The following is a 114,586-nucleotide window of genomic DNA, read 5'->3' as shown; positions in this document are numbered from 1 at the left end:
TCTGGATGCTGGGATCTTCTCTGAATGAACTGGGGAATCGCGGCACGACCGTGATCCGCCTTCCGCACGCTCAGCCCGTCCGAGAGCCGCTGCTCCAGCATTGGGCCAAGGCCCTCCCGCTGGACGCCTTCATGGCTCGTCCACGCACGGTGCCCAATCCTCCATGAAAGACCCTCGCTTCGACTGGGACAGGATCGAGGTGGCTTCGTACGAAGCCCGACTCCGCAAGGAGGAGCAGGACCTCCTTGCCACGCTGCCAGACCTGAGCACGCTCCGTGAAGGGCTGCTCGCATGGTGGAGGGGATTCGTCGGGCCCCTCCCGGACTCGGGGGACACGGCGGCCCTGGCGGTTGCGGCGCTTCGGCTCAAACGTGAATTCTCCAGCAGGGCGAACGCACAGCTCCAGCCGCTCATCGAAGCCCTTTCCCACTGCATCACTGGCGATGCGGGTGAAGGGGCCATGACGCGCGTTGCCAAGCGCTTGCTTGCCAAGGAGATCGGTCACGCCACGGCGCTGGGAGCCGTGTCCGCAAAGGTCTTGAATCAGAGCGAGGCCTTCGCTCACCGCCGCGCAAGCGACTGGATGGCGTTTGATGATGCCTTCCTCGCGAGTTGCCAGGCGGATGCGGAACTGCGGAGTCGTTGGGTTGCCGTGCTCGAAGAAGTCCCAGAAGAGATTGAAGCCTACGTGGAGGTTTACTCGGGTGAGCAGCACCTCCTGGCATCGCTGCGCGAAGAGGAGAAGGCGTTCTTGCAGCGCAAGGACCCGACGCGGTTGTGGCAACAGCGCAACGACTTCATCCGGTTGTCGGCAGACATCACTCAACGGCTGAGGTTCCTGGCGGTACTGGAGTTCCCAGCCGTGCTCCGGGTGCTGGAGCGCATTCCCTCCGCGGCGGTTCTGGAGGAGGTATTCGGCTGGGTCGGCTTCCAGAAAGATCAGGACTGGATCCTGCGCGCCCTTCGGGAAGCGGCACCTGTTTTCGATGCGCAAGAGTGGACGGGAAAGCGCGCACTGCTGCCTTGGGTCCTGGCCATCGTGAGGTACGCCGAGAGGCTGGAGGAGGCGGTCTCCTGGGCCGCGAGGAGCCAGCAGGCCACAACCCCTCCCGCGCAGGAGGTCCTGGAGTCCCTGCGTCGCAGGGAGTTGCCCGAGTGGTTCCGAAAAGCCTTCGGTGTACTCCTCGATCGTCCAGACGGGCAACGTGTCGCCATCGAGTTCGCGGTCTGGCTTGCCGAGGAGACGCAGCCCGCCAACCAACGGCAGTGGTCTGCACAGCGTGCGGCTCTGAACGAGCTGCTCGTGGTCCTGCCTCTCCGGGGGATTCAGCTGGAGGCCATCGAGGCGACGATGAAGCTGGCGGAGAGGAAGAGCCAGATGCCCTTCTTCCTGGTCGGCTGTGGAGTGGAATTGAAGCCCGAAGTCACCAGTCCCTCATGGGGAATGCGCACCCGTGAGGTTCGTGAGGCCGTGTGGCAGTGGTACATCCGGATGCTCGCGACGGAAGAAGAAGGGGTCCTCTCCCAGGTCAACCCCTACAGGCCCGTGTCGTGGCCGTTCCGCTTCACCGGGGCTGTCCTGGCGGGGTTCGAGGAGCCTGTTCAGCAATGGCGAGACGCCCGGGCTCGGCTGTTCAAGCAGCGCCAGCTTGCGCGCTTCCGCGTCGACGGCGAGCTGCTCGAGCCCAGCCGGCATCTCGTGCGCACGGGATTGAGCGCCATTCGGGTGCTCGCCTCGGAGCCTGTGAGCGCGCGATCCGCCGGGCATGCGCGCCAGCTCTGGCACGACCAGCTCGAATTCCTGCGGTACCTCGTGTTGGGCCAGGCGAAGAACCCGTTGCTCCTGGGGCTCCACGAAATGGCAAGGGCCTTTGCCTTCATGTCTGCAGCCTTCGGGGAGGAGTGGCGAACCGAGTTCGCGACGGTCACTCCATTGCTCCAGTCCAACGCGGTGCTGGCCCTTCGAGCCGCTCACTACCTGCTCGAGAGCGGAGTCGAACGGCAGTCCCTCAGGGAGACCTTTGCCCGACATGGGATGAACCTGAAGGACATCGGAGAAGAGGCCCTGGCAGTGGAAGTTGCCAAGCCGGACACCGAAGCCACGGTGAAGCTGGAGGAGATCGTTCAGGCCATCCTGGGGGAGGAGGCCCTCCCACGTCGCATGTAGGGCCATCCGAGAGAGGCTCGGGAGATCGCTCCCCCGAGCACACGGTGGCCTGGTTGTCAGCGACTGTCAGTTGCAGTCGGCGTCGTCGACGACCATGAACGGCTCGCCCGCGGGGACCAGGGTCGGGGAGCCGATCGGGCACATGGCCATGAGCTCGCCATCGGCCGAGGCGATGGCCCAGGTGTCCGCGGTGTCCATGACGTCGTCGTCCACATCGCCGGCCGCGTAGGCGAGGTAGTCCCAGAAGGGGTACTCGCAGATGCCGTAGATGCCTGCCTGAGTGCTCACTCCGACGGAGGTCGCGTCGCCGTCCCAGCTCGCCGCCGCCAGCTCGCTGACGTTGAAGAGCCACGGGAAGGTCGGGTGGGCGAAGGTATCGACCGCGATGCACCGATCCGACATGTTCTGCATGGCGTTGAGGCTGCTCCGGTCCTCGGCGCTCGAGCAGGGCGCTTCGAGCGAGTAGCTGTAGCGATTGCCACGAGGCGGATCGAACCCAGGGACGTGGATGTTGTAGGGCTTGCTCTGCTGCAGGCTCATGCTCGCGTGCAGGCTCTTGAGGTTGGTGATGGCCTCGGACTGGCGGGCGTGGGTCTGCGCCCGGTGGAATCGCGGCAGGCCGATGGCCAGCAGAACTCCGGCCACCACCAGCACGACCATCAGCTCGAGACAATTGAAGCCACGGCGTTGCGAGGACAGGCTCATGATGCCCCCTTGTTTATTGAGAAATTGAGGAAAATCTAGTGATCCATGCAATCTCCGCAAGGACAAACCGGGCAGGCGAGAAAGTGTCCACCCCAGGACACCACCTTGCGCTGGCCCTGCCTCTGCGGTAGGTGGCCCGCCATGTCGTCACCCCTCGTCGTGGGCATCGCGGGCGGTACCGCTTCCGGCAAAACCACTGTGGCCCGGAAGGTCCGCGACGCACTGGCCGACTGCCGGGTCGCCTTCATCGATCAGGACTCGTACTACCGGGACCTGGAGGACATGGCGATCGAGGACCGGCGCCAGGTCAACTTCGATCACCCGGACGCGTTCGACACCGACCTGCTCGTCCAGCACCTGCACGAGCTCAAGCGCGGCCACGCCATCGAGAAGCCCGTCTACGACTTCCGCACCTCCTCGCGCATGCCGAACACCGCTCGCGTGGACCCCGGGGACATCATCCTCATCGAGGGCATCCTCGTGCTCCATATGAAGGAGGTGCGCGACGTGATGGACGTGAAGATCTACGTCGACGCGGATGACGACCTGCGCATCCTCCGGCGCCTCACCCGCGACATCAAGGACCGGGGCCGCGACTTCGACCACGTCGTCAGCCAGTACCTGCGGCACGTGCGCCCCATGCACATGGGCTTCGTCGAGCCGTCCAAGCACCACGCCGACATCATCATCCCCCACGGCGGTAACAACGACATCGCCATCGGCATGCTGGTGGGGGCCCTGCGCGCCCGGCTGGCGGCGCCCCCCGTAGGGAAGTAGCTCAGCGCAGCCGGCGCAGGAAGTCGCGCACCGGCCCGTGCATGCGGCGCGTCTCGGTGAGCAGCGCGCCGTGGTCTCCCGCTCCCTGCAGCTCGTGGTAGCGCGCGTTCACCCCGGCGGCGCTCAGCAGGTGGTACGTCTCCCGCACCCGGGCCGGCGGCGCCAGCACGTCCGAGACGCCCGCGATGAGCAGCACCTTGGCCTGGATCTTCGGCAGGAACTCCGTCAGGTCACACCCCGCGTAGGCGGTACACAGCAGGCTCCACGCGTTGGCGTCGAAGGAGGCGCTGAACGCCTCGGCGTCCGCCTCCAGCGCCTTCTCGGCCACGTCGATGTCGCGGTAGCGGGCCACCAGGTTCTCGCGCCCGTAGAGCATCCGCAGGTACTCCAGGCGCAGCTTGCGCAGCGTCTTCCGCGGGCCCTCGTTCGCCGTGTAGAAGCCCTCCTTGTATTCGGGGTCCAGCCAGAGCATCTGGTGGAACATGCCGATGCGGTCCCGCAGCTGCTCGGGCAGCGTGCGCGCCGCGCCGATGGCCACCACGCCGCCCACCATCTCGGGAAACAGGGCCGCGAGCCGCAGGGCCACCTGGCCTCCCAGGCCCACGCCCAGCACCGCCCGCACCCGCTTGAGCCCCAGGGCCCGCAGCAGCGCCGCCACCGTGCGCGCCATGTCCAGCACCGTCAGCAGCGGCAGCGCCGGGCCCAGCTGCTGCCCGGTGAAGGGATCCTCGGTGAGCGGGGAGGTGGTGCCGAACGGGCTGCCCAGCAGGTTCACCGAGAGCACGTGCTGGCTGGTGGGATCCAACGGGCGCTTGTCGCCGATGAGCTCCCGGCCCCACCCGGACGGCTGGTAGGGCGAGCCCTCCAGGGGCCCGAGCGCCCGGTGCGACTGTGCCAGGTCGTGCAGCAACACCACCGAGTTCTCGCCTGACGGTTCCCCATAGGTCTCATAGGCGACCTGGGTGCCGTCCAGCAGCCCCCCCTCTTCGAGGGGAAGCGGTACCGTCAACAGGTGGATTCCCGTGGCCTGGATCACTCAGGGGAATTCTCATATCACTGTGCGCCCGAACGCATCAGGAGAGTCTCTGAGTGAAGCGCTACTTTGGTGTTCTCGTCATCGTCGCAGGGGTGATTCTCGGCTCGGTCATGTTCTACCGGCGGCTGAGTTCCCAAGCCCAGGAGGCTCAGCGCGAGGCGGACCGGGTCAAGATCCAGAGCGACTACCTGGAGCGGGTGGGGTGGATGCGCAGCAACCCCGACGAGGAGTCGTATCGGGAGGAGCTGGCCCCCTTCTTCAAGGTCTACTTCGACCAGGTCAACGGCCACCTCGACCGCTACAAGGGTAACAAGGAGTTCGACACCTACCTGCAGGAGCTGGAGCGGCGGGCCGAGGGTGGCAAGGACGAGAAGTCCGCGGACCGCAAGGCCGTCTACGAGTACACCCGCAAGGTGTTCGACTCGTTCCGCAACGGTCGCTACAAGCCGCTGTGGACGGCCACCGATCGGGGCATGCGCCTGGACGTCATCGGCGCGGACGTGGAGATGGTGCAGGGCACCCCACAGGTGCGCTTCCGGCTGCTGCTCTGGGGCGCCCAGCGGGAGATGAAGGACGACGGCAAGGTGAAGAAGATGATGACCAGCGCCGCCTTCGACACGATGTGGAAGCTCACCGATGCCAAGGGCAAGCTGGTGGGCGAGATCCGCGGTGGTGATCCGTCCATGAAGACGGACTGGCCCGAGCGCTACATCTCCGAGTTCCCGCCGCAGATGGTGCTGGGCCACTACGACATGGACCTGGTGCCCAGCGAGGTGTCGAAGATGGAGATCACCTTCAAGGTGTCCTCGCGCGCCTCCACGGGAGGCACCGCGTCGGCCACGTACGTATGGAAGGTGGAGCCGGTGCCCTCGGAGTGGAAGCTCGGCGCGGGTGAGACGTGGAAGGACGCCACCGTGGACGAGCGCCCCGAGGAGGAGATCGATCCGTCGAAGGCCGCCGCGCAGGACGAGTAGTCGCGCCCGCGCCTCAGCCCTCCACTACGGTGAAGTGAGTCCCCAGCCGGTACGCGCTCAGCGTGCCGGCGTCGTCCAGGAAGTAGAGCCCCAGCCGGGCGTCCGCCTGCAGCGACACGAGGCCCGCTCCGGCCTGGACCTCCGCCAGCACCTGTCCGCCCTTGGGGTCCACGGCCCGCACCTGCTCGCCGGGGATGAGCACCACGCCGCGCGAGGCCCGGGCCGGCAGCGCGCTGGCGAGCGGCTCTCCTACCGCGCCGACGCGCCAGCTCAGCTCCCCGGAGGTGTCCACCCGCACGGCCGCGCCGCTGGCGGAGGTGACGAGCACCCCGCGTGGCAGGGCCGTGAGCGCGAAGGGGCCCACGCCCATGTGCAGCGGGCGCTCCCACAAGAGCTTGCCCCGGGAGTCCAGGCACAGCAGCAGGCCTTCCTGGTCCCGCACTCCAGCGAGGTAGACGCGGGTGCGGACCGGCAGCGGCGCCGACGGTGTGGACAGTTGGAACTCGCGCGTCCACGTCACGTCCCCGGTATGCGCATCCGCGAGCAGCAGCGCGTGGTGCGTGCCCCGGCCCAGCGTCGCCACGAAGCGCTTGCCCCAGGCCACCGGTGTGCCGTGGAAGGGCAGGGGCGCGCGCATCCGGAAGCGCACCTGTCCGTCCGCGATGTCCACTCCATATAAGTAGCCTGAGTCCGTGGCCACGAGCGCCCGGTGCCCCTGGGTCGCCAGCCAACTGCGCTGCGTGCGCGGGGGCGCGAGGCGCCACACCTCTCGGCCTCCCACCTCGGCGAAGGCCAGCACCGTGCGCTCCTCGGACAGGGTGAGGAGCAGCCCGTCCTCTCGCATCAGCTGGGGGCCCAGCGGCAGGCCGTCATGGTCGTGCAGCCAGCGCGCGCTCGGGCCCGCGCCCACGAAGCCGTAGACGCGATCGGCGTCCGCCGCCACCACGTAGCCGTCCACCGTGGCCGCCACGCCCTTGGCCGCCTCGCGCCGCCACTGCACCTGCCCATCCTTGCGCGCCAGCCCGCAGGCCAGCTCGCGCGAGCAGAACACCACCCCCTGTCGACCCAGGTGGAGGCCGCCATGCTCGGCGCCGGCCAGGCCCTTCTGCTCCCAGCGCCGCTCGAAGCGCAGCCGGCGCAGGCGCCCGGGGACGGGCAGCGGCTTGCCGGCGCCGCGAGAGGAGGCGCCACGCCCCCGAGCCTCGCCGGTGCTCTCCGGAGGCTGCACCGGGCCCCGCAGGTGGGACAGGCCCTCCCGGCACCGCTCCGTGAGCTCCACCAGATAGGGGTTGCTGGCCTGGCTTCGCTCCCGCTCGGAGATGGCGAGCGCCAGCGCCTGTCCCAGGTGGAACATCGCCGCCGCCAGCGCCGTGCCATCCACCGCGAAGGGCGCGCCCGAGCCCAGCCGGCCCTTGCCCGAGGCCAGCTCCAGCGCGAACCCGGGCCGTACCCCGGCGGGCTCGAAGGCGAAGCGCGGCTCGCCCAGCTCCACCGCGCGCGCCAGCTCCAGCGCCTGCCGGGACAGCTCCAGCGCCGTGAGGAAGGGCGGCCCCGGTGTACGCCACGCCGAGGGCTGTCCGGGCAGCGCCAGCCACACCTCTCCGGCGCACAGCAGCGAGCCCAGCGCCGCGCCTCCGCCCCGCTCATAGGTGCGCAGCAGGTCCGCCGGGTCCTTCAGCTCGAAGCCGAAGCCTGGCTCCTCGGAGGGTTCCACCCGGCGGGTGAAGGCCTCGGGCGCCGACTCCTTCCGCACGGCCAGGGGACCACCGAGCAGGCGCAGCGCCTCGTCCAGTCGCCGGGAGAGGGAAGGGGAGAGCGCGTCGGGCGCCACGCGGGAGAGGTCCACGCGGAAGCCCTCGCCGCACTCGCGCGCCGCCTCGGTGAACTCCTCCAGGTCCACCCGCACCGGAGGGCGCAGCAGCCGGGCCGGGCGCCCCAGGCTCACCACGGACACTTCAATGTCCACGCCGGCCCGCCGCAGCACCAGTTCCAATCCCGCCTCCGCCAGCGACACCTGTGCCAGCCGGGAGCGCCCCGCGTGCAGGTCCGCCGCCGCGCCCACCAAGGTGGGTACCACCTCGGCCAGAGGCTCCTCGCCGGCGCCGGACAGCAGGTCCATGCCGTCCAACTCCAAAGCGATGGAATCCACCGGCGGGGCCGAGGGTTCGCGCTTCCAGCGCTGTCCGAGACGGAACCGGGTCATCCTTTCCCTTCGTTTCCCTTCGTTGACAAGCCAGAATACCGGTGGCTAGCATCCGCCGCCCATACGGACCTACATTTTTGTAACCGTTCGAAATTCTTGGGGAATAGTCGATGACATTTTACGAGGCCGCGCTCCGTATCCTGGAGAGCGAAGGTCGTCCCCTCCACTTCCTGGAAATTACCGAGAAGTCCATCGCCCAGAATCTGCTGTCCCATGTCGGAAAGACGCCAGAGATGACCATGCTGTCGCGGCTGGCCGCGATGGCACGAAGGACGCGTGACCGCAAGGTCATCGTCACCGCGAAGGACACCTTCGCGCTGGTCGACTGGGCGCTGCCGGAGGACGCGGAGGCGTTGGCGCAGACGGGAGTGGTGGAGGCGCATCCAGAGGAAGATTTGCCGCCGCTGCGGCCGGTGGAGCGCCACCCGGAGCCGCGCGGGGACAATGTCCGCGTCGCGGGCCGTGGCAGTGAGCGCAAGCGCCGCCGGGACGAGGAGGAGGAGCGCGGTGGAGGACGCAAGCGCCGCTTCCCGCCGCTGCCGGAGGTGGTGTTCGAGATCCTCAGCGACTCGGAGAGCGGGCTGCGCGCCGAGCAGCTCATCGAGCGGGCGCGCACGCGCGAGCTGTGCCCCGAGGACGTCACCGTGGAGGCGGTGCTCACCGCGCTGCTGGAGGACAACCAGCGCCGAATCGACGCGGGCCGCCGTCCCCAGTTCGCCTTCAACAAGCAGACGAGCGAGGTGGTGACGCTGGAGCGCGCGGGCGCGCCAAGCGAGGCCCCACCGCTGGAGCTGCAGGCCGCGTTCGCCGCCGCGCTGGGCATCCCGTTGAAGGATGGCCGCCCGGTGCTGGGCAAGGCGGAGGCCACCGCGGTGGCCGAGGCCGCGGTGGACCCGACGCTGCTCACCACGCTCAAGACGACGCTCAAGGACGTGCGCCGCTCGGTGGCTCGCTCGCTGCGCAAGCGCCTGGGCGAAGTGGATGTGGGCACCTTCGAGAAGTCCGTCGTGAAGATGATGCACGCGCTGCACTTCCGAGAGCTGAAGGTGGCCAAGCGCTCGAAGGAAGGCCCGCTGCTCACCGCGCGCAAGCGCGAGGGCAGCGTGGAGTTGCGCTTCGCGGTGCGGATGCTCAAGGGCAACCCCGCCATCGACCGCAAGACGGTGCAGGAGCTGCGCCGGGACCTGAGCCACTACTCGGCGCAGGTGGGCCTGCTGGTGAGCGCGGGCGATGTGCGCGGTGACGCGCGCTCCGAGGCGCAGGCCAGCGGCTCGCTGGTGATGCTGTGGTGCGGTGACGCGCTGGGCGAGAAGTTCCTCGAGGCGAAGACGGCGGTGACCGTCACCCAGGTGGAGCTCTTCGACATCGACGAGCGCTTCTTCGAGGCGGCGAAGCTGGACGCCGAGGAGGCGCAGAAGCGCCGCGAAGAGCGCCAGCGCGAGCGTCAGGCCCGCGACGAGGACAAGCCGGAGAAGCCGGCTCGCAAGGCCGCCCGAGTCGAAGTCGAGGCCGAGGGCGAGGACGAGGAGGCCCGCGTCGAGGAGCCGAAGGCCGAGGAGGCCGTCGCCGAGGCTCGCCCGGCTCGGCCCGCCCCGGAGTCCCCCAAGCCCGCTGCCGCCTCCGCCTCCGAGGAGGAGGACGAGGAGGGCGAGGAGGGCGACGAGGAAGGGGAGGATGAGGACCTCGAGGCCGCCAGCGCCTTCGTGGCTGGTGGGGGCTCACGCCCCGAGGGGGCCGCGAGCGCCGAGGGTGGATCCGCCGCGGGTGAGCGCAAGCGCCGCCGCCGTCGCCGTCGAGGCCGTCGGGGCCGTGGTGCCCGGGCCGAGGCGGGTGCGCCGGGTACGACGCCGGCCGGAGGGACTCCGGTGGTGGAAGGCTCCGCGCCCGCCGCCGCCGACGCGCCCACGGGTGAGGCTGCTTCCTCGGATGGCGAGCTGGTTCGGCCGCCCGAGCCCGCAGCGGTGGCGGCGGAGCCTCCCTCGCAGGCGGCGGAGCCTTCCCAGGCCCCGGAGCCTGCTCGGACGGAGGAGCTTCCGCCTCCCGCGCCGACCAGTGGCCCTTCCGAGGGGAGCGCCACCTGACGCAGTGCAAGGGACGCGGGTGGGGAGAGTGGGTTAATGTAGAGGTGCCATGAAGCCGGCCCTGCTCCTCACCGCTTGCGTCTTGCTGCTCGGCGCCTGCCGCTCGCAGGCGCCGCGCTACCCGGTGGAGGAAGTCCGGCTGTCCGGAGCCACCCTCACCGACAACTCCCAGCTCGGGATGGCGCCGGAGCAGGTGCGCGAGCTGTTCAGCACCACGCTGAAGGACAGCAAGCGCTTCGAGCTGCTCGGTGAGGAGAAGCCGCGCGAGGTGCGCCCCTGGCGGGTGACGCTGGAGCTGCCCTTCACCCGCGAGGTGCTGAAGGACGATGGCCCGCACACCTATGCCGAGGTGGGCGCCACCCTGGTGCTGGAGCGCTTCGGGGGCGATCTGCCCGAGCGCTACGAGGTGGTGGGGCTGGGAGAGGTCCGCGTGGAGGCGGACACGCCCGAGGCGCGCCGCACGGCGTTGCACAGCTCCCTCGAGGCGGCGCTGCGGCAGGTGTCCGAGTCGGCGGCGCTGCAGCTGGCCACGCTCGATCGGGACAACGCCGGGCTGTTGCAGGATCTCCAGTCCTCGGATCCGCGCCTGCGTGAGTTCGCCCTGCGCACGCTGGCCGAGCGCGGGCACCCGGCGGCCGCGCCGCTGCTCATCGAGCAGCTCAAGTCGAGCGACGCGGACACGGTGCGCCGGGCCATCGGAGCGCTGGTGGAGATGAAGGCGGCCAGCGCGGTGCCTGCCCTCATCGATCTGTCTCGGGGCAAGGAAGTGGGCTTCCTGCAGGAGATCGTCTTCGCCCTGGGCGAAATCGGTGGGACCGAGGCGGAGGCCTACCTGTATACGGTGGCGCAGGGGCACGATCAGCCGGCCATCCAGGCCGCGGCGCAGCAAGCCCTGGATACGCTCTATGCATCTCGCAAGCACGCCTCACCGGAGGCGCGGGCCACGAAGCCCGCGGATCAATGACATGAAGGTCTCTGCCGTCGTCGGAGGGTGGGCCCTGGTGGTCGCGGCCCTGGTGAGTACGGGCTGCGCCAAGAACGTCGAGGTGGAGGAGAAGCCGCGAGGCGCCACCCAGGTCTCCGAGTACTACCCGCTGTCGGTGGGCAACACCTGGAAGTACGTGGTGAACGGCCGCGCCGACAAGATGGTGGAGGTGAAGATCCTCAAGGAGGAGGGCGGCTTCTTCCACGACACCCAGGGTGGGCAGTTGATGGCCGACAGCTTCGGCATCCGCGACCAGAAGCGCTACCTGCTGCGCGGGCCGCTGGAGACGGGGCACTCGTGGACGAACGTGGTGTCGGTATCCTCCACGGAGCGCTACCAGATCCTCCGGGTGGGGGCCCCGTGTGAGGCGCCCGCTGGCGTGTTCAAGGACTGCGTGCAGGTGGAGGCGCGCAACCGCGTGGACGTGGACACCACGCTCGTCAACACCTTCACCTTCGCGCCCGGCGTGGGCCTGGTGCGCATTCAGGTGGAGGCCGAGCGGGAGGGCCGCCGCATCCCCCAGACGTGGTTGGAGCTGACGTCGTTCCAGGTGAAGCCCGCGCAGGGCTGAGGGACATATGAAGGAGATTGGCATCGCGCTGCTGGGCCTGGGCAACGTGGGGCTCGGGACGTATCGGATCCTCGCGGACCACGCGCGGGACATCGAGCGGCGGCTGGGCGCCCGGGTGCGGGTGCGCCACATCCTGGTGCGCGACAGCGGCAGGGCCCGGCCCGAGGATGTGCCCGCGGCGCTCATCACCCGGGACATCGCCCCCATCCTCGCGGACCCCGAGGTGTCGGTGGTGGTGGAGGTGATGGGGGGCCTGTCGCCCGCCAGGGAGTTCCTGGAGAAGGCGATCGCCTCGGGGCGCCACGTCGTCACCGCCAACAAGGCGCTGCTCACCGCGCATGGCGAGGCGCTCTTCTCCCAGGCGCTGGCGCGCGGGGTGGACCTGCACTTCGAGGGCGCCGTCTGCGGCGGCATCCCCATCATCCGCACCCTGCGCGAGGCGCTGGCCTCGGATCGGGTGTCCTCCATCCACGGCATCGTCAACGGGACGACGAACTTCATCCTCTCGGCGATGGCGGACGAGGGCTCCACGTACGAGGACGCGCTCGCTCGGGCGCAGAAGCTGGGCTACGCCGAGGCCGACCCCACGCTGGACGTGAACGGCATGGACGCGGCGCAGAAGCTCTGCCTGCTGGCCTCGCTGGCGTTCGCCGCCCGCGTGTCTCCCAAGGATGTGCATGTGGAGGGCATCACCAGCCTTCGCCCCGTGGACATCACCCTGGGCCGCGAGGCGGGCTACGTGCTCAAGCTCCTGGCCATCGCCCGGCGCCTGCCCGAGGGCCTGGACGTGCGCGTCCACCCGGCCTTCATCCCCGGGGCCAGCCCGCTGGCGGACGTGCGCGGCGCCTTCAACGCGGTGCTGCTCCAGTCGGCGGCGCTCGGGGCCTCGCTCTTCTCCGGTCTGGGCGCGGGCTCGCTGCCCACCGGCAGCGCCGTGGTGTCGGACATCATCGACATCTGCCGCAACCTGCTGGCGGGCGTCTCCGGCCGGCTGCCCATGCTGAGCGCGCCCTATGTCCAGGAGGTGCCTCAAATCCCCTCGGATGAGCGGCGCGGGCCCGTCTACCTGCGCTTCTCCGTGAGCGATGAGCCGGGCGTGCTCGGCCGTATCGCCACGGTGCTCGGCGAGAAGGGCGTGAGCCTGGCCTCGGTCATCCAGCGTCCGGCGCGACCCGAGGATCCGCACGCCACCATCGTCGTCTTCACCCACACCGCCCGCGAGCGGGATGTGCAGGCGGCGGTGCAGTGGATTGACGCGCTGCGCAGCACTCGCTCTCCCACCCAGGTCATCCGCATCGAAGAGGGGCCAGGGGTGCTGAGGGTGGGCGGCTGAGTTGAGGTCGCCATGGCTCCCGAGACTGCCGAGCAGACGCAGGAAGAGCTGATCCTGGGCTTCCTCTTGGAAGGAGGGGAAGACTTCACCTCTGGCGAGGCGCTCTCCAGCAAGCTGGGCCTGTCGCGCACCGCCGTGTGGAAGCGTGTGGAGGCCCTGCGCGGCAAGGGCTACCGAATCGAAGCCATCCCGGCGCGGGGCTACCGCCTGGTGGAGGTGCCGGATCGGCTCACCGCGCTGGAGCTCAACCCGCTGCTCTCCTCGCGCGAGCTGGGCCGCATCATCCACTCTCACGACACGTTGCCCTCCACGAATGAGCGGGCCTTCCGGCTGGCGCACGACGGGGCGGAGCACGGCACGGTGGTGGTGACGGACCAGCAGACGGCGGGCAAGGGGCGGCGGGGGCGCACGTGGGTGTCGCCGCCGGGGCTCAACCTCTACTTCTCCGCCATCCTCCGGCCGGAGCTGCCGCCGCAGCGCGCGCCCGAGCTGACGCTGGTGGCCGCGGTGGCGCTCACCGAGGTGCTGCGCGAGTTCGGCACCGAGGCGTTCATCAAGTGGCCCAATGACGTGCAGATCGGCGGGCTCAAGGTGGCGGGCATCCTCACGGAGCTGTCCGCCGAGCCCGAGCGGGTGCATTTCGTGGTGCTGGGGGTGGGGGTGAACCTCAACTCCCAGCCGGAGCACTTCCCCGAGGAGCTGCGCGGCACGGCCACCTCGGTGGCGCAGGCCCTGGGCCAGCGCGTGCCCCGGGCGGCCTTCGCCGCCAGCCTGTGGACGCGGCTGGAGAAGTGGCTGGACCTGCACCTGGAGACGGGCTTCGGCGCGGTGCGCCAGCGCTGGAAGGCGCTGTCCTCCACGCTGGGGCAGGACGTGCTGGTGCGCACGGATCGCCGGGAGTTCCAGGGCCACGCCGAGGACATCGACGCGGCGGGCGCACTGCTGGTGCGAGTAGAGGATGGCTCGCTCGAGCGGGTGCTGGCCGGAGACGTGGAGCGGCTGCGGCCCCGGGCGACGAACCGGCCGTGAACAGGCCCGCCCCGGGCGCCTTCGCGCTAGAGTACGGCGCGTGATGCTCCTGGTCATCGACGTCGGCAACACCAACACCGTCCTCGGGGTGTACGAGGGCAAGAAGCTCCTGGCGCACTGGCGCGTGGAGACGAGCGCCCGGCGCACCTATGACGAGTACGGCATCTCCGTGCTCCAGCTCTTCGCGTGGAGCGGCATCGATCCCGGCAAGGTGACGGCGGTGGCCGTCTCCAGCGTGGTGCCCACGCTCCAGTTCAACCTGGAGAAGATGAGCGAGCGCTACTTCAAGACGCGCCCCATGTTCGTGGGGCCGGGCGTGAAGACGGGCATGCCCATCCTCTACGACAACCCGCGCGAGGTGGGTGCCGACCGCATCGTCAACTCGGTGGCGGCCTACGAGAAGCACCACGGCGGCCTCATCGTCGTGGACTTCGGCACCGCCACCACCTTCGACGCGGTGTCCCCCAAGGGCGAGTACCTGGGCGGGGCCATCTGCCCGGGCATCAACATCGCCATGGAGGCGCTGTTCCAGAACGCCTCGAAGCTGCCCCGGGTGGAGTTCGCCCGGCCACCCCACGTGGTGGGCCGCAACACGGTGCATTCGATGCAGTCCGGCCTGGTCTACGGGTACGTGGGGCTGGTGGACGGCATCTGCCAGCGGATGCAGGCCGAGCTGGGCTTCCCCGTGAAGGTGGTGGCCACCGGGGGCCTGGCGCCGCTGGTGTCCAGCGAGTCGAAGACCATCCAGGAAGTGGATGAGTTCCTCACGCTCGAAGGCCTGCGAATCATCTACGGAAGGAACCACGCGACATGACGACCGCCTCTGCCGTTCCCGCCGCTCCGGCGGGCTGTCCCTTCACCGCCGAGTTCCTGCCGCCCAACATGCGCAAGCACGTGGACCCGGCCGCGCCGGTGCCGCTGCGGATGATGGCGGCCAAGGGCCTGGTGCCCCTGAGCCCCTCGGACATGCTGGGCGCGCTCTACATGCTCACCTATGACGCGGAGCAGAACATCCGCGACACGGCGGCCAAGACGGCCGGAGGGCTGCCGGACCGCATCCTCGGCTCGGCGCTGCGCGACGAGGGCATCCAGGCGCCGGTGCTGGGCTGGTTCCTGGGGCTGCTCAAGGGCAATGACACCTACGCGGAGATGCTGGTGCTCAACGCCACCACGCCAGACGAGGCGGTGGCGGACGTGGCGGCAGGCTGCAGCGCGAAGCTGGCGGAGATCATCGGCCAGAACCAGCTGCGCATCCTGCGCCACGAGAACATCATCCGCATGCTGTGTACCAACGCGAACGCGGGGCCGGCGCTGCTCGACTCGGTGTGCGACTTCGCGGTGCGCAGCGGGCTGGTGCTCGCGGACGTGCCGCAGATGCAGGCGGCGCGGGTGCGCCTGTTCGGGCCGCAGGCGGTGGCGGCGCCGCCGGATCCGGGCCCCACGGCCGAGCAGTTGATGGAGGACTTCAAGGAGGTGGCGGAGGAAGCCGCCGCCCCGATGGAGGAGGGCAAGCGCCTCAACCTCACCCAGCGCATCATGAAGATGAGCATCGCGGAGAAGATCAAGCTGGCGACGCTGGGCAACAAGGAAGCGCGCACGCTGCTCATCCGCGACTCGAACAAGCTGGTGTGTACGGCGGTGATCCGCAGCCCGCGCATCACCGATGGCGAGGTGCTCGCGTGCGCCACCAACAAGGCGGCGAACGACGAGGTGCTGCGCATCATCTACAACAACCGGGAGTGGACGAAGGTCCAGAAGATCAAGCTGGCCCTGGTGAAGAACCCGAAGGTGCCGCTCACGGTGGTGATGAAGTTCCTCAACAACCTGCGCGACACGGAGCTGAAGGACCTGGCGCGCGACCGGAACGTGCCCGCCGGCGTGGCCTCCTTCGCCAAGAAGCTGATGGAGAAGAAGACGGCCCCGAAGAAGGAAGAGAAGTAGTCCCGGGGCGGGGCTTTACCCCTCTCCCGAGGGAGAGGGGCAGGGCAGGGGGCCGCTCAGCCTGGACTCAGGCCGCGGCCTCGTCCGCGTCCTCCTCGACGGAGGGCTGCTCCTCGAGGAGCTGCTGGGCGATGCCGAGCGCCTTCTTGGCCCGCTCGCGCAGCTTCTCGTCGTTCTTGATGCGGGAGTAGAGCTTGGTGACGCGCTCCTCGTTGCGCACCGCCGCCTCCTCCAACTCGGAGACGCGCTTGCGCAGGCCCTCGGCCTCCTCGGAGGCCTGGGCCGCCTGGCTCGTCAGCTCGCCGCGCACCGTCTCCAGCTCCGACTGCGCCGCCTCCAGCTGGCCCTGCAGCTCGCTGGCCTCCTGGCGCGCGCTCTCCGCCTGGCCGCGCAGCTCCTCGGCCTCGCCGCGAGCCGCCTCCAGGTCCGCCTCGATCTGGCCCACCCGGCCGCGCAGCTCGTCCAGCTCCGCCTGGGCGGTGGCCTGCTGCTCGTTGTGAGCGTCCACCTCGGCCTGGAGCGCGGTGAGCTTCGAGGAGGCCCCGCGCGCCTCGTCCTTGGCGGCGACGAGCTGCTGATCCACCTTCTTCTTGTCCGCGGTGAGCTGGTCCACCTTGGTGGTGAGCGTCTTGATCTGCGCGTCCCGGCGCGCCATCTCCGCCGCCGAGTCGGTGACCTGCCGCTCCATCTCCAGCTGCTTGTCCTGGAGCTCGACGAACTCGTGCTCCTTCTGGGACAGCTCGTTCTTGATGCGGGAGATCTCCTTGTCCTTCTCCTGCTCCTTGAGGTTCAGCTCGCTCTTGAGCCGGAGGATCTCCTTGTCCTTCTTGTTGACGGAGTCGCGGAGGGCGAAGGTGTCCTTGTCGTTCTTGCCGGCCGAGGCGCGCGCCGTCTCCAGCTCCGTGGACTGCGTCTCCAGCTGGGACTCGAGCTCCTGGACGCGGCTCTCGGCCGTCGAAGTCTGGGACTGGGCATCCTCCAGCGCGCTCTGCAGCTCGGCCACCTTGGCGCGCAGGTTGCGCAGCTCGGCGGCATCCGCCGCGGACATCGCCGGAGCGGCCGGCGTCGAGGTCACCGCGGGGCGGGAGCTGGAGGCCGAAGTCGAGGGCGGAGGCGCCACGGCACGGACCGGAGGCGAGGCGACCGGAGCCGGCGGAGTGGGCGCCGCCGGCATGAAGCCGATCTGCGTCTTCTCGCTGTCGTCGTCACCCAGCGCGTCCAGCGCGTCTTCGGCGTCCCGGCCCAGGTTGTCGAGCGCGGAGAACTCCTCGTCGCCGCCACCGGCCTCCGGAGGCGCCACCACGGGCTCCTCCTCGGCCGCATCGCCGCCGGACATGTCGCTGAAGGCCTCGTCGAGCATGTCCAGCTCTTCGCCACCGCCGGAGGACTCGCCCTCGACGGCGATCTCCTCGGCGGAGGTCTCGCCGGTGAGCGGCTCGTCCTGCGACAGCGGCTCGTCATCCGTGAGGCTGTCGAGCGTCAGGCCTTCGTCCTCGACCACCTCGCCGACGACGACTTCGGGAAAGCCGATCAGCGCGCCCACGCGCTCCACCAGCAGATCCGAGTCCACCGGCTTGGCCACGTACTCGTCGGCGTGGGCCTTGAGCTTGCGGTGCGCGGCGAACCCGTCCGGGTTGCCGATGATGACGATGGGGACGTTCTTGAGATCGTCGTCCTTCTTCAGCTTGCCGCAGATGAGGTAGCCGTTCTGTCCGCCGGACAGATCCACCGCGAGCACCACCAGGTCCGGGCGATCCCTGCGGATCTGCTCGACGCTGCCCTTGCCGTCCGTGGTCTCGTCCACCACGAAGCCCTTGGCCTCGAGTGCCTCACGCATGGAGGAGGAGAGGGAGGAGTCACTTTCGACGATCAGGATTTTCTTGGACATGAACGGACGGCCCGGCCTTGGAGCGGCGCGGGCCCTGGCCTCGCGCGGGCAACAACGTGCGAACGACGGAAAACTCCAGCGAGGCTATCGGCCATGCTGGGGACCGTCAATGTTCGGGCCGGCCACTGTCGGGTGGCGTTCTGCCCGGAGTGCGATCGGGCAGGCGACGCCCCGACTCAGGGGACGTGGGAGGTGTGCTGCACGGGAACCAGGGTCTGCGCGGGACGTGGCGCGCTGGCCAGGCCCGAGGCACGCTCCTGCTCCTGGATCAGCTTGCGGATGTCCGCCTCGGACAGATCCGCCACCAGCTCGTAGACGATCTCGCCGTCGCGCCAGATGGCCACATTGTAGCCGGTATTCGAGTCCGCCTGCACGGAGGGCAGGTCCTGGGCATTCAGCTCACGCCGCGCGTCATCGAACACGAAGACGCCGATGCGGCGGGCCTCCTCGCCCTCCTTGGCGGGTCGGGTCTCGTAGCTGATGTAGGCGGCCGGGTAGCTCTCCACGTTGGAGAGGCGGGCGCCGGACAGCCGGGCGTTGGGCAGCCGAGGGACCAGCACGGTGTGGTCCAGCTTGTTCTCGAACCAGGCCTCCACGTGCTCCGGGGCGGCGTTGGCGATCTCGTAGGGCAGGCCCTTGGCGTGGCGGCGCGCGGCGTCCTCCACGAATCGCTGGTGCCGCTCAGGGCGCATGGAGATCCACCCGCCGCCCACGGCCACGACGACGAGGGCCGCGGCGCTCACGCGTAGGAACTGGGCCTGCGTGGCCCGGCGCTGCTCGCGCTTGAGCCCCACCTGGATGCCGGCCCGCAGCGACTGGGGGGCGCGGCTCGACTGGAGCGAGTGGCGCGCGGCGCGGCGAAGCGTCTGGCGAATTTCGCGTTCCTGCTCCACCCGTCGCGTGCAAGCCGAGCACGCCTCGAGGTGGGTCTCCACGTCCATCCGCTCCTCGGGCTGAAACTCGCCGTCGAGGTAGGGGTAGAGCAAGCGATCGAGTTCCTGGCAGGTCATGAGCGCTCGAATGAGGTCCGTGAAAGAAACAGGCCCTCGGGTAGAAATACCCTCGGGCCCGTCAACCTCGTTCTACCCCGTCTTCTTCCTTTGCCGGTACTCATCCAGGTTGGCGGCACCCGCGGTCGGCGCCACCACCGGATCGCCATCGTGGCGGAATACACCCTGGCCCTCGGCGTACTCGCGCAGCGTCTTCTGCAGCAGCTTGCGACCGCGGAACAGCCGGCTCATCACCGTGCCCACGGGGCACTCGAGGATCTCGGCGATCTCCTTGTAGGAGAACTCCTGAAGGTCCGCGAGGATGACCACCAACCGGAAGTCGATGGGCAGCGAGTCGATGGCGCGCAGCACATCGTCCGACAGCAGCCGGTCGAAGAAGTACTGCTCGGGGTTGGCCGCGAAGTCCGTCGCGTCCCGGCTCACGAAGCGCTCATGCACCGCCTCGCGCTCCACGCCCTCCACCACCGTGCGCTCCTTCACCTTGCGCCGATAGCGGTTGATGAAGGTGTTGGTGAGGATCTTGAAGAGCCAGGCTTTGATGTTGGTGCCGCGCTCGAACTTGTCGAAGAAGCGGTAGGCCCTCATGCAGGTGTCCTGCACCAGGTCCTCGGCATCGCGCTCGTTCTTCGTCAGCCGTAGCGCCGCGGAGTAGAGCGGGTCCAGATGGGCCAGCGCCAACTCCTCGAATTCTTGCTTCGTCCGGTTCGGTTGCCTGAAGTCCAACATGTCCCGCCTTCCAAAGGCCCGAAACTACAGGCGAAAGTGTTGTTGCCTGCCCATCAATGTATGCACGGGAACAGACAGGTCAACAACGCAATCCACCCGGGCTTGCTGTACGCACGGTCGCTCCTAAAGGCGTCATACAGCGCTCGGCAACGGATATTCCTGAACAATTACCAGAGGGAGGTAGGGGACCAGGCGAGCCTACCTCCCTCCCTGTACTTAGGTAGGGAGTTGCCCTACCGGCTCTTGGTGCCGAGGGCGTCGGCGATCGACACGTAGTCGTAGCCGAGGTCCTTGGCGACGGCCTCGTAGGTGACCTTGCCGTCGTAGGTGTTCATCGCGCGGGCCAGGGCCTTGTCCGACTTCACGGCCTCGACCAGGCCCATGTCGGCGATCTTCTTGGCGTAGGGGCGCGTGGTGTTGGTGAGGGCGAAGGTGGAGGTCTGCGGCACCGCGCCGGGCATGTTGGCCACGCAGTAGTGGACCACGCCATGCACCGTATAGGTGGGGTTGTCGTGCGTGGTGGGGCGGCACGTCTCGATGCAGCCGCCCTGATCCACCGCCACGTCCACCACCGCGGAGCCGGGCTCCATCTCCTTGATCAGCGCCTCGGAGACGAGCTTGGGGGCCTTGCCGCCGGGGATGAGCACGCCGCCGATGACGAGATCCGACTCGCGCACCGCGCGGGCGATGTTCTCGCTGTCGGAGGCCAGGGTGGCCACGCGGCCGAGGAACACGTCATCCAGGTAGGTGAGCCGCTCGAGGTTCACGTCGAGGATGGTGACCTCGGCGCCCATGCCCACGGCGACCTTGGCGGCGCAGGTGCCCACCACGCCACCGCCGATGATGGCCACGCGGCCGCGGCGTACGCCGGGCACGCCGCCCAGCAGGATGCCCTTGCCGCCGTGCGCCTTCTCCAGACAGGTGGCGCCGACCTGGATGGCCATCTTGCCGGCCACCTCGCTCATGGGCTTGAGCAACGGCAGGCTGCCGTCATCCAGCTGCAGCGTCTCGTAGGCCACCGCGGCGGCCTTCTTCTTCACGAGCACCTTGGTCAGCTCGGGGTCCACGCCGGCCAGGTGGAAATAGGTGTAGACGATCTGACCGGGCTGAATGCGCTCGTACTCGGGCGCGATGGGCTCCTTGACCTTGACGATCATCTCCGCGCGCGACCACACCTCGTCCGCGGTCTTGACGATCTCCGCGCCGACGCGCTGGTACTCGGAGTCGGGGATGCCGGAGCCGACACCTGCATTGGCCTCGACCAGCACCTTGTGGCCCGCGCTCGTCAGCGCGCGCACGCCCGCCGGAACCATGCCGACGCGGTACTCACGGGTTTTGATCTCCTTGGGAACTCCGACGATCACGACGTGCCTCCAGGGGGGTAAAAAATCGCGCGGACCATACCAGCGGATCCCGGGGAATCAAGGCACCCCCAGGAGCGCGGGTGATTGCTCCTGCAAGCGTGGCGCGGCGCGCCGTGGATGACGCACAGCGGCTAGAAACGACGTCGAAGGGAAGAGGGCCCAGTGGTAGTTATGGTGGGCATGAAGTCGTCGCCCAAGCTGCTGTTCGCCGATCCCAAGGGTCGGGTGATGGAGCACCCCTACCTCATCGCCACCTTGCGAAGCGGGGAGGAGCTCGTCCCCCCGCAGGACTCGCCCATCCCGCTGCCCGAGGCGGGGCGGCTCGTCCACCTGCCAGGTCGCCTGCCAGTGGGGCTCAACCCGGACACGGGGGAGCTGGAGCTGGTGCGAGAGATGAAGGTGAGCGGCAAGAGCTTCGTGCCCAACGCCGTAGGGGCGCTGCTGCCGCCGGGCTACACGCGGACCTTCCTGCCCGGAGAGGTGAAGGGCGACGGGCCCATTCTTCCGCAGTGGGCGTATACGGCCGCGGCGTGGGGCAAGGACGGACCGGTGGCGTGGGCGATCCACACGGACAAGCGCAGCCATTGGGATCCGGTGAAGTACTCCACGCCGGAGATGAAGGCGTTGGTGGACGAGCACATGGCGCGCTTTCCGGGCAGCCGGGTGCTCAAGCAGCTCAAGACGTGCGCGCTGCTGTACCGGTGCTTCACCTCGCAGAACACCTTCTATGTGCGTGACGAGGCCGCCATCCCCGCCTCGGTCATGTGCAACGCGCGCTGCGTGGGCTGCATCTCGGATCAGCCGGAGGACGGTCCTCCCGCCTCGCACGAGCGGATGGACGACGGGCCCTCCGGGGAGGAGATGGGGGCCATTGGCCTCTACCACCTGGAGCACGCGCCGGGCCGGACCATGGTGAGCTTCGGCCAGGGCTGCGAGGGCGAGCCGCTCACCCGGTACAAGGCCATCGCCGAGGCCATCCGCTACATGCGGGAGCGCACGGACAAGGGCTCGATCAACATCAACACCAACGCCAGCCTCACGCACGGGCTGGCGGCGCTGTTCGACGCGGGGCTGGACGCGGTGCGCGTCTCGCTCAACTCGGCGGTGAAGGATCTCTACGAGGCCTACTACAAGCCGGTGAAGTACACGTGGGAGGACGTGGAGGCGTCCATCGCGCTGGCGCGCGAGCGGGGCGCCTACCTCGCGCTCAACCTGCTGCTGTTCCCCGGCGTCACCGACCGCGAGGGCGAGGTCCAGGCCCTGGAGCGACTGGTGAGCAAGTACCGCGTGGATCAGGTGCAGACGCGCTCGCTGGCGATCGATCCCCTCCAATATCTGGAGGTGGCGCGGGACAAGGGCGCGGGCGGCGAGCCGGTGGGCATCCGCGATCTGCTGAAGCGGCTGAAGGCGGCCCGACCCGGGCTGATCATCGGCAACTTCGCGCGCGGACTCGAGGAGCGCGACAACGCGGCTGGGCGGTAGGGCCTCCGCGACTTTTCAGTACCGCACGCTTGGACCTCCACGCTCGGCCGCCTGCTGAAGTGGCAGTGAGGATCTTTGACCGCTACTGGACGGGGCTCTGCCCGCCCGGGGCTTCCGTGCTGCTCTCAGCGGTATTCTTCTGGCTTGCTGAAGTTGCTCTTCTAAGCCGGGGGTAGAGCCATGCAGCGAGTGCGCACTGGAAGCTGTCGGGCCCGTTCGGTCAATCCTCACCGGAACCCTCGCGCGGGGTGGTGGCTCGCGCTGCTCCTGGGAGCCGTGGGATGCGGGGCGCTGGAGGAAGGCTCCTTCGCCGCGGAATCGGAGCCCGAGACACGGCGAGAAGCGCTGGCGAGTACCGCAGGGCTGTCTGCCAACGGCTTGTCGGTCAATGGGCTGTCCGTCAACGGCCTCTCGGTCAACGGCTTGTCGGTCAATGGGCTGTCCGTCAACGGCTTGTCGGTCAACGGTCTCCTCAGCGCCACCTTCAAGAGCTGGTTCGAGGCGGATCCGGTCGCGAGCGACACGTTGATGAAGTACGCGGTGCTCTGCGCGGTACCCGCGAATCAGGTGCGCACCTTCACGAGCACGTTGACGGGCCTGAAGTACACCTGGCAGGGCCTGCTCGGATTGGCGCCCGGCTGGAGCACGGGGCTGCCCGCCACGCAGGCCGAGCAGCAGGTCATCACCGCGTGCCTGGCGGCGCACGCCAACAAGTTCGGCATCCACATCTCCATCTCCGTACTAGGACTCAGCGCGCTGGGGCTGCCCATTCCATTCACGTCCTCGGAGCTGGAGACGTACTCGGAGGACGAGGCGTGCTTCTTCGGCAACGCCTTCACGGACGAGGGAATCTTCGCGGCCACCAATCGCTCGTTGCTGCACGCCAGCGAGAGCACCGCGCGCGCCTGTGGCCTGTCCTCGCGGCATGCGAGCACCGACTGCCCGCCCATCGTCCACGTGGGCTCCTGCAAGTCGTACTGCACGCTGGACTCGACGCGCACGTACTACACGCAGTGTACTTACAACGGCGTGAGCTACCGCCCCATCACCACGCGCATCCTCCCGACGGACATCTACAGCTGCGGGGACGGGGTGTGTCAGTTCACCGAGAGCTGCGGCAACGGCGGCACCTACGACAACTGCTTCGTGGACTGCGGCGCCTGTCGGTGAACCGGAAGGGGGCTACTCCTGCCCGGCGGCGGCGGGAGTCAGCTCCCGGGCCACCAGGCTGCTCATCACCGCGTCCTTGGGGACGTAGCCGTCCGCCCCGGCCTCGCGGCAGATGCGCTGCAGCTCCTCAACGTTCTCTCCTGAACAGAGCAACACCTTGATGCCCTTGAAGAGGCTGTTGCTCTTGATGAACCGGCAGAACTGCTCGCCGTTCACGTTCGGCATCCTCACGTCCAGCAGCACCAGATCCGGCCGCGTCTGCTTCTTGAGGATGATCTTCGTCGCCTTCTCCGCGTTGTCGGCGACGTGGACCTCGAAGCCCTTGGTCACCAGATCCGCCTCGATGATCCGCGCCGTCATCTCGCTGTCATCCACGATCAGGATGCGCGGCTTGCGGGCCCCGGGCTTCGCACTGGCGGGACTCCCGGCAGCCGGGGGAGTCGCGGCGGCCGGGGTAGGGGCAGATGTAGGTGTAGCGGCGGGAGTCTCGGCCGGGGCGAGGGTGGGGGGCCCGATGAGCTTGATCACCTCACCGAGCATGGCCTCCAGGCCACCGCTCTTGAGGATGTAGCCGTCGGCGCCCGAAGTGCGCGCCTTGCCGGCCAGCTCCTGCTCGGGGATGTCCGAGTGCAGCACCAGCTTGGCGGAGACCTTCTTGACGGTGCGCAGGTACTCGACGACATCGTCCCCGAACATCTCCGGCATGTTCACGTCCATCAGGATGAGCGTGAACGGCCCCTCGGCGAGCTTCTGCTCGAGGCTGGCCAGATCCATCGCGCCGCTTGCCTGATAGCCCGCCGCGCTGAGCGCCCGCACGGTGAGCTCCACCAGCATCGGGCTGTCGTCGATGACCAATACGCGGGACATCTGCCTCCTCAAGAACCCAGAAACAACCCTACACTGTCGGTGCCCGCCGGACCATCGAAACGGCATGCAGGCAGGCGTCCGAGCGAGTCCCCTTGACCCGTTTTGATCGCCTCCGGATACTTTGTCGCCTTGACTTCAACTCCCCTCCAACGCGCGCTCCGCATCGCCCCGGACCGTGCCCTCACCACGCAAGCACGGCCCGAGCAAGAGTTCTTTTGCTTCCGTGTAGGAACGCTCCGCCTGGGGGTCCCCAGCGAGAACGTCCTCGAGGTGCTCCGGGCAGGGCTCCTGACGCCTCTGCCGCGCGCCCCGTCCTTCCTGCTGGGCGTCACGGGTCACCGGGGTGAGGTGCTGCCCGTCATCGACCTGCTGCGCTTCCTGGCCAAGGGCGAGGCGCGCATCCTCCCGCGCACCCGCATCTTCGTGGGTGTCAGCGGCAGCTACGTGGCCGGGGTACTGGCCGACACGGTGCTGGGGCTGCGGCGCATCCTCGTCTCCGATATTCTTCCGCCCCCCGTGGGCGCCGACGCCGCCACCGAGCACCTGCTGGGCGTCGTCCAGGGGCCCACGGCCGAAGAGACCATCAACCTGCTCAACTTCGCCAAGCTGCTCGAGACCGCGCGGCAGCGGGCGGTGGCGCGATGAGGCAGGAGAACGAGCTCTCCAACGCGCTCTCCGAGGAGGAAGAGGTGGACATCCTCTTCTTCGAGGTGGGCCCGCACGTCTACGGCGTGGATGCCTCGCAGGTGCTGCGCATCGAGCGCGCGCTGCCGGATGATCTCGCCGTGCCTGGGCTGGGAGCGCTCCATCGCGGCACGCGGGCGCTCGTCTTCAATTCTTTGGAAGGGGAGTCCCACCTGAAGGTGGACGTGGTGCGCGGCGTGCGCCCCATCCCCGTGGCGGACCTTCGGCGGCTTCCGCCCGCCGCCGTCTCCGCGCCGTACACCATTGGGGCGTGCCTGGATCAGGCCCGCCTCGTTCTGCTCATCGATCTGCTGGAAACCGCAAAGACTCAAGGAAGGCACTGACAGCAATGGCCCTGGACACCACCAACGACAAACCCGCCAAGTCTCGCGGAGCGAAGAAGCCCGCGGCGACCAAGGCCGCGCCCAAGACCAACGTCCTGTCACTCAAGCCGCTCTCCGACACGCTCAAGTCGGTGCTGGCTGGCAACCTCCAGGCCCGCGTGGCCTCGGAGATCGTCACCGGCGAGACGGCCGAGATCGCCAACCTGCTCAACCAGGTGCTGGATCGCTTCTCGGATTCCGAGCACCGCAAGCAGGTGGCGGCGCAGGAGATCGATCAGGCGCTGGACGCGCTCATCGCCCTGGTGCGCGAGGGTGACCTGTCGCGCTGGAACACCACCACCGAGGATCCCCAGCTGGCCCCGCTGCTGGAGGGCTTCGGCAAGGTGATCGAGACGCTGCGCACCTTCGTGCGCGAGATCAACGAGGCGACGCTGCGGCTGTCCTCCTCGGCCAACCAGGTGCTGGCGGCCTCCACGCAGCACGAGACGTCCTCCACGGAGCAGGCGGCGGCCATCCACGAGACGACGGCCACGATGGAAGAGCTCAAGCACGCCTCGGCGCAGATCGCCGAGAACGCGGGCGCGGTGGCTCGCGTGGCCGAGGAGACGCTGGGCGCGGCGCGCTCGGGTCGGGGCGCCATCGCCGAGTTCATCCAGGCCATGCAGCAGATCCGCAGCGACGGGATCGCCGTGGCCGACTCCATCACCAAGCTGTCCAAGCGCGTGGAGCGCATCGGCACGGTGGTCGAGGTGATCGACGAGATCGCCGACCGCTCGGACCTGCTGGCGCTCAACGCCGCGCTGGAGGGCAGCCGCGCCGGTGAGGCGGGCAAGGGCTTCTCCATCGTCGCCGCGGAGATGCGGCGCCTGGCGGAGAACGTCCTGGACTCCACCAAGGAGATCAAGAGCCTGATCACGGAGATCCGCGAGGCCACGGCGGCCGCGGGCAGCGCGGCGGATGCGTCCAAGGTGGCCACGGAGTCCGGCGAGAAGCTGGGCGCGGTGGCGGCCCAGTCCGTCGAGGGCATCCTCGCCGGCGTGCAGGAGACGAGCGACGCGGCGCGCGTCATCAACCTCGCCACGCAGCAGCAGCGCACCGCCACCGAGCAGGTGGTGGCCTCCATGGCGGAGATCGAGGACGTGACGCGGCAGACGACGCAGGCCTCCAAGCAGGCCACGGGCGCCTCGGCGGAACTCACCCAGCTCGCCGGTCGTCTGGCGGAGCTCATCAAGCGCTTCAAGGCCGACTAAAGGAGCCTGGCTCCTTCCCAAGAACCGGCCATGGACACAGAGGCCCTCAAGAAATCCCTCCTGAAGAAGTTCCAGGAGGTCAGCGCCGACCGACTCCAGAAGATCCAGCTGGGGGTGCTCGATCTCGAGAAACCCCACGCGGATCAGGCGGCGGAGGACGTCGCGCGCGAGCTGCATACGATGAAGGGCGAGGCCCGCATGCTGGGCCTTGCCAGCATCGGCCAGCTGGCGCACGCCGCGGAGGACATGCTGCGCGCCGAGCGCGAGGGCAAGGCGGCCACCGAGGTGGCCACGGATCTGCTCCTGCGCGCGTGCGATGTGCTGTCGGACCTGCTGGAGGATATGGCCGCCGCGCACACCGGCACCCCGTCCAGCGAGGAGATGTGCAAGGCGCTCGCGGACGCCTCCGGTCACCCCGTGCCGCCGCTCAACGGCAGGACGGTGACGCAGCGGCCCTCCGTGCCGCCCCCGTTGCCTCCGGAGCCCGCGGCCGCGAAGACGGCTTCGCCTCCTCGCCCACCTCCGGCCGAGCCGGGACCGGCGCTCGCGGCCGCTGCCGCGGCCGCGCCCGTACACGCCAAGGCGGAAGAGGAGGCCCCAGCCGCGCCCGCGGCCGCGAAGACGGCCATCGCCGACCGCAGCATCCGCGTGAACGTCGAGGTGCTCGACTCGCTGGGCCTGCTCGCGGGCGATCTGCTCGTGGAGAGCGCCCGGAGCCGCCTGCGCGGCCTGGAGACCGAAGAGCTGTTCGAGCGCTTCTCGCGCCTGGGCGATCGGTTCATGCGCCTGGGAGAGCACCTCCACCTGAATGGGGAGGTGCGCTCGGAGCTGGATCGCATCGAGAGCGATCTGCACATGCTGCGCGACGACGCGTTCCGCTTCGTGCGCCGCAACGACGACGGCATCAACACGCTGCACGGCAACCTGGCGAAGATGGCGGACACGGTGGCGGAGGCACGGCTGGTGCCGCTCTCCACCGTCTTCGATGCCTTCCCCCGGGCGGTGCGGGATCTGGCGCGCACCCAGGGCAAGGATGTCGATTTCGGCGTCGAGAACGCCGACCTGGGCGTGGACCGCTCCATGCTCGCCGACGTGCGCGACGCGCTGGTACACCTGCTGCGCAACGCGGTGGACCACGGCCTGGAGTCCCCCGACACCCGCCAGCAGATGGGCAAGCCCGACGCGGGCCGCATCCGCATCAAGGTCCGCGCCGACGGCGACATGCTCCACATCGAGGTGGAGGATGACGGCCGGGGCATCGATCCCGAGCGGTTGAAGCAGGTGGCTGTCGGCCGCCGGCTCATCACCCAGGCTCAGGCCGTCGCGCTCTCCGAGCGGGAGGCGATCGATCTCATCTTCCGGCCAGGCTTCTCCACGCGCGACCAGGTGAGCGAGATCTCGGGCCGTGGCGTGGGCATGGACGTGGTGAAGCGCAAGGTAGAGGCGCTGGGCGGCTCGGTGGGAGTCGCCAGCCGCCTGGGCCGTGGCGCCACCTTCACCCTGCGCTTGCCCCAGTCGCTGGCGTTGATGAAGGTGCTGCTGGTGCGCCTGGGCGATGACGTGTACGGCATCCCCGCCGCGGACGTGGTGGCGGTGACGCGCGTGAAGGCCGAGGACCGGATGGAGGTCTTCGGCACCCTGGCGGTGAAGCACCGGGGCAAGCCCATCGCCCTGGTGGCGCTGGGGCCGCTGCTGGGCGTCAACGGCGGCAACCGCATGGACAAGCCGCCCGCGGTGGTGGTGCGGCACAGCGACGACAACGCGGCGCTGGTGGTGGACGGCTTCGTGGACGAGCGCGAGGTGGCCGTCAAGCCGTGCGGCGGTGACTTCCTCAAGGGCGCGCCGTTCATCGCGGGCACCGCGGCCCTGGAGGACGGGCGCATCGCCGTGCTGTGCCACGTGCCGGACATCATGGCCGAGGTGCGCCGCATGGCGAGGCCCGTCACCCAGCAGGCGGCCTCCAAGCGGCTCAAGGTGCTGCTGGTGGACGACTCGCCCATCGCTCGCGCCACCGAAGGCGCGCTCGTCAAGGCGCTCGGCCACTCGGTGGAAGAGGCGCAGGACGGCGAGGAGGCCTACGCCAAGGTCCAGAACGCCACCTACGATCTCATCCTCACCGACGTGCAGATGCCGAAGATGGACGGCTTCTCGCTCACGCGGCGGCTGAAGACCACCGCGGCGGTGGCGCGCATCCCCGTCATCATCCTCTCGTCGTTGGCCTCTCCCGAGGACAAGCGGCGCGGGCTGGAGGCAGGAGCGGACGGGTACCTGGTCAAGGGCGAGCTCGGCGTGGAGAGCCTCGCCCAGACCATCGAGCGGTTGACGTAGAGGGGTTGGCGTGCGCGTTGCCTCAGGGCTGGCATATCGGGTGGTGCTGGTAGGCGGAGGGCTCCGCCTGATGGCACGCACCCTCTTCGACGGCGACGCGCTCACGCTCGCCGGCGAGTGCGGCTACCTCGAGGCCCTGGAGATGGTTCGGGCGCAGAACCCGGACGTGGTGCTCATCGACCTGACCACCCTGGATGCGCTGGAGGCCATCGAGCGGGTGATGGACGAGTGCCCCACGCCCATCCTCGCGCTCGATCCCGGCATGCTGGCGCGCGCGGATGCCTTCAAGGCGCTGGCGCTCGGGGCGCTGGACGTGGTGGACCGGCTCCCGGTGCCTCCCCCGGACTTCTGGCAGTCCACCTCGCGCCGGCTCGTCATGCTGGCGCAGGTGCGCGTGGTGCGTCACGTCCAGGGCAAGCTGCGAAGGCGGCAGCCGACGGACGAGGCCGAGCCACCGTTTCCCCTGGTGGCCATCGCCGCGTCGCTGGGGGGCCCCCGGGCGCTCTCCGTGGTGCTCAAGGGCCTGCCCCGGCAGTTCCCGGCCCCGGTGTGCATCTGCCAACACATCAGCGAGGGCTTCACGGAAGGGCTGGCGCACTGGCTCGCCTCAGAGACGGCGCTGCAGGTACATGAGGCGCTCCACGATCAGATGATGGAGCCGGGCTCGGTCTATATCGCTCCTTCGGGTGCGCACCTGCTGGTCCGTGCCGACGGCCGGCTGACGCTCGACACCCGGCCTCCGGTGCGAGGGTTCCGGCCGTCGTGCGATCTGCTGCTGACCTCGGCGGGCGCGGCCTTCGGGAAGCGGTGCATCGGCGTCATCCTCACGGGCATGGGGCGGGACGGGGCACGGGGGTTGAAGGAGATCCGCGAGCGGGGAGGGCGGACGATCGCGCAGAACGCGGAGACGTGCGTCGTCTACGGCATGCCGCGCGAGGCGGTGCAGTTGGGCGCGGCGGAGGAGATCCTCCCGCTGGATCGCATTGGGGCAACCCTGCTGGAGTGGGTGGAGACGTGCTGACCGTGAGCCAGAAGGCCCTGCAGCAGCTCGCCGCCCTCCTGCTGGAGCGGGCTGGTCTGAAGATCACTCCGGACGGCTACCACAGCCTTCGGCTGGCCCTGTCCACGCGCATGCCCGTGCTGGGGCTCACCGACCCCGAGGCCTACGTCCAGCGGCTGAGGGAGGTGGGAGGCGAGCAGGAGCTGCGCTCGCTGCTGCCGCTCGTCACGGTGGGGCACACGGAGTTCTTCCGCGACCCCAAGCAGTTCAAGGCGCTGGAGCGCTTCATCCTCCCGCAGCTGCTGGCGAAGTCGCGGCGGGAGAACCGCAAGGTGGTCATCTGGTCCGCGGGCTGCGCCACCGGCGAGGAGCCCTACAGCGTGGCCATGGTGATGGCGGAGCTGGGCGCGCTGGCCATGGAGGTGGATCTACTGGCCACCGACTTGAACCTGGCCGCCGTCGAGGCCGCCCGGGCGGGCCGCTTCTCGGTGCGGCGCTCCTCGGGCATCTCCGCCGAGCGGCTCGAGCGCTTCTTCAAGCCCGTGGAGGAGGGCATGGAGGCGCTGCCCGCGCTGCGCGAGTACGTGCGCTTCGATGGGATGAACCTCGCCGCGCCCTCCTTCGATGGCATGGTGCAGCAGGGCTCGTTGGACCTGATCCTCTGCCGCAACGTCATCATCTACTTCGATCTGCCCACCATCCGTGGGCTGATGGACCGGTTCCTCGCGGCGCTGCGCCCGGGCGGGCTGCTCTTCCTGGGCTACTCGGAGAGCCTCTTCAAGGTCTATGACCGCTTCGAGATGATCGAAGTGGATGGGGCGTTCGTCTACCGCCGGCCCCTGGTGGAGCCGCGTCCCCGTCCCGCGGTCACGGCGACGCCCGCGCCGCTGCCTTCCTCGGCGACGAATGCCTCCGCCGCCGCAGCCGCTGCAAAGGCGCGTCCGCCGGAGAATACGGGCACGACGGGGTCGCGCCCCGCGGTGCCCGGCACGGAGAGCCTGGCCTCGATCCGGGATCGGCTGGCGATGGGCACGGGGCTCGGGAACAGCTCCGACCCCAAGGCCCTCCCGGCGGATCCTCCGCGCCCGACGCGGCTGACGCTGGAGATGCCCGCGGTGGGAGCTCCCGAGCCGCGAGTGCTGCGCGCCACCGAGGTGCCCGGTGGCGCCAAGACGCTGCCTCCCGCCGCGCGGCTGAACCAGGCCGTGCGCAAGATGATGCAGAGCGACTTTCCGGCGGCCATCCAGGATGTGGAGCGGTTGCTGGCGGATGAGCCGGGCCACCTGGACGCGCTCTTGACGCTCGGCAACCTCTTCTCGCTCACCGGCAAGATCGCCGAGGCGCGCGAGGCCTTCGCCCAGGCGCTCGCCCGCGAGCCGCTGTGCGTGGAGGCCCGGGTCTTCGGCGGCGTGGCGGCGCTCCAGGCGGGCAACCTCGCCGAGGCGCGCTCCGAGCTGAGCAAGGCGCTCTTCCTGGAGCCCACGCTGGCCATCGGCCACTACCTGCTGGCGCAGGTCCAGGAGCGCACCAACGATCGCGACGGGGCGCGGCGCAGCTACCGCAACGCCATCGCCCAGCTGCGCTTCCCCCAGCGGCCGCTGGCGGGCCACTACCCGGACATCCCGGACTCGGCCGAAGCCATCGCCCGGGTGGCCCGCTACGCGCTCGCGGCGCTGGAGGACTGAAGAGCGCCTCAGCTCTCCAGGGTGCCCTTCACGTCGTTGAGGCTCTTGCTGGGATCCAGCACCGCCCCGAACTTCTTCTGCAGGTAGGACTTGGCCTGGCCGCGCAGCAGCATGCCCGGGTCGGTGCCCTCGCCCTGCACGGCCTTGTCGGTGATGACGAAGCTGGCATCGAGCTGGATGCCCATCACCTTGCCAACGAGCCGGGCGCCCTCGCCGGCCCAGTCCGACTTCACGCCGTACTTGGTGCCCCAGTACTGGAGCAGTTGCTCCACGCGCTTGCGCACCTCGTCCTTCGGAAGGGAGTGGGGGACCTCGAACTTCATCGTGCCCATAAAGCTGGCTCCTGACCGCGGGTCTATCCCGCCGGTTTAGTGATGACCGGACCGGAAGGGAACCGCCGTCTCACCTTCTGACGCGCGGAAGTCAACAGCCTCATCTCTTGGGGGTACGGCGGCGCGGCGTCTTCACCGGGGCGTCTCCCTGTCGCCACCAACGTTCCAGGTAGGGTCCCAGATCGAACTTCTCCGCGGTCCGGGGGGAGCTCATCGGCCGCACCTTGCCCAGCACCTTGCGCTCCTGGAAGGGCCGATCGTGCAGGCCGAGCACCCACATGAAGTTGGCCACGCTGGCCGGATCCCTCCCGTCCAGGGCGTAGCGATCATTCAGGTGGGCCATGCGCCGGAGCGCCTCCTGGGGGGTGGGGCTCCACTCGAGGATCTTCTTGCCCCAGAGCATGCGCAGGTAGTTGTGGATGCGGCCACGCTCGAGCAGCTCGCGCTGGGAGGCGTTCCAGAGCCCGTCTCCGGTGCGCGCCGCCTCCAGGTCCTCCAGGGAGTAGAGGTGCTCGCGCTTGTCCTTGCGGTGCGTCTCCAGGGTCTCGCGTGCCCAGCGGGGCAGGGAGTCCACGGAGAGCTGCCGGGGCACGGGGGTGTGGAAACAGTAGTTGAAGGCCAGCTCGCGGCGAACGAGCAGCTCCTCCAGGAAGGACTGCACGGCGGGGTTCTTCTCGCCTCCCGCCTCGCGCACCCTGCGTGCGGCCTCTCCGGGGAACAGGTGGCCCCAGTGGAAGTAGGGGGACAGGCCGGACTGCTGATCCTTGCCGGGATCGTTCCGCTCGGTGTCGTAGCCCTTCAGGCGTGTCTCGATGAACGCCTCCAGCGTCTTCAGCGCGGCCGCGCGCCCGCCGTGTACGCCCTGCACGGGCGGCACCGTGTGGTCGATCTCGAAGGTGCCGAGCGCCTTGCGCAGGGCGCGCGCGTCCGAGAGGTCGAAGTCGGGGGAGAGCTTCTTCGCGGCGCGGGCGGCCTTCACGGGCCGTGGGGGGAGGACGCGGCCGAGGTACTCCGGCCAGAGCTTGCGGAGCTTGGGCCGCAGCGCGTACGCGCCGACCTGGGGCTCGGCGATGCGCTGCATGGGCACCACGCACGAGGCGTCCACGGCGAACAGCGGCACGCCCAGCGCCTTGGCCGCGCCGCGCAGGTGCCCGGGGATGATGAAGGAGGGGTAGAGGTCCGAGACGACCGCCGCGGCGCGCAGGCCCAGCTCCGCGATGCGCGGCCGGTGCTCCCGAGGGTTGCGAGGAAGCTCCAGCCAGTACGGCAGGCCCCGGGCGGCACAGGCCTTGGGAAGCTCCGCCATGCCTTCGAGGGCGAAGGCGTGGAGGCGATCCGAGGCGTGGGGGTAGTCCGGGCGCAGGGCCTGGTAGACGACGACGGGCAGCCCCAGGTGGTTGCCGATCGCGATGGCCGTGTCGAGCGCGGGGTTCTCCTCCACGCGGTGGTGGACCATGCACCAATAGAGGACGAAGTCGCGGCCGGAGGGCAGGGGCGCGTCCCGCACCACCTGCACGCGGGCGGAGTCGATGTCGAGTTCGGACCAGGAGAAGCCGGTGGGCATGGTGGCCTCGAGGATGCGCGAGGGCCCTGGGCGTCGCGCGCTGAACGCATGCGCCGCATGGGGCCTGAATTCCGGGCTGGACAACCCGGCGAGTGGGCTAGGTTGCCCACGATTCCTACCGGAGGGCTACCCCCATGCGCATCCTGGTCGCTGACGAGTTCCCCAAGCACCACCTCGATTCGCTCCGAGGGCTGGGGCTGTCCGTGGACTTCCGGCCGGGCCTCAAGGGAGACGCGCTGGCGGAGGCGGCGAAGGAGGCCTCCATCCTCGTGGTGCGCAGCACCGAGGTGTCCGCGAAGGTGTTCGAGGTGGCCACGGGCCTGTCCCTGGTGGTCCGCGCGGGCGCCGGGGTGAACACCATCGACGTGAAGGCCGCCAGCGCCCGGGGCGTCTTCGTGGCCAACTGCCCGGGGCAGAACGCCATCGCGGTGGCGGAGCTGACGTTCGGGCTGATGCTGTCGGTGGATCGCCACATTCCGGACAACGTGGCGGCGCTGCGCCAGGGCGTGTGGAACAAGAAGCGCTTCTCGCAGGCGAAGGGCCTCTACGGGCGCACGCTGGGAATCGTTGGCCTGGGCGCCATCGGCGTGGCGGTGGCCGAGCGGGCGCAGGCCTTCGGCATGAAGGTGGTGGGCTACTCGCGCTCCTTCACCCCCGAGCGGGCCAAGGCGCTGGGCATCGAGCGGGCCGAGAGCCTGCTGGCCCTGGCGCGGCAGTGCGAGGTGCTCACCGTACACGTGCCGGCCACCGCGGACACGAAGGGGCTGGTGTCGCGGCAGGTGCTGGCGGCGCTGCCGGATGGGGCCACCTTCATCAACACCAGCCGCGCGGACGTGGTGGACACCGAGGCGCTGCTGGAGGAGGCCCGCCGAGGGCGCCTCTTCGTGGCCACGGACGTGCTGCCGGATGAGCCCAAGGGCGGCGAGGCCACCTTCCAGAGCGAGCTGGGCAAGCTGCCCCATGTCTACGCCACGCACCACATCGGCGCCTCGACGGAGCAGGCGCAGGACGCCATCGCGCGCGAGACGGTGCGCATCGTCGATCAGTTCCTCAACGAGGGCGTGGTGCCCAACTGCGTGAACGTCGCGGAGCGCACGCCGGCACGCTACCAGCTCATCGTCCGGCACCACGATCGGGTGGGCGTGCTGGCCAACGTGCTGGACGCCGTGCGCCAGGCGGGCATCAACGCCCAGGAGATCGAGAACACCATCTTCGAGGGGGCGCATGCGGCGTGCTGCAAGATCCAGCTCGACTCGCGGCCCCCGGACGAGATGCTGGAGCGCATCCGCTCGCGCGCGGAGGAGATCATCTTCGTGGATCTCGTCGAACTGCGGTCCTGATACGGGGGGATGTGAAAAACCGGTGCATGCCCGCCTCGGTTGCGCTCTGCTGCGCGGCAAGAGGCCGGAGCTTGAGGAGTGCTTGCGTGTCACACCTGAGAACCTGGAGTTGTCTCACCATCACCATCGTCGCGCTGGTCCTTCCGGGAGTGGGGCGGGCTCAGCAGGGCCCTCAACCGTCTCCTCCTCCCTCCCAGGTGTTCTACCCGCCCACGGATCCCCAGGCGACGCCGCCTTCGCCCTCGCCGGCAGACCCGAACGGAGCGGCCCCCGCCACGAGCCAGGGCACCCAGCAGCCGACCACGTCGTTCCCCGCGGCGACCGATCCGCAGCAGCCCGTGACGCCTCCTCCCGGGGTGCCCTCGGACGCCCCCGTGGCGCCGCCTGATCCCAACTCGCTGCGCACCGAGCCCCAGGCGCCGCTGACGGAGAACGGCGTTCCCAACGAGGCTCTGCCTCCGCCGCAGCCCGAGGCGGGAGGCGTGCTGCTGGATGGCCGTCCTCGCCAGGGTCCGTTCCTGTCCGGCCCGGGCAGCTTTACCTTCGTGCTCCACCACGCGGTCCTGGGGGCCATGGGAGGCCTCTTCACCCAGGGCTTCGCGCAGGACTTCAGCTTCGATCGGGGCTCGCGCGAGGCGATGCTCGCCGGCACGCTCATCGGCGCGGGCCTGGGCTTCGGCGCCTCCTCGTGGTGGCAGTTCAACAACTGGGTGGACAAGCCCCTGGGCTACTTCGGCATCGCCAACTCCCTCGTCGGCGGCATGTTCATGGGCGGCTTCATGGATCTGCTCGCGGACAACCGGGATGTGCTGGCGTGGTCCTCCTTCGTCGGCGCGGAGCTGGGCGCGTGGCTCACCGCCACCATCGGTGGCGGACAGTTGCCGCTCAACCACGGCTTGCTCGTGTCCTCGGGGGCCGCGTGGGGCCTGGCCTACAGCGCGTTGCTGCTGGCCATCATCCACTCCTCGGGGACGAAGATCGCCGGGAAGACCTGGGCGGACACGCTCCTGATCGCCCCCGGTGTCGGCGCGGGCGTGCTGGCCATCGCGACCATGCGCTACAACCCGACGTCCGGGCAGATCCTCCGAGCGAACATCTTCGGAGGAGGGGTCGGGGCCATCGTGCTGCTCCTCTCCGGGCTGGTGCTGGGAGGCTTCGATGAGCCCACCCCGTACGTGCTGTCCTTCCTCGGCTCGGCGGGCGCCATCACCACCGTGAGCCTGCTCTGGGAGGAGAGCGTGGATCGCACCGCCATCTCGTCCAGCTCCTCCAAACGAAAACCCTATAAGAACGTCTGGTGGTAGGCCGCCTGGAGAGCGGACGAGCGGGCGTCATGGCAGGGACAAGGAGGCGACCCCACCTTCTCCCTGCATGGCGCGAGTCCTTCCTTTCCCTGCTCTCCTCTCGACCCTGGGCTCCCAGCTTGAAACGGACCGCCCCGGGGCTCGAGGCGTCCCTCAGCCCTCGCATATCCGGCCTCTGCTGGAGGCGCCCAACCCGGACGCGGAGTTGGAGCGGTGGCGCGCCTCGGGCGCCGTCCTCCGGGATCCCCGGCCTGCCCTGTACGTCGTGGAGCTCCACGGCCCGGCAGGGAGGCTCAGCGGGCCCCCGGTCCGCTTCCTCCTGTGCTCGCTGAGGCCGGACGCGGCGGCGCCACTCGAACATGACCCGTATCGGCCGCGCTCGTGGTGCGCCGAGCCGGCGATCACCCTGGCCGCGGATGACCACGGCGTGCTGCGCACCCTGCTGGCCGAGGCCGCCGAGCGCGGCGGCGTGGTGTGGCAGGGGGCCTTCGATGGGGCGCGGGTGGTGCTGCGCCGCATCGAGCCTTCGGCGGTGTCCAAGCGCATCCAGTCCGTGCTGGATGAGGCGCCCATGCGCCCCCTGGCGGCGTTGGATGAGCAGCACCCGACGCTGGCGGCGGTCGTGCCCTTGTCGGACCCGGGGCTGCAGCTCGAGCCCATCCACCGGGCCCTCAAGGGGGTGGAGACCTTCAAGGAGGAGACGTTCCTCACGTTGGTCAACGCGTACGCGCGGACCTATGAGCTGGACGAGCCGCTGACGACGCCTCGGGGGCTGGCCGCCGCGCGCGAGCGTCTGGCCACGCTCATCAGCGGGCAGCACGCGGTGCTGCTCGTGTTGCCCGAGGGGCGGGGGAAGATCCTCCGGTTCCGGCAGGGGTTGGACCTGGCGCACCTGAAGGGAGCGCCGCGCAACCCGACCCTGCGCAGCCTGGACCTGGCGCTGCTCAACTCGCTGGTGCTGCGCACGGTGCTGGGCATCAAGGATCCCGAGGCGCCCGCGCACCCGCATGTCTTCCCGGTGCGGGAGCTGGAGTCGCTGGTGCAGGGCGTCCAGTCGGGGATCTTCCAGGCGGGCTTCGCCCTGAACCCTCCGCCGGTCTGGGAGGTGAGAGCGGTGATGGAGGCAGCCGCCACGCTCCCGCCGTGGACGCTGCGGGTCGAGCCCCTTCCTCCAGCGGGCCTCCTGTTCCTGGACCCCCAGGCATAGTTTTTACAGGTGAGGCTCCCGTCGGCGCGATCCGTGTTGGAGTGGCCCCAGAGCGTGCGGCTCGCGCTGCACGCGGGGCTGGGGGAGACGCTCGACTCCATCTGTGGGGGCGAGGTGCAGGTGCTCCAGCGGCGGACGGGCTACCGCTTCACGTTGGATCCCATCCTGCTGGCGCACTTCGCGGTCTTCGAGGCGGGCGCGCACCGGGGGCGGTTGATCGATCTGGGGACGGGCAGCGGCATCATCCCGCTCATCCTGGCGAAGCGGCTGGGGCGCAAGGACATCACGGCGCTGGAGCTGCAGCCGCGGCTGTACTCGCTGGCCGAGCGCAACGTGTACCTCAACCGGTGTGAGCAGCAGGTCACGCTGGTGCAGGGGGATCTGCGGCAGGTGGAGCAGTTCTTCGCGGCGGGGAGCTTCAGCCACGTGCTGTGCAACCCTCCGTATCGGGCGTGTGCCACGGGGCGCAGCAGCCTGACGGTGGAGAAGGCCATCGCGCGGCACGAGGTGGCGTGCTCGCTGCCGGATGTGGTGCGAGCGGCCCGACACCTGCTGGCGCAGCGCGGGGGGCTGTGCGTGGTGTACCCGTCGGCGCGGTTCGCGGAGCTGGCGGCGGTGCTGCGAGAGCACCGGCTGGAGCCGAGGACCATGCGCATGGTGCATCCGCGAGCCGACCGCCCGGCGAAGCTGGTGCTGCTACACGCGGTGAAGGGGGGACGGGCGGACCTGACGGTGCTGCCGCCGCTGGTGCTGCACGCGGAGGACGAGCACGCGTTCACCGAAGAGGTGAGCGCGATGGTGGAGTGAGTCACCCGAAGTGGCGCCGGTACTCCGCCTCCAGCAACTCCGGGGAGAGGGTAGGGGAGGCCAGCTCCTCGGAGGTGACGCACAGGGCGCCCACGATGCTGGCCAGGCGCAGGCACTGCTCGATCGGATGGCCCCGGGAGTGACCGAAGAGGAAGCCAGCGAAGAAGGCATCCCCCGCGCCGTTGGTGTCTCGCACGGTGTAGCCGGGCACGATGGGGGTCTCGATCCAGCGACCGTCCGAGGTCAGCGCGGAGGAGCCGTGCCGGCCGTGGGTGCAGACCACGAGCTTCTTTCCGCTGCGCACCATGTGCTCCATGAAAGGTCGGGGCTCGGGCATGGCATCGGAGCTCATGAAGATGCAGTCGGCCGCCACGAGGAAGTCGGCGTGGTACGGGTTGCGGCCGTCATAGTCATGCAGGTCGCACCAGAGCTCCTTGCCCGCGTTTCGCACCGCGTGGATCACGCGGCGTGTGTAGTTGATGATGTTGAGCACCACGTAGTCGTGCGTGGGGATGAGGGCTTTGATGCGGTCCAGGTCGAGCTCCGGCTCGAACGTCGCATGCGCCATGTAGATGGAGATGCGCCCGCCGTCGGAGTCCATGAGGTTGACGTGGCGCTCGGTGCCGCGCGGATCGATGTCCCGGACGAAGTCGATGCCCTCGTGGCGAAGGCGCTCCTCGATGCGCTGGCCGTAGGTGTCCGCGCCGACCAGGGCATGCAGGGTGACGTCGAAGCCCAGCTTGCGGAGGTTCAGCGCCTTGCCGGCCCCGGTGGAGCCGAGCGTCTCGTGGTAGCCCTGACTGAAGACGGTCTGCGAGCGAGGCTCGGGGAACCGGTTGAGGCGAATCAGGGTGTCGAACGAAACTCCGCCAATGACCAGGGCGCGGGGCATCTCCATCCCTTCGTGGGCATCGGGTGGGTGAGTCCGACTTCAGTCATTCAGGGCGCCGAGGCGGATCCACTCGACGATGGCGTCGAGCTCGTTCTGCTTGGCCCCCTCGGTGCCTCGGGGCATCACAACGCCGTACTTTTCATCGAGCGGCAGGCGGAGCTTCTGGACGAGGAAGCTCTCCTCGGGCTTGCCGGGGACCACCAGCTTCAGGCCCTCGCTCCGGGCCGCCCTGTTCTGAGAGAGCGTATTGATGAGCGCCGCGTAGGACTTGCCGGTCGAGAGGTCCAGTGCCTCCAGACTCTGGCCGGTGCCGTGGCACTGGCTGAAGCCGCACCCCTTGTCGAAGATCTTGGCCTGGATGACGGACAGCTTGGGCTCGATGACCGGGAGCTGAGGCGGAGCGGGCTGCGGCGTGGGCGAGGGATCTTCCACCGGCGCTTCGCCGCCGCAGGCCACCATCAGCGCCCAGAGGGTGAACAGGGAAGCAGCACCACGAATACGCAGGCGGATCGACATACGGGCTGGAGCGTCCTGGAGAGAATGCGGACACGGATCATCTAACGTCTCGCCCGAAGAGGCGAGGACTCCCGGGCGCTGGAGCACCTCGCCAGGCCACCGCGAGGAAGGTCACGATCAAGAGCACGCTGAACTCCATGCCGCCGGTGCCAGCGCCGACCACGAACCAGCCGGAGTGGCGATGCACCAGCGCTATCCCCACGGCGAGCTCCACGGCGAACCAGAGCGCCAACGGTCTCCGGAAGTGGCCCGCGGCGAGCGCGAGGCCGCCAGCGATCTCGACGACGGTGAGGGTCCAGGCGATCACCTCCCCAGCAGGCAGTCCTTGGGAGGCCAGGAACCCCCCAAAGGCGTTGACGATGCCGAGGTAGGTACGCGCCACGCCGTGGATGACCATCATGGCCGCCGCGGCGATGCGCACCAGGAGCCGGTCCGGCGTATCGAGGTGGAAGAGGGTCATCGGAGGGCTCCTCAGTCCGCTGAATAGTGACATGGGAGGCTACAACCGAGGGCCCGCGTGTGACGTGAAAGGCTACAAATCTTCGTGCGGGTGAACCCCGCCTGCCTCGCCTCCCAAGGAGAGCAGGGCTTCAGGGTCTTGGCATGCTGTCTGCACATCGTGTGATTGCCCGTTGAGCCACGAAAACTGGCTCCGCTGGGTCCATGCAGACGGACTGGAAGTCTCCTCGCCACACACCCCCTGAGGTCCTCATGAAGAAGCAATTCCTGAAGGTGTTTGCGTTCATCGCGGCCGTTCTCTTCGTCGCCCAGCCCGCGGTGGCTTCGGAGTGCGACACCCGGGAGGCGTTGTTCAAGGCCGCTGCCGAGTCCGGCGTGAAGCTCAACCTCGAGCAGACGGTGACCGCCTCCTCGGACAGCATCACCTTCGCGGGCTCCAGCATCGCGGGCTTCGAGCAGATTCCCGCCACCCGGCTCCCCCGAGGCGTGGACGCGGGCTTCATCTACCTGAATGCCCCTGAGAGCGGCATTCCGGCTGACTTCTACCGGCTCCACACCCAGGCCCCGGCTCCGCAGAAGGGCATCCATGAGGGCACCGTCAGCCTCGTCTCCCGGTCGGGCAAGGTGGTCGCCCAGCTGCCCGCCACCCTGGAGACGTGGTCCATGGAGGTGCCCCGTCCGCTTCCCTACGAGCGGACCCTGATGGAGGCCCAGCTGCACAACGAGCCTGCCTCCTCCGAGGGGGTGATGGCCGCCAAGCCCCGGCTCACCATCATCATTCGTTGCCCGAACGGCACCACCATCATCATCCGGATCGGGTGGTAGTCCGGGACCCTGAATGTTGAAGGGACATGGATTCGGCCAGCATCCCTGGCCGAATCCATGCACGGCCGTCATGTTTGGTGCATCCTTGCCGCGGGAGGAGCCCAGAATGACTGCAAGCCGTTGGTTGGGACTGGCCGTGGTGACCACCCTGTTGGTGTCCACGAGTGCGCTGGCTCAGGCGCCGAGCGCGGTGGGGCGTTGGACCACCATCGATGACGAGACGAAGAAGCCGAAGTCCGTCATCGCCATCTACGAGGAGGGCGGCAAGCTGTACGGGAAGATCGAGAAGATCTTCCCCGACCCCAACGCGCCTGAGAACCCGACCTGCGACAAGTGTGAGGGGGCGCTGAAGAACCAGCCCATCATCGGCATGGTCATCATGCGCGACCTCAAGAAGGACGACGACGAGTGGTCGGGTGGCACGATCCTCGATCCGAGCAACGGCAAGACGTACAAGTGCAAGATCGCCGTTGAGGACGGGGGCAAGAAGCTGAAGGTCCGCGGCTACATCGGCATGTCGCTGCTGGGGCGCACCCAGCACTGGGTCCGCGCCGAGTAGTTGGCATAGACGCTGGCTATCGATCCATTGCCGGGCGCGGCTAGCACCGAGAAGTCTCCGAAGCAGGTGGCTGAGGCGCTGATGGCGAAGGCCGGCAGCGCTCGGCTGCACGGGTGAAGCTGTGCGTCTCCGCGACAGCGAGGAGGCGTCGCGGGAAGTCGCTTCTCCTGAGTGCGGTGGGTGCCTGACCTGGAAATGCCCTGCGGAAGTCCGGGCGATTCTGGTAACCCGCCATCCATGAACGTGCCCCATTCGCTCAAACTGCTCCTGTTGCTGGTCTCACTGGCTTGCGGTTGCAAGCACACGCCTGTCGCCGAGGCGCACAGCTCACGGCACAACGGCTGGGAGCTTTCCGATGCCCACGCTGATCGGGAACGACTCCAGGTGCTCAAGGACCGGATCGCCCGCAACGAGTACAAGGACATCCGCAGCATCATCGTCATCCGAGACGGCAAGCTGCTCGTCGAGGAGTACTTCAACGGCGCCACCGCGCAGCAGCTTCACGATGTGCGCTCGGTGGGCAAGACGTTCGCGTCCGCCCTCATGGGCATTGCCCTCCAGGAGGGGCACCTGCGCAGCGTCGAACAGCCGCTCTCGGAGTTCTACGACCTGACGAAGTACCAGAACTTCAGCCCAGCGAAAGCCAGCGTCACCCTCGAGCACCTGGTGACCATGAACTCGGCGTTCGAGGGCAACGACAACGACGCCCAATCGGTGGGGAACGAAGAGAACATGTACCCGCAGGGCAACTGGGTGGAGTGGACCTTGAACCTGCCCATGGACCCGAACGCGGTCTCCGGCAAACGGTGGAGCTACTTCACCGCGGGTGTCGTCCTCCTGGGCGACGTGCTGAACCTGCGCGTCCCCGGAGGGCTGGAGCGGTATGCGGACAGCAAGCTCTTCAAGCCCCTGGGGATCGAGCGCTATCAGTGGGTCTACACCCCTCAGGGAGCCCCCAGCCTCGCGGGCGGCCTGCAGCTGGCACCTCTCGACTTCGCGAAGTTCGGGCAGCTCTACAAGAACAACGGCCGCTGGGGTGAGCAGCAGATCCTCTCCCCGGAGTGGGTCGCGCGGTCGTTGTCACGCCACCATGCGACGACCTTCCCCGGCGATAGTTACGGGTACCTGTGGTGGAACAAGGTGTACCGGGTGGGAGAGCAGGCCCACGAGACGTTCTATTGCAGCGGCAACGGGGGCAATAAGATCTTCGTCTTCAAGGACCAGCCGCTCGTCATCGTCGTGACGTCCAGTGCCTACAACCGGCGGTACATGCACAAGCAGGTGGACGAGATGATGGAGCAGTTCATCCTCCCCGCGGTGCTGGGTAGATAGGATGGCCGACACCCTGATCCTCCATGCGAAGATCACGACGCTCGATCGTGCAAATCCCACGGCAGAAGCGGTCGCGATCCGCGACGGCAGATTCCTGGTGGTGGGAGACGAGGCCACGGTCCGCGCGGCGGCAAGCCCGAATGCGACCGTGATCGACGCCAAGGGACGCCGGCTCATCCCCGGGCTGATCGACAGCCACATCCACGTCATCCGCGGCGGGCTCAACTACAACATGGAGCTGCGCTGGGACGGCGTGCCGACGCTGGCCGACGCGATGGCCATGCTCCGGAAGCAGGCCCAGAACACCCCTCCGCCGCAGTGGGTGCGCGTCGTGGGCGGCTTCACCGAGCATCAGTTCGCCGAGAAGCGCCTGCCAACGCTCGAGGAGATCAACGCCGTCGCGCCCGAAACGCCGGTGTTCATCCTGCACCTCTATGATCGCGCCCTGCTCAACGCCGCGGCGCTGCGCGCCGTGGGCTACACCCGGGATACGCCCAGCCCTCCTGGCGGAGAGATCGTCCGCGATGCCGCGGGCAACCCTACCGGGCTGCTACTCGCCCAGCCCAATGCGATGATCCTCTACGCGACGCTCGCCAAGGGGCCCAAGCTTCCGCCCGAGTACCAGCTCAACTCGACCCGGCATTTCATGCGCGAGCTGAACAGCCTTGGCGTCACCAGTGTGATCGACGCGGGCGGCGGCTCTCAGAACTATCCCGAGGACTATCAGATCATCGAGAAGCTGCACCGCGACGGCGAGCTGACCCTGCGCATCGCCTACAACCTGTTCACGCAGAAGCCGAAGGAAGAGCTCAAGGACTTCGCGACCTGGTCGACCCAGGTGAAGCCCGGCGACGGCGACGATACCTATCGCCATAACGGCGCAGGCGAGATGCTCGTCTATTCTGCGGCCGACTTCGAGGACTTCCGAGTCGCCCGGCCCGACATGCCGCCCCACATGGAGGCCGATCTCGAGCCCGTCATCCGCCTGCTGGCCGAGCGGCGCTGGCCCTGGCGGCTCCATGCCACCTACGACCCGACGATCGGACGCGCGCTCGACGTCTTCGAGAAGGTCCACCGCGACATTCCGCTCACCGGCCTCCACTGGTTCTTCGACCATGCCGAGACGATCAGCGAGCGCAACATCGACCGGATCGCGGCACTCGGCGGTGGCATCGCCGTGCAGCACCGTATGGCCTACCAGGGCGAATATTTCGTCGAGCGCTATGGCGCCAGGGCCGCCGAGGCGACCCCGCCGGTCCAGCGGATGATGGCGGCAGGGCTGCCGGTCGGCGCGGGGACCGACGCGACCCGTGTCGCGAGCTACAACCCCTGGGTATCGCTCTCCTGGCTCGTCACCTCGAAGACGGTCGGCGGCCTGCGCCTCTATCCCGCGGCGAATCGGCTCGACCGCGAGACCGCGCTGCGGCTGTGGACCGAGGCCAACACCTGGTTCTCGAACGAGCAGGGAAAGAAGGGCCAGATCAAAGCGGGTCAGCTCGCCGACCTGGCGCTGCTGTCCGACGATTACTTCTCGGTGCCCGAGGACAAGATCGCGACGCTGCGCTCGGTGCTGACCCTGCTCGGCGGCAAGGTCGTCTTCGCTGAGGGCGATGATGCGAAGCTCGCGCCGCCGATGCCCAAGCCGATGCCCGACTGGTCGCCGGTCGCGACCTTCGGCGGCTATTGGCGGCCGCCCGAGGCCCGCACGAAGCAGGCCTCGGCCTGCGGCTGCCATGACGTATGCTCTCTCCATGGACATGACCATGCCGCTGCCCTGGGGGCCCCTGTCGCGGCCGCCGAGGTCCAGCGCTTCTGGGGCGTGCTCGGCTGTGGCTGCTGGGCCGTCTGAGAGATGACCCCTCCCGCTCCCACCTCCGCCCCGCCGCTGATCTGGCTGGCCCTGCTGCTGTCGGTGACGACTGGCCTGGTCGATGCCATCAGCGTGCTCGGGCTCGGTAAGGTCTTCACCGCCAACATGACCGGCAATGTCGTGTTCCTGGGCTTCGCCGTCGCCGGCACGCCGGGCTTCCACTTCGCGCCCTATCTCGCCGCGATGTCGTTCTTCCTGGCCGGAGCCGTGATCGCAGGGCAGATCGCCAGGGCGCAGCGCGGCAGGCCGCTGCGGCGCTGGCTGCTGCTCGCGGCGATGATGGAGGCCCTGTTGCTCTGGCTCGCGGCCATCATCGCCACCGGGTTCGACATCGCGTCGCAGTCGCCCGGCCCCTCCCTGTACGCGATCATCGCGCTGACAGCGCTCACCATGGGTTTCCGCAATGCCACGGTCCGCCAGCTCAAGATCCCCGAGGTCACCACTACCGTCCTCACGCTGACCCTGACGGGCCTTGCGGCGGATTCGACGCTGGCGGGCGGGACCAATCCCAATTGGGCGCGCCGGCTGGGCAGTGTCGCCGCGATCTTCGCGGGCGCGGTGATTGGCGCCACGCTGGTACTTCATGTTGGGCTGGTTGCCCCGCTGATTCTGGCCGGAGTGCTCGTGTTGGCCGGGACCGCCGTCTGCGCGCGGCATCCGGCAGCGGCGCAGCTGATCAGCTGAGCGGATTCGCCCGCCGGACTGCCCTGGCGCATCTGCACCCTGTCGACAAGCTCTCCTCTCAAGAAGGGGAGGGGCCCCCGTGGAGCGTGTGCTCGCTCGGGCAACCCCTCCCTGTTCACTCGGTATCGTGCAGGCTTGGTCAATCCTGCGCGTGAATCTTCCGCATCGTTACATCGGTCGCGTCACCTCTGCCGGTGAGCGTGAAGTGGATCTTCTTCCCCTTGGGGCACGCCCAATCGCTGTCCTGACTGCCGGACTCCGCGAACTCGGTATGGACGTAAACGCACTGACCATCCGCATCATGGTCCTTGACCCACCCATTGACGGTCACCTTCTTTCCCCCTGCCTTGCATTCCCTGGCCATGAAGGAACCCCAGTCGTTTTTGTCGCCATGGGTATCGCAGTCCTTGGCGGCGGCGAGCACGGCGCCTGGCTCGATGCGAGCGATTTCCGAGATCCCGGCGGACGCGGGTTGACTGAAGGAAAGAGCTGCGACCGCAATACTGAAGATTGCTGTGAGTTCTTTTCTCATGATTTTGCTCCGTGATAGGGGTGGCGCTTCAGCCTCCCTATCCGCTAGTTGTTGTTGATCGTCACGAAACCCGGGCCCTCTGCCTTGACATGGTATTTGCCGTACAGACCCGTGATCGTTTTACGGGTTCCCGTCCAGCCGCCTCGGCCCGAATGCACCATCGCCCCGTTTTTACTGTCATACACTTTGTACTTCACGCGCGGGGAGACATCGATATGAACGAAGTTCCCCTGGGGATTGGCGGGCACTGACTGGGTCGTGCATTTCCAGGGCTCTTTCGCCATCTTGCACGTATTCGAGGCCGCGAAGGCCGATGGCGCTGCCAGGAGGGCAGCAACCGTCGCCATCAGGAGCCCTCGATTGATAAAGGAACTCATGTCTTCATCCTTTCTCTCGCGAAGAGTGCTCCGAGTTAATTGTTGCTGATGTAGCCGTAGCCGCCGAATGGATTGTCGACGTACAGCTTGTACTCCTGGCCATGCAGCCCGGGGATCGTCCCTCGCTTCCCCGTCTTGCCGGCGGTCCCCGTACGCAGAACCTTTCGGGTCTGCTCGTCCTTGACCTTGTAGTTTGCCGAGGGACTGACCTCGAAGAAGACGACGTGCTTGGACGGGTTGGCACGCACCGTCCCCGTCTCGCACTTTCCGCTAAACGGTCTCGGCTTGATCAAACAACTCGAGGACGCCGCTTCGGCAGTGCCGCTCACAACAAGAAGTGCTGCGCTTGCTGCCGCGGTCACCAATCCCTTCAGAATCGATAGAGACATATTCGCTCCTCCTCTAGGAATGATTGCTTTGGCACCAACTGCCACTTCTGGCTTCGGTGGATTTGATCCACCATTCAAGGCGGAGGCAGCGGATGGTCGTTGTGACTCAATGGCGAAGTGGCCCCACGCTCTTCGGACTCCCCTGGCTTACAGGGGCACACTCATGTCGATTGTCGAATCGAGTTTCCAGGCTCGTGGCCAGCGCTTAATCCTCGTGCAGGAGGAAACCGAGCATGGGCACGACAGAGGCAGCACTGCAGGCAGGGCTTGAAGGGGTCGTCGTCGCGGAGACCCAGTTGAGCGAGGTGGATGGCGAGCGCGGACGGCTGGTCATCGCCGGGAGTGATGTGGAGTCACTCGCGGGGGCCGTCTCCTTCGAGGAGGTGTGCGCGAGGCTCTGGGCGCCGTACGCCCAGGCGCCGCTGCCCTCCTCGCTCCAGGCCTCCCTCGGGGAGGCGCGCGTGCGGTCCTTCGGGCTGCTGGAGGGGCTGGGCAATGCCTTCTCGGCCGAGGAGGGGATGGACGCGCTCCGAGCCGCGATGGCCCATGTTCCCATCCCGCCGGGTAGCGAGCAGGAGACGTTCCTCTTGCTAACAGGCGCCGCCGCGGTGTTCACGGGCGCGTGGGCTCGGCGCAGGCGCGGGCTGGCGCCCGTGCGGCCGGATCCCAAGCTGTCCCATGCCGCGGACCTGCTGCGCATGGTCACCGGAGAGCATCAGCCCGAGCGCGCCGCCGGGCTCGATGCGTACCTGGTCACCGTCTCGGACCATGGCTTGAATGCCTCCACGTTCACCGCGCGCGTCATCACCTCGACGGGCTCGGATGCGGTGTCCGCCACGGTGGGCGCCATCGGCGCGCTCAAGGGCCCGCTCCATGGTGGGGCGCCGGGGCCCGTGCTGGACATGCTCGACGCCATCGCTCGACCGGAGAACGCGGCGTCGTGGCTGGAAGGGGAGTTGAAGGCCGGCCGCCGCATCATGGGCATGGGCCACCGCATCTACCGCGTGCGAGATCCTCGCGCCGCCGTGCTGGAGCGCGCCATCGAGCGGCTGGAGCGCGGAGGGCTGCGGACCGACCGGCTCGCGCTGGCGCGGGCGGTGGAGCGCGCCGCCGAGGAGCTGCTCCGTCAGCGCTACCCCGATCGCCCGCTGCGCGCCAACGTGGAGTTCTACACGGCCGTGCTGCTCGACGCGGTGGGACTGGATCGGACGCTGTTCTCCACCGCCTTCGCCTGTGGCCGCGTCGCGGGCTGGCTCGGGCACGTCGCCGAGCAGCGAGCCACCGGTAAGCTCATCCGGCCCGCCTCCCGCTACGTGGGCACGATGCCGAAGGAGTAGAGTGGCGGCCGAGCGCGCGAGGGGCACGCACACTTTTTTTTGCGACATTCGGCGGCGGCGGCTGTCACCGTCATGATGCCACTTCAACCGGAGAGTTCTCGCATCATGATGAGCATTCGAAGCGTCTTTCTGCGCCTCGGAGCCCTGGGGATTGCCTGGGGAGTCGGGCTGCTGGGCTGTGGTGGCGAGATGGACACCACGAGCGAGTCCGCGCTCAGCGGGACCTCCGCTTCCGTGGAGGCTGGGGAAACGGTCGTCTTCACCCACACCGGCGCAGACCAGACGTTCACCGTTCCCGAAGGTGTCACGCGCCTGCGCGTGAAGCTGTGGGGCGCGGGAGGGGGTGGCCAGCAGTTCGCGTCCTACGGGGGCCATGGTGGCGGAGGGGCGTTCGCGGACGCGACCCTCCGGGTGCTTCCTGGAGACGTGTTCACCGTGGTGGTGGGCGGAGGCGGCGCACCGGGCGGCTCCCCGATGGGAACCGCGGCCTACGGGGGAGGTGGCGGGACCAGCCCCCGGTTCGCGGGAGGGGGCGGCGGACGTTCCGCCATCCGACTGAACACCACGGAGTTGGTGACGGCGGGCGGCGGTGGCGGAGCCGGCGCGGAAGCGAACGGCACGTCGGGAAATGGCGGGCCCGGCGGCGCGCTTGGGCACGATGGCCTGGACGGCGCTCCCACCGACGGGACCTACGGGCTGGGCGGCCGGGGAGGAAGTGCTACCGCGGGAGGTGCGGCGGGCACGAGCGTGGGGGGGGACGGGATGCGGACGGCCCAGCCGGGCAGGCAGTTTTATGGAGGCGCCGGCTCGGTGATTTGGTCGGCCGGCCACGGGGGCTCGGGCGGTGGGGGCTACTACGGCGGCGGAGCGGGCGGCGAGGATTGGAGCGGCGGACAGGCGGGTGGCGGTGGAGGCGGATCGAGCTTCGCTCTGGGCGGCACCGTCGTGGACGGCAGTGGCTACACCGCCGGCAATCCGACGGATCCCGATTACGTGAGCGGCGTGGGCATGGGCGGGGCGGGCACGTACGCCGGCGGACATGGGCTCGTGGTCATCACCGCCGAGCAGCGGACCGAGTATCCCCCCTCCCAGATGTTCCGGTACACGGGAGCCGACCAGTTCTTCACCGTGCCCGAGGGTGCCACGCGCATTCGGGTGAAGCTCTGGGGCGCCGGAGGCGGGGGCATCTATTACCCCTACGCGGGGTTCGGCGGCGGAGGCGCCTACAGTGAGGTCACCCTGCCCGTCACCCCGGGCCAGGTCTACACGCTGGTCGTGGGGCAGGGCGGGCTGCAGGGCAGCTACTCCCTTCCGACGGGCAACGGTCGCACCTATGGCGGAGGGGGCTCTGGTGGCGCGCAGTACTCGGGGGCGGGCGGAGGGCGCTCGGCCATCCGGCTCGGCTCGACGGAACTGGCGACCGCGGGAGGAGGGGGTGGTGCCGGGGCGTCCGCGGATGGCATCAACGGCAACGGGGGCGCCGCGGGCCTCAATGGCCAGGATGGCGCCAACGGCACGGACACGGACGGCTCGTTCGGTATGGGCGGCCGAGGCGGCACCCAGAGTGCTGGCGGTGCGGCGGGAGTCGGCACTTGCAGCACCGGAGCCAGCCCCGGCACGCAGTTCGCGGGCGGAGACGGCTACCTCGCCTGGGGCTGCGGCGACGGCGGCGGTGGCGGCGGTGGCTATTTCGGGGGTGGGGGTGGCGGAGGTGACGGGAACAACGGCAACGGTGGTGGTGGTGGTGGCGGCTCGAGCCTTGCCCCCGCGGGCATCATCCTGGGGGCCTCCGGTCGCTCAGCCGCGAACCCGGTCGATATCGACTACGGGGCGGACATCGGCATGGGGGGCCTGCGCTTCAACGACGGCGGCCACGGCCTCATCGTCATCTACGTCTCCAATGAGGCGCGCGCGGGCACCTGGTCCACCACCGGCGCGCTGGCCCCGGCCCGCCGCGCCCATACGGCGACGCTGCTGCCCAACGGCAGGGTGCTCGTGGCGGGAGGGCATGCCAGCACCGGCTACCTGACGAACTCCCACGTGTACGACGCGGCCAGTGGCACCTGGTCCGCCACCGGCGCGTTGGCGCTGGCGCGCGGCTTCCATACGGCGACGCTGCTGCCCAACGGCAAGGTGCTCGTGGCGGCCGGGTATGGCGCAGCGGGCCGCACCAACACCTGCCAGCTCTATGATCCGGCGACCGGCACCTGGTCCACCACCGGCGCGCTGCCGACGGCCCGTCACGTCCACACGGCGACGCTGCTGCCCAACGGCAAGGTGCTCGTGGTGGGCGGCTCGGGCGCCAGTGGCCCGCTGGCCACGGCCCACCTGTATGACCCGGCTACCGGCACGTGGACGACCACGGGCTCGCTCTCGCAGGCCCGCTACTACCACACGGCGACGCTGCTCCCGAACGGCAAGGTGCTCGTGGCGGGCGGTGCGACGGGGACCAGCGCGATCGTCAACCGCGTCGAGCTGTATGACCCGGCCACGGGCACCTGGACGACGACGGGACCGCTCAGTCAGATCCGTTACCTTCATACGGCGACGCTGCTGCCCAACGGCAAGGTGCTGGTGACGGGGGGCACCAATGCCACCACCGTTCTCGCCAGCGCCGAGGTGTATGACCCGGCCACCAGCACCTGGACCCTCACGGCCCCGCTCAGCCAGGCGCGCTACTGGCACACGGCGACACTGCTTCCCGAAGGCAAGGTGCTCGTGGCGGCCGGGAGGAATGCCAGCACCAGCTTCGCCACCGCCGAGCTGTACGACCCGGCCACTGGCGCGTGGACCGCCACGGGCGCACTGGCGATAGCGCGCCGTATCCACACGCAGACGTTGCTGCCCAACGGCAAGGTGCTGCTGGTGGGGGGCGAGCTCAACAGCGGCTACACGGGCAGCGCGGAGCTGTACTGAGCGACGAGCTGGGCGGGTCGGCAACTTCCTGGCCCGCCCCTCGGCTACGCTCAGGGAGAGGGGCGCTGAGGGGCCTTGTAGCCCCTGCACTCCGACACGCCCTCGCAGCTCAGCACCGTCAAGAGGAGGTCATCGGTGTCAGTCTTGGGGACATAGAAGTCCTTGAACTCGGCGATCATGGTGTGGCTGTCATCGCTGATGACGAAGCGCGCGTTGCCCCCCTCCGCTCTATATCGGTCCTTGGGGATGATGAGGGTGAAGAGCGGCTCGGTGCAGCCTCCCAGCGCGATGGCCGAGCCCCCTCCGTAGGAGCGCATGGTCTGGTTGTCCTGGGTTGCTGTCGTCTGGGCCGAGATGGCCAGACATGGCTCCGGGTCCATGGCGTCGTACGTCGGCCGACCCAGGATCAGGGCGACCTGGTAGTTGTCGGCGTCCGCGCCCCCGCCTTCATGGATCCACGTATGGGTGCCGACCCTGAACTTGTACGCGGTGAAGGCCGATAGCGGCTGGGGATTCTCTTCCGGGCCGCAAGCGCCGAGCAGCAGGCAGGCGGCAACGGCACAGGTCATGGAGCGTGAGCGCGACATGAGGACCTCGAAGTCGATGTGACATTCCAACGGCGGGTTGTGTCTACCCGAATGCCGGGTCTCATTGAACCGGCACACGAAAGGACACCCCGTTGAACACCTTCCGCAACCCCTGGATACTTCTGGCCTTCTTGACCGGTCTCGCCGCCTGCGGGCCCGAGACCTCCGAGCTCCTCCCGGACGAGGCCCCGGCGCTGGGCCAGCAGGAGCAGGCCCTCAACCCGCCGCTGCAGGATCCGCAGCAGTGCAACCTGCCTGCGGGCCGCTACGCGGTGAGCGCCCGGCAGACCAGTACGCCCAACGTGTACGACGTCTGGTTCCTCAACAACGGGCTCAACTCCCTCTCCTATCCCGCCGCCAGCTGCAAGAGCATGCTCTTCGTCTGGAATGAGGCCACCGCTCCGGTGCCGCCCAATGCCCAGACCAGCCCCAGCAATGCCATCTACCGTCTGTTCGAGGGCTGGTGGTTTGGTTCGACGCCCGCCTCCGGTCCGCGGCGCTTCGCGGTGAAGGCCATCTGGCGCAACCACGACCTATACTCGGTCTATGGCACCAATCTGGAGGGCCACCTCTACACCGCCGGAGGCACTCCCGCCCGGCTCGGTGCCTTCAACTACATCGGCCCGGGCTCCGATCAGAATCACATGCTGTGGCTCGGCAACGCTCCGAGCGCGTGTGCTGGCCAGGAACTCGACTCGATCCTGTTCGGGGGCTGCATGCTCTGGTCGCTCTACCTGGAATCGGGAACCAGCCGGCTCGCTGGCTACGAGATGGTGCGAAACGCCAATGGAACCTGTCCGGCAGGGTATTACTGCCCCCAGCTGCCGCCGGTAGACTGGTACCCGTTCCCCTGAGCCGTCGGCCGCGTCTCCATGAGCCCAGAATGCCCCCCTGAAGAGGTGCTGGCTCGCTTCGCCGCGGGCACGCTCCTGGAGACGGAGCGCTCGGCGCTCGAAGGACACCTGGCCCGGTGCAGTGTGTGCTTCGAGGTGGTGTCGGCCCTGGTCGCGGGGAGCAGCTCCGCGGCCCGGGGCACCGCCTCGGCTTCCTCCGCGCCCGTGCTGGCACGGGGCACGGCCCTGGGACGCTACCTGGTGCTCGAGCCCCTCGGGGTCGGTGGCATGGGCGTGGTGTATTCCGCGTATGACCCCGGACTCGACCGGAAGGTTGCGCTCAAGCTGCTGCCGCCCCAGGGCCCGCACGGGGCCTCCTCTCCCGAGGGGAGGCTCCGGTTGCAACGCGAGGCCCGCGCGCTGGCCCGCCTGTCCCATCCCAACGTCGTCACCGTGTACGACGTGGGCAGCGAGGGCGAGCAGGTCTTCGTGGCCATGGAGCTGGTGGATGGGCAGACGCTGGGGGCGTGGCTGTCGTCCGGTGCCCACGACTGGCGACAGGTGGTGCGGTGCTTCGCGGAGGCGGGCCGAGGGCTGGCCTCCGCTCATGCGGTGGGGCTCGTTCACCGCGACTTCAAGCCCGACAACGTGCTCATCGGGCACGAGGGCCGGGTGCGCGTCACCGACTTTGGCCTGGCGCGGGTGACGGAGGACACACACGCCCCGAGGGAGCCAGTCGCGACCGCCGGAGCGGAGGGAGTCACGCGCACGGGCTCCCAGGTTTCACGGCTGTCGGGCGCCCTGTCCGGGACGCCGCGCTATATGGCGCCCGAGCAGTGGCAGGGCGAGGCCACCGGCCCGTGGACGGATCAGTTCAGCTTCTGCGTGGCGCTCTGGGAGGCGCTTCATGGTGAGCCTCCTTTCGCGGGCACCACGCCCTCCGCGCTGGGCCAAGAGGTCCTCGCGGGCCGCCTGCGCCCCATGCCCACGCAGCGCCAGGTCCCCGCGAGGCTCCACGCGGCCCTGGTGCGCGGGCTCCAGCGCGAGCCCTCGGCCCGCCACCCCTCCATGGAGGCGCTGCTGGCGCAGCTGGAGGTCGATCCGGCGCGTCGGCGCCGACGCGTGGCGGCGCTGGTGGGTACGGGGGTGGTGCTGATGGGGGTGCTGGGCGTGGGCCTCGCGCAGTGGACGTACCGCTCGGCGCAGCTGTGCGCCGGAGGGCCAGCGCGTGTCCAGTCGGCATGGGGCGCGGCGACTCGGGAGGGCGTGCGCCGGGGCCTGCTGGCCAGCGGTGTACCCAGCGCGGAGCGGACCTGGGAGCTGCTCACCCGGAGCGTGGATGCGTACACCTTCGACTGGGCCTCCATGCACCGCGAGTCCTGCGAGGCCACGCGGGTGCGAGGAGAGCAGTCCGAGCAGCTGCTCGATCGCCGCATGCTGTGCCTGGACCATGCGCTGCAACGTGTATCGGCGCTGGCGCGGGAGCTGGAGCACGCCGATCGCGCCACTGCGGGCAAGGCGATGGACGCTGTGCATGCGCTGCCCGCGCTGAGCGAGTGCGCCAACGCAGCGGTGTTGCTGGAGGCGCCGGGGCTGCCCCGGGACGCCTCCGCCCAGCGGCAGGTGCTCACGCTGCGCGAGCAGCTCGCGGAGCTGGAGACGCTGAAGGAGCTGGGCCATCTGAAGGAGGCGCTGCCGCGAGCCGAGGCGCTGAGCCAGGCTTCCGAGGCGCTGGCCTATCCCCCGCTGCAGGCCGAGGCGCTTCTGCTGGAGGGCACGCTGCTGCGCATGAGCGAGCAGATGCCCGAGGCGATCGAGCACTTCCGCCGGGCGGCACTCCGGGCGGAGGCCGGGCGCGAGGATACGCTGGCCACGCAGGCCTGGGCGAGGCTGGCGCTCATCCAAGGCACCGACCAGAAGGAGTTCGCCGAGGCGCGCCGCAGCCTCGAGTATGCCCAGGCCAAGCTCGACCGACTGGGTCGCCGGGACAGGCTCCTGGAGGCGGAGGTGCTGGGGGCGCGCTCCGGGTTGGCGGACCGGGAGGGGAACTTCGCCGAGGCGGTCGCGCTCGATCGCGAGCGCGTGGAAACCCTGGAGCAGCAGCTTGGCCCGGATGCCCCCGCGCTGGCCTCGGCCCTGCACGGCCTGGCCGCCTCGCTCTACATGCACGGGCAGCTGGACGAGGCTTCTGCCTCCATCCACCGCGCCCTGACGTTGCGAGAGCGTCACTGGGGACCTGAGACCCAGAACCTCGCCGTGGGGCTCAACCTGCTGGCCATCATCGCCAAGCACCGGCACCAACTTCCCGAAGCCCGCGAGGCGTATGAGCGCGCGCTGCGCATCTACTCCAGCCTGGGTATGGAGCAGAGCTCCCAGTACGCCCAGGCCCTGGCCAACCTGGCCAGCCTGCTCGATGATCTCGGAGAGCACGCGCAGGCGCTCGCCGCGTTCCAACGCGCCGTGACACTGGAGCGCACGAGCAGGGAACGGGACTCCGACTCCCTGGCCAACGTCCTCACGAACATGTCCTCGGTGTACCGGAGCCTCGGGCGCTTCGAGGAGGCGTTGGCGGTGGGGCTCGAGGCGCTCTCCCTGCGCACCACGCGATTCGGCCCTCGCCATGTGCTGGTGGGAGTGACGCTGGACGCGGTGGGCCTCTCGCTGATGAAGCTGGGCCGTTACACCGAGGCCCTGGAGCACTTCCGACGCGAGCTGGAGATCTTCTCCGCCACGTTCTCGGCGGAGCATCCCCACGTGGCCACAGCGCACTACCAGCTCGGTCTGGCGCTCGCCGCTCTGGAGCGGAACGCCCAGGCGCGGGCCTCGCTGGAGCGGGCGCTCGCCATCTTCGCGCGGAATCCGAACCTGGGCCCGGAGCAGGCGGAGACACGATTCCGGCTGGCGCTCCTTCAGTGGAAGAACGGCGGACCGGATCGCGCGCGTGTACGTGAACAGATTCTCGAGCTGAGAGAACGACTCCAGGAGCCCGCGCGCACCGAGGTGGACGCGTGGCTCCGTGACCATCCCGGTACGCCCTAGCGGCCTCTTCGAAGCTCGCTGCCAGCACGGGGACGGCCCGCTAGATTGGGAGGCACCATGTCCTCCCCGTCCCATCCCGACAGCGCTCTCTCCGCCGCACGGCTGCGTTCCCGCGCCCTCGCGCTGCTGCCCGCCGGGACCGCGCGGGCGCTGGAGCCCGAGGAGGAGCTGGGGCCGGTGCTCCACGCGCTCTTCGAGGCGAGCGCCCAGGTCCGGGCACGGTTCGAGATCTCGGAGGATGACTTCCTCCAGGCGCTGCTGCGCCAGGTGAGCGGAGCGGGGGAGGGGGTGGCGACGCTGCGGTCCCTCCACGCCGAGGACCTCGCGCTGGCGATGGGCTGCGCCGCGGGCCACCCGGTGGCGCTGGCGGAGTTCGACCAGCGCTTCGGCGCGGACATGAGCGCCGCGCTGCGGCGGTTGGATCCCTCGCCCGGCTTCATCGACGAGGCGATGCAGGCCGTGCGCGAGCGGCTCTTCCTCCGCCGGGAGCGGAGCAGCCCGAAGATCGCCTCCTACTCCGGCACGGGCCCGCTGGGAGGCTGGGTGCGTGCCGTGACACTCCGGGCGGCCATCAACCTGCGTCGTGGAGCCACGGCCGAGGTGCCGTTGGATGAGCGGCTGGCCAAGGGGCTCGGGACGGACAGCGCGGGCCCGGAGCTTCAGCTCATCAAGAGCCAGTACCGCGAGGCCTTCCAGCAGGCCTTCCGCACCGCGCTCGACACGCTGACCGACCAGGAGCTCAACCTGCTGCGTCTGCACTTCGTGGGAGGTGCCAGCCAGGAGCAGCTGGGCAAGCTGTACACCGTACACCGCGTCACCATCGCGCGTTGGCTGACGCAGGCGCGGGAGCGACTGCTGTTGGCCACCCAGCGGGAACTGCGGTCCCTCCTGAAAGTGGAGCCCGAGGAACTCGAGGACATCCTCGAGCTGGTGCGCAGCCAGTTGGCCATCACGCTCACCCGCGCGCTCCGAGGCCGTGAGCAGCGAAGCTGAGCCGCGCCGATAGCTGCTCGCGTGGAGCCGCTGGGAGCTTGCGGAGGTCACACCCCGGTCGTGGCGTCTCTACCCCGAGGGATATGTACGGCCGTGTTCGCGCGGTCCGGGGGAGCGAGCCAATGCGCAGCAGGTTTGGGTGGATAGGGGTCGTGGTCCTGGCAACCTCTCTGGGCGGGTGTCGCTCCGTCGCCGACAAGGTCTCCAAGGAAGTGGAAGAGGTCATCGGGTCGAAGGACTCCAAGGACAAGGACACGAAGCGGCCCACTCCCAAGAAGAAGGAGGAGGAGGAGCGCCACGCCGAAGCAGGCACGGACGAAGCGCCGCTCGAGGCCGAGGAGGCGACCCCCGCTCAGAGCTATTCGCGGGAGTGGGTCGTGAGCCCGTCCGGTTCGGACGAGGCAGCGGGCTCGCGAGAGAACCCTTTCCGGACCATCCGCCGAGCGATCGAGAAGGCAGGGCCTGGGGAGGTCATCCGCGTCCAGGCGGGGCAGTACGCCGAGAGCGTCGTCATTGATGGAAAGGCCCGCAAGGGCACGAAGGACGCTCCCATCACCCTATTGGGAGAGGGAGAGCCGAAGATCGTTCCGGGCAAGTCCTCGGGAGCATTGCTCCAGGTCCGACGCCCTTACTGGATCATCGAGGGCTTCGAGATCGATGTCCGCGGACAGAGCCGTTTCGCCGCCGTCTTCGAGGGGGATACCCAGGGCGCCACACTGAAGCGCTCCCATCTGCACGGAGGGACGCTCGGAGGCGGGATCACCACTTACGGACAGGCGCACGGCGTCCGCATCGAGCGCAACCACATCCATGACTTCCACAAGCCGGGAGGGGATGACTCGCACGGCATCGTCATCCAGGCGACCTCACGGGACATCGTCATCCGGGGCAACGACATCCACGACACCTCGGGGGATGCCGTGCAGTGCCTCAAGCCGGACTCTGGAAGCCAGGCGCCCGCTCAGGACGTGGTCATCGAGCGGAACAAGCTGCACGCGACCGGTGAGAACGCGGTGGACATCAAGACGTGCCGGGACGTCGTCGTCCGCCACAACCGCATGCACGACTTCAAGAAGAGCTCCTCCTCGGCGGGGGAGGCCGTCGTCGTCCACTACTCCGCCAAGAACGTCCGCATCGAGGACAACGAGATCTCCAAGGCCGGCAAGGGCATCGCCGTCGGCGGTGTGACGGACGGCGCCAACCCCACGGACGTGGTGGTGAGCGGCAACACCATCCGGGAGATCACCTCCTCCGGCGGAAGTGACGGAGCCGGCATCCGCGTCGAGAACGCCAGCAAGGTGAAGGTCGAGGGCAACACCATCGAGGACACGGATGGGTACGGGATGATGCTCGGGCTTGGTGCCAATGGCGCGCCCAGCAGCGATCTGACCGTGAAGGACAACGTCGTCCGGACCGAGAAGCTCGTCCGGCTGGGGAAGAAGCGCCCCGGGCTGCGCATGGAGTCGAACCGCTATGCGCCTGGAGGGTTGTTCAAGGCCGAGCCCAAGGAGACGCGGGACTTCTCCCAGTGGAAGGAAATGACCGGCGTGGACAAGGACTCCAGCGTGGAGCACTGAGCCCGCAGGGGTTCAACCCCGGCCGTGGCGCCCCCGGAAGTGACGATCCAGGTACGCATTGGCCTGTTCCCAAGCGGTGCGGGCCTCGGGGGGTAGGGGCCCTCCGTTCTCCGGGAGGTCATCCCTCCGCGCCCGTTGCAGCACGGCTTGGGGCGCCTCTTCGCTGGAGGGAGCCAGCAGGGCCTCCACCGCTTGAATGCGCGCGTGTGCCCCGTCCACCACGGCGAGCGCTTCGTCCAAGGAGACCTCGCCCTCCGCCATGGCCATGAGCAGATAGCAGCGGTACCGGCGGCAGGCCTCGGGGCGCTCCGCGTAGACCGTGCAGCAGCGCCCATCCAGCGCGGTACACCGCTGCACGAGCGACGGCGTACCCTCCGGAGTCTCCATCACGGACAGGGACAGCCGCTGCATCGTGGCGACCTCCGCCTTCCTCAGTGGGACGGAGGCGAAGAGGTTGCCGTCACAGCACAGCCCGCAGCGCTGACAGAGGGTGGAGAAAGGCATATCGACTTCAACCCTCCGAAACGGGGCTCCCATCCTCGGTGGGTAGGGCAGGGGGCTGCGGCCAGGCAAGCCAGCGCTCCGAGCAGTTCACTGCCGTGTCTCCGTGGCCCCGGTGGCCTGCCGTTCATCCCGGCACCACTTGAGCCGTTCCTGGATGACCTCGAGCGGGACCGCCATCTCCAGCTTGAACGACGAGCCATCTGGCTGCACGCGCGCGAAGTCCAGCAGCTGCGCCAGATCCTTGTTGCCGTCCGCCTGGGCCTTGAGCCGCCCCACCGACAGCGCCGCGCCCAGCGACTTGCCGAGGTCCGTCACCGCCGCCGCGTCCGAGCCCCGCAGCTCCGCCACCATCGCCACGTCCGAGCGCGCGTCCAGGTGCAGCTCCACGTTGTCGGCCACCTGCTTCAGCCGCTGCGCCAGCTCCGCCTGCTCCGGAGGCAGCATCCGCGCGATCTGCTCCACCGACAGCACCCCGTACATCTCTCCGTACGTGCTGTTCTCGGAGATGATGGGAGGCTCGTTCGAGCCGCGTCCCTCCACCCGGTCGAGGACGTCCTTCACCGAGGAGGGCGTGTCGCCGACCACCAGCAATTGGTTGTTCCAGGTGCCCACCGCCGAGTCTCCACGGCCTCGTCGCGTGCCTCCATCCGCCTGCGCGATGACCACCTCGCCCGGCTCGTACACGCGCGCGCCTGGACCGTAGTCCGAGGACACCCGCTCCTGGAGCAGCTCCGTGAAGCGCGCTTTGCTGAAGTCCCCCGAGAGGATGAAGCCGTCATCCGTGATGACCATGCGGTCCAGATCCTGGAACGGATCCACGCCGCTGACCTGCCGGAACTCGTCCATCCGCTTGCCGCCATCGCGCATCATGCAATCCATCAGCAGCTCGCCGATGGGGGAGTGCCTCAGGGCGTTGGCTTCGATGACCACCGCCGACCGGCCCTTGCCCCGGGGCAGGGCGGCGAGCACCGGATCCCTCGGGCGCTGCGGCGTCGCCACCGCCGTCCCCGCGTCCTCGGGCCCGCGCGCGGGCAGCACCTGGGTGCGGCGGAGCTCGGCCCGCTTCCGCTCCTCCGGGCGCATCTTCCGAGGGAAGTCCACCTTGGGTGGCTCGACCTCCGGCTCTTCGCCCTGGCCGGTGAACATCAGCCCGGCGCCCACCGCCAGCAGCACCACCGCCAGGGCGAGCCACATGCCACGCCGTCGGTTCATCAGTAATCCTTCCCTTCGAAGCGCCAGAAGCCCACCGCGAGCACTCCCAGGCCGAACACCAGCACCCCCACCAGCAGCGTCTCCAGCGACTTCACACCCAGGGGCTGCGAGGCCGCAAGGTCCGCGGAGGCATCCGCCAGCGAGGACAGTCGCGGCAGCACCAACGTCACGCCCTTGAAGAGCTCTCGGCTCAGACCCTCCTCGAAGACACGGGCGATCGAGGAGCGGTAGCCGGCGATGATGCCGCCCACGAACATCAGGAAGCCCGAGGCCGCGCACAGCGCCGCGCTGCGCACCAGCGTGGCCGTGGTGAGCATCACCGCGTACACCGCCGCGAAGCTCACGCATGCCAGGAGCGCCGCCACCAATGGCCCCGCCGTCCAGTACCCCGTCTTCACCCCGAGAATCAGCAACAGCCCGCCCGCGCCATAGATCGCGCCGCACAGCGCCAGCGTCATCACCCCCAGGAACGTGCCCGCCAGGATGTGCCAGCGCTGGAGGGGCAGGGCGAGCAGGTGTTCGATCCGCCCCGGAGACATCAGGCTCGGCGCGAAGTCCGAGCAGGCGACGATGCCGAAGAGGATGCCTCCATAGAAGACGACGTAGGCGCACGCCTGGTAGAGCGGCCGCAGCGCCACGTCCACCGAGCGGATGCTGGTGTCCACCACCTTGCCGAACAGCCGCGTGGCCGCCAGCGCTCCGTCCAGCACCTCCAGCCGCAGGCTCAGCGAGATCACGAGCAGCAGCAGGGTGATTCCCACCAGGAAGGCCAGGATGAACTTGCGCGACGCCGCCTCGCGCAGCACGTAGCCGGCGATTCCGAACACGGGCCTCATGCCGCTGCCCCCACCGTGGAGGTGAGCACTGCTTCCAGATCCTGTCCGTCGCGCTTGAGTTCCACCAGCAGCGCCCCGGCCGCCCGTGCCCGGTCCAGCGCCGCGTTCAGCGCCGCCGGATCCGCCGCCTCGATATGGTAGAGCCCCTCCGAGCCCGTCGCCTGGAAGCCGGCCGAAGCCAGCGCCCCCGCGTCCGTGCCGGGAGCGAAGCGCACCGCCCACCTCGCCCCGCCGCGCGACAGTTCCTCCAGCCGTCCCTCGCGCAGCACGCGCCCGTCCGCGAGGATCGCCACGCGATCACACACGCGCTCCGTCTCCGCCAGCAGGTGTGAGTTGAGGAAGAGCGTGGTGCCGCGTCGCACCTCCTCTTGAAGGATGCTCCGCACCTCCACGCGGCCCATGGGATCGATGCCGTCGGTGGGCTCGTCCAGCACCAGCAGGGAAGGGGATCCCAGCAGCGCCGCTGCCAGCCCCAGCCGCTGGCGCATGCCCTTGGAGTACCCGCCGATGCGCCGCCCCGCCGCGGACGCCAGCCCCACGCGCTCCAGCAACCGCAGGTGCGCGGCCTCCTCCGGTCGCAGCCCCTTGAGCCGCGCCACGGTGTTCAGGAACGCGGTGGCCGTCCACGCCCCCGGCAGGTGCAGGCGCTCGGGCAGGTAGCCGATGCGCGCGCGGATGCGCGGGTCCTCCGGTGAGCCGCCCAGCACCCGCACGGTGCCCGCCGTCGGCTGAACGATGCCGAGGATGGCCTTGATGAACGTCGTCTTCCCGGCACCGTTGGGGCCAATCAGCCCGAAGGCGCTCCCCTCCGGCACGGTGAGGTCCACGCCCCGCAGTGCGTCATTTCCCGCACGCCCGAAGGCGCGTCGGTACGTCTTTCGGAGCCCGCTGACTTCGATGGCTGGCACGGTGCCACTCTAGACGATGCGGCCCGAGACCGATTGCCTCCAGGGAGGCCAGCCAGGCGTCCAAGCCCGCCGTGGGCCTGCTTGCGTCGTCACTTTTGCGTGGGTGGGAAGCAGTGTGCGCACTCCCGACGTTCCCTTGCGTGCGAAAGCACGGCTTTTCGCATGCTTCACCCAGGCTTACCTCTGGTCCGAGGTGTGCAAGGGCTCTGCTTACCAGGAGGAATGGACCATGACGTGGAGCGAGATTGTGGGGAATGAGTTGGCGCAGGCACGGCGTGAGCTGGCCGAGGCGGAAGAAGGCCTCAAGGCAGGCACTCCAGCGGCCCATGCGCGCTATACGCGGGCCCTCTTCGAGGCGGAGCGGGCCGAGCAGCGCGCCAACCAGGCTTCACGCCGCTCCTTCTGGAACGCCGGGCTCCTGCTGCAGAGCTGAGTCGGGGGGCCGCCGCGCCGCCTCCTGCGCGGTTTCCAAGGCTTGTTTGATATAGGTGCCAGCGTGGCGAAATCATGGCGCTGGCTGATACCTGTCGTGGGCCTGACGGTCGCCTTGTGTGGCGTGGGGGTGCTGCGCCTCTATCTCCACTTCAGCGACGAGGAGGCTCTGGAGCTCGAGGGCTTCCGCGAGTCCGAGCGGGAGTTCCGCTGCCGCCCGGGGACGAGCTTCCGGGGAGATGACCACAGCTTCAACTGTGTCGACGTCGACGGCTGCACCATCCAGGAGAAGGTGATCTTCGAGCGAAGGCTCCTCCGCACCTGCCCGGAGCAGGACGGGGGAACCGCGCGGTAGAGGGGCCCCCCGCCTTGCCGGCTGCCCGGGAGCCCAGCTCGGTCCACTTGAGGCTGGCGCGGGGCCATCAACGGTTTATACCGTCGAGCTATGGCTTTCCCCATCCACCGCCCCCGCCGCCTGCGTCGCTCCGCCGTCCTCCGGGACATGGTGCGTGAGACGACGCTGGAGCCCTCGGACTTCATCTACCCCCTCTTCGTCGTCGACGGCCGGGACGTGCGCCGCCCCATCGCCTCGATGCCGGGCATCTTCAACCTCTCCATCGAGCACGCCGTCGCCGAGGCGAAGCAGGCCAAGGCCCTCGGGGTGCCTTCCGTCATCCTCTTCGGCATTCCCGACCAGAAGGACGGCCGGGGCACGCAGGGCTACGCGCGCGACGGCATCGTCCAGCGCGCCATCCGCGCCATCAAGGAGGCCGTGCCCGAGCTGCAGGTCATCGCCGACGTGTGCCTGTGCGAGTACACCGACCACGGCCACTGTGGCGTCCTCGAAGGCGATCACGTGGCCAATGACGCCACCCTGCCGCTGCTGGCGCAGATGGCCGTCACGTGCGCCCAGGCCGGCGCCGACATCATCGCCCCTTCGGACATGATGGACGGGCGCATCGCCGCCCTGCGCAGGTCCATGGACGAGGCGCACCTGGTGGACACGCCCATCCTCTCCTACGCGGTCAAGTACGCCTCGGGCTTCTACGGGCCCTTCCGCGAGGCCGCTCAGAGCACGCCCCAGTTCGGCGACCGGCGCGGCTACCAGATGGATCCGGCCAATGCCCGCGAGGCCCTCAAGGAGCTGCGGCTCGACCTCGACGAGGGCGCCGACATGGTGATGGTCAAGCCCGCGCTCTCGTACCTGGACATCATCCACCGGGTGAAGGAGCACTGTCAGGTGCCGGTGGTGGCCTACAACGTGTCCGGCGAGTACGCCATGGTGAAGGCCGCCGCCCAGAACGGTTGGGTGGATGGCAATCGAGTGATGATGGAAATCCTCACCTCCATCAAGCGCGCCGGGGCCGACCTCATCATCACCTACCACGCCCTCGAGGCTTCCAAGCTCCTGTAGCCGACAGCCGGCGCGGGAAGTCTCTCGGACGGCTTGATCCGCACCCGGGACGCGCGCAAAGTGAGTTCCACAGCAATGCCCACGAAGAAGAAGCGTCCCAAGCGCAAGGCCGCCAAGCCTCCGCCCGAACGTCCCCGCCGCGCCGGCAAGCGCCCCGGTACGGGAAAGACGCCCGTCGTCCGGGCGCCGGGTCCCCTGCAATACAAGGTCGTCGAGCTGTCCACCGTGGATGAGGGCTCGCTGGAGCGCACCCTCAACGAGTGGATCCCCAAGGGTTGGAACCTCGATGGCGTGCAGTTCGCCATGCGCGAGGCCTCCAAGCGTCCGGCCATGGCCTTCGTCTTCTTCACCCGCGAGGGCGAGGCCGCCACGCACGACACCGAGGAGGCCCGTGGCCGGCTGATGCGGCTGTCGGAGACGGGCTCGCCCACGGCGGAGTTGATGGCGGACCACGCCCGTACGCACGAGAAGCGGGCCGGCGGAGGCCCTCGGCCGATCAGCGCCTACGAGCGGCTGGCGCAGCTCGCGGGCCTGGATGAGCCCGAGCCCCTGGAGAAGGGCCTCACGCTGGAGCCCGAGGAGTGAACCCCGGCCCCGAACGTAGCTTCATGGTGGCACCTCGGAGCGAGCGCGCGCTGCGCCTCGTCCATGAGGGCGATGCCATGGCCGGCTCTCCGTACCCCAAGGCCTCGCTGCTGCTGCGCGTGGGCGCGCGGCTGGTGGACGTGGCCGTGGCGTGGGGCCTGTGGGTCGTCTGCGGCGCCGCCGGCTCCGTGGTGGCGCTGCTGTTCCTGCTGCTGGCCGACGGCATGCTCCAGGGCCAGAGCGTGGGCAAGCGCATCTTCGGAGTGAAGGTGATGCACCTGCCGACCCGCTCGGCGGCGCGCCACCGTGACAGCACCCTGCGCAACGCGCCGCTGGCGCTCATCGTCCTGCTGGGGATGATGCCGCAGCCGCTGGGCCTGGTGGCCGGCGCCGCGGGCCTCGTCGTCATCGGCGGGCTGGAGGCGTGGCGCGTCCTCAAGGATCCGCTCGGCTGGCGGCTCGGGGACATGTGGGCCCAGACGCAGGTGGTGGATGGGAAGGTTGTCGCGGGCGCGACGGTTGCCGCCCGCACGCCCGTGGCGCATGAGCGCGCTCCGGGTCGACTCATGTCCGCGGCGAAGGTGCGCCGCGGGCGCTCGCTCAAGAAGGCGAAAAGGGAGAAGCCGTGCGCATCGCGCTGACGTACAACCTCAGGCTCTCCGACTCGGAAGAAGAGGCGGAGTTCGATACCCAGGAGACGGTGAACACGCTGGCGGGCGCCATCGAGCGGCTCGGCCACCGGCTGGAGCGCTTCGAGGTGAGCGGCCCCGCCTCGCGCACCGTCGCCCGGCTGGAGGCCTACAGCCCGGATCTCATCTTCAATACCGCCGAGGGGCGCCGCGGCCGCTTCCGCGAGGCCTTCTACCCGGCCCTCTTCGACGAGCTGGGCTTCCCGTACACCGCCAGCGACGCGTACGCCCTGGCCGTCACGTTGGACAAGCAGCTCACCAAGCTGATCCTCTCCAAGCACGGCATCCGCACGCCGGGCTGGCAGTACGTGGAGAAGCTCAGCGAGCTGACGGCCGAGAACCTGCGCTTCCCCGTGATCGTCAAGCCCAACTTCGAGGGCTCCTCCAAGGGCATCACCCAGGACTCCATCGCGGAGACGCTGGACGAGGTGCGCGCGAAGGTGGCCGACGCGCTGGCCAAGTACCCCGCCGGCGTGCTGGTCGAGGAGTTCATCGGCGGCAAGGACCTGACGGTGCCCTTCCTGGCCGCGGTGGACAATGACTACGACGGCGTGCTCACGCCGGTGGAGTACGTGGTCGACGCGAACGCCACGGCGGGCCGCAAGTACCAGATCTACGACTACGATCTGAAGGTGAAGAACTACGGCGCCGTGAGCGTGCGCGCCCCGGCGAACATCTCCGCGAAGACGGCGGAGGACGTGCGCAAGATGGCGCAGACGATCTTCCGAGTGCTGGACTGCCGGGACCTGGGCCGCATCGACTTCCGGCTCAGCGACGCGGGCGTGCCGTACTTCCTGGAGATCAACGCGCTGCCCAGCCTGGAGCCCGGCGCCGGCATCTACGCCTCCGCGGCGCTGGAGGGGCTGCACCTGGACGGGGTGATCGGCTCGATCATCCAGAGCGCCGCCAAGCGCTACAAGATCAAGGACTCGGCGCGGCGCCAGGGCAAGCCGGCGCGCAAGAGCGGCCCGCTGAAGGTGGGCTTCTCCTACAACGTCAAGCGCGTGAAGCCGACCGTGGATGCCTCCGAGGACAGCGAGGCCGAGTACGACTCGCCGTCCACGCTCCAGGCCATCCGCGAGGCCATCGCCTCGTGGGGCCATGAGGTGATCGACCTCGAGGCCACCGCGGAGCTGCCGAGTGTGCTCGCGAGCACGCCGGTGGACATCGTCTTCAACATCGCCGAGGGCTTCAAGGGCCGTAACCGCGAGAGCCAGGTGCCGGCGATGCTGGAGCTCCTGGACATCCCGTACACGGGCAGCGATCCGGCGACGCTCTCGCTCGCGCTGGACAAGGCGCTGGCCAAGAAGATCGTCCGCCAGGCCGGCATCCACACGCCGACCTTCCAGCTCATGCACACGGGCAAGGAGCGGCTCAACAAGGAGTTCACCAACTTCCCGCTCATCGTGAAGCCGGTGGCGGAGGGCTCCTCCAAGGGCGTGGTGAGCAAGAGCGTCTGCCAGAGCGAGGCGGAGCTGCGCGAGGTGGTGAAGGAGCTGGTGGGCAAGTACAAGCAGCCGGCGCTCATCGAGGAGTACATTGGCGGGCGCGAGTTCACCGTGGGCCTGCTGGGCGAGCGCCGGCCGCGCGTGCTGCCGCCCATGGAGATCGTCTTCCTCGACAAAGAGGAGAAGAACCCGGTCTACAGCTTCCAGCACAAGCTCGATTGGAACGATCGCATCCGGTACGACGCGCCCGCGAAGCTGGAGCCGGCGCTGCTGGAGAAGCTGCGCACGGCGGCGCGTGGCTCGTTCATGGCGCTGGGGTGCCGCGACGTGGCGCGCATCGACTTCCGCATGGATGACAAGGGGCGCATCTACTTCATCGAGTGCAACCCGCTGCCGGGCCTCACGCCGGGCTGGAGCGATCTGGTGCTCATCGCCCAGGGCGCGGGCATGGACTACCGCACGCTCATTGGCGAGATCATGGCCCCGGCCATCCGCCGCTACAAGGAGCGGGAGGCCCGTCGCGCCGCCGACGAGCAGGGGCCCACCAAGGTGCTGCTGGACAAGCCCGCTGGGGAGAAGTCCGCCCTGGAGGACAAGCCCGGCGGTGGCAACGGCGGCGGCCAGCACTCCGCCAGCGGTGAAGTGCCGCCGCGCACCGACGTGAAGGCCTGAGCCTCAGTGGACGTCGCGCCCCTCGCCGAAGCCGAGCACCCAGAACTCCGGCTTCGGTGAGGGTTGGGCCTCCACGGCCTCGAGCAGATCGGCGACGGGCTCCTCCTGCCCGTCATCCCCGAGGTGGAAGGTGCCGAAGTGCATGGGCACGCTCACCTTGGCCTCGAGGTCGAGGTGGGCTCGCACCGCCTCCTTCGGGGAGATGTGCATCACCTCCATGAAGGCCTCGGGCTTGTAGGCGCCGATGGGCAGCACCGCCAGGCGAGGCGGGCCGAAGCGCTCGCGCACCTGGCGGAAGTGCTTGCCGTAGCCGGTGTCCCCCGCGAAGTACGTCACCCCCGAGGGCCCCTGGAGCACGTAGCTCGTCCACAGCGTCCCGTTGCGGTCGCTCAGGCCCCGGTTGGAGGTGTGCTGGGCGGGGGCGCTCACCAGCTTCACCGCCGGTGTGAGTTGGACCTCCTGCCACCAGTCCAGCTCCGTCACGTTCGGCAGGCCCTTGGAGTCCAGGAAGGCCTTGTTGCCCAGCCCGGCGAAGAAGCGCGCGTTGGGGAAGTGCTTCGCCAGGCGCTTGAGCGTCGGCAAGTCCATGTGGTCGTAGTGGTTGTGGCTGATGATCACCGCGTCGATGGGCGGCAGGTCCTCGAAGCGCAGGCCGGGCGGGCGCACGCGCTTGGGGCCCACGAAGGACACCGGGCTGCAGCGCTCGGACCAGATGGGGTCCGTCAGCACGTTCACTCCGTCCAGCTGGAGCAGCGTGGTGGCGTGGTTGACGAAGGTGACGCGCAGGGCCCCGGAGGCCACGCGACGGGGTGGAGGAGGACCCGGAGGGGTGTCGGTCCACTCAGTCCAGGGGCCGGGCTGCCGGTTCAACTGCCAGTCCAGGATGCTCATCCGACGCGTGCGCGTCTCCTGGTTGACGAAGCGCTCGCCGTCGAAGTGCTCGGACCTCGGGCCTTGGTAGACAGGAGCGGCGAACGCATGGCAACCCGTTCCAATCCCTGTCACTCCCAGTAGGAGCAAGAGGACCCACCTGGACGGCGGGGCAGGGCGGGGTCGGGGCATGGCCATCACAAAGCTCCTCCTGATATGAAGGTATCAGAACAGGGGACGTGCAGCGGTTCGACATCCACAGCCGGAGCACGCCTCTGGCTCTTGCATGCACGGGTGAAGTCCATGTCTGGTCGCCAGGTCGGTGGCAGGTACGTGTTGGAGAAGAAGATCGCTGGCGGTGGCATGGGTGCCATCTGGATGGCGACCGATTCCCAGCTCCAGCGGCGCGTTGCCATCAAGCTCACCACGTCGCAGCGGCTCTCTTCCGCCGCCGCGCGCCGTCAATTCGAGCAGGAAGCCAAGGCGATCGCCCAGTTCCACCACCCGAACGTGGTGCAGATCCACGACTTCGGCGTGGACGGCGATGACCCGTACATCGTCATGGAGCTGCTCGAGGGCGAGGACCTCGAGACGCGCCTGCGTCGCCGCGAGCGGCTGGCGCCCTCCGCCGTCGCCGCGCTGATGACCCAGGTGGCCCGTGCCCTGACGGACGCGCACACCGCCGGCATCGTCCACCGCGACCTCAAGCCGGCCAACCTCTTCCTGGCCCGGGTCGCCGGCCGCGAGGAGGTGAAGATCCTCGACTTCGGTCTGGTCCGGCAGAAGTCGCGCACCGAGGATCTGCCCACCGATCCTGTCGCCGATGGCATGGTGGGGACGCTGCGCTACATGAGCCCCGAGCAGATCCGCGGGGACACGAGCCTCGACCACCGCAGCGATCTCTGGTCCATCGCGGTGGTGTTCTTCCGCGCCCTCACCGGGCGCTTCCCGTTCTCGCTGGAGTCCGTCGGCTCGCTGCTCAACGGCAGCTTCCGTCCGCCCGAGGTGGCTCCCTCCACGCTGGTGCCCGAGCTGGGCGCGGAGCTGGATCCCTTCTTCTCGCGCGCGCTGGATCCCGATCCCGCGCAGCGCTTCCAGTCCGCCAATGAGCTGGCGGCGGCCTTCTCGGCGATCGTCCAGTCGGCCCGCATCGAGACGGCCAAGATTCTGGTGGTGGACGACGAGCCAGACGTGGAGACGCTGATGCGGCAGGCATTCCGCCGCCAGCTCCGCGACGGCCTCTACGAGATGATCTTCGCCTCGGATGGCGAGGACGGCCTGGAGAAGCTGCGCCAGAACCCGGACGTGGACGCCATCCTCACCGACATCAACATGCCGCGCATGGACGGGCTCACCTTCCTGGGCAAGGTCGGCGAGGTGAACCCGCTGGTGAAGGTCATCATCGTCTCGGCCTACAGCGACATGGCCAACATCCGCACGGCGATGAACCGCGGTGCGCACGACTTCCTGGTCAAGCCGCTCGACTTCCAGGATCTCGAGGCCACGCTGGTCAAGACGCTCAAGCACGCGGCCGAGGTGCGCCAGATGGTGCGCTCCATCGAGGAGAACGCACTGCTGCGCGTGGCCGTGCAGAGCTCCGTGCGCGACCGCCTGCGCTCGCTCTTGCAGGGGCCGGAGGCGCTGGCCGGTGAGCGCGTGGAGGCCACGGTGGCCTTCGTCTCCATCAAGGACTTCACGCCGGTGACGCGCCAGGCGCCGCCGGAGGCCGTCATCCGCAAGCTGAACGAGAACTTCCAGGTCATCGTCCCCGAGCTGGCCTCGCGCGGCGGCACGGTGGACAAGTTCCTGGGCGAGTCGGTGATGGCGGTGTTCCGCGGCCCCGAGCACCTCACGCGGGCGCTGGATGCGTGCGTGGCGGTGCGGGCGCAGATCCGCGACATGGCCTTCCGCACGGGTGATCAGTCGCCGTACGCGCATGGCGTCTCCATCGGGCTGGATGCCGGAGACGTGGTGGCGGGCGGCCTCGGCGGGCTGGAGCTGGGTCGGCTGGACTACACGGTGGTCGGAGACGTGGTGAACACCGCGGCGCAGCTCGCCGCGCTGGCCGCGCGGGAGCAGGTGCTCATCAGCGAGCGCCTGCGCCAGCGCATCGCGGAGGAGTTCGAGTGTCGGGAGGCAGGGGCCTATCTGCTCGGCCCGGGCGCTTCGGTGACCGTCCACGACGTCCTCGGCCGCCGCGGCCAGGTGGTCATAACGGGGGACACGACGCCTTCCCCGCAGCCGCGTGAGCCGACCACTCAGCCTCAGGACTCGGCCCTGGCTGCCCTGACGGGCCGGTAGGCGGCTGGGAGTCCAGGACGGTAGACTGCTCGGCGCGCCCCCCCTCACGCGCTGAAGAGGATTCCATCATGCAGACGACCCGGCCCGCTCCCTCGCTGTTCGAAGCCTATCCGCCCACCGAGGACTACGAGCTCTCGTCAGGCGTCGTGTGCCAGGTCCCCTACGCGTGCCGCGATGCGGACATGGCGGTGCTGCATGGGACGGCGGACCTCGAGGTGGTCCGTCGCCTGCTCGCGGGGCAGCGCTACCAGCCGGTGTCGATCGGCGCCAACCGCTGCACCGCCGCCCTCTGGCTGGCCGACTACCACGACACCACGTGCGGGCCCTACAAGGAGCTCATCGTCTCCTTCGCCGTCTCCACGAAGCCCCTGGAGATACCGGCCAGCGGTCCACTCGAGCTGCTCCAGGCGGGGGCGCACCCGGATGCCACGGTGCTCTGCTACAAGCTGATCCTCGATCAGCAGGTGCCCATCGACTATGGCCGCGAGGTGCATGGGCACGCCAAGCACCCCACGCCGCAGCCGGTGGACATCGCCTTCTCGGCGCCGTGGTGCCGCTTCGACGTGACGTGCGAGGGCAAGCGCGTCGCCTTCGGTCGGGTCCGCTTCCCCGAGGAGCCCACGGGCGTGCAGCGACTCTCCATCGGGTTCGTCACCCCGAAGGAAGTCTTCCAGACGCGCAACATCATGCACTTCGACCTGGAGGCGCGTTACCGTCTGTTCGGAGAAGGGGATGAGTTCTCCCTCTCCAGCGACAGCACGCTGGGTCGGGAGTTGGTGGACATGCGCTTCACGCCCCAGGTGGTTCAGCACCTGCCGCGGATCCGCTTCGTGATGCCCAAGCCGCTCAATTGGCGAGGTTCCAAGGAGAAGTAATGAGCCCTCCGGGGACGAAGTACCTCAACAACGCCTCGCTCCAGGTCTACCCCCCGCCGAGCCTGTGCCAGGACGTCACCCAGTACATCTTCTTCATCAAGGGTCGGCAGTCGAGCCTCCAGGCCGTCTGCGACAAGTACCTCAATGAGCCCTCGGGTGGCGCGGTGGACTATCGCCCGCGGCTGCCCTTCGTGATGCTGACGTTCCAGCACATCGCCCGGCTCTCCTCGGGAGCCGAGGGCTTCCAGGACTGGGGGTACACCTCGGAGCGCGAGGCCACCTTCTGGATCGCCGCCAGCGACTACAAGAAGCACGGCCCGGACGAGCTCTGCAAGCGCGTGGAGATGTTCATTCCCTTCATCTACGCGGACAACCCCTGGGCGGTGGCTGGAGGCCGGGAGATCTACGGCTTCCCCAAGCAGGCCGCGACGATCCAGATGCCGGGCACGGGGCAGGGGGCGGGGGCGTTCGAGATCCACACCCTGGCGTACCGCACCTTCAGCCCCGACACGCGGGCCGAGCTGGCGCGGGTGCTCACCGTGGAGCGCGCGGATGGCACCTCCCTCGATCGGGAGGAGCGGGAGCGCTCGCTGGGAGAGGAGTTGCTGGAGCGGCTCGGCGTCCTCCGGGATGAGCTGGGGCAGTTGCTCGGCTTCGACTTCGAGATCGGCGCGCGGGTCGTCGAGTTCCTGTTCCGGCCGACGCTGCCCATGGTGTTCCTCAAGCAGCTTCGCGGCGTGGGCACCCGCACGGATGCCTGCTACCAGGCCATCGTGGGCGCGGCGGCGGATCAGATCGATCTGAAGAGCCTGCGCCTGGTGCCGCGCCGCTTCCGCCTGAAGGTGGAGTCGCTCGCCACCCAGCCGCTGGTCGAGGAGCTGGGGCTGGAGCTCGATCCGAGGGGGCAGATCTTCATTCCAGGGGCTCTGCAAGTCCGCTACGACTTCCGCCTCAACGAAGGTCACCTCATCTGGAGCGGTTCATGAAGAAGAAGGTGGCGGTACTCGGTGGCGGCGCCGGCGCGCTGACCACCGCGTACTACCTGTCTCGCACGCCGGAGCTTCGCGAAGAGTACGAAGTCACCGTGTACCAGGTGGGCTGGCGACTCGGAGGCAAGGGCGCCAGCGGACGCGGCCCCCACGGCCGCATCGAGGAGCATGGGCTCCACATCTTCTGGGGCTTCTACGAGAACGCGTTCTCGTTGATGCGCGAGTGCTACCGGGTGATGGACCGGCCGAAGTCGATGCCGCTGGCCACCTTCGAGCAGGCCTTCGCCCCGCGCGATCTCATCGCGATGGAGGACTTCGTCAACGGCCGCTGGCAGCGCTGGGTGGTGTCGTTCCCCTCCAACTCCCGCCAGCCTGGCGAGGGGGATGACTCGTCCACGAGCTGGCAGATCATCGAGCAGGTGCTCGGGGTGGCCCGGCAGGTCTACAGCAAGCTCAAGGGCGGGCTCTCGCTCGCGGTGGCGCAGGGCCACACCCTCACCGCGCAGGAGCTGGGGAGCACTGCGGATGGGGAGGAGCTGCTCGAGCAGGCCTATGCCCAGGTGTTGTTGGCCACGCAGCCGCAGCTGGCCTCTGCCACCGCGGACGGCATCACGGAGACGGTCCTCAAGCTGCTCCGGACGTTCCTGAACTGGATCAAGTCTCGGATCGAGTACCTGATCGAGTCGAACTTCCTGCTCTATCAGCTGTACGTGGGCTTGGACTTCCTCATCGCCAACCTCGTGGGAATCCTCGCGGATGGCGTGCTGTCCAAGGGCTTCAACTCCATCGAGGGCCAGGACTACCGCGAGTGGCTGGAGAAGCACGGCGCCAGCGCCATGTCGCTGCGCTCGGTGCTGGCGCGCACCATCTACGACGCGGCCATGAGCATGGTCGACGGCGATCCGGATCGGCAGTTGATCGGAGCGGGCAGCGCTCTGCGGGCGCTCTTGCGCATCGGCCTCACGTACCAGGGGCACGTGGCCTACGAGTTCACGGGCTCCATGGGCGACACCATCTTCGTGCCGCTGTACGAAGCCTGCCGGAAGCAGGGGGTGCGCTTCGAGTTCTTCCACCGCGTCGAGGAGGTCATCGCCGAGCGCGGCGGGCCCGGCGGCAAGCCTCGCGTCACCCGGGTGCGCGTCGGCCGCCAGGTGGACTTGAAGGATCCGAAGGCCAGCTACGAGCCCTTCATCTACGTGAAGAACCTGCCGTGCTGGCCGGACAAGCCGCTCTACGATCAGATCGTCCAAGGGGACAAGCTGATCATCGAGGGGATCGATCTGGAGTCCTTCTACACGCCTTGGCCGAGCGTGGAGGAGCGTGTGCTGGAGGTGGGCAAGGACTTCGATCAGGTCGTCTTCGGCATCCCGGTGGCCTCGGTGCCCTTCCTGTGCCCGACGCTGATGGAGCTCAACCCGGCGTGGCGGCGGATGGTGGATCAGGTGGCCACCATCCAGACGCAGGCCTTCCAGATCTGGACCACCAAGGATCTGAGCGCGCTGGGCTGGACGGTGGGGAGCCCGATGCTGACGGGCTACGTCGAGCCGCTCGACACGTGGGCGGACATGACGAGCCTGTTGCCCCGGGAGGGCTGGGCCCAGCCGAACGCGCCGCGCACCTCGGCCTATTTCTGCGGTCCCATGCCCGGTCCGTCTCGGCCTCCACCTCCGACAGACCATGGCTACCCCGCGCGGCAGAAGGAGCTGGCTCGGCAGGCGGCGCTCAGCTTCCTGCGCAATGACATCAGCGTGCTCTGGCCGCGCTCGACGCAGCCCAACAACCCGGCTGTGTTCGACTGGTCGCTGCTGGTGCCCTCGAACGGGGCGGCGGGGGAGGGGCGCTTCGGCACGCAGTACTGGCGCGCCAACGTCGACCCCAGCGAGCGCTACACCCTGGCGCTGCCGGGCACCGAGAAGGCGCGGATCCGGCCGGACCAGACGGGCTTCGAGAACCTGACCGTCTGCGGGGACTGGGTGGACAACGGCTTCTATATCGGGGCGGCCGAGGGCGCCGTCATCTCCGGCATGCTGGCCTTCCGCGCCGTCACGAAGCAGCCGCTGCGGATCTCTGGAGAGGCGTTCTGGTACCGCTGAGGAACGAGGGGCGATGAGCACGGCAGAGGAGTCGCGGAGTCGAAAGCGCAGGATCGTCATCCTCGGGGGTGGCGTCGGCGCGATGACGGCCGCTTACGGGCTGACCAACTACCCGGGCTGGCAGGACCACTACGAGGTCGTCCTCTACAACCTGGGCTGGCGGCTGGGTGGCAAGGGCGCCAGCGGGCGCAACAAGGACGCCGCCCAGCGCATCGAGGAGCACGGCCTCCACGTCTGGATGGGGCACTACGAGAACGCCTTCCGGATGATGCGGCAGGTGTACCAGGAGCTGGGTCGCCCCAAGAGCGCCCCCCTGGCCACGCTCGAAGATGCCTTCAAGAAGCAGTCGCTCGTCAATCTGTTCGAGCGCACGCCGAATGGGTGGGTGGACTGGCCGTTCCCCTTTCCGGAGAACCCGCTCGAGCCGGGGATGGAAGGGGAGGGGGCATTCCCTTCGCTCGCCACCTACCTGGAGCGCGGGCTGCAGGCGCTGCTGGACATGCTGTACGAGCTGCCAGGGGCGGGCCTCGCCGCGGCGACGCCTGCTCCCGAGACGCTGCCCGCGAAAATCGAGAGCACGCTCCGCTCGCTGGGGCTCCCGGCCTTCCCGAGGGGCAGCGTGCCGGGCATCGGGCGCACGCTCCAGCTCGCGCAGCTCGCCGCGGCTCGGCTGCCCAAGGCTCAGGGGGCGCAGGACCCGAACCACCTGGAGGTCATCCTCTATCTCGTCGAGGAGGTCTTCGCCCGGCTGTCGGCGCGCTTCATCCGCAACCTGGAGAACAGTGCCGTTCGCAAGCTCTGGGGCGTTCTGGAGCTGGGGCTCGTCATCGCCCGGGGCATCCTGCGGGATGGGCTGCTGAGTAAGGGCTTCAACGCCATCGACGGCGAGGACTTCCGCGCGTGGCTGGCGCGGCACGGCGCCAGCGACTTCACGCTGTACCAGGCCCCCATCGTTCGGGGCATGTACCAGCTGCTCTTCGCGTACATCCAGGGCGATCCGAACCGGCAGCAGCTCGCGGCGGGCGTGGCGACGCGCTTCATGATTCGCATGGCCCTCACCTACAAGGGCGCGGTCTTCTACAAGATGCGCGCGGGCATGGGTGACGTGGTCTTCGCTCCCATGTACGAGGTGCTCAAGCGGCGGGGTGTGCGGTTCCACTTCTTCCACAAGGTGGAGAAGCTCCGCGTCCACCCGCTGACGCGCAACATCAACCGCATCGAGATGACGCGGCAGGTGGCGCTGAAGGACTCGGTGGCGGGGTATCAGCCCCTCGTGGATGTGCTCGGGCTGCCGTGCTGGCCCGACCGGCCGAGCTACGAGCAGATCGTCGATGGCCACGAGCTCGAGGCCTCCGGCATCAATTTGGAGTCGTACTGGGCTCCGAAGTGGAAGGGGGCGAAGCCCGTCACCCTGGAGCGCGGCAAGGACTACGACGTCTTGGTGATGGGGATCTCGCTCGGGACGTTCCCCTACCTCTGCGGAGAGCTGCTCGAGCACAGCGCGCGCTGGCGGCGGATGGTCGAGGCGCTCCAGACCAACCAGACGCTGGGCGTGCAGGTCTGGCTGTCCCGCTCCTTGGAGGAGCTGGGCTGGACGCAGGCGCCCACGGTGATGACGGGCTATGCCGAGCCGCTCAATACCTATGCGGACATGGCGCACCTACTGCCTCGGGAGACCTGGCCCCCGGGGACGGTCAAGAACATCGCCTACTTCACCGCGCCGCTGATGGACGCGCCGGTCATCCCGCCGTTCACCGATCACGACTTCCCCCGGCGAGAGCACGAGCGACTGAAGGAACTGTCCCTCCGTTGGCTGAAGGAGTGCATCGGACCGCTGTGGCCGAAGGCGCCGCGCTACAACCCGACGGGCCTGGACTGGGCGCAGCTCGCGACGCTTCAGGGCAAGCAGGAGGGGGTGGCCCGCTTCGACAGCCAGTTCTGGCGCGCCAACATCGACCCGCCCGAGCGCTACGTGCTCTCGCTGCCGGGCTCGACGGAGGCCCGGCTCGGCTCGCACGACTCCGACTACCCCAACCTGTACCTCGCGGGAGACTGGACCCTCACCGGCCTCAACTGCGGGTGCGTGGAGGCCGCCGTCATGTCCGGCCTCCAGGCCTCGCAGGCCATCTCCGGCTACCCGGAGAACATCTCCGGCGAGAGCGACTTCTGAGCGGCCCGGGTCAGGCGGGCGCCCCCGCCCGCTGGCCCGCGCCCGGCAGCACCACGATGAACTCCGCGTAGCGGCCTTCCTCGGACTCCACCATCAGCTTGCCGCCCAGCGAGCCGACGACGATCTCGTGGCTGATCGACAGGCCCAGGCCGGTGCCCTCTCCGGCGGGCTTGGTGGTGAAGAACGGTATGAAGAGCTTCTCGCGGGCCTCGGGGGCGATGCCCTTGCCGTTGTCGCGCACCCGGATCTCCACGTTGTTGCCCGTCCAGCGCGTAGAGACCTTCACCTTGGCCTGCTCCTGGCTCCCGGGCAGCCGGGCCCGCTCACTCGCCGCGTAGCAGGCGTTCTCCACCAGGTTGAGCACCACCCGCCGGATGTCCTCGGAGATCAGGCTGACGTCCGGCACCTTGGCGTCGAAGGCCGTCTCGATGACCACGTTGCGCCGGGCGCTCTTGGCGTTCAACCCGTGGTGCACCAGGCGCACGGCCTCCTCCACCAATTGGTTGACGTTGGTGGTGCGCCGCTCGCCCCGGTTGCCGCGCGCGTGTCGCAGCATTCCGTCGATGATCCCCGTGGCGCGCTGCCCATGCTCGCGGATCTTCCGGGTGTTCATGTCCAGCTGGCCCAGCAGATCCTCGAAGTCCTCCTGCTGCGCCGGAATCAGGGAGGTGGCGCCCTGCAGGCCCTCGCGCAGCTCCTTCAGTCGATCCACCGAGAGCGCGGCGAAGTTGTTCACGAAGTTCAGCGGGTTCTTCAGCTCGTGGGCGATGCCGGCGGTGAGCGCACCCAGGGAGGCGAGCTTCTCCTGGGTGATGATCTGCGTCTGCATGGCCTTGAGCGTCTCCAGGGCGCGTTGCAGCTCCGCGTTCTTGTTGTGCAGCTCCGCGGTGCGGTCGGCGACCCGATCCTCCAGGGTGTGGCTGTAGTCCTCGAGCCGCCGGTACAGCTCCGCGTTCTCGATGGAGATGGAGGCCTGCGTCGACAGCATGCCCAGCACCTTGAGGCGGCTGGCGTTGAAGGCGCCCGCGGTGAGGTTGTTCTCCAGGTAGAACAGCCCGAGCACGTGCCCGCGGTGCCGGATGGGCGCGCAGAGCACCGAGCGGACCGTGTGCTTCGAGACGTAGGCGTTGTTGCGGTAGGCCTCCGAGGTGGAGGCGTCGTCCAGCAGCACGTGGGTGTTCGTGCGCATCACCTGCTCGACGATGGCCTGGCAGAGCGCCTCACTCTGCGCCAGGGGCACCGACGACTCCGACGGGGCGGCGCGGTTGCTCACCTCGCCCGAGGCCTCGACGACGAAGTCCTTGCCTCGCTTCAGCACCAGCACGCCGCGCTGGGCGCCCGCGCTCTCCATGACGACGTGGATGAGGTTGGCCACGAGCTGCGGGAAGAGGATCTCGCTGGAGATGGCCTGCGAGGCCTTCATCGCCGAGGCCATGTCCAGCGACTCGCCCAGGGACTCGGAGCTGGTGGGCGAGGTGGGGTGGTTGGAGCCGGTGGGGCCCGTCTGGAGGGTGGGGTTGGTGGAAGGCACCGTGCGAGGCTTGTCCCAGCGCCGCAGGGCACTGCCGTGAGAGAGCAGGAGGTTGGCCTGCTCGGCCGCCAGTTGGCGGGCCTTGCCAGCGGCCCCCCAGCGCTCGTAGGCGTAGAGCGCCTCGAGCAGGTAGGCGGTGGCGATCTGCGGGCGATCCTGCGCTCCGAAGAAGCGGAAGGCCAGCTCGCGGGCGAGGGCCTCCACTCCCAGGAAGCCGCTCTTCTGGGCCGCGGCGATGGCCTGCTCATACTCCGCGATCGCCTGGTGCCCGTGGCCCTTCACCCGGGACAGCTCCGCGCTGACCAGCAGGTGGTAGGCCGCGAAGTTCTCCGGGGCGCGCTGGGCGAACTTCTCCAGCAGGGCCCGGTGCTGCTGCATCACCTTGAGCAGCTCCTCCCGCCGCGCCTCGCTCACCTCGGGCCAGACCGCGGCCGCGCTCAGCGCGTGGTAGTAGGCGTGCGTGGCCACGTGGAAGAGGCCGGAGATGAAGGGCAGCAACGGCACCACTTCTTCCGCCTTGGCCAGGGCCTCCGCCGGTTGGCGCATCAGGTAGTGCCGCTCGACCGAGGAGAGCACCAGGTAGGCCTGCGCCGTGTGGCCCGCTCCGCTGGGCGTCGGCGCCGGAGTCTCCTCGGAGCCCGTCAGCGCCAGCAGCGTGTGGTGCGCGCCCAGGAACATGTGCAGCGAGTCCGGGTCCTTGCGCGTCTCCAGGAACTCGATGAAGCGGCGGTTCTCCGTGACGATCTCCGCCAGGGGCTCGCCCACAGCGATCCGCCGCCAGAGCCGGACGATCAGGCAGTGACCGGCGTAGATCCAGTCACCGCTCTCCATCAGCCCCTTGTACGCCTCGGTGAGCTCGGCCACGCCGGAACGCGCGCTGCGCGTCCAGTGGTCGATGAGCCCCGCGCGCAGGTAGCGCACGCGGGCATGCAGCATCGGATCGCGGAAGCGCGCCGACAGCTCCACGGCGAGCTGGCCGAACTGCCGGCCGGTCTCCGGGTTGTCCAGCGCCGAGGCCAGGAGGACGCCGTAGACGACGTAGCCGAAGGCCGACAGGCGGCTGTTGCCGTGCTCCAGCGAGAGCCGGACGATGCGCAGTACCACCAGCGCGAACAGGGCCTGGTCTGCCATGTAGGCCGAGGCCGAGATGCTGGCCAGCAGGCCCAGGGCGAGCTCCAGGTTCGGATCCTTCATCCGGGGCAGCCCCAGCAGCTCCTCCGGATTGCGGCCGGCGAGCTTCTCGGCCACCGCGCCGAGCTCCGCGATGAGCGCCGATGGATCCTTCGAGTCGGGCACCTCCACGCCGAGCACGCGCAGCCCCTCGATGCCCAGCCGCATTGCCTCGATGTGCTGGCTGTTGAGCGAGGCCATCGTCGCCTGCATCGCGAGCACCCCGGCCTTCTGCGCGGGGGTGTGTGCATGGGCCGTCAGCATGGCGAAGCCGACCGTGGCCGCGTCGAACTCGCCGGCCAGGTAGCTGGACTCGGCCAGCTCCGTCTGGAGCGTGAAGGCCCGCTCGTACTCGTTCTCCCACGGGGAGGCAGGCAGCAGCTCGAAGCCGCCGCGGAACTGCTCACAGGCCGCGCGGTACGCGCCCGAGGCCTTCGCCCGGCGCCCCGTCCGCAGGTGGAGATCGGCCAGCTCCAGCCGCAGCTCCGCGGGGCCAATGCTCTCCGGGGCGTAGGCCAGGTGCGGAAGGATGGCGAAGGCGCGCTCCTCGATCGTCCCCGCGGCGCGGGCCTCTTCGAGCAGCCTCAGGCCGATGCGCGTGTGAAGCGCCGCGCGCTCCTTCTCCTCCAGCAGGGAGTAGGCGGCATGACGGACCCTGTCGTGGAGGAAGCGGAAGGGCACCTCCAGATCCGAGGGGAGGGCGACGCCGCCCTGGGGATCGAGCAGCACGTAGTCCTTGCTGAGCGGCACCACGAAGCCCCGCTCGACGGCGCTCCACAGCGTCCGCGCCGTCTCCACGGCGGGCGAGTCCCGCACCACCGTCAGGTCCCGGAAGCTGAACATCATGCCGAGGCTGGCGGCCAGCTGCAGCAGCGCTCCCGTCTCCCGGGGCAGGCGCCGGAGTTCGTCCGCCATCAGGGCGGCCACGTCGCTGGGGACCTCCCGCGCCTCGATCTGGCCGAGGTCCCACTCCCACCGGCCGCTGCGCGTCTCGAAGCGCAGCAGCCCCTGGTCGTGCAGGAAGCGGAGGAACTCGCGGATGGAGAACGGGTTGCCGCCGGTTCGGGCGTGGATGAGGTGGCCGAGCTCCAGCGCGCGGCCGGTGTCGGCGCCGGTGGCCTCGCGCACCATGCGCGCCACCTCCTCGGGGCCGAGCGGCGTGAGTTGGAGGACCTGCATCGGCGTGCCGGTGGCGCGCAGTTCCTCGAGCGTGAGCGCGAGCGGATGGGCGTCGGAGACCTCGGTGTCGCGCCAGGCGCCCACGAGCATCAGGTAGCGGCAGTCGGGGTCGCGAGCCAGCTCCTGAAGGAGCGAGAGCGTGGCGACGTCGGCCCACTGGAGATCATCCAGGAAGAGGACCAGGGGCCGCTCCGAGGTGGCGAATGCCTGGAGCGACTTGACCAGCACGCGGTTGAGGCGATTCCTGGACTCGGCGGCGGGAAGCCCCGCGGAGGGAGGCTGATCGCCGAGCAGCGCGCGCGTCTCGGGCACGGACTCGACGAGCACGGCGGCGTTCACCCCCAGGGCCTCATCGAGCCGCTTGCGCGCGACGGTACACTCGGCCTCGCCCTCGGCGAGGGCCTGGTGGATCAGGTGCCTGAGCGCCTGGTGGACGGCATCGAAGGGCACGCCACGGTGCAGGGGATCGCACTTGCCGGTAGCGAAGCGGCCGCGGCTGGAGGCCGTCACCCGGTGCAGCTCGTTGACGAGCGAGGACTTGCCGATGCCCGCCGAGCCGGTGATGAAGAGCAGCTCGTTGCGGCCCGCCACGGTGCGCGCGTGCGCGTCGGACAGGCGCTCGATGTCAGCGGCGCGCCCGTGCAGGCCCTGGGGCAGCCGGAACTGGTGGGCCCGATCCGCGGTGCCCAGGGGGAAGGACTCCAGCAGCGTCTTCGCCCGGAACCGGCGCTGGCATTCCTCCAGATCGGCGATGAGGCCCCAGGCGCCCTGGTAGCGGGCATCGGGATCCTTGGCGAGCAGCTTGAGGATGATGTCCGCGAGCGGCTGGGGGATGGCGGGGATCTTCTCGCGAGGCGAGGGGGGAACCTGCGCGACGTGCGCGTGCAGTAGCTCGAGCGGGGTGGTGGAGTCGAAAGGGCGGTGGTTGGTGAGCAGCTCGAAGAAGGTGGCCCCCAGCGCATAGAAGTCCGCGCGGTAGTCCAAGGCGCGATTCATGCGCCCCGTCTGCTCCGGCGCCATGTAGGCCAGGGTGCCTGTCAGGTACGTGGGGCTCTCGGGAGTGACGGTCTCCAGCGCGATGGCCACCGAGATGGAGAAGTCGGCGATCTTCAGCACGCCGCTGTCGGTGTTGACGATGATGTTCTGCGGCTTGACGTCCTTGTGGATGACGCCGTTGCGGTGGATGTGCCCCAGGGCGGCGGTGATGCGGATGGCGTAGTCGAGGAACGTCTCCACGTTCACCGGCCCGCTCTCGTCGAGCAGGTGCTTCAGGGAGCGGCCGCCGATGTCCTCGAGCACCAGCGCCACCCGGTCGCTGAACTCCTCGATGCCGTACACCCGGATGATGCCGTCGCCCTCGACGCGGCGGGCGATGGCGTACTCACGCTGAATCTCCAGCGTGCGGCGCCGATCGAGGTAGTCGCTGCCGGGCAGCTTGAGGATGACGGGGCATGCGTCGCGCAGTCGCGTGGCCCTGAGCAGCGTCGAGCGTGGGCTCTCGTGCAAGGTCTCGTGGATGGTGTACCCGGCGCTCTGTGACATGCGTCTTGAAATCCCCTGGGTGGGCGCGCGACTGCCCGTGACACGGGCACAGCCTACCCCGAGCGCCGGGAGACCTGAGAGAGGCGAAAGGGCAGGCTTTCCAGGTGGGCTGGAACGGGGAGTGACTCCGGGTGCGGGCTGCCAGGTTTGAAAGGGCTGCCAACCTGACAGGGGCTCGGCGTCGCGGATTGCTGGGCGGGAAAAGTCGCGGGGATTAGACTGCGCGGCCCGTGTCCCAGGAACATGACGGAGCCGATAGCCCGCTGGGCAGCAACGATACCGTGGTGCCCGCGTCGGGTACGGGGAGCGTGGCGGCCAGGGTCCAGGAAGAGCTCTTCGCCGGGCGCTACCTGCTGCTGGGATTGATTGGCCGCGGGGGCATGGGCGCGGTGTACCGGGCGCAGGACACGCTGGTCGGGGATGTGGTCGCGCTGAAGATGCTGGAGCTGGACGAGGGCCGGGGGCGCGATCTGCTGGAGCGCTTCCGCCGCGAGGTCCGGCTGGCCCGGCGCATCTCCCACCCCAACGTGGCGCGCACGCATGACCTGGGCGAGCACGCGGGGCACCTCTTCCTCACGATGGAGTACGTGGAGGGAGAGGATCTGCAGTCGCTGCTGAGGCGGGAGCGGGTGCTTTCGCCAGCGAGGGCGGCGCGCATCGCGCTGGCGGTGTGCGAGGGGTTGGTGGCGGCGCACGCGGCGGGGGTGGTGCATCGAGACCTGAAGCCCGCCAACGTGCTGGTGGAGCGGAGCGGCCGCGTGGTGCTCACCGACTTCGGCATCGCCCGGGCGATGGCGGGGGAGACAGCCTCGCGTACGCAGGGCATGGTGGGCACGCCCATGTACATGGCGCCCGAGCAGTTGTCGGGCGGCGAGGTGGAGGCGCGCTCGGATCTCTACGCGGTGGGGCTGCTGCTCTTCGAGATGCTCACGGGCGAAGCGCCGTTCACGGGGGAGTCTCCGATGGCGGTGGCCTTCGCGCGGTTGCGGCAGCCGCCGCCGGACCCCGCGGGGCGGCCTGGGGTGCCGGACGCGCTCGCGGAGTGGGTGCGGCGGTGCCTGGCGCGTGAGCCGGAAGAGCGGCCGTCGGGGACGCAGGAGGTTGCCTCGGCGCTTCGCGCATGGCTGGCCTCGGTGGGAGAGGCGGTGGAGCTTCCGGGCCCTGCCGCTTCGCCCGCGACGGGAGTGTCCGGGGCGGCGATGGTGACGCCTCGGGGGACGTCCCAGTCCGGCGGGTGGGGAACGCAGATCAGCACGGGCTCGGGTGGGTACACGCCTCGGACGATGCTGCGCGCGGGAGAGCAGGGGCTGGCGGTGCTGCCGCTGCGCTTCATGGGGCCTCGGGAGCAGGAGTTCCTCGGGGACGCGGTGACCGAGGGGTTGATCGACGTGCTGTCGCGGACGCGGGGCGTCCGGGTCCAGGGGAGCGGGGCCACCGCACGCTTTCGCAGCGAGCGGGATCCGCGCGTGGTGGGGCGGGAGCTGGAAGTGGGGTACGTGGCGGATGGGGCGGTGCAGAGCATGGGTGCTCAGGTGCGTGCCTCGCTGCGGTTGGTGGAGGTGGCCTCGGGCATCCAGTTGTGGAGCGGCCGCTTCGAGGACTCGGGCGAGGATCTCTTCGCGCTGCAGGATCGGCTGGCGCAGCGGATGGCGGAGGCGCTGCGCCAGGAGTTGCTCATCGCCACGTACAGCAGCGCGGCCACGCCGGAGGTGCTGGCGCGATACCGACAGGTGCTCGCCCAGGCGCATTCGGCGCCTCGGGTCCTTCATGAGCAGGTGATTCTCCCCTTGGAGGAATGCCTCGCGCGGAGTCCAGGTTTCGTGCCAGCGGTGGCGCTGCATGCCGTGGCTTCCATGAGGGCGTGGTTCATGCGCCTGGCGGATCAGACGGTCGACTGGTCCGCCGTGGGCCGCGCCAGCGTCGAGCGGGCCAGCCAGCAGGCGCCCGAGGTGGTCGAGACGCTGCTGGCTCGGGGCATGCTGGCGACCCAGGAGGGAGACTGGCGAACGGCCGTGGTGGCGCTGCGGTCCGCGCTGGCCTCGGCGCCCACCTATGCGGCGGCGCTGCAGTACCTGGGGAGCCTGCAGTGCGAAGCAGGGCGCGCCGACGAGGGCCTGCCTCGTCTGCAATTGGCCTACGAGCTGGATCCCGGGATGGCCAGCGCCCTGTACGAGATCGCCCGCTGCAGCGCGCTGCGCGGCAAGAGGGAGGAGTATCAGAAGACCGTAGAGCGGCTGATGACCTATCCGTTCTTGCGGATGCCGACGCTCCTGCTGCGGATGCGTGTGGCCGCGTGGTTCCGGGACGTCGAGGAGCTCCAACGCTGCGGCGCCGCTCTGCAGGATGAGCCTCAGAACATGACGCTCAACGCGAGCATGTTCGTGGCGGCGGCGCTGGAGGAGGAGTCTCCGGACCGAGCGGTGGAGCAGTTCGACAGGGTGCTGCAGGGGAGGGTGAGCCCACGGTTCGTGTCGATGATGTGTCAGCTCGCCACGGAGATCCTGTGCCTTTCGGGGCAGGCGGAGCGCGCGATGGGGTACTTCCAGCGCGCGGCGGACACGGCGCTCATCGACCTGGAGTGGATCGATCGCTGCCCGGCGCTCGTGCCGCTGCGGACGCTGCCGGGCTTTACCGAGGCGCGCTTCAAGGTGCGCACCCGGGTCGAGGCCATCTGGACGGCATGAGGAGAGTGATTCTCGGGTGTGCCCTGATGCTCGGGGGCGCTGCTTCGGCGGAGGCCCCGCCCGCAGCGCTGGCTTGCTTGGCGAAGTGGTACCCGGTGGAGCCGGTGAAAGGGGAGGGGGGATGGATGGCGCGGCTGCCCGACGGCAAGTCGTACCCGTTCGATGACGGGCGCGCGAAGTCCTTCGAGGAGAAGCTCGAAGCTGCTGACTTGGAGGACACCTTCTCCATTCCCTACCGCACGGGCCCCATCGCGCCCGTGACGCGGGAGAACGAGGACCCAGGGCGTATCCGCTTCGATCCGTTGTTCCACGCGGCCTATGGAGCCACCCAGGAGCAGGTGGATGTGGTGGACATCACATTCCTGGGCCAGAAGCTGAAGGTGCATCGCAAGGTCGCGCCTGTGTTCTCGCGGGTGGAGAAGCGGCTCGAGGCAGTGCTGAAGCAGGAGCCCTCGCTGCGGCCGTACCTGACGAAGGTGGGAGGCACATTCAACTGGCGGAACATCGCGAACACGAACCGCCAGAGCGCGCACTCCTACGGAGTGTCCATCGATCTGAACGTGACGCGCTCACACTACTGGGAGTGGGCGAAGCCGAAGCACCCAGTGAAGTGGGCGAACCAGATCCCCCAGGTCATCGTGGATGCGTTCGAGGCCGAGGGCTTCATCTGGGGAGGGCGCTGGTACCACTACGACACGATGCACTTCGAGTACCGGCCGGAGCTGCTCGACCCAGCGTGCCGGGCCGAGTGAGGCTTCCGCTCACTGCGCGGTGGCGCCGCCGTCCAGGATGACCTCCGAGCCCGTCATCAGCCGCGACTCATCCGAGGCCAGGTAGATGATGGCGTAGGCCACCTCATCCGGCTCTCCAAGTCGGCCGATCGGGATGTTCTTGGCCATGTGCTGCTTCCCCACGGCGGGATCGCCCTTCAGGCTCGCCAGCGAGTCCACCATCGGCGTGTCCACGAACACCGGATGCACGGAGTTGCAGCGGATGCCGTAGCCCTGCTTCGCGCAGTGCAGCGCCACCGACTTGGTCAGCAGCCGGACACCGCCCTTGCTCGCGCAGTAGCCAGGCAGGGAAGGTGCCCCCACCAGCCCCGCCACGGAGCTCATGTTGATGATGGAGCCCTTCGCGCCGCACTGCTTCATGGCGCGGATGCCGTGCTTGCACCCCAGGAAGACCCCATCCAGGTTCACCGCGTTCACATGGCGCCACTCCTGAAGGCTCAGCGCCTCCACGTCCTTGGCGATGCCGATGCCCGCGTTGTTCACCAGCACGTCCAGCCGGTCGAACGTCGCGAGCACCGAATCCACCACGGCCACCCAGTCCTCCTCCCGAGTGACGTCCAGGCGCCAGAAGCGCGCCGTCATGCCCAGCTCTTTCGCCAGCGCCTGACCCGCCTCCTCGTTCACATCCGTCAGCGCCACCCGCGCGCCCTCGCGCACCAGCATCCGCGCCGCCGCGGCCCCCAGCCCCGACGCCGCTCCCGTGACCAGCGCCACCTTGCCTTCGACTCGTCCTGGCATGGAATCTCTCCTCGTCTCTCAGGCCTTCACCGGAGTCAGCAGCACCTTGCCCTGGCGCCCACCCGAGATGGCCCGCGCCAGCGCCTCGTGGATGTTCTCCAGCGGGAAGGTGGCATCCACCGGCACGCTCAGCGTGCCGTCCATCACCAGCTTCGCCATCCGAGACATGAGCGCCATCTGGGCCTCGCGCGGCGTCGTGTTCATCCAATGCACCAGCCAGAAGCCGCGCAGCGTCACGTTCTTGAAGATGAGCGCCGCCGGCGAGAGGCTCGGCGCCTTGAGGCTCATCGAGCCGTAGTTCACCACCGTGGCCCCAGGCGACACCGCCTCGCCCAGTCGCAAGGTCGCCGAGCCCGCCACCGCGTCGATCGCCAGCTTCAGCGGAGCCCCTCCCGTCGCCTCGCGCACGCGCTTGGGCAGGTCCTCCCCGTCCTCCAACACCACGTCGGCGCCCAGCGCCTTCAGCTCCTGCGCCACGTCCGAGCGTCGCACCACGTTGATCGTCTTGATGCCCTCGAGCTTCGCCAGCGAGATGAGGTTGCGACCCACCGCCGAGTTGGCCGCGTTCTGGATGAGCCACTCACCGCGCTCCAGCTTGACGAATTCCCGCAGCATCAGCTCCGCGGTGGGCGGGTTGATGGAGAGCATCGCCATCTGGTGCAGGTTCGCTCCGGGAGGAACGGGCAGCAGGCGCTGGGCCTTGGTCTTGATGTGCGTGCGCCACGTGCCCGCGCCCAGGGGCAGGAAGACGGTGTCTCCCGGCTTCACCGCCGCCTCGCCCTCGACCTTCACCACGCGGCCCACGCCCTCGTTGCCGGGCACCGCCGGCAGCTTCGGCAGCACGCCGTACAGTCCACCGATCGTCGCGATGTCCGAGGGGTGGATGGGCGTGGCCAGCACCTCCACGAGCGCCTCTCCGGGCGCCAGGGAACCAGGATCCTCATCCACCACCTGGATGACCTCCAAGGGTGCGCCAAAGGCCGCGAAGCGTGCTGCTTTCATGTGTACCCCTCTGCCCGTGAAAAGGCCGGGGAGCCTACAGCCGGTCCATGGCCGAAAGCAGGCTCCTCCGCGTATGGTAGGCCGCCTTTTCAGGCATCAACCCTTTGGAGGTCCCATGAAGCTCTACCACCACCCGTTCTCCTCTGCCGCCTTCAAGGTCCGCGCGCTCATCCACGAGCTGGGCCTGCCCTGCGAGATGGTCACCATCGACATGTCCAAGGGCGAGCACAAGATGCCCGACTTCATCGCGAAGAACCCCAACGGCAAGGTGCCCGTGCTCGAGGACGACGGACTTCACCTCTGGGAATCGAACGCCATCCTCTGTTACCTGGCCGCCAAGAAGCCCGAGAGCGGGCTGATGCCCACCGATCCCAAGGGCCTGGCGCAGATGCACCAGTGGCTGCAGTGGCATGCGACGACCCTGTCGCCCTCCACCACGGATGTGATGATGCAGACCGTGTACGTCAAGATGATCGGCCGCGAGAAGAACGACGAGCAGTACGCCGCGGGCATGGAGAAGGTTCGCCGCGATCTCGCCGTCCTGGAGAACGCCCTGGCCGGCAAAGAGTACCTCTGCGGCAAGCTCTCCATCGCCGACTTCTCGCTCGTGTCCAGCCTGCAGCTGCGCACCCCCATGGGCTTCGACTTCGAGGCCTACCCGAACGTGAAGGCCTGGGTGGCGCGCATGGAGGCCCGCGAGAGCGTACGCAAGTCCCTGCCGCCCCAGTAGTCGACAGGGCTCACTTCTTCTTCTTGCGGTAGCTCGCGAGCTCCGCCTTCTTGGCCTCACCGACGGCGTCCAGGTGCTTCTGCCAGTCCCGACGGTGAGGCCGCAGTGCCTCGGCGATGGAGCGCGCCACCACGAGGTTGCGGTACCACTTGGTGTCCGAGGGCACGATGATCCACGGCGCGTGCTTGGACGCGGTGCGGGAGATGGCCTCCTCGTAGGCCTCCGTGTAGTCGTCCCAGTGCTCGCGGTCCTCCCAGTCGCCGGCGTTGAGCTTCCAGGACTTGCGCGCATCCTCCTCGCGCTTGAGCAGGCGCTTCTTCTGCTCGTCGTGGCTGATGTGGAGGAAGAACTTGAGGATGATCGTCCCGTGCTCGGCGAGCAGCTCCTCGAAGTCGCGGATGTGATCGTAGCGCTCCTTCCAGAGGGACTTCGGCACGAGATCGTGGACGCGCACGACGAGCACGTCCTCGTAGTGGGAGCGGTTGAAGATGCCGAACTCGCCCTTGCGTGGGGCGTGGCGGTGGATGCGCCAGAGGAAGTCGTGCTCCAGCTCCTCGGGCGTGGGCGCGCCGAAGGACGTCACATGGACGCCGCGCGGGTTGAGGAAGCCCGCCACGTGCTTGACGGCGCCGTCCTTGCCGGCGCTGTCCCGGCCCTGGAGGATGACGAGCACGGAGTGCTGGCGCGCGCCCCAGAGCAGGTCCTGGAGGTCGAACAGCTCCTCTCCGAGCTTGTCGAACTCCTTTCGGGCCTCCTCCTCGGTCAGCTTCTTCGGGGGCTTCTCGGAAATGTCATCGAGCCGGACCTTCGCCCCCGGCTTCTCGAATGTCGTGACGCTCACGGACCTCTCCTCGCGATGGGGCTGCGTTAGCGCTTCTTCTTCTTGGCGGCGGGCTTCGGGGCGATCTCGTGGCTCTTCGCCTCGAGCATGGCCAGCTCCTCGCCCACGTCGAACTTCCCCTGGGTGCTCAGGCGCTTCAGGGTGCCGCGCGTCTCCTCCAGGAGCTTCGTGGCGCCTGGGACGTCGCCCTCCGCGGCCGTCTCCGTGGCGCGTGCCAGCTGTCGCGTCAGGAGCGATCGGGTCACCTGCTGGAGGGCCTCGGTGTCCAGCTCCGGCGGCGCCTTGCTCTTCTGGGGCTTGAACTCGGCTTTCAGCGCGAGCTCTTGCGACTTGGTCCGCTCGGTGAGCGCGTTCTCGTACTGCAGCTCCACCTGGGCGATCTCGAGCGGGCGCGCCTGCTTGCCGGTGTTGGTCGTGGACAGCTGGAGGATCGTGCGCAGCACCTCTCCGGGGCCCAGCTCGCCGACGGGGATCAGCAGGGTGTCTCCCTGCCGCGAGGACTCATGTCCGAGGACGTCCACGATGCTCACCGTGGAGGGCAGCTTCACGCGCAGCACCACCTTGTCCGCCGCGCGCTGCATGAGCTGCCACCGCTGCCGCTTGGCCACCCGCTCCACCTCGGACGAGTCGTTCATGCTGGCGGCGAAGCCCCAGCCCTCCTTGGCCATCCCCGCCATCAGCTCCAGGTTGGCGTCCTCGCCGATGGCCACGGTGTTCACGTGGATGCTGTGGTCCTCTCGGATATCCCGGGCGATCTGCGCCAGGCCCACCGCGTCCACCATGCCCTCGGTGGCCTGGCCGTCACTGAAGAGGATCACCTGACGGAAGAAGTCCCCTTCCTTGTTCTTGTTGAGCGTCGCGATGGCCTCGTCGAGGCCTCCGGAGAGATCGCTGCGGCCCAGCGCCTGGGCCTCCTCCACGAAGGCCTTCATCTTCTCGCGGTTCTCGGCCGTCACGGGCTGGAGCGGGAAGACCTCGGGTGCGTTGCCCACCAGGACGATGGCGAGCTGATCCCGCTCGCTCAGGCCGGAGATCAGCGCCAGCGCGGTCTTCTTGGCGATGAGCAGGCGACGGCCCGCGGTGGAGGCGGAGCGATCGATGACCAGCGCCACGCTCGCCGGGGCGCGCTCCCCCGGAGGAAAGTCGACCGTGCGCAGCTCCAGGACGGCGAACAGTTCCTGGGTGCCGGGGCTGATGGAGGGAGTGGAGAGCTTGCCGGTCAGCTGGAGCGAGCCGTTCTTCTTGGCCTCCAGCCAGGTCTGCTTCCAGCCCTCCGCATACTCGGGCACCTCGGGTTCCTCGGCGGAGGCGAGTCCGGACAGAAGCAGCGCCGCGAGCAGCGCGCAGGTTCCAAGGCAGGTCGGGCGATTCATGTCCTGGGGAAGCTATCCCGGATCGCGTGACGCTTCGAGGGCAGGGTGGGGCCGAGGCTCGCGGATGCCTCGGCCCCTTCCGCGCTGGGGTCTACTGCCCGTGGTACACGCCGATGGACCCGGGAGTGCTGGCGGTGCCCTCGAAGCCCACGAGGATGCGCCGCGTCGTGCCCGAGCGGTCCACCTGGATGTCCGAGATGCGCATCCAGATGAGGTGGCTGGGGAGGACGCCGCTGCCGTAGTGCAGCACCGTGTTGCCGCGCACCCGGCTCAAGCCTCCGCCCCAACTGGCGCCAGCCCACACGCTGTTATCGAGCGGATCTCCGGCCACCGCCGACACGTACCCGTGCCCGTCGACGAGCTCGGTCGACAGCGTGCGCAGGCGCTGGCCGCTCGAGCTGAGCTGGGCGAGGCCCAGGGTGAAGCTGCCCACCCACACGGACTGGTCGCTCATCACCGCCATGCCCGACACATGGTCGTCTACGCGCTGCGCCTTCGTGGGCATGTTCGGCTCGCCCACGGCGTCCGGCCAGATGTCGAGGCGGTTCCAGATGTAGTTGCTGCCCTCGGTCTCCACCTGGGCCTGCCAGTAGTTCCTGCCGTTGGTGCCATAGCGGAAGCGGGTGGAGCGGTTGGCGCCGCCGAACCACACGTCTCCGTTGGAGGCCACCGAGACGCCGTAGTACGCGTCGGTGAGCAGCACCGCGCGCGTCCCGTCCGAGTTCCACGCGTTGATGGCGGGGTGGACGTGCTCCATCACTCCGGCGCAGCCGTAGTCCCACGTCCCTGGGGCGCAGCTGTAGCCGGCGAAGTCCGACTTGCCCCAGGAGAAGCCGTGGTTGGCGCCGAACCAGACGCTCTTCGTCACGGGGTCGTAGGCGATGCGCAGGATGTTGCAGATCTTCTCGCGCCCTCGCGGCTCGGCGGCGACCTTGTTGGGACCCGTCGACAAGTCGTAATGCACCACCTGGATGCCGGTGGGGGTCAGCGTCACGCGGTCCGCGTCACCGCTCTTGTAGATGCTCGCGTCCGGAGGGCGGCCAGCGGCGTAGGCCTGATCCCACTCGTCCTCGCAGGTGGGCATGCCCGAAGCGGGCTTCTTGCCCTCGTAGCCCACGAAGGCGACGCCCGGAGGGCCTCCGGCGACGGAGATGACCTTCAGGTACTTGGTTCCCGTCGGGGCGCTGCCGTCGATCATGTAGCCGTAGGGCCGCAGGCCATCGGCCATGGTGAAGCGGCGGAACTGGGTCTGGCCCTGCTGGAGCACGAACAGGCCCTCTTCACCGCCCGCCACCCAGATGTTGCCTCCCTGGTCGGCGCTCACGCCGTACACGTAGCGGGGAGCGCCTTGCGCGGTGCCGTAGAACGTCCAGTCGCCGCTGGTGGGAGGCGGGGTGCCCGCGTCGGGAGAGCCCGTGCCTCCGTCCGGAGGCGTGCCCGTGCCCCCATCCGGAGGATCGGAGCACACCTGCTGCTCGGTGATGAGGATGAGGCGCGGCGTGGCCTCCGTGCGGGTGCTGGCGCGGGCGACGAAGTCCACGCCGTCCGTCACATCGGCCATGAGCCCGAAGCTGTACACCCCGGCTCCCTGGATCGCGCTGCCCACGTCGTACTGCACCCAGGTCTCGTTCCCCACGGTCCCCGTGTCCGCGAGCGCGCCGCTGGTGTTGGCCGGCCGCGTGTTCCACGTCACGCCGGTCGACTCCGACCAGCCGTTGGCGGTCGCGTGGACCTTCGGGCCGTCGGAGGTGGCGTTCACGGCGAACAGCCGCAGCCGCGCGCCGACCACGGGCTTGCCCAGGTCCGGCACGGTGAAGCGCAGGTAGGAGGCCCGCAGCGGCGAGCCATCCACCTCGAGGACGGAGGTGGTGCCCGACGGCACCGTGGGCGTTTCTCCCGCCACGCTGATGCTGTCCGTGGCGAGCACGGTGTGCTCCTGCCGCTGCACCGTGCAGTTCCCCGAGCCGGTGTTCAGCGTCACCACGAGCTGGGGGCGCAGGGAGGCAGTGGAGGCCTCACGCGAGTGGAACACCGTGCCATCCCCGCCCGTGGGCCGCACCGCGAAGCTCACCGTGCCGTTGCCCTGGACGGCGGCCGTCACATCCCATTCGACCCAGGCGTTCGCCGCCACCGCGCCCGCGTTGGACAGCAGGCTCTGGGGCGCGGGCTTGGAATCGAAGGTGAGAGAGCCCTCCTGCCAGCCAGAGCCGGTCGTATAGACGGCGGGCCCGTTGGCGGTCGCATCCGTCGCGTACAGCCTCAGCTTCGCGTGGCTGATGGTGCCGCTCAGTCCGCTCAGCTCGAAGCGGAGGTAGCTGGCGTACTCCGGTGACCCATCCACCTTGAGCACACTGGAGCCGCCGAAGTTCTGGCTTGGGGCTCCCGCCTCGACTCGCGCGTCCGCGACGGGCGCGAAGGTGCGCACCTCCTCGACGCCCCAGCGCTGTTCCGTGTAGCCCTCCGTTGTCCCGAGCCCTCCGCCGCAGCGCACCAGAAAACCTATCGCCGCGACGCACGCCGCCCACCGCATTCCTCGTTTCCACCTACCCACGTCCGACCCCCATGCATGCCGCACGTGCCCCGCCCAATGGGGACACGCCATCACTTGTCAGCCTTTGCAGCCGGGGTGCCGGTTCACGGGGCGACACCTGGGGAAGCGGGGCATTCTCAGGAGAGAAGAGTGCTTCCACGGGGTGAGAAGGCTCGGGGAGCGCCGAACCGGGGCTCGGGAGTGCCAGGGAACGGGAGCACCTGGGATGCGGAGCCGCGCGGCCTGGATGGGGTATTAGGACAGCTGCTCCCTTGGTCTCCTCCCGAGAGTGAAACGCTTGGTGGGTCGGTTGGCTCGGTCTATAGAGGCGCCCGCTTTCACATTTCCTCGAACAGAAAGGACGACGATGAAGAACGTTGCTCTCGGAAGCCTGGTAGCGGTGCTCGCGGCGCTGATCTCGCTGCCCGCTTCGGCTCAGCTCCAACTGCCGGCCCCCAGCCCGGCGGCGAAGGTGACGCAGACGGTGGGCGTCACCGACATCACCGTCGACTACTCCAGCCCTGGCGTGAAGGGCCGCAAGGTCTACGGCGACCTGGTTCCCTGGGACAAGCCCTGGCGCGCCGGTGCCAACGCCTCCACGAAGATCACCTTCAGCAAGGACGTGACCTTCGGTGGCAAGCCCGTCCCCGCGGGCACCTACGTCATCGTCGCCTTCCCCGGCCAGAAGGGCTGGCAGGTGGCGCTGAACAAGGAGCTCGGCCTGTGGCAGGGCAAGCAGTACGAGGCCAGCAATGACGTGGTGCGCGTGGCCGCGACGACCGCGCAGATCCCCAACCGCGAGCGCCTGACGTACATCTTCTCCAACACGACCGATAACGACACCTCGCTCGATCTGGAGTGGGAGAAGACCCGCGTCTCGGTGCAGATCAAGGCCGACACGGCGGCGCACGCCCAGGCCAACATCAAGAACGCGCTGGACAACGCGTGGCGCCCGCACATCAGCGCGGCCAGCTACGTGGCGGAGAACTCGAAGGACCTCGACCTGGCGCTGAAGTACGCGGACACCTCCATCGCCATCGACTCCAACTGGTACAACAACTGGATCAAGGCGGAGCTGCTGGCGAAGAAGGGCAACTACGCCGAGGCCCGCAAGCACGCGCAGGTGGCGTGGGATCTGGGCCAGAAGGCGCCCAACTTCTTCTTCAAGGACGCGGTGGCCAAGGCCCTCGCGGACTGGAAGGACAAGAAGTAGTCAGCGGCCGTCGGCCCCCGCTACGAGTCGCCGGTAGAGCGCCTCGTAGCGGTCGATGGCCGGCGCGAGCTGGAACCGCTCGAGGACGCGCTCGCGCGCACGGCGCGAGAAGCTGTCCCAGCGGGCCCGGTCCCGGAGCAGCGTGAGGACGTGGGCGGCCATGGTCGCCACCTCGCCCACGGGCGCCAGGTACCCGGTCTCTCCATGATCGACCAGCTCCGGGACGCCGCCGATGTGGCTGGCGACCACGGGGACGCCGCAGCTCAGCGCCTCCAGCGCGGCGAGGCCGAAGCTCTCCTGCTCGCTGGGGAGCAGGAAGACGTCGGAGGCGGCGAGCAGCTCGACGAACTGCTCCTGCTTGCCCACGAAGGCCACGCGCTCCTCCAGGCCGAGCTCCCGGAGCCGGCGCTCGGCCGGGGAGCGCTCCGGCCCATCGCCCACCATCACCAACCGGCACTGGAAGCGGCGGTGTACCTCGGCGAAGACGGACACCACGTCCTGGATGCGCTTGACGGGCCGGAAGTTCGACACGTGGATGAGCACCTGCTCGGTGTCTCCCAGGTCCGGGAAGAGCGTGCGCAGGGCCGTGCGATCGCGGTTCGGCGCGTAGTGCCGCGTGTCCACGAAGTTGAAGATGACCTCGATGGGGACGGACTCCGGGATGCCGAAGCCCTCCCAGGTGGCGCGCCGGAGGAACGCCGAGGGCGTCGTCACCGCGTCGCTGCGCAGGATGGAGAAGCGGGTGATGGGCAGGTAGCTGGGGTCGATGCCCACCAGTGTGGTGTCGGTGCCGTGGAGCGTGGTGACGATGCGCGGCGCCTTGTCGCCGAGCACCTCGCGCGCCATCCACGCGGCGGTGGCGTGGGGCACCGCGTAGTGGACGTGCAGCACGTCGAGCTTCTCGTACTGGGCCACCTCGATCATCTTGGAGGCGAGCGCCAGCGGGTAGGTGCCCGAGTTCTGGAGCGCCGGGTAGTCGCTCTCGGTCACCTCGTGGAAGAGCACCTGTCGGCCCTTGCCTCGGAGGCGGACCGGCAGATCCCGGGCGATGAAGTGGACGCGGTGGCCGCGCTCCGCCATCGCCAGGCCGATCTCGGTGGCGATCAGACCGCTGCCGCCAAAGGTGGGAAAGCAGGTGATGGCCAGGTTGAGGCGGTCGGTCATCGGCGGTGGGGGAAGAACAGGGGCCGCGCGAAGCTATTCCTGCGAAAATGATCGATCGGATCGGCCAGGCCCAGGGTCTCTCGCACCACGTAGGGCTCGCCGTGGGCCACGCCGATGTGGGCGCCATAGAAGCGGTCCCGCGCCTCGATGGAGGAGAGCGAGAGGGGTGAGCCGACCAGGGTCTGGGGGCCGTCTGGGCGCGGCTCCACCTGGCTCGCGTAGCAGCGGATGGCCGCCATCTTTCGATCGAAGGCCGCCGTCACATCGACGATGACGCTCGGCTCGGCGAGGTGTCGCAGGGGGTAGTAGAGGACCTGTCGCGGGGTGAAGGGGGCGCTGGGGGGCTCGGTCTCGAAGCGTCGGACGGAGGCGAAGAACAGGGCGCGTGTCACCAGCGCGCTGGTGGCCTCGTGGTCCGGGTGGCGCTCTTGCTCCCAGGGGACGAGGACGAGCTCGGGACGCAGGCGGCGCAGCACTTCGACGACCCGCGTCACGGGCGCGTTGCGGGTGCGCTCCTCCTCGGGGGCATCGAAGCCGGACCATGGGGAGACCCAGCCATCGGGCAGGCCCAGGTTCTCCCGGAGTGAGAGCCCCAGCACGCGGGAGGCGGCCTCGGTCTCGGCGGCGCGGGTCTCCGGCGTGCCGCGCGAGCTCTTCTCGCCCCGCGTCAAATCGATGATGCCGGTGCGGTAGCCGAGGTCCCCCATGCGGGCCAGGAGCCCGCCGCAGAACAGCTCGACGTCATCGGGGTGCGGACCGAACGCGAGGACGTCGAGGCCGTACCCCGGCTCGGTCGGGCTCATGGCCTCAGGTCCTTGAGGCTTCCGGAGAAGGGCTCACAGGCTTCGAGGACCATGCGCGTGAAGGCGCGAGCTCCGAAGCGGCAGGCGTAGTAGGGCAGCCCATAGAAGCGCTCCTGAGGTGTGCCCTCGGGAGCGAGGTAGGCGCGCAGGCGGTCCAGCCGTTCCAGGGTCACCTGGTCACGCTGGCCGAGGGCCCGGCCGTACTTGGCCACGAGGCGGGAGAGGGCGGTGCGGACGCTCTCCTCGGTGCGCTCGATGGCGTGGGCGAAGCTCGGGTCGAGGGCGGCCATGCACTGGCCGAGGCGGGCGAGCTCGGGGGCGAGGGTGCCCATGAGGCGGGCCTCGACCGCTTCGGGGGGGTCGAAGCCTTCTCCGGCGGCCTGGGCGGCCAGGCGGGCCAGTAGCTCGTCCCGGGGCGCGGTCGCCTCGTCCGGGGAGAGGCCGAGCTTTTCGAGCAGGCCGCGCGTCCGGTCATCGAGCACGCGGAAGCGGGCGCGCGGCACGATGAGCGGCATGGGCAGGCCCACGTGTGCATAGAGCGGCGCGAGCTGCGCGAAGTAGGCGATCTCTCCCGGGCCGCCGACATACGCCGCCGTGGGCAGCAGGGTGTCCTGGAGGATCGGCCGCAGCAGCGCGGAGGTGGTGAAGCGCAGCGGCTCCCGCTCCAGCCACGTCAGCAGCTCGGCCGTGGTGACGAAGCGGTTGTCCGGGTGGCCCACGAGGCTCCAGGTCCCCGGGGAGGCGGCGGGATCGAGGCGGTAGCGCGCGCCCTCGAGCCCGTCCGGAGAGAAGAAGCCGAGGGGCGAGCCAGGGCGGATGTGGACCTGCTCGGAGAAGCCCGCCTCGGAGAGGGCGCTGCCTTGCGAGGCGAGCGCGGTGGAGATGGCGGCGGCCTCCTCGAGGGCCCGGCGGTGGATGGGCGCGGCGAACGGAGAGACGCGCGGATCGCGCGGGTCCAGGAACACCAGGCCTTCGTCGGCGAAGACGGAGGCGAGGACCTCGGCGAAGGCGTCGGCCAGCGTCGCCTCGGGGCGGTAGGCGCGCTCGAGCAACTCCAGGTGTTCGCCCGCGTGGGGCTGGGTACCCAGCTCGGCCTTCAGTGCCGCGAGCGCGCGGGTGACGCCCTCGTCCAGGTGGCGGTGGGCGACCGGGATGCGCGAGGTGGCGGCGTCGGAGAGCTCGAGGGACAGGCGCAGTGGCGTGCCCGTGCCGCGCGGGACGAAGCAGTGATCGATCTCGGGGAGATCGTGGTCCTCGGTCTGCAGCCAGAAGACAGGCACGCAGGGGCGACCCGTCTCCTCTGCGAGGGTCCTGGCGGCGACGATGGCGGAGGCGGCCTTGTAGATCGTGAAGAGCGGCCCGAGGAACAGCCCGACCTGCTGGCCCGTCACCACGGCGACGGTGCCAGGGCGAGACAGCAGCTCCAGGTTCCGCTCGCGCGCGGGGTTGGGAGCGAGGCGCGTGTTGCGGGCCACGAGCGCCTCGAGCAGGGCAGGTGACACGGTGCGTGAAGCTGCGGCGGCGACGGCCTCCGCGCGGGCAGACTTGTGGCGGAAGCGATCAGGAAGGAAGGCAAGCGCGCGGGGATCACCGCGGAGCCACTCGGCCGAAAAGGAGGACGTCACGGTGCGTCCTGATAACAGGTCCGGCGTACCAGGGCGACCCGGTGTTCGTGGCGGGGCGAAAGATTTCCGCATGCTCCCGAGGCCTTTGTTATGAGGTTCGCTCGAATGCGGAACCTGCTCATTCTTGGAACGACGCTGGCCATGAGCCTTGGAGTCTGGTCGACGGCCCTCGCGCAGACGCCCCGCCAACCCCACGCGGGTGAGCTCGCGGCGGGCATCCGGCGCCTCGGTGTGGTGGGGAGTGTGCTGTACGTGGCGGCGCACCCCGATGACGAGAACACGCGGTTCCTGGCATGGATGGTCGGTGAGCGGGGCCTGCGCGCCGGCTACCTGTCGATGACGCGGGGCGACGGAGGCCAGAACCTCATCGGGACGGAGCAGGACGAGCTGCTGGGGCTCATTCGCACACAGGAACTGCTCGCGGCGCGGCGCGTCGATGGCGCCGAGCAGCTCTTCACGCGCGCGCGGGACTTCGGCTACTCGAAGAGCGCGGACGAGACGCTGCGCATCTGGGGGCGCGAGGAGGTGCTGGCGGATGTGGTGCTCGCCATCCGACGCTTCCGGCCGGACGTGATCGTCACGCGCTTCACCACGAAGCCGCCGAACCACGGCCACCACACCGCCTCGGCGCTGCTGGCCGAGGAGGCCTTCGCGGCCGCGGCCGATCCCAAGCGCTTCCCGGAGCAGCTGGGAGCGCTCAAGCCGTGGAAGGCCGATCGGCTGCTGCACAACGTCTCGACCTGGAACATGCCGCCGAACTCGGACCTGTCCGCGTACCTGAAGCTCGATGTGGGGGGCTTCAATCCGCTCCTGGGGCGTTCCTGGGGCGAGATCTCCTCGGAGAGTCGCAGCCAGCACAAGAGCCAGGGTTTCGGAGTGCCCGCCGAGCGTGGGCCGCTGATGGAGTACTTCACCCCGCTGTCCGGGACGCGCCCGAAGGCGGACCTCTTCGAGGGGCTCGACTTCACGTGGCGGCGGTGGGGCGGCACCGAGGCGGTGGCCCGGGTCGTGGACGAGGCGACGAAGGGGTTCGATCCGCGCGCGCCGCACCGCAGCATTCCCGCGCTGTTGAAGGTGCATGAGGCGATCTCGGCCCTGCCCGAGGACAACCCGTGGAAGGCGGCCAAGCTGCGTGAGACGGAGGCGCTCGTGGCCGCGTGCGCGGGCCTGTTCCTGGAGGCGCGCGCGGCGGAGACAACGGCCGTGCCCGGCGCTCAGGTGACGTTGAACCTGATGGCGCTGAACCGCTCGCCCGCCGCGCTCCGGCTGGTGAGCGCGACGCTGCCAGGAGGCGAGGTGGTGGCGGTGGGCAGCGAGCTGGCCGAGCACACGCCGTTCAAGCTCTCCAAGCCGGTGACGCTCGCCGCGGAAGCCGCGATCTCGACGCCCTACTGGCTCCGCCAGCACGCCGCCGGGGGGCTCTATGAGGTGCCGGACCGCGCGCTCATCGGTCGTCCGGAAGGCGATCCGGCGATGGCGGTGACGTTCGTCTACGAGGTTGGAGGCAAGCGCTTCACGGCGGTGCGGCCGGTGGTCTACGTGTGGACCGATCCGGTGCGAGGCGAGCTCTACCGGGCCTTCGAGATCGCGCCGGCCGTCACGGCCACGCTGGACCGAGACGTCATCATGTTCCCCAACAGCGCGACCCAGTCCGTCTCGGTAACGCTGGTCGCGGGCAGGGCCGATGCGGCGGGCAAGGTCCGACTCGAGGTGCCGTCGGGCTGGCGCGTCGAGCCGGCGGAGGCGCCTTTCCAGCTCGCGGCGCGCGGAGAGGAGCGCACCGTCCCGTTCCGCATCCTCCCGCCCAAGGGTACGAGCGAGCGAGGCCGGCTGCGTGTCGTCGTCGAGAGCGGGGGCCGCACTGAGTCGTGGAAGGTGCGGAGCGTGAACCACGAGCACATCCCGCCGCAGACGGTGCGTCAGCCCTCCGAGGCGTCCCTGGTGCCCTTTGCCCTGACTCCGAAGGTGAAGCGGCTCGGTTACATCCCCGGGCCAGGAGACCGGGTGGCCGAGAGCCTCGCGGCCGTCGGGTACGAGGTGACGCTGCTCCCCGAGGAGCGCCTGGCCGGCGAGCAATTGGAGCGCTTCGAGGCCATCCTGGTGGGAGTGCGCGCCTTCAACGCCAACCCGCGCCTCGCGGTGCATCGGGAGCGGCTCCTGAAGTACGTGGAGAAGGGGGGCCGGCTCATCGTGCAGTACAACACCAACAGCCGAGTGGGTCCGCTGCCCGCCTTCGTGGGCCCGTACCCGCTGGAGATCAGCCGGGACCGGGTGACGGACGAGACGGCGGCGATGACGCCCATCACTCCGAACGATCCGCTCCTGAGCACGCCCAATCGCCTCACGCCCGCGGACTTCGAGGGCTGGGTGCAGGAGCGGGGCCTCTACTTCGCCTCGAAGTGGGATGACCACTACCGGCCCGTATTCGCGATGAACGATCCCGGCGAGGAGTCGCTGAAGGGAGGGCTGCTGGTGGCCCGCCACGGCAAAGGCGCCTTCGTGTACACGGGCATCGCGTTCTTCCGACAGCTTCCTTCCGGCGTGCCGGGCGCGTACCGCCTGCTCGCGAATCTCCTGGCCCAATGAGCACCGAGCCGAAGTCCCCTGGACCCGGGGGGCCCTCCACACCCGAGCGGCGCCCTGAACTCGACGACGCGCCGCCCGTGTTGGGCTCCTGGCGCAACATCTACCTCTTCGTGCTGGGCACTCTTGCTCTGCTCGTCGCCCTGTTCTGGGCGCTTACCCGGGCCTACGCGTGACACTGCTCGACTGGTTGGTCCTCGTCGGGACGACGGCATTCATCGTCATCTGGGGCATGTGGAAGACGCGCGGCGCGCGCACCACGGATGAGTACCTGCGTGGCGGCAACGAGATGCGGTGGACCACGATTGGTCTGTCCGTCATGGCCACGCAGGCCAGCGCCATCACGTTCCTGTCCGTGCCGGGCCAGGCCTACGAAGACGGCATGCGCTTCGTGCAGTTCTACTTCGGCCAGCCGCTGGCGATGGTCATCATCAGCGCCGTCTTCATCCCCATCTATTTCCGGCTGAAGGTCCTCACGGCCTACGAGTACCTGGAGTCGCGCTTCGACATGAAGACGCGCCTGCTGGGCGCCTTCCTCTTCCTGATCCAGCGCGGGCTGGCCTCCGGCATCACCATCTACGCTCCGGCCATCATCCTCTCGACGCTCCTAGGGTGGCCGCTCGAGCCGACCATCGTGGTCATGGGCAGTCTCGTCATCCTCTATACGGTGACGGGAGGTTCCAAGGCCGTCAGCCAGACCCAGAAGCAGCAGATGGTGATCATGCTCGGGGGCATGGCCGTGGCGGCCATCGTCATCATCTGGCGGCTGCCCGAGCAGGTGTCTCTGGGGCGCGCCGTGGATGTGGCGGGCGCGTTCGGCCGCATGAACGTGGTCAGCTTCGACCTCAGCTTCCAGGATCGGTACAACTTCTGGTCGGGCATGACCGGCGGGCTGTTCCTGGCGCTGTCGTACTTCGGGACCGACCAGTCCCAGGTGGGCCGCTACCTGACGGGCCGCTCCATCACCGAGAGCCGCCTGGGGCTGCTGTTCAACGGCGTGCTGAAGATCCCGATGCAGTTCCTGATCCTCTTCGTGGGGATCCTGGTCTTCGTCTTCTACCAATTCTCCACGCCGCCGCTGCTCTTCAACGAGTCCCTGCGCACGCGGGTCCAGGCGACCCAGCAGGCCGGGGAGTTCTCCGCGGTCGAGGCGAAGTGGGAGCAGGTGCAGGCCGACAAGCGCGCGGAGCTGGAGCGCTACCTGGCCGCACAGGAGGCGGGCGACAGCGCCACCGCAGCCACCTCGCGCGAGCGCCTGAAGGAGGGCGCGCGAACGGCTGACACCCTTCGCAAGGAGGCCAAGGCGGTGGTCTCCCGGGCGCTGCCGGGAGCGGAGACCAAGGACTCGGACTACATCTTCATCACGTTCGTGAAGAACTGGCTGCCGAGCGGCCTCTTCGGGCTCCTCATCGCTGTCATCCTGGCGGCGGCCATGAGCTCGATCGCCAGCGAGCTGAACGCCCTGGGGGCGACGACCACGGTCGACTTCTACCGGCGCGTCATCCGCCGGGATGCGTCGGATCACCAGGTGCTCGTTGCCTCGAAGCTCTTCACGATCCTCTGGGGCGTGGTGGCCATCGCCTTCGCGAGCTTCGCGTCGCTGCTCGACAACCTCATCCAGGCGGTCAACATCCTGGGGTCGATCTTCTACGGGACCGTGCTGGGCCTCTTCCTGGTGGCCTTCTTCGTCAAGCGCGTCCAGGGGCACGCCGTCTTCATCGCCGCGCTCATCTCGCAGTCGACGGTGATAGCCCTCTTCCTGTTCACCCAGATCGGCTACCTCTGGTTCAACGTGATCGGCTGCACGCTGGTGGTCGTCCTGGGCCTGATCGTCCAGGCGGTCATGCCTCGGGCTCCAGCGCCGGCCTGAGGCTCAGGTGAGCTCCAGCAAGGGGGCGGTGCCGTCCGAGCCGAAGCTCGTGGCGGTCACGCCCACCGCCTGGAGCATCGACAAGAACAGGCGGGCCACGGGGACGCCCGGGGTGAGATCGTTGGGGTTCTTGTAGAGGATGTGGCGCCCCGGACGGACCTTCCCTCCGCCTCGGCCCGCCAGCACCACGGGCATGTTCAGGGTGTCGTGGACCTGGGCCTCGCCGATGTTGCTGCCGAACAGCACCACCGAGTTGTCGAGCAGGGTGCCGTCGGGCTCCTGCACGGCCTTCATCTTCGAGAGCAGGTAGGCGAACTGCTCCACCTCCCACTTGCAGATGGCGCTGTACATGCGCTGGCTCTGCGAGCCCGCACTGATGTCATGGCTGAGGGTGTGGTGGCCCTGGCTGATGGGGATGGAACCTCCTCGGCCATCGGGGATGGACAGGAAGTTGTAGCTGGAGTCGTCCACCGCCTCGCCGTACATGAAGGTGGCCACGCGGGTCAGATCGCACTGGAACGCGAGCACCATCACGTCCAGCAGCAGGCGCACCTGTTGACGCACGTCCGTGGGCTCCGAGGGCCGGGCGCCAGGGCTGCACTGCGAGGGCCGCGTCTGCTGCAGGCGCACCTCCAGCTCGCGCACTCCCGTCAGATACTCCTCCATGCGGAGCCGATCCTGCTGCCCGAGCTTCGACTGGAGCCGGGTGGTGTCCTCGCGCGCGGAGTCGAGGACACTCAGGCGCCGCCGACGTCGGGCCTCGGCCTCCTGGGCGCTCTGGTTGGGATCCATGCCTTCGAACAGCCGGTCGAACAGGTGATCGGGCCGGGTCTCCTTGGGCATCGGCGTGCCATTGGCGGTCCAGGAGATGTTGTTGTGCAGCACGTCCGAGGTGCCGCCGCGCGTGCCGAGCTCCAGGGAAGGAAAGCGCGTATGCGCCTTGAGCTGGTTCGCGGCGAACTGGTCCAGGGAGATGCCGTTGCGCACGGGAGCATCACCCGCCGGCACGGCGGTGAGGAAGGTGGCGGTGGAGGCCACGTGGCCCACGTCCACGTTGGAGGAGTAGTGGCTCGGCTTGTTGCCCAACCCGGAGAGCACGAGCATGTCGCTCTTGAAGGCCGCCAGCGGCGAGAGCAGCGGGCTGAGCGTGTAGTCCGCCCCGGTGTTCGTGGGGTACCACTCCGGCGGGTACATGCCGTTGGGGACGTAGAAGGCCATCATCCGCCGAGGTGGCAGCGCTCCCGAGGCCTGGGCCCGTGCGATGGACGGGACCATGGCCTCCAGCACCGGCAGTCCCAGCAGTGTGCCCGCGCCCCGCAGGAAGGTACGGCGAGACAGCTCCCAAGGCTTCTTCATGGCTGAGCCTCCTGCGCGCGGCGCATCCGGAACGGGGGACTGAGCACGACCTGGACGAGCAATTCCTTCATCCGGTGGCCCCGGGCCTGGAAGGTCTGGGTGAGCTGGGCGATGGCCAGCTCGTCGCTCCACTCGGGTGTGCGGCCCATGGCGTAGGTGAAGACGTGGCGCACCACGCAGGAGGGCAGATCCGGATCGTTCTTGAGCACGGTGGCCATCTCCAGGGCTCCGTCGAACGTGCGGCCGTCCGGGAACGTGCCCCGTGCGTCGATGGTGTACTGCCCGTCCGTCGCCCGCCAGGCGCCGATGGCGTCGTAGTGCTCGAGGGCGAAGCCGATGGGATCCATCTTCTGGTGGCAGCCGGAGCACGCCGGATCGCTAACGTGCTGTTCCATGCGCTGACGCAGCGAGCCGGCGGTGGGGCTGCTGGAGGGCAGTTGCGGCACGTTCGCCGGCGGGGGAGGGGGCTCCTGGCACAGCAGCCGTCCCAGCACCCACTTGCCGCGCTTCACCGTGGAGTTGCGCGTGGGCGTCGCGTTCAAGGTGAGGATGCTGCCGTGGGTGAGGATTCCGCGGCGGCTGCTCTGGGGCGACAGCGTCACACGCGTGAAGCGGGTCGGGTCCGGATCGAAGCTGCCCGGCAGGCCATAGTGGGTCGCCAGCGCCGCGTTCACGTAGGTGAAGTCCGCGTCCACCAGGTCCAGTACGCTGCGATCGCTCTGCAGCAGCTCGCGGAACACGAGCGCCGTCTCCATGGCCATGGCCTGGGCCAACTGGCCCGAGGCGTAGGTGGGGAACTGCGAGGGAGAGGGTTGGGCCAGCGCGAGCTGGCGCGTGCGCAGCCACTGGCCGGCGAAGTTGTCCACCAGCGCCTGGGCTCGCGGGTCCGCCAGCATTCGGCGCACCTGCTGCTCCAGCTCCGCTTCCTGCTTCAGCGTGCCGGCCGCCGCCGCCGCCAGCAGCGCCTCGTCCGGTGGCCCGCTCCACAGGAAGTAGGACAGCCGCGTGGCCAGCTCGAAGTCATTGAGCGGGTGCGGCTCCAGCGCGTCTGGCGATGGATCCAGCTCCACTCGGAAGAGGAAGTGCGGCGAGACCAGGATGGATTGGAGTCCTACTCCCAGCGCTACCTCGAAGGTGTCCCCCGCAGTGCGGCTCGCCTTCACTCGCGCCAGCAGCGCGCTTACGTCTTCGGCGGACAGAGGGCGGCGCCACGCCTGGCTCCCGAAGCGCGCGAGGATCTGCTTCGCGCAGGGCTCCTCGTTCGCTCCAGAGAAGTCACAGGTGAGGAGCCTCGCCCGGCCTTGTGAATTGGTGGGAGCCAGCGCGGACGCCACCAGCTCTTCCGCCGCCAGTGCGTACTTCTCCAGCAGCAACGGGCTGAGGCTCAGTACCTGGGCGTTGTTGTCGTAGCCGCCCACTTGATCATCCGCGGGGAGCACCTGCGAGGTAGAGGCGGTGGGCCCCAGCAACTCCCGCACCGTGTTCAGGTACTCCGTCCGGTTGAGCCGGCGGATGAGCTGCGCGGTGAAGGGCGCGTTCGGAGGGGGTTGGAGGCCATCGCCGATTCCTCCTTCCGGAGCAGGGGATTGGCTCTGGCAGGCCATCAGCGAGAGGGCCACCAGGAATGGCCAGACCTGCCATCTCCCGAGAGAGGGATTGCTGCTCACAGAGCAACCACCGCGACCAACAAGGGGTAGCCGGTGCATTCCCTCACCTCCGGGAGATCATTTATCGGGCAGTAGTAACGCCTTTCTCAAAGCTTGGGAACGGAGGCTTTTTCCCCACGCTCCGGCACCTTGGCTGCTGGAAGAAAGACATGGCCAGACATGGTGAGGCCATGGCGATGCAGACTTCGACTCGGACTGTATGAAGTGTCTGTCTTTGGGAGACAATTCCACTGCCACGAGAGTTTCGGGGTGGCGTCAGTGGCCGCGGTTCGCGCTCCGCACTTCCACGAGCAAGCCATTTTTGAACACCACCACCTGCATGAACTTGGTGGGGCCGAAGTTGTATGTCCACTCCTCGATATGTGTCTCGGTGATCTGCTTCGTCGAGGAGTCGCTGTCCTCGTCCCGTGTCTTCACCTCGGTCCGTTCGGTGCGGGAGTCCTTGGCGATGGGCTCGCCGCACTTCATGAGGACATCGGTCTTGGAGGCGCCGTCCGCGACGAGCCCGGTGCCGCAGCGAAGGGAGGCGGCATGGCTGAGCGTAGGAGCGGAGAGCAGCACGAGGGCCAGAGCCATCAACAGGGAACGCATCGAGGGGGCCTCCAAGGCGGGGGAGTGTGTGGACCCCAGGCTAGAAGTCGGCCCCCGTGCGAATATTCAATCTCGGCCTGACGATTTTCGCCTTCACCGGTTGTGTGTGTGTGCCTGTGGCGGAAGGTGGGGCATCCCAGCGCAAGGGAGGCGGTGCCGCAGCGGCTGGAGGCGCCGCCGTACAGAGCTCATGCAGGACTCGCAGCCGACGGGTCAGCAACATTAGAACCGTACAGGGAGGGTGCTGGATGGACCACCTCTGAGGTAGGGTGCTCGGCAGAGGGGCGCGCTTGCCCCGTGTCGAGAGGATGCTCATGGGAACGAAGCGCCCCCTGTTGGAGATGGATCCGGCCTCCTTGCCTCCGGGGACCCGGGTGGGGCCATGGCGGGTCAAGGGCTGGTGTGGACGAGGCACCTACGGAACCGTCTACCAGGTCGAGCGCGAGGGGCACGCGGAGGAGGGGCCGTATGCCCTGAAGCTGGCGCTCTATGCCGAGGATGAGCGCTTCAAGCGGGAAGCGGCGCTGCTGTCGCGCATCCGGCACCCGAACGTGCCGCGCTTGGAGGGGCAGGGGGTGTGGGAGCACCGCGCGGGCGCCTTTCCGTATCTGGTGATGCAGTGGGTGGAGGGCGAGTCGCTGTACGCGTGGTCGAGCCAGCGCAACCCCACCTCGCGCCAGGTGCTGCGGCGGCTGGCCCAGGTGGCGCGGGCGCTGGAGGTCACACATGCGGCGGGTGGGGTACACCGGGACGTCAAGGGAGACAACGTGCTGGTGTGGCAGGCTGAGGAGCGCGCTGTCCTTACCGACTTCGGGGCCGGCACATACCGGGGAGCGGGAACGATCACCTCGCAGCCCTTGCCCCCGGGCACGCCGCGCTACCGGAGCCCCGAGGCGTGGGCGTTTCAACGTCTGTTCTGCTTCCACCCCAGCGAGCACTACCGTGGCAGTGCGTGCGATGACCTGTTCGCGTTGGGTGTGATGGCGTACCGATTGGTGACGGACGAGTACCCGCCGCCTACCGAGCCGAGCGAGGAAGGGGCAGAGGTATGGCGAAGAGGTGGGCTGGGCCCTCGGCCCCCGCGGGCGCTCAATGCCCGTGTAAGCCCGAAACTGGACGCGATCATTCTTCGGCTGCTCTCTCAGCCAGAGGAACGCTTCAAAGGAAATGCCCGGCGGACAGCTGAAGCGTTGGAGCATGCGGCGCTGAGCGCAGGGGCCGAGGCGGACATCCCTTTGTTCGAGTGGGAGGAACTGGAGCGTGCTGCCTGGCCGCGAGAAGACCTATTCCTGGCGGAACTTCTAGGCCACCGCCCACGCCGACGTGACCTGACCATCGTGAGCCAGGCAGAGCAGGCGGATGCCTCCGCGAAAGTTGAAGCCGAGCGGGTGAAGGCAAAGCAACGTATTCGTGTCAGTGCTCATGGAGAACGTGAGCATCTCCGCGAGCAGACACTTCGATGGCTCTCTTTGGGAGGCGCGGTCGCAACGGGCCTTCTTTTCACGTTGAAGACAGACTGGGCGGAGCACGCGCAAGGGAGCGGCGCATCCGCGAGCGCACGAGACGTCTCGCGGGATGGTGGCGCGGAGGATGGAGGCACTTCAGGCCTGGGACAGGAAGTTTTGACTGCCCCCATGGCGATAGCAGCGCCGGTTGACAGGCGAGGCTTCGAACTGGACATGCCTGGCAAGCTCTTCAAGGGGCAACGCCGAGCGCCTTGCCAGGTGCGTTACGAGGTGGAGATCCGGGGAGGCTGCTGGATTCCCATACGCGATATCGAGCCGCCCTGTGGCGATGACAGCTACGAGTGGAAGAGCGTGTGTTACGCGCCGAGTTTCTCGGCGCCGAGACCCGCTACCTCGGAGCAGCCCTAGCGCTCTGGCGCTATTTCCGCAGTTCGGTGGACGTGGTCATGAGATTGTGCGCCCATTCTTGTTGCTCAGCGCTGTGCGTGAACGGAGCGAGGAGGCCACTTCGGAAACATTCCATCAGGCGCGTGTCCCGGCTGATGATGTTCGCACTCCCCAAAGGGAAAGCGAGGAGGGCGGCACCTTCCTCCTTCCCATCGGGGAGAGAGCGCAAAGCGTCCAGGTAGTGGGAGTAGGCCGCGAAGAGCTGGTCAGCGTCGGAGGCAACCGGTATCGCGTAGGGCTCTTCATGGACATCCACCCAGATCACGGGCTGTCGTCCTTGGGCATGTGCCAAGGAGGGCACCGTGGCGTAGTGGTAGGCCAGGTGTGGCTCTCCCGCGAAGACGAATGTGGGGAGCGGGAGATGCTGCTGATAGCTCTGCTGCCACCATCGATTCTGCTCCTCCAACTGGCGGTCGTGCTCCGAGAGCGGGTGGAGGGCGATACCTGCCACGTCCGTTGCGAACGCGGCGAACCCTAGCCGGGCATAGACGGCGAGCACCGGGTCGAAAGGCAGTCCTTCCATGAGCGTTCCGGCTTTCACCAGGACCTGGAGCGGTGAGCCGGTCGTCAGGCGGAGCCCCAACTTCCGGCAGGACTCCATCAAGCGGTCCAATCCAGGCAATGACAGAGGGGGGATCATCGGCGCTCTAATCCCCTTCAGGTAAGTGAGTGAAGACCCAGTTCCCGAGAGAGGACCGCCTCCTCTCGTGTGCATCGCCGCTCAGGCGCTTCCGCCAGGTGCTGAAGGCTGTGCAGTGGAAAGTTGGCTCCGGGTCTTGCATTAGAGGCCGCCCCGGCGGCGCTTCCGCCCAACCTGTCTGATGTCTGACAGGTTTGCTCAGCCCCCGCCCTGGGCAGGCGTTCAAGTCCTGATCGCTCTGCCTCCACGGAAACGATGGCCATCGCTCAGCACCTTCGGCAACTTTGCTGAAAGGGGTTAGTCCTGCGCGACGCACCTGTAGCGTCTTGCCCTCTGGGCGGCGGGGCTGGGGCGAAGTGGAATAACTAACCGCCCAGCGTGCCTCCTGGCGCTCCAGCGTGAGATGCACCAACCCCGTGTGTCGCTGCGCGAAGCGGGTGAGCACGTCGGCCAACTCTTGTTGGAAGACCTCGTCATCGACAGGGCTGCCGGGAGGCCCGGAGGGCCCAGTCGCTTTGAATTCGATCAGGGTGAGCGCGCTGCGCTCGGACCAGAAGGAAAAGGTCAGGCGCGAACCCGTGGAGCGCACTCCGCTGGCCACGGTCCACATGCGGGACAGGGCCAGGGTCGCTTCAGCGACTGCACCGGCCTCGAGTACCTCCTCGTTCATTCCCTGGGGGAGGGGGCCGTCGGAGAGGCCAACAACGTCACTGGCGCCACTGGTGGTGCAGCCGGTGACCAGCACGAGCAGCGCCAGCCAGCCCAGGGCGCTGCGCCACGTCATCGCCTCCGCTACGCGGAGCCTCAGCGCTCGGCTTCCTTCGAGCCCACGACGGTCATGTTCATGCCGATCTGCACCGACACGGGCTTGCCGTCGATGGTGACGACCGTCTTGCCATTGAGGTACCAGCCGAAGGAACCCGTCGAGAACGACTTCACTTCGGCGAGCATCTCCTGGCCGTTGATCGACACCTTCAACGGCTCGGCCTTCTCGAGGAACTGCGACAGGGACACGGGGGAGGGCGACTTGGGCATGGGGCGCGCACCCTATCAGCGGCCGAGCCCGTTGGGCAGGACAGCAAGCGAGAGAGCGTTCAGAAGCTCACCCGTCCAGGAATGAATGCCTAGCTTCCCTCCAGAACGATTCGACGACCTGGAGGGACATGGATGGCAAGGCACGCGTGGAAGGCCCTCATGACGGTAGGCCTGTTGAGCACCGCGGGGTGGGTGGTTGGCTGCGATGAGCGTCAGCAGGCGCAGCTCCGCGAAGATGCCCGGGACGTTGGCAGGGAGACCAGCGAGGCGGTGGAGGACGTGAAGGACGCCACCCGCAACGCGACCGAAGGCTTCCGTGAAGGTTACGGGGGTTCGGGGCAGGAGCCCGATGGGGACGCCGATATCGGGCGCAAAGAAGGGGTCATCAACGACGGAGAGGGCCCCTTCGAGCAGCAGCGTCGGCCCGGCGAAGAGCCGAGCATCCTCGATGACGGCAAGGGCCCGCTGGAGGATGGACCGAACCGCTGAGGCCCCAGGCGCTCAGGGACTCCGAAGTTGACACTGGCTACTTCTCGCCTCTCCGGTTACCTTCCTCGGGGAGACGAGGAGTGTCAGTGGCCACCCGGAAGACCCGTTCGAAGTCCAAGCCCTACCACCATGGGGACCTGCGCCGTGCGCTCATCGACGCGTCCCTGGCCCTCATCGCCGAGGAGGGCTTCGCCGCCCTCACCCTGCGCGAGGTGGCCCGGCGCGCCGGGGTGACGCACGCGGCGCCCTACCGGCACTTCGCCGACAAGGAAGCCCTCCTGGCCGCCGTCGCCGAGGAGGGCTTTCGCACGATGACTTCGCAGATGAGCGAACGCATGGCCCGAGAGACTGGCCCCCTGGAGCGCCTGGCCGCTTGTGGAGTGGCCTACGTCCTGTTCGCGGTCGCGCACCCCTCCCACTTTCGCGTGATGTTCGGGCCCCACTTCACCCACCCCATGAAGCACGAGGGCATGGAGACCGAGGGCGGCAATTCCTTCGGCCTGCTCATGCAGTCCATCGTCCAGGGACAGCAGGCAGGCGAGCTGCGCGAGGGTGAACCCCTGCCGCTGGCCCTCATGGCCTGGGCTCAGGTGCATGGCCTGGCCTCGCTGCTCGTGGACGGCAAAATCGAGCGCCCAGGGGCTCCCAAACCCGAGGAACTTGCCCTCTTCCAGACCCGGCTGCTGTTCGACGGGCTCCGGCGTCCCCCGCAGAACGGTTGACCGCGCCCGGGGCTGGACTAGCGTCCGAGCCCTCTATGCACCAACGCCTCCTCGAACTGAACACCCCGCGGGTGCGCGCACGGGAGCTGGGGCTGCCGCTCGGCCGCTTCAAGCCCGGCAAGTACAACGCCATCACCGACGTGGACGGGGTGCTCGTCGGCCATTGCACGCTCATCCAGGGCGAAGGCCCGCTGCGCCCCGGCCACGGGCCCGTACGCACCGGCGTCACCGCCATCCTGCCCAACAACGGCAACATCTTTATGGAGCGGATGAACGGCGGAGGCTTCGTGCTCAACGGCGCCGGAGAGGTGTCCGGCATGACGCAGCTCATGGAGTGGGGCCTCGTCGAGACCCCCATGATGCTCACCAACACCATGGCCGTGGGTGCCGTGTCCGACGGCGTGGCCCGCTACCTCGTCGATCGCTACCCCGGCATCGGCGACGAGCACGACGTCATCATCCCCATCGTCGGGGAGTGCGACGACAGCTACCTCAATGACATCTCCGGCCGGCACGTCCGCGCCCAGCACGTGCTCGAGGCCATCAACAACGCCAAGTCCGGCCCCGTCGCCGAGGGCAACGTGGGCGGTGGCACCGGCATGGTCACCTGCGACTTCAAGGGTGGCATCGGCACCGCCTCGCGCAAGCTGCCCGAGGCCATGGGTGGCTACACCCTCGGTGTCCTGGTGATGTCCAACTTCGGCAAGATGCACAACCTGCGCGTGGGCGGCCTGCCCGTGGGCGAGGTGCTGGCCGAGAAGTTCAAGGACGTGCCCCGGCGCGGGCAGACCTACGGCTCCATCATCGCCGTGGTGGCCACCGACGCTCCGCTGCTCTCTCACCAGATCAACCGCCTGTGCAAGCGCGTGTCCCTGGGCATCGGCCGGGTGGGCAGCTACGCGGCCCACGGCTCGGGGGAGATCATCGTCGGCTTCTCCACCGCCAACATCATCCCCCGGCGCACCCAGAAGATGGTCTACAAGCTGAAGATCCTCCTGGACCAGCGCCTGGACCCCCTCTACGAGGCGGTGATGGAGGCCACCGAGGAGGCCATCCTCAACTCCATGTGCATGGCCGAGCCCATGAAGGGCGTGAACGACAATTTCTGCCCGGCCCTGCCTCTGGACGAGGTGCGGCGCTTCGTGGACGCCTGCCGCCCCATCTTCGCCGCGGTGAAGAAGCGCCCCCAGCAGAGCAGCGCCCCTGCCTCGAAGGAGCGGCCCTCGGACGTGGACAAGGAGGGCGAGGTCCGGGTGGCCGAGGCCATGCCGACCGCCGTCCGAGGGGCCGAGGGCATCCCTTATCCCACCCGGCCGGCCCCGGATGAATCAGAGGGTTCCGCTCCTGGGGGTTCTTCTGATACGTAGCGCTCCCTTTTCTCCCTTTCTCCTACAGGAGTGAGTCGATGGCCCGCAGCAAGAGCAAGCACAGGCGCGTGCAGATGAAGCACCGGCAGCACTGGCGGAAGCGCATGAAGAAGCAGAAGGCGGCCGCCAAGGCCGAGGGCACCAAGAAGAAGTAGCGCGCTGGGGCCTCCACACGGCCGCCCCCTATTGTTGGGTGGCCGTGTAGGCCCGGCCCACCGCGCAGCGCTGCGCCCCCGTCGGCAGGGTGCGGCTGTAGTTGCCGTTGAATGAGCCGGTCAGCTGCCCCGTGCCTCCATCCATCCGCGCGGGCACGTAGCGGCCGCTGAAGCTGTAGGTCTCGGTGCCACCGTCCGTCGGCGTCCGGGCGCCCACCAGGCTGAAGTCATAGGTCTGGTAGACGGTGCCCTGCAGCGCCACCCCGTCCACCGTGCCCGTGAGCTGGCTGCCGGCGCGGTTCACCTCCAGGGGCCCCTCGGGAAGCTCGATGCTCAGCGGGTTGCACTCGGCCGGCAGCGCCCCTTCCGCGAACTCCAGCGTGTAGCGGCCCTCGATGGGGGGGCAGGTTGTACACGGCTCGACATTGCTGTCGCCACAGCCAGGGCTCAGGGCCACGGCGGTGCCAGCCAGCGTCACGGCGATCAGGCAGAAACGTCCAGAAGTCATTGCGGTTACCTCTTGGTGGAGTGTCGGGACTTCCCCGAGATGGGAGCCATTCCTACGTTGGTTGCGGCGCGTGGGGGCCGTGGGGCGCAAGGGTGGTGGGGCGTGTCGGCGGCGGAATCGAAGCGGTGGTCCAATTATGTGTTCGCGGGGTTGTTCATCCTCGCGGTGGTGCTGTTCTCTCGCATCCTGCTGCCTTTCGTGATGCCAGTGCTCCTGGGCGGCTTTCTCGTCGTCCTGTTCATGCCGGTCCAGGATTTCCTGTGCCGGAAGTTGAGGGGACGAAAGTCGCTGTGCGCCGCCGTCTGCACGTTGACCGTCTTCCTGCTCATCCTGGCGCCGCTGGCCGCCGTGGGGTGGATGGTGGGCCGTGAGCTGCTCCAGCTCGCCGCGGGCCTGCCGGACGTGTTGGACCGGGTGGACCTGCGGCAGCAGGCGCTCACGTTCCTGCCGAACGGCTTCGGCCGCTATGTGCGCGTGGACTCCGCGAACACCGAGGCCGAGCGCGCGCTGATGTCGGCGGCGGCCGGGAGCGCCTCGGTGATCCGCCACGTGCTCGGCGTGGGCTCGGAGCTGGTCATCAACCTGTTCCTGATGTTGGTGGCCATGTACTACTTCTTCCTCGACGGGCGCCGGCTCTTCGCGGAGGCCACCCGTCTCATTCCTCTCGACAAGCGCTACATCCACTCCTTCGCGCGTGAGTTCACCGACGTCGCCTACGCCATCGTCTACGGCAACACCCTCACCGCGCTCGCCCAGGGGGCCATCGGTCTGGTGGGCATGCTCCTGGTCGGCGTGCCCCACGCGGGGGTGTGGGGCGCGGCCATGGTCATCGCCGCGATGGTGCCCGTCGTGGGCACGGGCCTCGTGTGGGTGCCCGTCAGCATCGCGCTGATCCTCTCGGGCAAGTCGAGCGAGGGGCTCTTCCTGCTGGCCTGGGGCGCCATCGTGGTGGGCTCGGCGGACAACGTCCTGAGGCCCAAGCTGTGCGGCTCTCGTATGGCCCTGCACCCGCTGCTCGTCTTCCTCTCCATGTTCGGTGGGGTGGCCGTGTTCGGGATGATGGGGATGCTGGTGGGGCCGCTGATCGCCTCCTTCTTCATGGCCATGGTGCGCATCTACCGGCGGGACTTCCTGGGCATCTCCACGCCCGCCCTGGTCGCCCCTCCCGTGGTCGAGCCCTCGGTGGTGGAGCCCGCCGTGGCTCCGGCCCCCATGGCGGCATCCTCTGTCGAGACCTGATGCGTGTGGTTGTGGACATCGCGTACGCGGTGGGTGAACCTCCGCTGTGAGATGATGGCTTCGGGACGATGGATGAGTGGGTGGGGCGCGATCCTCGCCCTGGCCCTGGTGCTGGCCTCCCAGGTGGCGATGGCCCAGAAGCGGAACGCGAAGGCGAAGCCGCCGCGGGTGGTGGTCCTCGACTTCGAGGGGGACCGTCGCGGCGCGCTGCGCACCCAGGTGGAGGCCGCGCTCAAGAAGACGAAGCAGGTCGAGCTCGTACCGCTCAAGCGCTACACGGCCGCCGCTGGCAAGGCGGGGGTACGCGGGGCGGAGATGCGCTCTTCGGAAGGGGTGGCGAGCGTCGCCCCAGGCCTCAAGGTCGACGCGGTCGTCACCGCCAATGCGACGGGGCGTGTCCTGGTCGTGCGCATGCTGGGCGCCCGTGGCCAGGAGCTGTGGACCAAGGACGTGAAGCTCCAGAAGGGCCGCATGTCGGCGAGCGATGCCCGAAGACTGGCCGCGGGCCTGGCCACCACGGCCGTTTCACCGCCTCCGGTGGTGGAGCCTCCCCCTGCCGAGCCCGCGACTCCCCCGGCGGAGCCCACCGAGCCCGCGACGCGTCCGCCCGAGTCGGCCCCTCCGCCCGTGGCGACGGCTCCGTCCACGCCTCCTCCCGAGGCGACACCGGCGCCGGCACAGACTCCGCCTCCGGAAGGGACGCCGACGAAGCCGGCCGAGCCTCCCGAGGCGGTGGCCACGCCCAAGCCTTCAGAGCCGCTGGTGGCGCCCACGCCCATCGACGACGAGTCGCACACCTCCACGAGCGCCATTGATCCGTACGCCACCCGGGCCGAGCTGGAGGCCCAGGATCGCCACCGGTATCCGCCGCTCTTCCGCCTGTTCCTGGGGGGCACCACCACGTGGCGCATGTACTGCGCGCGGCCGGGGGTCTCGTCCTGCGCCGCGTTCGACAGCCGGCCCGAGGAGCAGCAGGTCGGGGACACGGTCGACTTCGAGTCGGGCGTGCCGTACCTCGGCCTGGTGGGGCAGCTGGAGTTGATGCCGCTGGGGCGCATGGAGAACAAGTTCCTGCGCGGCCTGGGCCTGGGCGTGGGCTACGTGCGCGGCTACTCGGAGACGCGGGTGAAGGTGACCACCGAGACGGGGGAGACGCCGACCCGGACGGTGGTGGCCACCGACACCATGCTCATGGCCTCGCTGCTGTACCGCTACTACTTCAACATGGGCACGGAATCGACGCCCCGGCTGGGGTTCGCGGGTCTCAAGGGCGGCATGTTGGGACGGGCCTTCGACGTGGACGACGAGGCGCGCGCGCCGTTGACGGGCTCGCACCGCCTGCACCCCTCGGTGGGGCTGGAGTTCTCGGTGCCGCTGCGGCGGTGGCTGCGCATCGAGGGTGGGGGACAGTTCTTCCTCAACCCCCAGGCGGGCCAGAGCCTCACGGAGGACAAGGGTGCGCTGGAGCTGGAGGTTCGCGAGCTGGGCGAGCAGGTGTCCAGCGCGGGCTGGTCCGCCGAGCTGGGCGTGGCGGGCGACTTCTGGGGCCCCTTGGGGTACTCGGCGCGCTTCCGGTACACGAACGTGAAGGACACGTTCACCGGGCGCGGCTCGAAGTTCGGCTGGGAGCAGGGCGGCGTGGCGCAGGAGAACCACGCCGACATCC

The 114,586-nt window shown here is 68.8% G+C and carries 96 protein-coding genes (2 of these 96 cut by a window edge); 59 read left to right on the top strand and 37 right to left on the bottom strand.

Features of this window, described 5'->3' with window-relative positions; all coding sequences use genetic code 11:
• Positions 1–167, top strand: the end of a protein-coding gene (locus SYV04_RS16795) for a VPA1262 family N-terminal domain-containing protein (RefSeq protein WP_321546803.1). 1,513 nt of this gene lie to the left of the window's left edge; 167 of the gene's 1,680 nt are visible here — the last part of the coding sequence; its start codon lies off the left edge, out of view; the stop codon is at positions 165–167.
• Positions 164–2,167 (top strand): hypothetical protein, encoded by a 2,004-nt coding sequence (locus tag SYV04_RS16790; RefSeq protein ID WP_321546802.1) that lies wholly within the window; start codon positions 164–166, stop codon positions 2,165–2,167. The genes SYV04_RS16795 and SYV04_RS16790 overlap by 4 nt, the downstream gene beginning before the upstream one ends.
• A 66-nt stretch (positions 2,168–2,233) precedes the next feature.
• Here SYV04_RS16790 and SYV04_RS16785 read toward each other — a convergent pair whose 3' ends face one another.
• Positions 2,234–2,872, bottom strand: coding sequence for a prepilin-type N-terminal cleavage/methylation domain-containing protein (locus SYV04_RS16785; RefSeq protein ID WP_321546801.1), 639 nt, complete (start codon positions 2,870–2,872; stop codon positions 2,234–2,236).
• A 141-nt stretch (positions 2,873–3,013) separates the two neighbouring features.
• Here SYV04_RS16785 and udk point away from each other — a divergent pair, with 141 nt between their 5' ends.
• The gene (gene udk, locus SYV04_RS16780) at positions 3,014–3,649 is read left to right on the top strand and encodes a uridine kinase (RefSeq protein WP_321546800.1); all 636 of its coding nucleotides are present in this window, start codon (positions 3,014–3,016) and stop codon (positions 3,647–3,649) included.
• 1 nt (position 3,650) lies between these two features.
• On the opposite strand, the gene SYV04_RS16775 is transcribed toward udk, so the two are convergent.
• Entirely contained in the window at positions 3,651–4,685 is a 1,035-nt protein-coding gene (locus SYV04_RS16775) for an alpha/beta fold hydrolase (RefSeq protein WP_321546799.1), read from the bottom strand.
• Between the two features lie 53 nt (positions 4,686–4,738).
• Here SYV04_RS16775 and SYV04_RS16770 point away from each other — a divergent pair, with 53 nt between their 5' ends.
• On the top strand, positions 4,739–5,659 hold the full coding sequence (locus SYV04_RS16770; protein WP_321546798.1) for a hypothetical protein: 921 nt from the start codon (positions 4,739–4,741) through the stop codon (positions 5,657–5,659).
• A gap of 13 nt (positions 5,660–5,672) precedes the next feature.
• Here SYV04_RS16770 and SYV04_RS16765 read toward each other — a convergent pair whose 3' ends face one another.
• Positions 5,673–7,862: an outer membrane protein assembly factor BamB family protein gene (locus tag SYV04_RS16765; RefSeq protein ID WP_321546797.1), complete on the bottom strand. Its 2,190-nt coding sequence runs from the start codon at positions 7,860–7,862 to the stop codon at positions 5,673–5,675.
• Positions 7,863–7,972: 110 nt separating this feature from the next.
• Here SYV04_RS16765 and SYV04_RS16760 point away from each other — a divergent pair, with 110 nt between their 5' ends.
• Genes SYV04_RS16760 through SYV04_RS16730 form a run of 7 tightly spaced genes read left to right on the top strand, consistent with a single transcriptional unit; the run spans position 7,973 to position 15,802 of the window.
• A complete protein-coding gene (locus SYV04_RS16760) occupies positions 7,973–9,943 on the top strand; it encodes an HTH domain-containing protein (protein WP_321546796.1) in 1,971 nt (656 codons plus the stop codon).
• Positions 9,944–9,992: 49 nt separating this feature from the next.
• Positions 9,993–10,907: a HEAT repeat domain-containing protein gene (locus tag SYV04_RS16755; RefSeq protein ID WP_321546795.1), complete on the top strand. Its 915-nt coding sequence runs from the start codon at positions 9,993–9,995 to the stop codon at positions 10,905–10,907.
• Between the two features lies 1 nt (position 10,908).
• Complete coding sequence (locus tag SYV04_RS16750; RefSeq protein ID WP_321546794.1) at positions 10,909–11,499, top strand: hypothetical protein; 591 nt, start codon at positions 10,909–10,911, stop codon at positions 11,497–11,499.
• A gap of 7 nt (positions 11,500–11,506) precedes the next feature.
• On the top strand, positions 11,507–12,832 hold the full coding sequence (locus SYV04_RS16745) for a homoserine dehydrogenase (RefSeq protein WP_321546793.1): 1,326 nt from the start codon (positions 11,507–11,509) through the stop codon (positions 12,830–12,832).
• Positions 12,833–12,844: 12 nt separating this feature from the next.
• Entirely contained in the window at positions 12,845–13,861 is a 1,017-nt protein-coding gene (locus SYV04_RS16740; protein WP_321546792.1) for a biotin--[acetyl-CoA-carboxylase] ligase, read from the top strand.
• Between the two features lie 43 nt (positions 13,862–13,904).
• A complete protein-coding gene (locus tag SYV04_RS16735) occupies positions 13,905–14,675 on the top strand; it encodes a type III pantothenate kinase (protein ID WP_321547054.1) in 771 nt (256 codons plus the stop codon).
• Positions 14,672–15,802, top strand: a complete 1,131-nt coding sequence (locus tag SYV04_RS16730) for a hypothetical protein (RefSeq protein ID WP_321546791.1) — start codon at positions 14,672–14,674, stop codon at positions 15,800–15,802. Before SYV04_RS16735 ends, SYV04_RS16730 begins: the two co-directional genes overlap by 4 nt.
• A 67-nt stretch (positions 15,803–15,869) precedes the next feature.
• On the opposite strand, the gene SYV04_RS16725 is transcribed toward SYV04_RS16730, so the two are convergent.
• The 4 genes from SYV04_RS16725 to ald all read right to left on the bottom strand — a co-directional run bounded on the left by SYV04_RS16725 (position 15,870) and on the right by ald (position 20,790).
• Positions 15,870–17,690: a response regulator gene (locus tag SYV04_RS16725; RefSeq protein ID WP_321546790.1), complete on the bottom strand. Its 1,821-nt coding sequence runs from the start codon at positions 17,688–17,690 to the stop codon at positions 15,870–15,872.
• A gap of 176 nt (positions 17,691–17,866) precedes the next feature.
• Complete coding sequence (locus SYV04_RS16720; RefSeq protein ID WP_321546789.1) at positions 17,867–18,700, bottom strand: anti-sigma factor family protein; 834 nt, start codon at positions 18,698–18,700, stop codon at positions 17,867–17,869.
• Positions 18,701–18,772: 72 nt separating this feature from the next.
• Positions 18,773–19,426, bottom strand: coding sequence for a sigma-70 family RNA polymerase sigma factor (locus SYV04_RS16715; RefSeq protein WP_321546788.1), 654 nt, complete (start codon positions 19,424–19,426; stop codon positions 18,773–18,775).
• Between the two features lie 233 nt (positions 19,427–19,659).
• Entirely contained in the window at positions 19,660–20,790 is a 1,131-nt protein-coding gene (gene ald, locus SYV04_RS16710) for an alanine dehydrogenase (protein ID WP_321546787.1), read from the bottom strand.
• A gap of 180 nt (positions 20,791–20,970) precedes the next feature.
• On the opposite strand from ald, the gene SYV04_RS16705 reads away from it, so the two are divergent.
• Positions 20,971–22,272, top strand: coding sequence for a radical SAM family protein (locus SYV04_RS16705; RefSeq protein ID WP_321546786.1), 1,302 nt, complete (start codon positions 20,971–20,973; stop codon positions 22,270–22,272).
• Positions 22,273–22,548: 276 nt separating this feature from the next.
• Complete coding sequence (locus SYV04_RS16700; protein ID WP_321546785.1) at positions 22,549–23,442, top strand: hypothetical protein; 894 nt, start codon at positions 22,549–22,551, stop codon at positions 23,440–23,442.
• A gap of 12 nt (positions 23,443–23,454) precedes the next feature.
• Here SYV04_RS16700 and SYV04_RS16695 read toward each other — a convergent pair whose 3' ends face one another.
• Positions 23,455–24,309, bottom strand: coding sequence for a response regulator (locus tag SYV04_RS16695; protein WP_321546784.1), 855 nt, complete (start codon positions 24,307–24,309; stop codon positions 23,455–23,457).
• Positions 24,310–24,471: 162 nt separating this feature from the next.
• On the opposite strand from SYV04_RS16695, the gene SYV04_RS16690 reads away from it, so the two are divergent.
• Genes SYV04_RS16690 through SYV04_RS16665 form a run of 6 tightly spaced genes read left to right on the top strand, consistent with a single transcriptional unit; the run spans position 24,472 to position 31,600 of the window.
• Positions 24,472–24,954 (top strand): chemotaxis protein CheW, encoded by a 483-nt coding sequence (locus SYV04_RS16690; RefSeq protein ID WP_321547053.1) that lies wholly within the window; start codon positions 24,472–24,474, stop codon positions 24,952–24,954.
• Positions 24,951–25,337 (top strand): Frizzy aggregation protein FrzB, encoded by a 387-nt coding sequence (locus SYV04_RS16685; protein WP_321546783.1) that lies wholly within the window; start codon positions 24,951–24,953, stop codon positions 25,335–25,337. Before SYV04_RS16690 ends, SYV04_RS16685 begins: the two co-directional genes overlap by 4 nt.
• Positions 25,338–25,342: 5 nt before the next feature.
• Positions 25,343–26,587, top strand: coding sequence for a methyl-accepting chemotaxis protein (locus tag SYV04_RS16680; protein WP_321546782.1), 1,245 nt, complete (start codon positions 25,343–25,345; stop codon positions 26,585–26,587).
• A gap of 30 nt (positions 26,588–26,617) precedes the next feature.
• Positions 26,618–28,915: a hybrid sensor histidine kinase/response regulator gene (locus SYV04_RS16675; RefSeq protein WP_321546781.1), complete on the top strand. Its 2,298-nt coding sequence runs from the start codon at positions 26,618–26,620 to the stop codon at positions 28,913–28,915.
• A gap of 28 nt (positions 28,916–28,943) precedes the next feature.
• Complete coding sequence (locus tag SYV04_RS16670; RefSeq protein WP_321547052.1) at positions 28,944–29,936, top strand: chemotaxis protein CheB; 993 nt, start codon at positions 28,944–28,946, stop codon at positions 29,934–29,936.
• Positions 29,930–31,600, top strand: coding sequence for a CheR family methyltransferase (locus SYV04_RS16665; protein WP_321546780.1), 1,671 nt, complete (start codon positions 29,930–29,932; stop codon positions 31,598–31,600). Before SYV04_RS16670 ends, SYV04_RS16665 begins: the two co-directional genes overlap by 7 nt.
• A gap of 8 nt (positions 31,601–31,608) precedes the next feature.
• Here the strand turns inward: SYV04_RS16665 and SYV04_RS16660 are convergent, their stop codons facing one another.
• Both SYV04_RS16660 and SYV04_RS16655 read right to left on the bottom strand, forming a co-directional pair.
• Entirely contained in the window at positions 31,609–31,932 is a 324-nt protein-coding gene (locus tag SYV04_RS16660; protein WP_321546779.1) for a polyhydroxyalkanoic acid system family protein, read from the bottom strand.
• 100 nt (positions 31,933–32,032) lie between these two features.
• Positions 32,033–33,496 carry a deoxyribodipyrimidine photo-lyase gene (locus tag SYV04_RS16655; RefSeq protein WP_321546778.1) on the bottom strand — a complete coding sequence of 488 codons (1,464 nt, stop codon included), beginning with the start codon at positions 33,494–33,496 and terminating at the stop codon, positions 32,033–32,035.
• 134 nt (positions 33,497–33,630) lie between these two features.
• Between SYV04_RS16655 and SYV04_RS16650 the strand changes: the two genes are divergently transcribed.
• The 4 genes from SYV04_RS16650 to SYV04_RS16635 all read left to right on the top strand — a co-directional run bounded on the left by SYV04_RS16650 (position 33,631) and on the right by SYV04_RS16635 (position 38,154).
• Positions 33,631–34,836 (top strand): 3-phosphoglycerate dehydrogenase family protein, encoded by a 1,206-nt coding sequence (locus SYV04_RS16650; protein WP_321546777.1) that lies wholly within the window; start codon positions 33,631–33,633, stop codon positions 34,834–34,836.
• An 86-nt stretch (positions 34,837–34,922) separates the two neighbouring features.
• Entirely contained in the window at positions 34,923–36,140 is a 1,218-nt protein-coding gene (locus SYV04_RS16645; RefSeq protein ID WP_321546776.1) for a hypothetical protein, read from the top strand.
• Between the two features lie 205 nt (positions 36,141–36,345).
• Positions 36,346–37,347, top strand: a complete 1,002-nt coding sequence (locus SYV04_RS16640) for a DUF1015 family protein (protein WP_422723944.1) — start codon at positions 36,346–36,348, stop codon at positions 37,345–37,347.
• Positions 37,348–37,380: 33 nt separating this feature from the next.
• Positions 37,381–38,154: a tRNA1(Val) (adenine(37)-N6)-methyltransferase gene (locus tag SYV04_RS16635; protein WP_321546774.1), complete on the top strand. Its 774-nt coding sequence runs from the start codon at positions 37,381–37,383 to the stop codon at positions 38,152–38,154.
• Position 38,155: 1 nt separating this feature from the next.
• On the opposite strand, the gene SYV04_RS16630 is transcribed toward SYV04_RS16635, so the two are convergent.
• Genes SYV04_RS16630 through SYV04_RS16620 form a run of 3 tightly spaced genes read right to left on the bottom strand, consistent with a single transcriptional unit; the run spans position 38,156 to position 40,022 of the window.
• Positions 38,156–39,046, bottom strand: coding sequence for a carbohydrate kinase family protein (locus SYV04_RS16630; protein ID WP_321546773.1), 891 nt, complete (start codon positions 39,044–39,046; stop codon positions 38,156–38,158).
• Positions 39,047–39,085: 39 nt separating this feature from the next.
• On the bottom strand, positions 39,086–39,562 hold the full coding sequence (locus SYV04_RS16625; RefSeq protein ID WP_321546772.1) for a hypothetical protein: 477 nt from the start codon (positions 39,560–39,562) through the stop codon (positions 39,086–39,088).
• Between the two features lie 37 nt (positions 39,563–39,599).
• On the bottom strand, positions 39,600–40,022 hold the full coding sequence (locus tag SYV04_RS16620) for a DoxX family protein (RefSeq protein WP_321546771.1): 423 nt from the start codon (positions 40,020–40,022) through the stop codon (positions 39,600–39,602).
• 251 nt (positions 40,023–40,273) lie between these two features.
• On the opposite strand from SYV04_RS16620, the gene SYV04_RS16615 reads away from it, so the two are divergent.
• The 5 genes from SYV04_RS16615 to SYV04_RS16595 all read left to right on the top strand — a co-directional run bounded on the left by SYV04_RS16615 (position 40,274) and on the right by SYV04_RS16595 (position 45,291).
• Positions 40,274–40,846 (top strand): hypothetical protein, encoded by a 573-nt coding sequence (locus SYV04_RS16615; protein WP_321546770.1) that lies wholly within the window; start codon positions 40,274–40,276, stop codon positions 40,844–40,846.
• 106 nt (positions 40,847–40,952) lie between these two features.
• Entirely contained in the window at positions 40,953–41,405 is a 453-nt protein-coding gene (locus tag SYV04_RS16610; protein ID WP_321546769.1) for a DUF2147 domain-containing protein, read from the top strand.
• A 237-nt stretch (positions 41,406–41,642) separates the two neighbouring features.
• Complete coding sequence (locus SYV04_RS16605) at positions 41,643–42,737, top strand: serine hydrolase domain-containing protein (protein ID WP_321546768.1); 1,095 nt, start codon at positions 41,643–41,645, stop codon at positions 42,735–42,737.
• Between the two features lies 1 nt (position 42,738).
• The gene (locus SYV04_RS16600) at positions 42,739–44,586 is read left to right on the top strand and encodes an amidohydrolase (protein ID WP_321546767.1); all 1,848 of its coding nucleotides are present in this window, start codon (positions 42,739–42,741) and stop codon (positions 44,584–44,586) included.
• Positions 44,587–44,589: 3 nt separating this feature from the next.
• Entirely contained in the window at positions 44,590–45,291 is a 702-nt protein-coding gene (locus tag SYV04_RS16595; protein ID WP_321546766.1) for a YoaK family protein, read from the top strand.
• 139 nt (positions 45,292–45,430) lie between these two features.
• Here the strand turns inward: SYV04_RS16595 and SYV04_RS16590 are convergent, their stop codons facing one another.
• The 3 genes from SYV04_RS16590 to SYV04_RS16580 are packed head-to-tail and all read right to left on the bottom strand — an operon-like array spanning position 45,431 to position 46,448.
• Positions 45,431–45,823, bottom strand: a complete 393-nt coding sequence (locus SYV04_RS16590; RefSeq protein ID WP_321546765.1) for a hypothetical protein — start codon at positions 45,821–45,823, stop codon at positions 45,431–45,433.
• Positions 45,824–45,867: 44 nt separating this feature from the next.
• On the bottom strand, positions 45,868–46,200 hold the full coding sequence (locus tag SYV04_RS16585; RefSeq protein ID WP_321546764.1) for a hypothetical protein: 333 nt from the start codon (positions 46,198–46,200) through the stop codon (positions 45,868–45,870).
• A 35-nt stretch (positions 46,201–46,235) separates the two neighbouring features.
• Positions 46,236–46,448 carry a hypothetical protein gene (locus SYV04_RS16580; protein WP_321546763.1) on the bottom strand — a complete coding sequence of 71 codons (213 nt, stop codon included), beginning with the start codon at positions 46,446–46,448 and terminating at the stop codon, positions 46,236–46,238.
• A 374-nt stretch (positions 46,449–46,822) separates the two neighbouring features.
• Here SYV04_RS16580 and SYV04_RS16575 point away from each other — a divergent pair, with 374 nt between their 5' ends.
• On the top strand, positions 46,823–47,926 hold the full coding sequence (locus tag SYV04_RS16575; RefSeq protein ID WP_321546762.1) for a citrate synthase: 1,104 nt from the start codon (positions 46,823–46,825) through the stop codon (positions 47,924–47,926).
• 105 nt (positions 47,927–48,031) lie between these two features.
• On the top strand, positions 48,032–50,842 hold the full coding sequence (locus tag SYV04_RS16570) for a Kelch repeat-containing protein (protein ID WP_321546761.1): 2,811 nt from the start codon (positions 48,032–48,034) through the stop codon (positions 50,840–50,842).
• 50 nt (positions 50,843–50,892) lie between these two features.
• On the opposite strand, the gene SYV04_RS16565 is transcribed toward SYV04_RS16570, so the two are convergent.
• Positions 50,893–51,429: a hypothetical protein gene (locus SYV04_RS16565; RefSeq protein WP_321546760.1), complete on the bottom strand. Its 537-nt coding sequence runs from the start codon at positions 51,427–51,429 to the stop codon at positions 50,893–50,895.
• A 131-nt stretch (positions 51,430–51,560) separates the two neighbouring features.
• Here SYV04_RS16565 and SYV04_RS16560 point away from each other — a divergent pair, with 131 nt between their 5' ends.
• From SYV04_RS16560 to SYV04_RS16545, 4 genes are all read left to right on the top strand, one after another.
• Positions 51,561–52,283 (top strand): hypothetical protein, encoded by a 723-nt coding sequence (locus SYV04_RS16560; protein WP_321546759.1) that lies wholly within the window; start codon positions 51,561–51,563, stop codon positions 52,281–52,283.
• An 18-nt stretch (positions 52,284–52,301) separates the two neighbouring features.
• Complete coding sequence (locus SYV04_RS16555; RefSeq protein WP_321546758.1) at positions 52,302–55,301, top strand: serine/threonine-protein kinase; 3,000 nt, start codon at positions 52,302–52,304, stop codon at positions 55,299–55,301.
• A 57-nt stretch (positions 55,302–55,358) separates the two neighbouring features.
• Positions 55,359–56,294 carry a sigma-70 family RNA polymerase sigma factor gene (locus SYV04_RS16550; protein ID WP_321546757.1) on the top strand — a complete coding sequence of 312 codons (936 nt, stop codon included), beginning with the start codon at positions 55,359–55,361 and terminating at the stop codon, positions 56,292–56,294.
• A gap of 152 nt (positions 56,295–56,446) precedes the next feature.
• Positions 56,447–57,871, top strand: a complete 1,425-nt coding sequence (locus tag SYV04_RS16545; protein ID WP_321546756.1) for a right-handed parallel beta-helix repeat-containing protein — start codon at positions 56,447–56,449, stop codon at positions 57,869–57,871.
• Between the two features lie 12 nt (positions 57,872–57,883).
• Here the strand turns inward: SYV04_RS16545 and SYV04_RS16540 are convergent, their stop codons facing one another.
• The 4 genes from SYV04_RS16540 to SYV04_RS16525 form a co-directional block, all read right to left on the bottom strand.
• Positions 57,884–58,375, bottom strand: coding sequence for a YkgJ family cysteine cluster protein (locus SYV04_RS16540; protein ID WP_321546755.1), 492 nt, complete (start codon positions 58,373–58,375; stop codon positions 57,884–57,886).
• Positions 58,376–58,462: 87 nt separating this feature from the next.
• The gene (locus SYV04_RS16535; protein ID WP_321546754.1) at positions 58,463–59,587 is read right to left on the bottom strand and encodes a hypothetical protein; all 1,125 of its coding nucleotides are present in this window, start codon (positions 59,585–59,587) and stop codon (positions 58,463–58,465) included.
• The gene (locus tag SYV04_RS16530; RefSeq protein ID WP_321546753.1) at positions 59,587–60,423 is read right to left on the bottom strand and encodes an ABC transporter permease subunit; all 837 of its coding nucleotides are present in this window, start codon (positions 60,421–60,423) and stop codon (positions 59,587–59,589) included. Before SYV04_RS16530 ends, SYV04_RS16535 begins: the two co-directional genes overlap by 1 nt.
• Positions 60,420–61,331, bottom strand: a complete 912-nt coding sequence (locus SYV04_RS16525; RefSeq protein ID WP_321546752.1) for an ABC transporter ATP-binding protein — start codon at positions 61,329–61,331, stop codon at positions 60,420–60,422. The genes SYV04_RS16530 and SYV04_RS16525 overlap by 4 nt, the downstream gene beginning before the upstream one ends.
• 229 nt (positions 61,332–61,560) lie before the next feature.
• On the opposite strand from SYV04_RS16525, the gene SYV04_RS16520 reads away from it, so the two are divergent.
• The 6 genes from SYV04_RS16520 to SYV04_RS16495 all read left to right on the top strand — a co-directional run bounded on the left by SYV04_RS16520 (position 61,561) and on the right by SYV04_RS16495 (position 66,571).
• On the top strand, positions 61,561–61,764 hold the full coding sequence (locus SYV04_RS16520; protein ID WP_321546751.1) for a hypothetical protein: 204 nt from the start codon (positions 61,561–61,563) through the stop codon (positions 61,762–61,764).
• Between the two features lie 63 nt (positions 61,765–61,827).
• Positions 61,828–62,118 (top strand): hypothetical protein, encoded by a 291-nt coding sequence (locus SYV04_RS16515; RefSeq protein ID WP_321546750.1) that lies wholly within the window; start codon positions 61,828–61,830, stop codon positions 62,116–62,118.
• A 90-nt stretch (positions 62,119–62,208) separates the two neighbouring features.
• Complete coding sequence (gene hemB, locus SYV04_RS16510; protein ID WP_321546749.1) at positions 62,209–63,177, top strand: porphobilinogen synthase; 969 nt, start codon at positions 62,209–62,211, stop codon at positions 63,175–63,177.
• Positions 63,178–63,252: 75 nt separating this feature from the next.
• Positions 63,253–63,762, top strand: coding sequence for a hypothetical protein (locus tag SYV04_RS16505; RefSeq protein ID WP_321546748.1), 510 nt, complete (start codon positions 63,253–63,255; stop codon positions 63,760–63,762).
• A gap of 23 nt (positions 63,763–63,785) precedes the next feature.
• The gene (locus SYV04_RS16500) at positions 63,786–64,403 is read left to right on the top strand and encodes an RDD family protein (protein ID WP_321546747.1); all 618 of its coding nucleotides are present in this window, start codon (positions 63,786–63,788) and stop codon (positions 64,401–64,403) included.
• On the top strand, positions 64,388–66,571 hold the full coding sequence (locus SYV04_RS16495; protein WP_321546746.1) for a D-alanine--D-alanine ligase family protein: 2,184 nt from the start codon (positions 64,388–64,390) through the stop codon (positions 66,569–66,571). The genes SYV04_RS16500 and SYV04_RS16495 overlap by 16 nt, the downstream gene beginning before the upstream one ends.
• 3 nt (positions 66,572–66,574) lie before the next feature.
• On the opposite strand, the gene SYV04_RS16490 is transcribed toward SYV04_RS16495, so the two are convergent.
• Complete coding sequence (locus SYV04_RS16490) at positions 66,575–67,591, bottom strand: MBL fold metallo-hydrolase (protein WP_321546745.1); 1,017 nt, start codon at positions 67,589–67,591, stop codon at positions 66,575–66,577.
• A gap of 153 nt (positions 67,592–67,744) precedes the next feature.
• Here SYV04_RS16490 and SYV04_RS16485 point away from each other — a divergent pair, with 153 nt between their 5' ends.
• From SYV04_RS16485 to SYV04_RS16465, 5 genes are all read left to right on the top strand, one after another.
• Positions 67,745–69,742 (top strand): protein kinase domain-containing protein, encoded by a 1,998-nt coding sequence (locus SYV04_RS16485; protein WP_321546744.1) that lies wholly within the window; start codon positions 67,745–67,747, stop codon positions 69,740–69,742.
• Between the two features lie 68 nt (positions 69,743–69,810).
• Complete coding sequence (locus tag SYV04_RS16480; RefSeq protein WP_321546743.1) at positions 69,811–70,617, top strand: hypothetical protein; 807 nt, start codon at positions 69,811–69,813, stop codon at positions 70,615–70,617.
• Positions 70,617–71,603: an acetoacetate decarboxylase family protein gene (locus SYV04_RS16475; RefSeq protein ID WP_321546742.1), complete on the top strand. Its 987-nt coding sequence runs from the start codon at positions 70,617–70,619 to the stop codon at positions 71,601–71,603. The genes SYV04_RS16480 and SYV04_RS16475 overlap by 1 nt, the downstream gene beginning before the upstream one ends.
• Complete coding sequence (locus SYV04_RS16470) at positions 71,600–73,699, top strand: NAD(P)-binding protein (RefSeq protein WP_321546741.1); 2,100 nt, start codon at positions 71,600–71,602, stop codon at positions 73,697–73,699. The genes SYV04_RS16475 and SYV04_RS16470 overlap by 4 nt, the downstream gene beginning before the upstream one ends.
• 13 nt (positions 73,700–73,712) lie before the next feature.
• On the top strand, positions 73,713–75,869 hold the full coding sequence (locus SYV04_RS16465) for an FAD-dependent oxidoreductase (protein WP_321546740.1): 2,157 nt from the start codon (positions 73,713–73,715) through the stop codon (positions 75,867–75,869).
• A gap of 10 nt (positions 75,870–75,879) precedes the next feature.
• On the opposite strand, the gene SYV04_RS16460 is transcribed toward SYV04_RS16465, so the two are convergent.
• Positions 75,880–81,291: a trifunctional serine/threonine-protein kinase/ATP-binding protein/sensor histidine kinase gene (locus SYV04_RS16460; RefSeq protein WP_321546739.1), complete on the bottom strand. Its 5,412-nt coding sequence runs from the start codon at positions 81,289–81,291 to the stop codon at positions 75,880–75,882.
• Positions 81,292–81,521: 230 nt separating this feature from the next.
• On the opposite strand from SYV04_RS16460, the gene SYV04_RS16455 reads away from it, so the two are divergent.
• Together SYV04_RS16455 and SYV04_RS16450 are read left to right on the top strand one after the other, a co-directional pair.
• The gene (locus SYV04_RS16455; protein WP_321546738.1) at positions 81,522–83,975 is read left to right on the top strand and encodes a protein kinase domain-containing protein; all 2,454 of its coding nucleotides are present in this window, start codon (positions 81,522–81,524) and stop codon (positions 83,973–83,975) included.
• 125 nt (positions 83,976–84,100) lie between these two features.
• Complete coding sequence (locus SYV04_RS16450; protein WP_321546737.1) at positions 84,101–84,727, top strand: M15 family metallopeptidase; 627 nt, start codon at positions 84,101–84,103, stop codon at positions 84,725–84,727.
• 9 nt (positions 84,728–84,736) lie between these two features.
• Here the strand turns inward: SYV04_RS16450 and SYV04_RS16445 are convergent, their stop codons facing one another.
• Positions 84,737–85,504 (bottom strand): glucose 1-dehydrogenase, encoded by a 768-nt coding sequence (locus tag SYV04_RS16445; RefSeq protein ID WP_321546736.1) that lies wholly within the window; start codon positions 85,502–85,504, stop codon positions 84,737–84,739.
• Positions 85,505–85,522: 18 nt separating this feature from the next.
• Positions 85,523–86,506, bottom strand: a complete 984-nt coding sequence (locus SYV04_RS16440) for a zinc-dependent alcohol dehydrogenase family protein (RefSeq protein ID WP_321546735.1) — start codon at positions 86,504–86,506, stop codon at positions 85,523–85,525.
• Between the two features lie 115 nt (positions 86,507–86,621).
• On the opposite strand from SYV04_RS16440, the gene SYV04_RS16435 reads away from it, so the two are divergent.
• Positions 86,622–87,236, top strand: coding sequence for a glutathione S-transferase family protein (locus tag SYV04_RS16435; RefSeq protein WP_321546734.1), 615 nt, complete (start codon positions 86,622–86,624; stop codon positions 87,234–87,236).
• 10 nt (positions 87,237–87,246) lie between these two features.
• Here the strand turns inward: SYV04_RS16435 and SYV04_RS16430 are convergent, their stop codons facing one another.
• From SYV04_RS16430 to SYV04_RS16420, 3 genes are all read right to left on the bottom strand, one after another.
• Positions 87,247–88,077 carry a PPK2 family polyphosphate kinase gene (locus SYV04_RS16430; RefSeq protein ID WP_321546733.1) on the bottom strand — a complete coding sequence of 277 codons (831 nt, stop codon included), beginning with the start codon at positions 88,075–88,077 and terminating at the stop codon, positions 87,247–87,249.
• Positions 88,078–88,103: 26 nt separating this feature from the next.
• The gene (locus tag SYV04_RS16425) at positions 88,104–89,450 is read right to left on the bottom strand and encodes a vWA domain-containing protein (RefSeq protein ID WP_321546732.1); all 1,347 of its coding nucleotides are present in this window, start codon (positions 89,448–89,450) and stop codon (positions 88,104–88,106) included.
• Between the two features lie 91 nt (positions 89,451–89,541).
• Positions 89,542–91,980, bottom strand: coding sequence for a CBM96 family carbohydrate-binding protein (locus SYV04_RS16420; RefSeq protein WP_321546731.1), 2,439 nt, complete (start codon positions 91,978–91,980; stop codon positions 89,542–89,544).
• Positions 91,981–92,347: 367 nt separating this feature from the next.
• Here SYV04_RS16420 and SYV04_RS16415 point away from each other — a divergent pair, with 367 nt between their 5' ends.
• The gene (locus SYV04_RS16415) at positions 92,348–93,193 is read left to right on the top strand and encodes a DUF2911 domain-containing protein (RefSeq protein WP_321546730.1); all 846 of its coding nucleotides are present in this window, start codon (positions 92,348–92,350) and stop codon (positions 93,191–93,193) included.
• Here SYV04_RS16415 and bshA read toward each other — a convergent pair whose 3' ends face one another.
• From bshA to bshC, 3 genes are read right to left on the bottom strand one after another with little or no spacing between them, the layout of a single operon-like run.
• Positions 93,194–94,357 (bottom strand): N-acetyl-alpha-D-glucosaminyl L-malate synthase BshA, encoded by a 1,164-nt coding sequence (bshA, locus tag SYV04_RS16410; RefSeq protein WP_321546729.1) that lies wholly within the window; start codon positions 94,355–94,357, stop codon positions 93,194–93,196.
• A complete protein-coding gene (gene bshB1 / locus SYV04_RS16405; RefSeq protein ID WP_321546728.1) occupies positions 94,354–95,160 on the bottom strand; it encodes a bacillithiol biosynthesis deacetylase BshB1 in 807 nt (268 codons plus the stop codon). The genes bshA and bshB1 overlap by 4 nt, the downstream gene beginning before the upstream one ends.
• Positions 95,157–96,857, bottom strand: a complete 1,701-nt coding sequence (gene bshC / locus SYV04_RS16400; RefSeq protein ID WP_321546727.1) for a bacillithiol biosynthesis cysteine-adding enzyme BshC — start codon at positions 96,855–96,857, stop codon at positions 95,157–95,159. The genes bshB1 and bshC overlap by 4 nt, the downstream gene beginning before the upstream one ends.
• 33 nt (positions 96,858–96,890) lie before the next feature.
• Between bshC and SYV04_RS16395 the strand changes: the two genes are divergently transcribed.
• From SYV04_RS16395 to SYV04_RS16385, 3 genes are read left to right on the top strand one after another with little or no spacing between them, the layout of a single operon-like run.
• Positions 96,891–99,371 (top strand): PIG-L family deacetylase, encoded by a 2,481-nt coding sequence (locus SYV04_RS16395; protein ID WP_321546726.1) that lies wholly within the window; start codon positions 96,891–96,893, stop codon positions 99,369–99,371.
• On the top strand, positions 99,368–99,544 hold the full coding sequence (locus SYV04_RS16390; RefSeq protein ID WP_321546725.1) for a hypothetical protein: 177 nt from the start codon (positions 99,368–99,370) through the stop codon (positions 99,542–99,544). Before SYV04_RS16395 ends, SYV04_RS16390 begins: the two co-directional genes overlap by 4 nt.
• Positions 99,541–101,238 (top strand): sodium:solute symporter family protein, encoded by a 1,698-nt coding sequence (locus tag SYV04_RS16385; protein ID WP_321546724.1) that lies wholly within the window; start codon positions 99,541–99,543, stop codon positions 101,236–101,238. The genes SYV04_RS16390 and SYV04_RS16385 overlap by 4 nt, the downstream gene beginning before the upstream one ends.
• Before the next feature lie 3 nt (positions 101,239–101,241).
• Here SYV04_RS16385 and SYV04_RS16380 read toward each other — a convergent pair whose 3' ends face one another.
• From SYV04_RS16380 to SYV04_RS16370, 3 genes are all read right to left on the bottom strand, one after another.
• Positions 101,242–102,594: a DUF1552 domain-containing protein gene (locus tag SYV04_RS16380; RefSeq protein ID WP_321546723.1), complete on the bottom strand. Its 1,353-nt coding sequence runs from the start codon at positions 102,592–102,594 to the stop codon at positions 101,242–101,244.
• On the bottom strand, positions 102,591–104,213 hold the full coding sequence (locus SYV04_RS16375) for a DUF1592 domain-containing protein (RefSeq protein ID WP_321546722.1): 1,623 nt from the start codon (positions 104,211–104,213) through the stop codon (positions 102,591–102,593). Before SYV04_RS16375 ends, SYV04_RS16380 begins: the two co-directional genes overlap by 4 nt.
• Positions 104,214–104,516: 303 nt before the next feature.
• Positions 104,517–104,852 (bottom strand): DUF2845 domain-containing protein, encoded by a 336-nt coding sequence (locus SYV04_RS16370; protein WP_321546721.1) that lies wholly within the window; start codon positions 104,850–104,852, stop codon positions 104,517–104,519.
• Positions 104,853–105,166: 314 nt separating this feature from the next.
• On the opposite strand from SYV04_RS16370, the gene SYV04_RS16365 reads away from it, so the two are divergent.
• Entirely contained in the window at positions 105,167–106,726 is a 1,560-nt protein-coding gene (locus SYV04_RS16365; protein WP_321546720.1) for a serine/threonine protein kinase, read from the top strand.
• Between the two features lie 10 nt (positions 106,727–106,736).
• Here the strand turns inward: SYV04_RS16365 and SYV04_RS16360 are convergent, their stop codons facing one another.
• Entirely contained in the window at positions 106,737–107,288 is a 552-nt protein-coding gene (locus SYV04_RS16360; RefSeq protein ID WP_321546719.1) for a hypothetical protein, read from the bottom strand.
• A gap of 921 nt (positions 107,289–108,209) precedes the next feature.
• Positions 108,210–108,440, bottom strand: a complete 231-nt coding sequence (locus SYV04_RS16355; RefSeq protein WP_321546718.1) for a hypothetical protein — start codon at positions 108,438–108,440, stop codon at positions 108,210–108,212.
• Between the two features lie 132 nt (positions 108,441–108,572).
• Here SYV04_RS16355 and SYV04_RS16350 point away from each other — a divergent pair, with 132 nt between their 5' ends.
• The 4 genes from SYV04_RS16350 to SYV04_RS16335 all read left to right on the top strand — a co-directional run bounded on the left by SYV04_RS16350 (position 108,573) and on the right by SYV04_RS16335 (position 111,173).
• Positions 108,573–108,929: a hypothetical protein gene (locus tag SYV04_RS16350; RefSeq protein WP_321546717.1), complete on the top strand. Its 357-nt coding sequence runs from the start codon at positions 108,573–108,575 to the stop codon at positions 108,927–108,929.
• 86 nt (positions 108,930–109,015) lie between these two features.
• Positions 109,016–109,651, top strand: a complete 636-nt coding sequence (locus SYV04_RS16345) for a TetR/AcrR family transcriptional regulator (protein ID WP_321546716.1) — start codon at positions 109,016–109,018, stop codon at positions 109,649–109,651.
• A 35-nt stretch (positions 109,652–109,686) separates the two neighbouring features.
• A complete protein-coding gene (locus SYV04_RS16340) occupies positions 109,687–111,018 on the top strand; it encodes a DmpA family aminopeptidase (RefSeq protein ID WP_321546715.1) in 1,332 nt (443 codons plus the stop codon).
• A 38-nt stretch (positions 111,019–111,056) separates the two neighbouring features.
• Positions 111,057–111,173: an aminopeptidase gene (locus SYV04_RS16335; RefSeq protein WP_321546714.1), complete on the top strand. Its 117-nt coding sequence runs from the start codon at positions 111,057–111,059 to the stop codon at positions 111,171–111,173.
• A gap of 28 nt (positions 111,174–111,201) precedes the next feature.
• On the opposite strand, the gene SYV04_RS16330 is transcribed toward SYV04_RS16335, so the two are convergent.
• On the bottom strand, positions 111,202–111,681 hold the full coding sequence (locus SYV04_RS16330) for a hypothetical protein (RefSeq protein WP_321546713.1): 480 nt from the start codon (positions 111,679–111,681) through the stop codon (positions 111,202–111,204).
• 102 nt (positions 111,682–111,783) lie between these two features.
• Between SYV04_RS16330 and SYV04_RS16325 the strand changes: the two genes are divergently transcribed.
• Positions 111,784–112,920 (top strand): AI-2E family transporter, encoded by a 1,137-nt coding sequence (locus tag SYV04_RS16325; RefSeq protein ID WP_321546712.1) that lies wholly within the window; start codon positions 111,784–111,786, stop codon positions 112,918–112,920.
• Positions 112,921–112,992: 72 nt separating this feature from the next.
• Positions 112,993–114,586 carry the 5' portion of a hypothetical protein gene (locus SYV04_RS16320; protein WP_321546711.1) on the top strand. 26 nt of this gene lie beyond the right edge of the window, so only the first 1,594 of its 1,620 coding nucleotides appear in the window; it begins with the start codon at positions 112,993–112,995; its stop codon lies beyond the right edge, outside the window.

This window comes from Hyalangium ruber, assembly GCF_034259325.1.
Lineage (GTDB): Bacteria > Myxococcota > Myxococcia > Myxococcales > Myxococcaceae > Hyalangium_A > Hyalangium_A rubrum.
This window is presented reverse-complemented; position numbering and strand designations above follow the sequence as displayed.

Excerpts from the sequence above, each read along its gene's own strand:
- SYV04_RS16790 (WP_321546802.1), top strand. The coding sequence starts at position 164 with ATGAAAGACCCTCGCTTCGACTGGGACAGGATCGAGGTGGCTTCGTAC.
- SYV04_RS16785 (WP_321546801.1), bottom strand. The coding sequence starts at position 2,872 with ATGAGCCTGTCCTCGCAACGCCGTGGCTTCAATTGTCTCGAGCTGATG.
- udk (WP_321546800.1), top strand. The coding sequence starts at position 3,014 with ATGTCGTCACCCCTCGTCGTGGGCATCGCGGGCGGTACCGCTTCCGGC.
- SYV04_RS16765 (WP_321546797.1), bottom strand. The coding sequence starts at position 7,862 with ATGACCCGGTTCCGTCTCGGACAGCGCTGGAAGCGCGAACCCTCGGCC.
- SYV04_RS16760 (WP_321546796.1), top strand. The coding sequence starts at position 7,973 with ATGACATTTTACGAGGCCGCGCTCCGTATCCTGGAGAGCGAAGGTCGT.
- SYV04_RS16755 (WP_321546795.1), top strand. The coding sequence starts at position 9,993 with ATGAAGCCGGCCCTGCTCCTCACCGCTTGCGTCTTGCTGCTCGGCGCC.
- SYV04_RS16750 (WP_321546794.1), top strand. The coding sequence starts at position 10,909 with ATGAAGGTCTCTGCCGTCGTCGGAGGGTGGGCCCTGGTGGTCGCGGCC.
- SYV04_RS16745 (WP_321546793.1), top strand. The coding sequence starts at position 11,507 with ATGAAGGAGATTGGCATCGCGCTGCTGGGCCTGGGCAACGTGGGGCTC.
- SYV04_RS16740 (WP_321546792.1), top strand. The coding sequence starts at position 12,845 with ATGGCTCCCGAGACTGCCGAGCAGACGCAGGAAGAGCTGATCCTGGGC.
- SYV04_RS16735 (WP_321547054.1), top strand. The coding sequence starts at position 13,905 with ATGCTCCTGGTCATCGACGTCGGCAACACCAACACCGTCCTCGGGGTG.
- SYV04_RS16730 (WP_321546791.1), top strand. The coding sequence starts at position 14,672 with ATGACGACCGCCTCTGCCGTTCCCGCCGCTCCGGCGGGCTGTCCCTTC.
- SYV04_RS16725 (WP_321546790.1), bottom strand. The coding sequence starts at position 17,690 with ATGTCCAAGAAAATCCTGATCGTCGAAAGTGACTCCTCCCTCTCCTCC.
- SYV04_RS16720 (WP_321546789.1), bottom strand. The coding sequence starts at position 18,700 with ATGACCTGCCAGGAACTCGATCGCTTGCTCTACCCCTACCTCGACGGC.
- SYV04_RS16715 (WP_321546788.1), bottom strand. The coding sequence starts at position 19,426 with ATGTTGGACTTCAGGCAACCGAACCGGACGAAGCAAGAATTCGAGGAG.
- SYV04_RS16705 (WP_321546786.1), top strand. The coding sequence starts at position 20,971 with ATGAAGTCGTCGCCCAAGCTGCTGTTCGCCGATCCCAAGGGTCGGGTG.
- SYV04_RS16695 (WP_321546784.1), bottom strand. The coding sequence starts at position 24,309 with ATGTCCCGCGTATTGGTCATCGACGACAGCCCGATGCTGGTGGAGCTC.
- SYV04_RS16685 (WP_321546783.1), top strand. The coding sequence starts at position 24,951 with ATGAGGCAGGAGAACGAGCTCTCCAACGCGCTCTCCGAGGAGGAAGAG.
- SYV04_RS16680 (WP_321546782.1), top strand. The coding sequence starts at position 25,343 with ATGGCCCTGGACACCACCAACGACAAACCCGCCAAGTCTCGCGGAGCG.
- SYV04_RS16675 (WP_321546781.1), top strand. The coding sequence starts at position 26,618 with ATGGACACAGAGGCCCTCAAGAAATCCCTCCTGAAGAAGTTCCAGGAG.
- SYV04_RS16660 (WP_321546779.1), bottom strand. The coding sequence starts at position 31,932 with ATGGGCACGATGAAGTTCGAGGTCCCCCACTCCCTTCCGAAGGACGAG.
- SYV04_RS16655 (WP_321546778.1), bottom strand. The coding sequence starts at position 33,496 with ATGCCCACCGGCTTCTCCTGGTCCGAACTCGACATCGACTCCGCCCGC.
- SYV04_RS16650 (WP_321546777.1), top strand. The coding sequence starts at position 33,631 with ATGCGCATCCTGGTCGCTGACGAGTTCCCCAAGCACCACCTCGATTCG.
- SYV04_RS16630 (WP_321546773.1), bottom strand. The coding sequence starts at position 39,046 with ATGCCCCGCGCCCTGGTCATTGGCGGAGTTTCGTTCGACACCCTGATT.
- SYV04_RS16625 (WP_321546772.1), bottom strand. The coding sequence starts at position 39,562 with ATGTCGATCCGCCTGCGTATTCGTGGTGCTGCTTCCCTGTTCACCCTC.
- SYV04_RS16620 (WP_321546771.1), bottom strand. The coding sequence starts at position 40,022 with ATGACCCTCTTCCACCTCGATACGCCGGACCGGCTCCTGGTGCGCATC.
- SYV04_RS16615 (WP_321546770.1), top strand. The coding sequence starts at position 40,274 with ATGAAGAAGCAATTCCTGAAGGTGTTTGCGTTCATCGCGGCCGTTCTC.
- SYV04_RS16610 (WP_321546769.1), top strand. The coding sequence starts at position 40,953 with ATGACTGCAAGCCGTTGGTTGGGACTGGCCGTGGTGACCACCCTGTTG.
- SYV04_RS16605 (WP_321546768.1), top strand. The coding sequence starts at position 41,643 with ATGAACGTGCCCCATTCGCTCAAACTGCTCCTGTTGCTGGTCTCACTG.
- SYV04_RS16600 (WP_321546767.1), top strand. The coding sequence starts at position 42,739 with ATGGCCGACACCCTGATCCTCCATGCGAAGATCACGACGCTCGATCGT.
- SYV04_RS16595 (WP_321546766.1), top strand. The coding sequence starts at position 44,590 with ATGACCCCTCCCGCTCCCACCTCCGCCCCGCCGCTGATCTGGCTGGCC.
- SYV04_RS16590 (WP_321546765.1), bottom strand. The coding sequence starts at position 45,823 with ATGAGAAAAGAACTCACAGCAATCTTCAGTATTGCGGTCGCAGCTCTT.
- SYV04_RS16585 (WP_321546764.1), bottom strand. The coding sequence starts at position 46,200 with ATGAGTTCCTTTATCAATCGAGGGCTCCTGATGGCGACGGTTGCTGCC.
- SYV04_RS16575 (WP_321546762.1), top strand. The coding sequence starts at position 46,823 with ATGGGCACGACAGAGGCAGCACTGCAGGCAGGGCTTGAAGGGGTCGTC.
- SYV04_RS16570 (WP_321546761.1), top strand. The coding sequence starts at position 48,032 with ATGATGAGCATTCGAAGCGTCTTTCTGCGCCTCGGAGCCCTGGGGATT.
- SYV04_RS16565 (WP_321546760.1), bottom strand. The coding sequence starts at position 51,429 with ATGTCGCGCTCACGCTCCATGACCTGTGCCGTTGCCGCCTGCCTGCTG.
- SYV04_RS16555 (WP_321546758.1), top strand. The coding sequence starts at position 52,302 with ATGAGCCCAGAATGCCCCCCTGAAGAGGTGCTGGCTCGCTTCGCCGCG.
- SYV04_RS16550 (WP_321546757.1), top strand. The coding sequence starts at position 55,359 with ATGTCCTCCCCGTCCCATCCCGACAGCGCTCTCTCCGCCGCACGGCTG.
- SYV04_RS16540 (WP_321546755.1), bottom strand. The coding sequence starts at position 58,375 with ATGCCTTTCTCCACCCTCTGTCAGCGCTGCGGGCTGTGCTGTGACGGC.
- SYV04_RS16535 (WP_321546754.1), bottom strand. The coding sequence starts at position 59,587 with ATGAACCGACGGCGTGGCATGTGGCTCGCCCTGGCGGTGGTGCTGCTG.
- SYV04_RS16530 (WP_321546753.1), bottom strand. The coding sequence starts at position 60,423 with ATGAGGCCCGTGTTCGGAATCGCCGGCTACGTGCTGCGCGAGGCGGCG.
- SYV04_RS16520 (WP_321546751.1), top strand. The coding sequence starts at position 61,561 with ATGACGTGGAGCGAGATTGTGGGGAATGAGTTGGCGCAGGCACGGCGT.
- hemB (WP_321546749.1), top strand. The coding sequence starts at position 62,209 with ATGGCTTTCCCCATCCACCGCCCCCGCCGCCTGCGTCGCTCCGCCGTC.
- SYV04_RS16505 (WP_321546748.1), top strand. The coding sequence starts at position 63,253 with ATGCCCACGAAGAAGAAGCGTCCCAAGCGCAAGGCCGCCAAGCCTCCG.
- SYV04_RS16500 (WP_321546747.1), top strand. The coding sequence starts at position 63,786 with ATGGTGGCACCTCGGAGCGAGCGCGCGCTGCGCCTCGTCCATGAGGGC.
- SYV04_RS16485 (WP_321546744.1), top strand. The coding sequence starts at position 67,745 with ATGTCTGGTCGCCAGGTCGGTGGCAGGTACGTGTTGGAGAAGAAGATC.
- SYV04_RS16480 (WP_321546743.1), top strand. The coding sequence starts at position 69,811 with ATGCAGACGACCCGGCCCGCTCCCTCGCTGTTCGAAGCCTATCCGCCC.
- SYV04_RS16475 (WP_321546742.1), top strand. The coding sequence starts at position 70,617 with ATGAGCCCTCCGGGGACGAAGTACCTCAACAACGCCTCGCTCCAGGTC.
- SYV04_RS16470 (WP_321546741.1), top strand. The coding sequence starts at position 71,600 with ATGAAGAAGAAGGTGGCGGTACTCGGTGGCGGCGCCGGCGCGCTGACC.
- SYV04_RS16465 (WP_321546740.1), top strand. The coding sequence starts at position 73,713 with ATGAGCACGGCAGAGGAGTCGCGGAGTCGAAAGCGCAGGATCGTCATC.
- SYV04_RS16460 (WP_321546739.1), bottom strand. The coding sequence starts at position 81,291 with ATGTCACAGAGCGCCGGGTACACCATCCACGAGACCTTGCACGAGAGC.
- SYV04_RS16450 (WP_321546737.1), top strand. The coding sequence starts at position 84,101 with ATGGCGCGGCTGCCCGACGGCAAGTCGTACCCGTTCGATGACGGGCGC.
- SYV04_RS16445 (WP_321546736.1), bottom strand. The coding sequence starts at position 85,504 with ATGCCAGGACGAGTCGAAGGCAAGGTGGCGCTGGTCACGGGAGCGGCG.
- SYV04_RS16440 (WP_321546735.1), bottom strand. The coding sequence starts at position 86,506 with ATGAAAGCAGCACGCTTCGCGGCCTTTGGCGCACCCTTGGAGGTCATC.
- SYV04_RS16435 (WP_321546734.1), top strand. The coding sequence starts at position 86,622 with ATGAAGCTCTACCACCACCCGTTCTCCTCTGCCGCCTTCAAGGTCCGC.
- SYV04_RS16425 (WP_321546732.1), bottom strand. The coding sequence starts at position 89,450 with ATGAATCGCCCGACCTGCCTTGGAACCTGCGCGCTGCTCGCGGCGCTG.
- SYV04_RS16420 (WP_321546731.1), bottom strand. The coding sequence starts at position 91,980 with ATGCGGTGGGCGGCGTGCGTCGCGGCGATAGGTTTTCTGGTGCGCTGC.
- SYV04_RS16415 (WP_321546730.1), top strand. The coding sequence starts at position 92,348 with ATGAAGAACGTTGCTCTCGGAAGCCTGGTAGCGGTGCTCGCGGCGCTG.
- bshA (WP_321546729.1), bottom strand. The coding sequence starts at position 94,357 with ATGACCGACCGCCTCAACCTGGCCATCACCTGCTTTCCCACCTTTGGC.
- bshB1 (WP_321546728.1), bottom strand. The coding sequence starts at position 95,160 with ATGAGCCCGACCGAGCCGGGGTACGGCCTCGACGTCCTCGCGTTCGGT.
- bshC (WP_321546727.1), bottom strand. The coding sequence starts at position 96,857 with ATGCGGAAATCTTTCGCCCCGCCACGAACACCGGGTCGCCCTGGTACG.
- SYV04_RS16395 (WP_321546726.1), top strand. The coding sequence starts at position 96,891 with ATGCGGAACCTGCTCATTCTTGGAACGACGCTGGCCATGAGCCTTGGA.
- SYV04_RS16390 (WP_321546725.1), top strand. The coding sequence starts at position 99,368 with ATGAGCACCGAGCCGAAGTCCCCTGGACCCGGGGGGCCCTCCACACCC.
- SYV04_RS16380 (WP_321546723.1), bottom strand. The coding sequence starts at position 102,594 with ATGAAGAAGCCTTGGGAGCTGTCTCGCCGTACCTTCCTGCGGGGCGCG.
- SYV04_RS16370 (WP_321546721.1), bottom strand. The coding sequence starts at position 104,852 with ATGCGTTCCCTGTTGATGGCTCTGGCCCTCGTGCTGCTCTCCGCTCCT.
- SYV04_RS16365 (WP_321546720.1), top strand. The coding sequence starts at position 105,167 with ATGGGAACGAAGCGCCCCCTGTTGGAGATGGATCCGGCCTCCTTGCCT.
- SYV04_RS16360 (WP_321546719.1), bottom strand. The coding sequence starts at position 107,288 with ATGGAAGGACTGCCTTTCGACCCGGTGCTCGCCGTCTATGCCCGGCTA.
- SYV04_RS16355 (WP_321546718.1), bottom strand. The coding sequence starts at position 108,440 with ATGCCCAAGTCGCCCTCCCCCGTGTCCCTGTCGCAGTTCCTCGAGAAG.
- SYV04_RS16350 (WP_321546717.1), top strand. The coding sequence starts at position 108,573 with ATGGCAAGGCACGCGTGGAAGGCCCTCATGACGGTAGGCCTGTTGAGC.
- SYV04_RS16340 (WP_321546715.1), top strand. The coding sequence starts at position 109,687 with ATGCACCAACGCCTCCTCGAACTGAACACCCCGCGGGTGCGCGCACGG.
- SYV04_RS16335 (WP_321546714.1), top strand. The coding sequence starts at position 111,057 with ATGGCCCGCAGCAAGAGCAAGCACAGGCGCGTGCAGATGAAGCACCGG.
- SYV04_RS16330 (WP_321546713.1), bottom strand. The coding sequence starts at position 111,681 with ATGACTTCTGGACGTTTCTGCCTGATCGCCGTGACGCTGGCTGGCACC.